The organism is Micromonospora echinaurantiaca, from assembly GCF_900090235.1.
GTDB lineage: Bacteria > Actinomycetota > Actinomycetes > Mycobacteriales > Micromonosporaceae > Micromonospora > Micromonospora echinaurantiaca.
On sequence record NZ_LT607750.1, the window covers coordinates 968521 to 1082446 of the forward strand.

Annotated in this window: 101 protein-coding genes and 2 pseudogenes (2 of these 103 running past the window's edge); 53 read left to right on the forward strand and 50 right to left on the reverse strand. The window is 74.3% G+C overall.

Going from position 1 to position 113926, the window contains the following annotated elements:
* From GA0070609_RS04565 to mptB (GA0070609_RS04575), 3 genes are all read left to right on the forward strand, one after another.
* On the forward strand, window positions 1-628 hold the 3' end of the coding sequence (locus tag GA0070609_RS04565; protein WP_088992633.1) for a glycosyltransferase family 39 protein. 776 nt of this gene lie to the left of the window's left edge; 628 of the gene's 1404 nt are visible here — the last part of the coding sequence; its start codon lies off the left edge, out of view; it ends in the stop codon at window positions 626-628.
* A gap of 111 nt (window positions 629-739) precedes the next feature.
* The gene (mptB, locus tag GA0070609_RS04570; RefSeq protein ID WP_088992634.1) at window positions 740-2143 is read left to right on the forward strand and encodes a polyprenol phosphomannose-dependent alpha 1,6 mannosyltransferase MptB; all 1404 of its coding nucleotides are present in this window, start codon (window positions 740-742) and stop codon (window positions 2141-2143) included.
* Window positions 2144-2157: 14 nt separating this feature from the next.
* Window positions 2158-3747, forward strand: coding sequence for a polyprenol phosphomannose-dependent alpha 1,6 mannosyltransferase MptB (gene mptB / locus GA0070609_RS04575; RefSeq protein ID WP_157748061.1), 1590 nt, complete (start codon window positions 2158-2160; stop codon window positions 3745-3747).
* 63 nt (window positions 3748-3810) lie between these two features.
* Here the strand turns inward: mptB (GA0070609_RS04575) and GA0070609_RS04580 are convergent, their stop codons facing one another.
* From GA0070609_RS04580 to glnA, 3 genes are all read right to left on the reverse strand, one after another.
* The gene (locus GA0070609_RS04580) at window positions 3811-4773 is read right to left on the reverse strand and encodes a serine/threonine-protein kinase (protein WP_088992635.1); all 963 of its coding nucleotides are present in this window, start codon (window positions 4771-4773) and stop codon (window positions 3811-3813) included.
* Window positions 4770-5129 (reverse strand): PadR family transcriptional regulator, encoded by a 360-nt coding sequence (locus GA0070609_RS04585; protein WP_088992636.1) that lies wholly within the window; start codon window positions 5127-5129, stop codon window positions 4770-4772. Before GA0070609_RS04585 ends, GA0070609_RS04580 begins: the two co-directional genes overlap by 4 nt.
* 146 nt (window positions 5130-5275) lie before the next feature.
* Window positions 5276-6700, reverse strand: a complete 1425-nt coding sequence (gene glnA / locus GA0070609_RS04590; protein ID WP_088992637.1) for a type I glutamate--ammonia ligase — start codon at window positions 6698-6700, stop codon at window positions 5276-5278.
* Window positions 6701-6963: 263 nt separating this feature from the next.
* Here glnA and GA0070609_RS04595 point away from each other — a divergent pair, with 263 nt between their 5' ends.
* The gene (locus GA0070609_RS04595) at window positions 6964-7356 is read left to right on the forward strand and encodes an RDD family protein (RefSeq protein ID WP_088992638.1); all 393 of its coding nucleotides are present in this window, start codon (window positions 6964-6966) and stop codon (window positions 7354-7356) included.
* Between the two features lie 140 nt (window positions 7357-7496).
* On the opposite strand, the gene GA0070609_RS04600 is transcribed toward GA0070609_RS04595, so the two are convergent.
* The gene (locus tag GA0070609_RS04600; RefSeq protein WP_088992639.1) at window positions 7497-8186 is read right to left on the reverse strand and encodes a DUF4191 domain-containing protein; all 690 of its coding nucleotides are present in this window, start codon (window positions 8184-8186) and stop codon (window positions 7497-7499) included.
* A 209-nt stretch (window positions 8187-8395) separates the two neighbouring features.
* Between GA0070609_RS04600 and GA0070609_RS33510 the strand changes: the two genes are divergently transcribed.
* Together GA0070609_RS33510 and GA0070609_RS34780 are read left to right on the forward strand one after the other, a co-directional pair.
* Window positions 8396-8566, forward strand: a complete 171-nt coding sequence (locus GA0070609_RS33510; RefSeq protein ID WP_172899290.1) for a hypothetical protein — start codon at window positions 8396-8398, stop codon at window positions 8564-8566.
* Window positions 8563-11664, forward strand: coding sequence for a helix-turn-helix transcriptional regulator (locus tag GA0070609_RS34780; RefSeq protein WP_269459273.1), 3102 nt, complete (start codon window positions 8563-8565; stop codon window positions 11662-11664). The genes GA0070609_RS33510 and GA0070609_RS34780 overlap by 4 nt, the downstream gene beginning before the upstream one ends.
* Before the next feature lie 96 nt (window positions 11665-11760).
* Here the strand turns inward: GA0070609_RS34780 and GA0070609_RS04610 are convergent, their stop codons facing one another.
* Window positions 11761-13545, reverse strand: a complete 1785-nt coding sequence (locus GA0070609_RS04610) for a hypothetical protein (protein WP_088992640.1) — start codon at window positions 13543-13545, stop codon at window positions 11761-11763.
* Between the two features lie 52 nt (window positions 13546-13597).
* Window positions 13598-14650: a lipoyl synthase gene (lipA, locus tag GA0070609_RS04615; RefSeq protein ID WP_167178772.1), complete on the reverse strand. Its 1053-nt coding sequence runs from the start codon at window positions 14648-14650 to the stop codon at window positions 13598-13600.
* Between the two features lie 359 nt (window positions 14651-15009).
* Here lipA and aspS point away from each other — a divergent pair, with 359 nt between their 5' ends.
* Entirely contained in the window at window positions 15010-16296 is a 1287-nt protein-coding gene (gene aspS, locus GA0070609_RS04620) for an aspartate--tRNA(Asn) ligase (protein WP_088997495.1), read from the forward strand.
* Between the two features lie 100 nt (window positions 16297-16396).
* Here the strand turns inward: aspS and GA0070609_RS04625 are convergent, their stop codons facing one another.
* The 3 genes from GA0070609_RS04625 to GA0070609_RS04635 all read right to left on the reverse strand — a co-directional run bounded on the left by GA0070609_RS04625 (window position 16397) and on the right by GA0070609_RS04635 (window position 19395).
* Window positions 16397-16795, reverse strand: a complete 399-nt coding sequence (locus GA0070609_RS04625) for a VOC family protein (RefSeq protein ID WP_088992642.1) — start codon at window positions 16793-16795, stop codon at window positions 16397-16399.
* A 6-nt stretch (window positions 16796-16801) separates the two neighbouring features.
* A complete protein-coding gene (gene lipB, locus GA0070609_RS04630) occupies window positions 16802-17440 on the reverse strand; it encodes a lipoyl(octanoyl) transferase LipB (protein ID WP_088992643.1) in 639 nt (212 codons plus the stop codon).
* Window positions 17441-17574: 134 nt separating this feature from the next.
* A complete protein-coding gene (locus tag GA0070609_RS04635; RefSeq protein ID WP_088992644.1) occupies window positions 17575-19395 on the reverse strand; it encodes a DUF2029 domain-containing protein in 1821 nt (606 codons plus the stop codon).
* Window positions 19396-19651: 256 nt separating this feature from the next.
* Between GA0070609_RS04635 and GA0070609_RS04640 the strand changes: the two genes are divergently transcribed.
* Window positions 19652-20854 carry an extracellular catalytic domain type 1 short-chain-length polyhydroxyalkanoate depolymerase gene (locus GA0070609_RS04640; RefSeq protein ID WP_088992645.1) on the forward strand — a complete coding sequence of 401 codons (1203 nt, stop codon included), beginning with the start codon at window positions 19652-19654 and terminating at the stop codon, window positions 20852-20854.
* Between the two features lie 83 nt (window positions 20855-20937).
* Here the strand turns inward: GA0070609_RS04640 and GA0070609_RS04645 are convergent, their stop codons facing one another.
* Together GA0070609_RS04645 and GA0070609_RS04650 are read right to left on the reverse strand one after the other, a co-directional pair.
* The gene (locus GA0070609_RS04645; protein WP_088992646.1) at window positions 20938-21837 is read right to left on the reverse strand and encodes a TIGR01777 family oxidoreductase; all 900 of its coding nucleotides are present in this window, start codon (window positions 21835-21837) and stop codon (window positions 20938-20940) included.
* 58 nt (window positions 21838-21895) lie between these two features.
* Window positions 21896-22897, reverse strand: a complete 1002-nt coding sequence (locus tag GA0070609_RS04650; RefSeq protein ID WP_088992647.1) for an aldo/keto reductase — start codon at window positions 22895-22897, stop codon at window positions 21896-21898.
* A 53-nt stretch (window positions 22898-22950) separates the two neighbouring features.
* On the opposite strand from GA0070609_RS04650, the gene GA0070609_RS04655 reads away from it, so the two are divergent.
* Window positions 22951-23307, forward strand: coding sequence for a MerR family transcriptional regulator (locus GA0070609_RS04655; RefSeq protein ID WP_088992648.1), 357 nt, complete (start codon window positions 22951-22953; stop codon window positions 23305-23307).
* 91 nt (window positions 23308-23398) lie between these two features.
* On the opposite strand, the gene GA0070609_RS04660 is transcribed toward GA0070609_RS04655, so the two are convergent.
* On the reverse strand, window positions 23399-24214 hold the full coding sequence (locus GA0070609_RS04660) for a class I SAM-dependent methyltransferase (RefSeq protein WP_231928535.1): 816 nt from the start codon (window positions 24212-24214) through the stop codon (window positions 23399-23401).
* A gap of 296 nt (window positions 24215-24510) precedes the next feature.
* Here GA0070609_RS04660 and GA0070609_RS34785 point away from each other — a divergent pair.
* Window positions 24511-24687 (forward strand): annotated as a pseudogene (locus GA0070609_RS34785) (RNA polymerase sigma factor); the annotation flags it as partial.
* 116 nt (window positions 24688-24803) lie between these two features.
* Here GA0070609_RS34785 and GA0070609_RS04670 read toward each other — a convergent pair.
* The 3 genes from GA0070609_RS04670 to GA0070609_RS04680 form a co-directional block, all read right to left on the reverse strand.
* The gene (locus GA0070609_RS04670) at window positions 24804-25724 is read right to left on the reverse strand and encodes a TIGR03621 family F420-dependent LLM class oxidoreductase (protein ID WP_088992650.1); all 921 of its coding nucleotides are present in this window, start codon (window positions 25722-25724) and stop codon (window positions 24804-24806) included.
* Window positions 25725-25799: 75 nt separating this feature from the next.
* Complete coding sequence (locus GA0070609_RS04675) at window positions 25800-27131, reverse strand: low temperature requirement protein A (protein ID WP_088992651.1); 1332 nt, start codon at window positions 27129-27131, stop codon at window positions 25800-25802.
* Window positions 27132-27178: 47 nt separating this feature from the next.
* Entirely contained in the window at window positions 27179-27757 is a 579-nt protein-coding gene (locus GA0070609_RS04680; RefSeq protein WP_331716915.1) for a TetR/AcrR family transcriptional regulator, read from the reverse strand.
* Window positions 27758-27943: 186 nt separating this feature from the next.
* Here GA0070609_RS04680 and GA0070609_RS04685 point away from each other — a divergent pair, with 186 nt between their 5' ends.
* On the forward strand, window positions 27944-28891 hold the full coding sequence (locus GA0070609_RS04685; protein WP_088992652.1) for an SDR family NAD(P)-dependent oxidoreductase: 948 nt from the start codon (window positions 27944-27946) through the stop codon (window positions 28889-28891).
* A gap of 64 nt (window positions 28892-28955) precedes the next feature.
* Here the strand turns inward: GA0070609_RS04685 and sucB are convergent, their stop codons facing one another.
* Both sucB and lpdA read right to left on the reverse strand, forming a co-directional pair.
* On the reverse strand, window positions 28956-30803 hold the full coding sequence (gene sucB, locus GA0070609_RS04690; protein WP_088992653.1) for a 2-oxoglutarate dehydrogenase, E2 component, dihydrolipoamide succinyltransferase: 1848 nt from the start codon (window positions 30801-30803) through the stop codon (window positions 28956-28958).
* 73 nt (window positions 30804-30876) lie between these two features.
* Entirely contained in the window at window positions 30877-32268 is a 1392-nt protein-coding gene (gene lpdA / locus GA0070609_RS04695; protein ID WP_088992654.1) for a dihydrolipoyl dehydrogenase, read from the reverse strand.
* Between the two features lie 179 nt (window positions 32269-32447).
* Here lpdA and GA0070609_RS04700 point away from each other — a divergent pair, with 179 nt between their 5' ends.
* Entirely contained in the window at window positions 32448-32777 is a 330-nt protein-coding gene (locus GA0070609_RS04700; RefSeq protein WP_088997497.1) for a hypothetical protein, read from the forward strand.
* A gap of 166 nt (window positions 32778-32943) precedes the next feature.
* Here GA0070609_RS04700 and GA0070609_RS04705 read toward each other — a convergent pair whose 3' ends face one another.
* Entirely contained in the window at window positions 32944-34515 is a 1572-nt protein-coding gene (locus GA0070609_RS04705) for a leucyl aminopeptidase (protein ID WP_088992655.1), read from the reverse strand.
* A 161-nt stretch (window positions 34516-34676) separates the two neighbouring features.
* Between GA0070609_RS04705 and gcvT the strand changes: the two genes are divergently transcribed.
* Window positions 34677-35807: a glycine cleavage system aminomethyltransferase GcvT gene (gene gcvT / locus GA0070609_RS04710; RefSeq protein WP_088992656.1), complete on the forward strand. Its 1131-nt coding sequence runs from the start codon at window positions 34677-34679 to the stop codon at window positions 35805-35807.
* Window positions 35808-35914: 107 nt separating this feature from the next.
* Here gcvT and GA0070609_RS04715 read toward each other — a convergent pair whose 3' ends face one another.
* The 4 genes from GA0070609_RS04715 to GA0070609_RS35005 form a co-directional block, all read right to left on the reverse strand.
* Window positions 35915-37204, reverse strand: a complete 1290-nt coding sequence (locus GA0070609_RS04715; RefSeq protein WP_088992657.1) for a DUF2314 domain-containing protein — start codon at window positions 37202-37204, stop codon at window positions 35915-35917.
* A gap of 67 nt (window positions 37205-37271) precedes the next feature.
* Window positions 37272-38045 carry an adenosylcobinamide-GDP ribazoletransferase gene (locus tag GA0070609_RS04720; RefSeq protein ID WP_088992658.1) on the reverse strand — a complete coding sequence of 258 codons (774 nt, stop codon included), beginning with the start codon at window positions 38043-38045 and terminating at the stop codon, window positions 37272-37274.
* The gene (locus GA0070609_RS04725) at window positions 38035-39921 is read right to left on the reverse strand and encodes a bifunctional adenosylcobinamide kinase/adenosylcobinamide-phosphate guanylyltransferase (protein WP_088992659.1); all 1887 of its coding nucleotides are present in this window, start codon (window positions 39919-39921) and stop codon (window positions 38035-38037) included. Before GA0070609_RS04725 ends, GA0070609_RS04720 begins: the two co-directional genes overlap by 11 nt.
* A 104-nt stretch (window positions 39922-40025) precedes the next feature.
* Window positions 40026-42107, reverse strand: coding sequence for a protein kinase domain-containing protein (locus GA0070609_RS35005; protein ID WP_331716916.1), 2082 nt, complete (start codon window positions 42105-42107; stop codon window positions 40026-40028).
* A 146-nt stretch (window positions 42108-42253) separates the two neighbouring features.
* On the opposite strand from GA0070609_RS35005, the gene GA0070609_RS04735 reads away from it, so the two are divergent.
* Window positions 42254-42454, forward strand: a complete 201-nt coding sequence (locus GA0070609_RS04735; RefSeq protein ID WP_088992660.1) for a hypothetical protein — start codon at window positions 42254-42256, stop codon at window positions 42452-42454.
* Window positions 42454-43245, forward strand: coding sequence for a site-2 protease family protein (locus tag GA0070609_RS04740; protein WP_088992661.1), 792 nt, complete (start codon window positions 42454-42456; stop codon window positions 43243-43245). The genes GA0070609_RS04735 and GA0070609_RS04740 overlap by 1 nt, the downstream gene beginning before the upstream one ends.
* A gap of 63 nt (window positions 43246-43308) precedes the next feature.
* On the opposite strand, the gene GA0070609_RS04745 is transcribed toward GA0070609_RS04740, so the two are convergent.
* Window positions 43309-44307, reverse strand: a complete 999-nt coding sequence (locus tag GA0070609_RS04745; protein WP_088992662.1) for an aldo/keto reductase family protein — start codon at window positions 44305-44307, stop codon at window positions 43309-43311.
* 69 nt (window positions 44308-44376) lie between these two features.
* Window positions 44377-45033: a TetR/AcrR family transcriptional regulator gene (locus GA0070609_RS04750; protein ID WP_088992663.1), complete on the reverse strand. Its 657-nt coding sequence runs from the start codon at window positions 45031-45033 to the stop codon at window positions 44377-44379.
* A gap of 149 nt (window positions 45034-45182) precedes the next feature.
* Between GA0070609_RS04750 and GA0070609_RS04755 the strand changes: the two genes are divergently transcribed.
* A complete protein-coding gene (locus GA0070609_RS04755) occupies window positions 45183-45662 on the forward strand; it encodes a quercetin 2,3-dioxygenase (protein ID WP_088992664.1) in 480 nt (159 codons plus the stop codon).
* A 44-nt stretch (window positions 45663-45706) separates the two neighbouring features.
* Here the strand turns inward: GA0070609_RS04755 and GA0070609_RS34790 are convergent, their stop codons facing one another.
* Window positions 45707-51316 (reverse strand): WG repeat-containing protein, encoded by a 5610-nt coding sequence (locus GA0070609_RS34790; RefSeq protein ID WP_269459274.1) that lies wholly within the window; start codon window positions 51314-51316, stop codon window positions 45707-45709.
* 210 nt (window positions 51317-51526) lie between these two features.
* Here GA0070609_RS34790 and GA0070609_RS04765 point away from each other — a divergent pair, with 210 nt between their 5' ends.
* Genes GA0070609_RS04765 through GA0070609_RS04775 form a run of 3 tightly spaced genes read left to right on the forward strand, consistent with a single transcriptional unit; the run spans window position 51527 to window position 54217 of the window.
* Window positions 51527-52378 (forward strand): ABC transporter permease, encoded by an 852-nt coding sequence (locus GA0070609_RS04765; protein ID WP_088992665.1) that lies wholly within the window; start codon window positions 51527-51529, stop codon window positions 52376-52378.
* Window positions 52371-53210 carry an ABC transporter permease gene (locus GA0070609_RS04770; protein ID WP_231928536.1) on the forward strand — a complete coding sequence of 280 codons (840 nt, stop codon included), beginning with the start codon at window positions 52371-52373 and terminating at the stop codon, window positions 53208-53210. Before GA0070609_RS04765 ends, GA0070609_RS04770 begins: the two co-directional genes overlap by 8 nt.
* Window positions 53207-54217: an ABC transporter ATP-binding protein gene (locus GA0070609_RS04775; protein ID WP_088992666.1), complete on the forward strand. Its 1011-nt coding sequence runs from the start codon at window positions 53207-53209 to the stop codon at window positions 54215-54217. The genes GA0070609_RS04770 and GA0070609_RS04775 overlap by 4 nt, the downstream gene beginning before the upstream one ends.
* On the opposite strand, the gene GA0070609_RS04780 is transcribed toward GA0070609_RS04775, so the two are convergent.
* The gene (locus tag GA0070609_RS04780) at window positions 54163-54723 is read right to left on the reverse strand and encodes a helix-turn-helix domain-containing protein (protein WP_088997499.1); all 561 of its coding nucleotides are present in this window, start codon (window positions 54721-54723) and stop codon (window positions 54163-54165) included. The two genes, GA0070609_RS04775 and GA0070609_RS04780, sit on opposite strands and share 55 nt — an antisense overlap.
* A gap of 65 nt (window positions 54724-54788) precedes the next feature.
* Between GA0070609_RS04780 and GA0070609_RS04785 the strand changes: the two genes are divergently transcribed.
* Together GA0070609_RS04785 and GA0070609_RS04790 are read left to right on the forward strand one after the other, a co-directional pair.
* Window positions 54789-55706 (forward strand): AzlC family ABC transporter permease, encoded by a 918-nt coding sequence (locus GA0070609_RS04785; protein WP_231928537.1) that lies wholly within the window; start codon window positions 54789-54791, stop codon window positions 55704-55706.
* Window positions 55700-56008 (forward strand): AzlD domain-containing protein, encoded by a 309-nt coding sequence (locus GA0070609_RS04790; protein WP_088992667.1) that lies wholly within the window; start codon window positions 55700-55702, stop codon window positions 56006-56008. The genes GA0070609_RS04785 and GA0070609_RS04790 overlap by 7 nt, the downstream gene beginning before the upstream one ends.
* A 270-nt stretch (window positions 56009-56278) precedes the next feature.
* Here GA0070609_RS04790 and GA0070609_RS04795 read toward each other — a convergent pair whose 3' ends face one another.
* From GA0070609_RS04795 to nadA, 3 genes are all read right to left on the reverse strand, one after another.
* On the reverse strand, window positions 56279-56878 hold the full coding sequence (locus GA0070609_RS04795) for a DUF3043 domain-containing protein (RefSeq protein WP_088992668.1): 600 nt from the start codon (window positions 56876-56878) through the stop codon (window positions 56279-56281).
* Window positions 56879-56951: 73 nt separating this feature from the next.
* The gene (gene murA, locus GA0070609_RS04800) at window positions 56952-58307 is read right to left on the reverse strand and encodes a UDP-N-acetylglucosamine 1-carboxyvinyltransferase (protein WP_088992669.1); all 1356 of its coding nucleotides are present in this window, start codon (window positions 58305-58307) and stop codon (window positions 56952-56954) included.
* Between the two features lie 205 nt (window positions 58308-58512).
* A complete protein-coding gene (nadA, locus tag GA0070609_RS04805) occupies window positions 58513-59712 on the reverse strand; it encodes a quinolinate synthase NadA (protein ID WP_088997501.1) in 1200 nt (399 codons plus the stop codon).
* A 68-nt stretch (window positions 59713-59780) separates the two neighbouring features.
* On the opposite strand from nadA, the gene GA0070609_RS04810 reads away from it, so the two are divergent.
* From GA0070609_RS04810 to GA0070609_RS04820, 3 genes are all read left to right on the forward strand, one after another.
* Window positions 59781-60920 (forward strand): glycerate kinase family protein, encoded by a 1140-nt coding sequence (locus GA0070609_RS04810; protein WP_088997502.1) that lies wholly within the window; start codon window positions 59781-59783, stop codon window positions 60918-60920.
* 208 nt (window positions 60921-61128) lie between these two features.
* Window positions 61129-61497, forward strand: a complete 369-nt coding sequence (gene erpA, locus GA0070609_RS04815; RefSeq protein ID WP_088992670.1) for an iron-sulfur cluster insertion protein ErpA — start codon at window positions 61129-61131, stop codon at window positions 61495-61497.
* Window positions 61498-61742: 245 nt separating this feature from the next.
* Entirely contained in the window at window positions 61743-62720 is a 978-nt protein-coding gene (locus GA0070609_RS04820; RefSeq protein ID WP_088992671.1) for a carbohydrate kinase family protein, read from the forward strand.
* A 75-nt stretch (window positions 62721-62795) separates the two neighbouring features.
* Here GA0070609_RS04820 and GA0070609_RS04825 read toward each other — a convergent pair whose 3' ends face one another.
* Window positions 62796-63029 (reverse strand): sulfurtransferase TusA family protein, encoded by a 234-nt coding sequence (locus tag GA0070609_RS04825; protein WP_088992672.1) that lies wholly within the window; start codon window positions 63027-63029, stop codon window positions 62796-62798.
* Complete coding sequence (locus tag GA0070609_RS04830; RefSeq protein WP_088992673.1) at window positions 63026-64177, reverse strand: cysteine desulfurase family protein; 1152 nt, start codon at window positions 64175-64177, stop codon at window positions 63026-63028. The genes GA0070609_RS04825 and GA0070609_RS04830 overlap by 4 nt, the downstream gene beginning before the upstream one ends.
* Window positions 64178-64372: 195 nt before the next feature.
* On the opposite strand from GA0070609_RS04830, the gene ctaC reads away from it, so the two are divergent.
* Window positions 64373-65344, forward strand: coding sequence for an aa3-type cytochrome oxidase subunit II (ctaC, locus tag GA0070609_RS04835; protein ID WP_088992674.1), 972 nt, complete (start codon window positions 64373-64375; stop codon window positions 65342-65344).
* Window positions 65345-65354: 10 nt separating this feature from the next.
* The gene (locus tag GA0070609_RS04840) at window positions 65355-65780 is read left to right on the forward strand and encodes a cytochrome c oxidase subunit 4 (protein ID WP_088992675.1); all 426 of its coding nucleotides are present in this window, start codon (window positions 65355-65357) and stop codon (window positions 65778-65780) included.
* A gap of 87 nt (window positions 65781-65867) precedes the next feature.
* Here GA0070609_RS04840 and GA0070609_RS04845 read toward each other — a convergent pair whose 3' ends face one another.
* The 4 genes from GA0070609_RS04845 to GA0070609_RS04860 form a co-directional block, all read right to left on the reverse strand.
* On the reverse strand, window positions 65868-66068 hold the full coding sequence (locus GA0070609_RS04845; RefSeq protein ID WP_088992676.1) for a hypothetical protein: 201 nt from the start codon (window positions 66066-66068) through the stop codon (window positions 65868-65870).
* A gap of 274 nt (window positions 66069-66342) precedes the next feature.
* Entirely contained in the window at window positions 66343-67389 is a 1047-nt protein-coding gene (trpD, locus tag GA0070609_RS04850) for an anthranilate phosphoribosyltransferase (RefSeq protein ID WP_088992677.1), read from the reverse strand.
* A 92-nt stretch (window positions 67390-67481) separates the two neighbouring features.
* Window positions 67482-67877, reverse strand: coding sequence for a helix-turn-helix domain-containing protein (locus GA0070609_RS04855; protein WP_088992678.1), 396 nt, complete (start codon window positions 67875-67877; stop codon window positions 67482-67484).
* A gap of 106 nt (window positions 67878-67983) precedes the next feature.
* Window positions 67984-68928: a cytochrome c oxidase assembly protein gene (locus tag GA0070609_RS04860; RefSeq protein WP_088992679.1), complete on the reverse strand. Its 945-nt coding sequence runs from the start codon at window positions 68926-68928 to the stop codon at window positions 67984-67986.
* Window positions 68929-69036: 108 nt separating this feature from the next.
* Here GA0070609_RS04860 and ctaE point away from each other — a divergent pair, with 108 nt between their 5' ends.
* The 5 genes from ctaE (at window position 69037) to GA0070609_RS04885 (ending at window position 74182) form a co-directional block, all read left to right on the forward strand.
* Entirely contained in the window at window positions 69037-69636 is a 600-nt protein-coding gene (gene ctaE / locus GA0070609_RS04865) for an aa3-type cytochrome oxidase subunit III (protein WP_088992680.1), read from the forward strand.
* Between the two features lie 72 nt (window positions 69637-69708).
* Window positions 69709-70545, forward strand: a complete 837-nt coding sequence (gene qcrC, locus GA0070609_RS04870; protein WP_088992681.1) for a cytochrome bc1 complex diheme cytochrome c subunit — start codon at window positions 69709-69711, stop codon at window positions 70543-70545.
* A gap of 67 nt (window positions 70546-70612) precedes the next feature.
* A complete protein-coding gene (gene qcrA, locus GA0070609_RS04875) occupies window positions 70613-71701 on the forward strand; it encodes a cytochrome bc1 complex Rieske iron-sulfur subunit (RefSeq protein ID WP_088992682.1) in 1089 nt (362 codons plus the stop codon).
* Entirely contained in the window at window positions 71698-73326 is a 1629-nt protein-coding gene (gene qcrB / locus GA0070609_RS04880; RefSeq protein ID WP_088992683.1) for a cytochrome bc1 complex cytochrome b subunit, read from the forward strand. Before qcrA ends, qcrB begins: the two co-directional genes overlap by 4 nt.
* A gap of 199 nt (window positions 73327-73525) precedes the next feature.
* The gene (locus GA0070609_RS04885; RefSeq protein ID WP_088992684.1) at window positions 73526-74182 is read left to right on the forward strand and encodes a DUF4142 domain-containing protein; all 657 of its coding nucleotides are present in this window, start codon (window positions 73526-73528) and stop codon (window positions 74180-74182) included.
* A 132-nt stretch (window positions 74183-74314) separates the two neighbouring features.
* Here GA0070609_RS04885 and GA0070609_RS04890 read toward each other — a convergent pair whose 3' ends face one another.
* The 5 genes from GA0070609_RS04890 to GA0070609_RS04910 all read right to left on the reverse strand — a co-directional run bounded on the left by GA0070609_RS04890 (window position 74315) and on the right by GA0070609_RS04910 (window position 80076).
* Window positions 74315-74602: an Lrp/AsnC family transcriptional regulator gene (locus GA0070609_RS04890; protein WP_088992685.1), complete on the reverse strand. Its 288-nt coding sequence runs from the start codon at window positions 74600-74602 to the stop codon at window positions 74315-74317.
* A 112-nt stretch (window positions 74603-74714) separates the two neighbouring features.
* A complete protein-coding gene (locus GA0070609_RS04895; protein ID WP_088992686.1) occupies window positions 74715-75578 on the reverse strand; it encodes a nucleotidyltransferase family protein in 864 nt (287 codons plus the stop codon).
* A gap of 232 nt (window positions 75579-75810) precedes the next feature.
* Window positions 75811-76353 (reverse strand): NUDIX hydrolase, encoded by a 543-nt coding sequence (locus GA0070609_RS04900; RefSeq protein ID WP_088992687.1) that lies wholly within the window; start codon window positions 76351-76353, stop codon window positions 75811-75813.
* Between the two features lie 53 nt (window positions 76354-76406).
* Window positions 76407-78191, reverse strand: coding sequence for a RelA/SpoT family protein (locus GA0070609_RS04905; RefSeq protein WP_088992688.1), 1785 nt, complete (start codon window positions 78189-78191; stop codon window positions 76407-76409).
* A gap of 130 nt (window positions 78192-78321) precedes the next feature.
* Complete coding sequence (locus tag GA0070609_RS04910) at window positions 78322-80076, reverse strand: DEDD exonuclease domain-containing protein (RefSeq protein WP_088997503.1); 1755 nt, start codon at window positions 80074-80076, stop codon at window positions 78322-78324.
* A gap of 126 nt (window positions 80077-80202) precedes the next feature.
* Between GA0070609_RS04910 and GA0070609_RS04915 the strand changes: the two genes are divergently transcribed.
* From GA0070609_RS04915 to GA0070609_RS04955, 9 genes are all read left to right on the forward strand, one after another.
* Window positions 80203-81657: an NYN domain-containing protein gene (locus tag GA0070609_RS04915; protein WP_088992689.1), complete on the forward strand. Its 1455-nt coding sequence runs from the start codon at window positions 80203-80205 to the stop codon at window positions 81655-81657.
* Between the two features lie 143 nt (window positions 81658-81800).
* The gene (locus tag GA0070609_RS04920) at window positions 81801-82010 is read left to right on the forward strand and encodes a hypothetical protein (protein WP_088992690.1); all 210 of its coding nucleotides are present in this window, start codon (window positions 81801-81803) and stop codon (window positions 82008-82010) included.
* Window positions 82011-82140: 130 nt separating this feature from the next.
* The gene (locus GA0070609_RS04925) at window positions 82141-82674 is read left to right on the forward strand and encodes a ribbon-helix-helix protein, CopG family (RefSeq protein ID WP_088992691.1); all 534 of its coding nucleotides are present in this window, start codon (window positions 82141-82143) and stop codon (window positions 82672-82674) included.
* A gap of 76 nt (window positions 82675-82750) precedes the next feature.
* A complete protein-coding gene (locus tag GA0070609_RS04930) occupies window positions 82751-83590 on the forward strand; it encodes a DUF4097 family beta strand repeat-containing protein (RefSeq protein WP_088992692.1) in 840 nt (279 codons plus the stop codon).
* Between the two features lie 28 nt (window positions 83591-83618).
* Window positions 83619-84578 (forward strand): ATP-binding cassette domain-containing protein, encoded by a 960-nt coding sequence (locus GA0070609_RS04935; RefSeq protein ID WP_088992693.1) that lies wholly within the window; start codon window positions 83619-83621, stop codon window positions 84576-84578.
* Complete coding sequence (locus GA0070609_RS04940; protein ID WP_088992694.1) at window positions 84575-85414, forward strand: ABC transporter permease; 840 nt, start codon at window positions 84575-84577, stop codon at window positions 85412-85414. The genes GA0070609_RS04935 and GA0070609_RS04940 overlap by 4 nt, the downstream gene beginning before the upstream one ends.
* A gap of 121 nt (window positions 85415-85535) precedes the next feature.
* Window positions 85536-87710 (forward strand): MMPL family transporter, encoded by a 2175-nt coding sequence (locus GA0070609_RS04945; RefSeq protein WP_088992695.1) that lies wholly within the window; start codon window positions 85536-85538, stop codon window positions 87708-87710.
* Between the two features lie 278 nt (window positions 87711-87988).
* Window positions 87989-89248, forward strand: coding sequence for a M48 family metallopeptidase (locus GA0070609_RS04950; protein WP_088992696.1), 1260 nt, complete (start codon window positions 87989-87991; stop codon window positions 89246-89248).
* A complete protein-coding gene (locus GA0070609_RS04955) occupies window positions 89245-90369 on the forward strand; it encodes a glycosyltransferase family 4 protein (protein ID WP_088992697.1) in 1125 nt (374 codons plus the stop codon). The genes GA0070609_RS04950 and GA0070609_RS04955 overlap by 4 nt, the downstream gene beginning before the upstream one ends.
* Window positions 90370-90529: 160 nt before the next feature.
* On the opposite strand, the gene GA0070609_RS04960 is transcribed toward GA0070609_RS04955, so the two are convergent.
* The 5 genes from GA0070609_RS04960 to GA0070609_RS04980 form a co-directional block, all read right to left on the reverse strand.
* On the reverse strand, window positions 90530-92308 hold the full coding sequence (locus tag GA0070609_RS04960; protein WP_408630631.1) for a putative bifunctional diguanylate cyclase/phosphodiesterase: 1779 nt from the start codon (window positions 92306-92308) through the stop codon (window positions 90530-90532).
* Complete coding sequence (locus tag GA0070609_RS04965; RefSeq protein WP_088992698.1) at window positions 92286-93095, reverse strand: SAM-dependent methyltransferase; 810 nt, start codon at window positions 93093-93095, stop codon at window positions 92286-92288. Before GA0070609_RS04965 ends, GA0070609_RS04960 begins: the two co-directional genes overlap by 23 nt.
* Window positions 93096-93284: 189 nt before the next feature.
* A complete protein-coding gene (locus GA0070609_RS04970; protein ID WP_007072219.1) occupies window positions 93285-93953 on the reverse strand; it encodes a response regulator transcription factor in 669 nt (222 codons plus the stop codon).
* A 7-nt stretch (window positions 93954-93960) separates the two neighbouring features.
* On the reverse strand, window positions 93961-95655 hold the full coding sequence (locus GA0070609_RS04975) for a sensor histidine kinase (RefSeq protein WP_088992699.1): 1695 nt from the start codon (window positions 95653-95655) through the stop codon (window positions 93961-93963).
* A gap of 14 nt (window positions 95656-95669) precedes the next feature.
* On the reverse strand, window positions 95670-97472 hold the full coding sequence (locus tag GA0070609_RS04980; protein WP_088997505.1) for an AMP-dependent synthetase/ligase: 1803 nt from the start codon (window positions 97470-97472) through the stop codon (window positions 95670-95672).
* A 129-nt stretch (window positions 97473-97601) separates the two neighbouring features.
* Between GA0070609_RS04980 and GA0070609_RS04985 the strand changes: the two genes are divergently transcribed.
* From GA0070609_RS04985 to GA0070609_RS05010, 6 genes are all read left to right on the forward strand, one after another.
* Window positions 97602-98057, forward strand: coding sequence for an SRPBCC family protein (locus GA0070609_RS04985; protein ID WP_088992700.1), 456 nt, complete (start codon window positions 97602-97604; stop codon window positions 98055-98057).
* A 40-nt stretch (window positions 98058-98097) separates the two neighbouring features.
* The gene (locus tag GA0070609_RS04990; protein WP_088992701.1) at window positions 98098-98775 is read left to right on the forward strand and encodes a hypothetical protein; all 678 of its coding nucleotides are present in this window, start codon (window positions 98098-98100) and stop codon (window positions 98773-98775) included.
* Between the two features lie 65 nt (window positions 98776-98840).
* Entirely contained in the window at window positions 98841-99788 is a 948-nt protein-coding gene (locus tag GA0070609_RS04995) for an ROK family glucokinase (RefSeq protein WP_088992702.1), read from the forward strand.
* A 10-nt stretch (window positions 99789-99798) separates the two neighbouring features.
* Window positions 99799-100503, forward strand: a complete 705-nt coding sequence (locus GA0070609_RS05000) for an endonuclease/exonuclease/phosphatase family protein (RefSeq protein ID WP_088992703.1) — start codon at window positions 99799-99801, stop codon at window positions 100501-100503.
* Between the two features lie 96 nt (window positions 100504-100599).
* Window positions 100600-102006 (forward strand): flavin-containing monooxygenase, encoded by a 1407-nt coding sequence (locus GA0070609_RS05005; RefSeq protein WP_088992704.1) that lies wholly within the window; start codon window positions 100600-100602, stop codon window positions 102004-102006.
* Between the two features lie 97 nt (window positions 102007-102103).
* Window positions 102104-102907, forward strand: a complete 804-nt coding sequence (locus tag GA0070609_RS05010) for an alpha/beta hydrolase (RefSeq protein WP_408630657.1) — start codon at window positions 102104-102106, stop codon at window positions 102905-102907.
* Between the two features lie 11 nt (window positions 102908-102918).
* On the opposite strand, the gene GA0070609_RS05015 is transcribed toward GA0070609_RS05010, so the two are convergent.
* From GA0070609_RS05015 to GA0070609_RS05025, 3 genes are all read right to left on the reverse strand, one after another.
* Window positions 102919-104337, reverse strand: coding sequence for an alpha,alpha-trehalose-phosphate synthase (UDP-forming) (locus GA0070609_RS05015; protein WP_088997506.1), 1419 nt, complete (start codon window positions 104335-104337; stop codon window positions 102919-102921).
* Between the two features lie 732 nt (window positions 104338-105069).
* The gene (locus tag GA0070609_RS05020; protein WP_088992706.1) at window positions 105070-105906 is read right to left on the reverse strand and encodes a hypothetical protein; all 837 of its coding nucleotides are present in this window, start codon (window positions 105904-105906) and stop codon (window positions 105070-105072) included.
* 254 nt (window positions 105907-106160) lie between these two features.
* A complete protein-coding gene (locus GA0070609_RS05025) occupies window positions 106161-106376 on the reverse strand; it encodes a helix-turn-helix transcriptional regulator (RefSeq protein WP_088992707.1) in 216 nt (71 codons plus the stop codon).
* 154 nt (window positions 106377-106530) lie between these two features.
* Here GA0070609_RS05025 and GA0070609_RS05030 point away from each other — a divergent pair, with 154 nt between their 5' ends.
* The 3 genes from GA0070609_RS05030 (at window position 106531) to GA0070609_RS05040 (ending at window position 107961) form a co-directional block, all read left to right on the forward strand.
* The gene (locus tag GA0070609_RS05030) at window positions 106531-106800 is read left to right on the forward strand and encodes a hypothetical protein (protein WP_088992708.1); all 270 of its coding nucleotides are present in this window, start codon (window positions 106531-106533) and stop codon (window positions 106798-106800) included.
* A 122-nt stretch (window positions 106801-106922) separates the two neighbouring features.
* Window positions 106923-107132 (forward strand): hypothetical protein, encoded by a 210-nt coding sequence (locus GA0070609_RS05035; RefSeq protein WP_157748062.1) that lies wholly within the window; start codon window positions 106923-106925, stop codon window positions 107130-107132.
* A 112-nt stretch (window positions 107133-107244) separates the two neighbouring features.
* A complete protein-coding gene (locus tag GA0070609_RS05040) occupies window positions 107245-107961 on the forward strand; it encodes a lysophospholipid acyltransferase family protein (protein WP_088992710.1) in 717 nt (238 codons plus the stop codon).
* Between the two features lie 145 nt (window positions 107962-108106).
* On the opposite strand, the gene GA0070609_RS05045 is transcribed toward GA0070609_RS05040, so the two are convergent.
* Window positions 108107-111571: an AAA family ATPase gene (locus tag GA0070609_RS05045; protein WP_331716933.1), complete on the reverse strand. Its 3465-nt coding sequence runs from the start codon at window positions 111569-111571 to the stop codon at window positions 108107-108109.
* A gap of 132 nt (window positions 111572-111703) precedes the next feature.
* Between GA0070609_RS05045 and GA0070609_RS05050 the strand changes: the two genes are divergently transcribed.
* The gene (locus GA0070609_RS05050; protein WP_088992712.1) at window positions 111704-111949 is read left to right on the forward strand and encodes a hypothetical protein; all 246 of its coding nucleotides are present in this window, start codon (window positions 111704-111706) and stop codon (window positions 111947-111949) included.
* Window positions 111950-112021: 72 nt separating this feature from the next.
* Here GA0070609_RS05050 and GA0070609_RS05055 read toward each other — a convergent pair whose 3' ends face one another.
* On the reverse strand, window positions 112022-112714 hold the full coding sequence (locus GA0070609_RS05055; protein ID WP_088997507.1) for a Crp/Fnr family transcriptional regulator: 693 nt from the start codon (window positions 112712-112714) through the stop codon (window positions 112022-112024).
* A 263-nt stretch (window positions 112715-112977) separates the two neighbouring features.
* Here GA0070609_RS05055 and GA0070609_RS05060 point away from each other — a divergent pair, with 263 nt between their 5' ends.
* From GA0070609_RS05060 to GA0070609_RS34800, 3 genes and pseudogenes are all read left to right on the forward strand, one after another.
* Complete coding sequence (locus GA0070609_RS05060) at window positions 112978-113472, forward strand: polyadenylate-specific 3'-exoribonuclease AS (protein ID WP_088997508.1); 495 nt, start codon at window positions 112978-112980, stop codon at window positions 113470-113472.
* Between the two features lie 135 nt (window positions 113473-113607).
* Window positions 113608-113799, forward strand: a pseudogene (locus GA0070609_RS34795) (pyridoxamine 5'-phosphate oxidase family protein); the annotation flags it as partial.
* Between the two features lie 109 nt (window positions 113800-113908).
* On the forward strand, window positions 113909-113926 hold the 5' end (the start) of the coding sequence (locus tag GA0070609_RS34800) for a hypothetical protein (protein WP_269459275.1). It continues 111 nt past the right edge of the window; the window shows 18 of its 129 coding nt (coding positions 1-18); the start codon lies at window positions 113909-113911; the stop codon falls past the right edge of the window.

The window sequence follows — 113926 nt, forward strand, 5'->3', positions numbered from 1 at the left end:
GGCCGCCGTCGGACTCTGGCTGCTGCGCGGCGCGCGGCCGGCGAGGCGTGTCCTGCTCGCCTGGCTCGGTGGCGCAGCCCTGGGGGTGAACGTCGGTGGCTCGTACTGGCCGCACTACTACGTACAACTGCTTCCGCCGCTCACGGTGGCGGCCGCGGCAGCGGTCGCCGCTGTCCGCCGGCCCCGCCTGCGGATGGTGGCAGCCACGTCGGTTCTGCTGCCCCAGCTCATCTGGCTCGGCGCGTTGGTGCCGGCCAGCGCCGAGGAACGGCAGCAGCGGATCCCCTACTACGGCCTCGCACGTCGGGACGAACGGATCGCGGCGGTCATCCGGGCCGAGACGTTCCCGGACGACCGCATCTTCGTCCTCGTCTCCAGGAGCAACATCTACTTCCTCGCGCAGCGAACGACCGACTACCCGTACCTCTGGGGCAAGCCGATAGAGAAGATCCCCGACGCGCTGCCCCGCCTGCGGGCCATGCTCGACGGTCCACAGCGCCCGGCGTTGATCGTGCTGGACGGCGACCCGAGAAGGGTGGACAGCTCCGGTGAGCTGAGCCGGATCCTCGCCGAGCACTACCGCGTCCGGCGGGTGGTGGAGGGCGTGCCGCTACTGACCACTGCCTAGGTTTCCCCGGGGACCGCCGGCGGGCCGCCGCAGCGGAGCGCCGGCCTGTCCGCCGGGGACAACTGCTGGTCCGGTGCTCACCGTCGGCGGCCGTACTGGCAGCATGTCGGCGTGCCTCACCACCTCGCGCGCTGGACCGGTCTCGCGGGTTCGGCGCTGCTCGCCGTCGCCGCGTTCCTCGGCGGCGCGCTGCCCGACGGAAACCTGCGCCCCACCCCGGTCAACATCTGGCAGGGCCCGAACGGGCCGCTGATCATCGCCACCTGGCTGGTCGGCACCGCGCTGATGGCGTACGCCTGGTGGACGCTGTGCGACCGGGTGCCGTCGGCCCGCTGGGCCCTGGTCACCGTCGGGCTCTGGCTGCTGCCGCTGCTGTTCGCCCCGCCGCTGGGCAGCCGGGACGTCTACGCGTACGCCTGCCAGGGCGCCAGCTACGCGGCCGGGATCAACCCGTACGAACAGGGCGTGTCGGCGCTGCCCTGCCCGTGGCTGGACACCATCTCCTACATCTGGCGGGACACCCCGGCGCCGTACGGGCCGCTGTTCGTGGTGCTCGCCGGCGCGGCGGTCAAGGCGACCGGGTCGCTGACCGGCAGTATCGTGCTGTTCCGGCTGATGGCGGTGGTCGGGGTGGCGCTGACCGCGGCCTGCCTGCCGGTGCTGGCCCGCCGGTGCGGCGTCCCGGCCGGGCGGGCGCTCTGGCTGGCGCTGGCCTGCCCGCTGGTCGCCGTGCACCTGGTCTCCGGCGCGCACAACGACGCGCTGATGGTGGGGCTGCTGGTGGCCGGGCTGGCGGTGGTGGTGTCCCGGCCGGGTCGCCCCGGTCCGCTGCTCGCCGGCGGTGTGCTGCTCGGGCTGGCCGGCGGGGTCAAGGTGACCGCGCTGGTCGTGGTGCCGTTCGCGGCGCTGGTCGCGATCGCCGGGGCGTACTCGATCCGGGCGCTGATCCGCGACGGCGGCTGGGTGGTCGGCGGGGCGGTCGCGACGGTGGCGGGCGTGACGCTCGCCGCCGGCCTGGACTTCGGCTGGATCGCCGGGCTGGAGCAGGGCGGCCTGGTGATCGCCTGGACCTCGCCGTCGACCGCGGTCGGGCAGACCGTGGGCTACCTGGCCGCGCCGTTCGGCTGGCACGGTGATCCGTTGCCGGTCACCCGGGGCATCGGGATGGCGGTGCTCGCGCTGGTGCTGGTGTGGCTCTGGTGGCGGGCCCGCGCCCGCGACCCGCTGTGGCACGCCGGGCTCGCGCTGGCCGCCACGGTGGCGCTGGCCCCGCTCTACCACCCCTGGTACTGGATCTGGCCGCTGACGGTGCTCGCGGCCACGGCGCGGCAGCGGATCGGCTGGTTCACGGTGGTGGCGCTGGTCTCGTCGTTCCTGGTGCTGGCCGACGGCACCGGCCTGCCGAGGTTCACCAAGACGGTCGGTGCGCCGCTGATGACGCTGTTGGTGATCGTGGTGGCGGTCCGCTTGGTACGGTCGGCTCGGGCGGCCCGCCGGCCGGTCGCCGTCGACTGAGGGAAGGTGCGCCGGTGAGCGATCCCGGCGCCCCACCCGCCCCGCCGTCCCCCGACGGCCCGGAGCCGTCCGACGCCCCGCCGCCCGGCGCTCCGCCGCCGTCCGACGCTCCGCCGTCGGGTGCCCCGCCGTCGCCCGGTGCCGCCCGGCTCGCCCGCTGGGCCGGCCTGGTCGGGTCGGTGCTGCTGGCGGTCATCGGCTGGCTCGGTGGCGCGCTGCCGGGCACCGCCACCGCGCCGATCTGGCGCGCGGACCGCGGCCCGCTGGTCGTCGCCGGGTGGCTGGTCGGCACCGCCCTGCTGGTCGGCGCGTGGTGGGCACTGCGCCGGGGCGCCCCGTCGACCGGGTGGGCGTACCGCACCGCCGGGCTCTGGGCGGTTCCGCTGCTGCTCACCCCGCCACTGGGCAGCCGGGACGTCTACTCCTACGCCTGCCAGGGCTGGGCGTACGCGCACGGCGTCGACCCGTACGCGACGGGGGTGGCCGGGGCGGGCTGCCCGTGGGTGGACGCGGTCGCGCCGATCTGGCGGGACACCCCGGCGCCGTACGGGCCGTTCTTCGTGCTGCTGGCCGCGCTCGCGGTGACCCTGGGCGGGGGACTGGTCGGCACCCTGGTGGTGCTGCGGCTGATCGCGCTGGCCGGGATGCTGCTGACCGCGCTCTGCCTGCCCGGGCTGGCCCGGGCCGCCGGGGTGCCCACCCGCCGCGCCGGCTGGCTGGTGCTGGCCTGCCCGCTGGTCGGGGTGCACCTGCTGGCCGGCGCGCACAACGACACGGTGCTGCTCGGCCTGCTGACGTTCGCCCTGCTGGTGCTGGTCCGGCTGCCCGGGCGGCCACGGGCGCTGCTGGTCGCCGGGGCGCTGCTCGGGCTGGCGGTGGCGGTGAAGGCCACCGCGCTGGTGGTGCTGCCGTTCGCGGCGCTGGCCGCGGTGCACAGCCGCTACACGCTCGGGGCGCTGCTGCGGAACGCCGGTTGGCTGGCCGGCGGGGTGCTGGCCGCGCTCGCGGTCACCGCGCTCGCCGCGGGGCTCGGCTTCGGCTGGGTCGGTGGGCTGGCCCGCAGCGGCGACTCCGAGCAGTGGACCTCACCGCCGACCGCGGTGGGCTTCGTCGTCGACTACGCCGGCGCGCTGGCCGGCCGGGACCCGCATGCCGTGCCGGTTACCCGGGCGGTGGCGCTGCTGCTGCTCGCCGTGCTGCTGGTGGTGCTCTGGTGGCGGGCCTGGCGGGCGCTGCGCCGGTTGAACGACGTCCGGCAGCGGGTGGCCCGGATCGAGGCGGCCCGCCCCCGGGTGGCGCTGCGCTCCGCCGGGCTGGCCCTGGCCGCCACCGTCGCCCTGGCCCCGGTCGTCCATCCCTGGTACCTCACCTGGCCGCTGGCCGTGCTCGCGGTCGCCGCGGCCCGGACCACCTGGTTCGTGCTGCCCTGCGCGCTCGCCGCGTTCCTCACCCTGCCCGACGGCACCACGCTGGCCCGGTTCACCAAGGCCCCGGGCGCGATCGCGATGACCGCGCTGGTCCTCGCGCTCCTGGTCGTCCTGACCGTGAACCGCGCCCGAGCGCCCCGCGCTCACGCCTCCGGACCCCCGCCCGGTCGGCCATGAGGTCGGCGGATCGACAGCGCCGCACAGCTCCTCCTGACCGGCGGGCGGGGGCAGGGGCGGGGGTCAGCGGGGAGTGAGGCGGGATGACCGGGTCGGGCGACGAAGGGCGAGCGCCAGCGGCAGCAGCGCGGGCCCGACCACCCCGATCACGACGGCCGTCGCGGCGAGTTCGGACCAGACCGCGACGGTCGTGCCGACCCCGTCCATCGCTCCGGCCAGCGGCTGCAGCGCGAGCAGGCCGATGGGGGTGAGCAGGATCAGCGCCGCCCAGCTGCCCCGGTGATCGGTGCGCACGGCGAACCCGGCCGCCAGCAGCAGCGCCACCGCGAGCAGCGCGACGGCGGCAACCGGCAGCACCGGCACGGCCGTCGAGATGTAGTAGCTTCCGCCGAACCTCATCGGGGACAGCAGGTGCAGGGTGGTCCCCGCGAGGGCGACGACGCCCACGGCGACCGGTGGCGCCGCCCGCAGCGGTGCCGGCAGCGCGTCCGGTAGGCCGAGCGCGACCAGGCCCAACGCGATCTGCGGCAGCAGGACGAACAGCGGCGGGCGGGGCAGGTCGACCAGCGGGGCGGCGGGAACGAGGCCGAGGGTGAGGAGCAGGGCGAGCGCGACGGCACGGCGGGCCCAGCGACCGGGGGCCAGCGCGTACCCGACCGCGGCGAGCAGCCAGCCGATCCACGCCCCGATGCCGAGCGAGACGAACGGCCTCGCGGCGGGCAGGCTGAGGTCGGCCGGGGGCCGCAGCTCCAGCACCGACCAGGCCGCCGCGAGCGAGGTGGCGGTGACGAACGCGAGGACGGCCGCGAGGCGTACGCCCGCCATCAGGTCGGCGGCACCGGCGGCCCGCAGCCGCTGGCGCAGGCCGCCGCGCAGCAGGTCCGCGGCGTCCGCGAGGGACGGCCAACGCCGGTCCGGGCCGGCGAGGTCGAGGTACGTGCCGACGATCTCGGCGCCGCGCGCTCGCCGGTAGTCCGCGGGGTACGCGCGCAGCAATCGCAGGTAGCGCCGCTCCAGCTGGTTCATGCCAGCCCCCCGGCGGTACGCGGCGCGAGCGGTCGGGCGGTGCGGGCGCGCAGCCGGGTGGTGGCCGCCTCGACGTTGCGGCGCAGCCGCTCGGTTTCGGCGGTCAGGGTGGCGTCGCCGGCGGGGGAGAGGCGGTAGTAGCGGCGCAGCCGGCCGTCCACCACCTCCTCCCGGTCGACCTCGACCAGGTTGGCGTCGACCAGCCGGTCGAGCGCCCCGTAGAGAGTGCCGGGGCGCAGCGAGACGCGACCCTCGGAGAGGGCGGCCACCTCGCGGATCAGGCCGTAGCCGTGCATCGGCTCGCCGGCCAGCGCGGTGAGGATCAGGAAGGTTGGTTCGCGTAGCGGTGTGTCCACGTCGGCAATATAACGGACGCGAAGGTATATCGGGGGGCGTTACATGGCGGCAGGTCGGCGCCGGACGGGGGCCGGACGAGGACGGAAGCGGCCGGGCCGGCCCCGCGCGTCGCGGAGCCGGCCCGGCCGGTGTCGTCAGAGGTGCGTCAGCAGTCGAAGTAGAGCGCGAACTCGTGCGGGGTCGGGCGCAGGCGCACCGGGTCGACCTCGTTGGTCCGCTTCCAGTCGATCCAGGTCGAGATCAGGTCCGGCGTGAAGACGCCGCCGTCGAGCAGGTAGTCGTGGTCGGCCTCGAGCGAGTCCAGCACGGCGGGCAGCGACCCCGGCACCTGCTTGACGTCGCCCCACTCCTCCGGCGGCAGGTCGTACAGGTCCTTGTCGATCGGTGCCGGCGGCTCGATCTTGCTCTTGATGCCGTCCAGGCCGGCCATCATCATCGCCGAGAAGGCGAGGTAGACGTTGGCCGACGGGTCCGGCACCCGGAACTCGACCCGCTTGGCCTTCGGGTTGCTGCCGGTCACCGGGATGCGGGTGCAGGCGGAGCGGTTGCGCTGCGAGTAGACCAGGTTGACCGGCGCCTCGAAGCCCGGCACCAGCCGGCGGTACGAGTTGACCGTCGGGTTGGTGAAGGCGAGCAGCGACGGGGCGTGGTGCAGCAGGCCACCGATGTACCAGCGGGCGGTGTCCGAGAGTCCGGCGTAGCCGGTCTCGTCGTAGAACAGCGGCTCGCCGTTCAGCCAGAGGCTCTGGTGGGTGTGCATGCCGGAGCCGTTGTCGCCGAAGAGCGGCTTGGGCATGAAGGTCGCGGTCTTGCCGTTCGCCCAGGCCTCGTTCTTCACGATGTACTTGAAGAGCTGGAGCTGGTCGGCCGCGTGCAGCAGGGTGGAGAACCGGTAGTTGATCTCGGACTGGCCGGCGGTGCCCACCTCGTGGTGCGAGCGCTCCACGGTGAAGCCGGTGTCGACCAGCCGGCGCACGATGCTGTCGCGCAGGTCGGCGTAGTGGTCCACCGGCGGCACCGGGAAGTAGCCGCCCTTGTACGCGGTCTTGTAACCGCGGTTGCCGCCCTCCTCCTCGCGGCCGGTGTTCCAGGCGCCCTCGATCGAGTCGATGTAGTAGTACGACTGGTGCGCCGAGGTCTCGTGGCGGATCGAGTCGAAGATGTAGAACTCCGCCTCCGCGCCGAAGTACGCGGTGTCGGCGATGCCGCTGGCCGCCAGGTAGGCCTCGGCCTTCTTCGCCACGTTGCGCGGGTCGCGGCTGTAGGGCTCGCGGGTGAACGGGTCGTGGATGAAGAAGTTCAGGGCGAGCGTCTTCTGCGCCCGGAACGGGTCGATGAAGGCGGTGGCGACGTCCGGGAGCAGGAGCATGTCCGACTCGTGGATCGCCTGGAAGCCGCGGATCGACGAGCCGTCGAACGCGAGCCCGTCGGTGAAGAGGTCGTCGGCGACGGATTCCACCGGCAGGTTGAAGTGCTGCATCACGCCGGGCAGGTCACAGAAACGTACGTCGACGAACTTCACGTCCTCGTTCTTGAGGTATCGCAGGAGTTCCTCGGGATTGGCGAACACACGTCCTCCTGGCACGTCCACGGGTGGCTAGGCTTCTGGCGACGCTATGGCCGCGCGGTTGCCCGGCCGTGTCTTGAGTGTTTCTGCCGTGTTACGTCCCTCGCGGAGCGTCATCCGCGCCGGTCAACCGGGGCGGGACCGCCGGCCGCAACCAACCGGCTGTGCCAGTGTATTGACACTTGGCGCGGTTGGTCCGTTTTTGCGCGGTGGGTCGGCCGGTCCCAGCCGGGAACCGCCCGGAGGGCCTGACTACCCTGACCGCTGTGACCACGCCGCATGACCGCCCCGTGCCGCCCGCCGCGGATCCCGCCTTCACCCCGCCGAGCCTGGGCCGCCGGTTCGGAGCGTTGATCATCGACTGGGTGCTCTGCCTGCTGGTCTCGAACTTCTTCGCCGACCCGGTACGCGACGGCTGGGCGCCGGTGCTGGTGCTGGTCATCGAGTACGGCTTCTTCCTCGGCCTGTTCGCGCAGACCCCCGGCATGTACATCACGAAGATCCGCTGCGTCGCCTGGGCCGACGGCGGCCGGATCGGCCTGCTCCGGGCCCTGCTGCGCGGCCTGCTGCTGGCCCTGGTGGTGCCGGCGCTGCTGATGGACGGGCACCGCCGCGGCCTGCACGACCGCCTCACCGGCTCGGTCGTCACCGCCGCCTGACGCAGAGCACCGTGATCGTCTGTCCCTGAACAGGGCGGAAACGGCCACTTCTCCCTGCCCACCGTCAGACGATCAGGAGCACAGGGTTCTTACGCGAGGAGCCGGGCCCACCGGGCCCGGCTCCTCGCGTACGTCTCGGGTCAGCGGCCGCGCGTCTGGCGGAAGGCGCCCCGCGGGGGCCGCATGTTCTTCGGGATCGCGCCCTTGGGCATCTGCGGCCGGGCGGTGAGCGCCTTGAGCCGCTTGTCCAGCGAGTTGACGTCCTTGCCGCTGAGGTTGCGCGGTAGCCGCATCAACGTCATCCGCAGCTTGCGGATGGGCAGCTCGCCCTCGTCCTGGCCGATCACGTAGTCGTAGATCGGCGCCGAGCCGATCACCTTGGCCAGCCGGCGCTTCTCCTGGCCGAGCAGACCGCGCACCCGCTGCGGGTTGCCCTCGGCCAGCAGGATCACCCCGGGACGGCCGATGACCAGGTGCACCATGTCCATCTGGGTGGTGGAGCTGACGGCCGGCGTCACCCGCCAGTCGCCGCGCATGCTCTCCATGATCTGGGCCGCCGCCCCCGGCTGGCCCTCGGCGGCGTTCATCATCGCCTTGTTGGACCGCAGGTTGAGCACGATCAGCAGCGCGAGCAGCGCCAGCAGGATGCCGATCGGCAGCCAGATCCAGCCCCACAGGACCACCGCGACCACGGTGAGCGCGAGCGGGATCAGCACCGCGGCGGCGGCCAGCGGCGCGAACCACCTGTCCTGCTTGGCGGTGAACTTGAACACCAACCCGATCTGCTTCAGCCGCTGGCCGAACGAGACCTTCTCCTGGGGCTTTGCCATGCCCCAGAGTCTAGTGGTCGGCGCCGGCCGGGTTGATCCGCGGCCGGTGGTCGGTGGGCTGAGTACCTTACGCCGCCGACCGGCCGGGTGAGCGCCGGCGTAAGGAGGGGAAGCGGGCGAAGATCAGGCAGCGTGCCCATGCCCCGGGGCCACCTTCGCGCGGAGAGTCAAGGTCAGCAGATGACCGAGACGCACGACAGGAGCCCGACATGTTCGGCAACGACGCGGAATTCATCCTCTCCCTGCACCGTACCCACGCCGCCGAGCTGCGTGCCGAGGCGGCCGCCGACCGGCTCGCCCGGTCACTGGCCCGCCGCGGCGGACGCGGCTGGCTGGGTCGCCGCCACCAGGCGGGCCGCACCGACGACGCCCGCCGGTGACCGCCCCCGCCCCGCCGGCGGCCGGCGCTGCCCGCCCGGCCGCCGGCCCCACGACCCCGGCCGCCGGTGACCACTCGCCGGCGGCCGGTGTCGTACCGGCGCCGGACCGGCCCGCCGAGACGGGAGTGGCTGGCCACCCGCCGGCGGCCGGCCGGTCGATCGCCGTGGACGGCGGCGGCGCCGGCCGTGGCATGCTCGGAGCCGTGACCGTACGCGCCGCCAGCACCGTCCTCGTCGGCCGTCAGAGCGAGCTGACGGCCCTGCGCGACGCCCTCGCCCGGGCGCGCACCGGGGAGCCGACCACAGTGCTGGTCGGCGGCGAGGCCGGGGTGGGCAAGACCCGGCTGCTGGAGGAGTTCGGCGGGCTGGCCACCGCCGCCGGGGCGCGGCTGCTCGTCGGCCAGTGCCTGGAGCTGGGCGAGGCGGGCCTGCCGTTCGCGCCGTTCGCCGCCGCGCTGCGCGACGTGCTGCGCCACGACGGCCCCGCCGTCCTCGACGGATACGAGGCGGAGTTCGCCCGACTGCTGCCGGAGCTGGCCCGGGTCCCCGTCGGGGTCGCCGCGCCCGCTGCCGTACCGGCCTCCGACGCCCCGCGCGGCTACCTGTTCGACCTGGTCGCCGGGCTGTTCCACCGGCTCGCCGCGGCGCAGCCGCTGGTGCTGGTGATCGAGGACCTGCACTGGGCCGACCGGTCCACCCGGGACCTGATCGGCTTCCTGGTCCGGGCCGCCCGCACCGCCCGGCTGCTGCTGGTCTGCACCTACCGCACCGACGAACTGCACCGCGGGCACCCGCTGCGCCCCTTCCTCGCCGAGCTGGACCGCGTCCGCGGCGTCGAGCGGGTCGAGCTGGGTCGCCTGGACCGGGACGGGACCGCCGCGATCCTGGCCGACCTGCTCGGCGCCGAGCCGGCCGCCCGGGCCGTCGACGACGTGCACGACCGCACCCAGGGCAACCCCTTCTTCATCGAGGAACTGGCCGCCGCCGGTGACCCGATCGGCTGCGCCGCGCTGCCCGACACCCTGCGCGACCTGCTGCTGGCCCGGGTGGACCGGCTGCCCGACGCGGCCCAGCGGGTGCTCCGGATCGCCGCGGCCGGCGGCACCCGCTTCGCCCACCAGCTGATCGCCGAGGTGGCTGGCCTGCCCGAGGCGGAGCTGGAGGACGCCCTGCGCGCCGCCGTCGCCGCCCAGCTGGTGGTGGCCGACCCGGACGGCGACTACGAGTTCCGGCACGCGCTGGTCCGCGAGGCGGTGCACGACGAGCTGCTGCCCGGCGAGCACGCCCGGCTGCACGCCCGGTTCGCGGCCGCCATCGAGGCGCAGCCGCACCTGGTTCCCGCCGGCCGCGCGCCGGCCGAGATCGCCCACCACTGGTACGCCGCGCACGACCACCCCCGGGCGCTGGTGACCGCCCGAGCCGCCGCCCGCGCCGCCGGCGAGCGGTACGCGTACGCGGAGCAGAGCCGGCTGCTGGAACGGGTGCTGGAGCTGTGGGAGCTGGTGCCCGACGCGGCCGACCGGCTCGGCATGGACCACCTGGCGGTGCTGGAGGAGACGCTGGCCGCCGCCACCACCGCCGGTGACTACAAGCGGGCACTCACCCTGGCCCGGGCCGCGCTGGCCGAGGTCGACGCCGACGCCGAGCCGCTGCGCGCCGCCGGGCTGCTCGACCGGCACGCCCGGATGCTGGCCATGCTCGGCAAGGCCGATGGTGCCGCCGAGCTGCGGGAGGCGTACCGGCTGGCGGGGCGGGTGCCGGACGGGCCGGAGCGGCTGCGGCTGCTCGCCGGGATCACCGCCCAGCTCGCCCGGATCGACCCGGTGGACGGCACCCGACTGGCGGCCGAGGTGCTGGCCGCGGCGCAGGAGTCCGGGATCGACCAGATGCTGCTGCCGGTGCAACTGGCGGTGCTCTGCCACCGGCAGGGCTCGGCCGACCTGGGGCTGGCCGAGGTGGACCGCGCCGAGCGGCTGGCCCGCGCGGCCGGCAACGCGGAGAGCCTGGTCACCGCGCTGGTCTACCGCTCCGACGTGCTCTACGAACTCGGCCGGTACGCCGAGTCGGCGCAGGCCGCCGCGGACGGGGTGACCGAGGCTCGCCGGGTCGGGATCAGCCGGTCCACCGGCGCGTACCTGCTGTCCAACCAGGCCGAGGCGCTGCTCGCGCTGGGTCGGTGGACGGAGGCCGAGGAGATCTGCGCCGAGGCGGCCCGGATCGACCCGCCGGGCGTCTCCGGCCTGCACTGGCTGCAACTGCGCGCCGGGCAGCGGCTGGCCCAGGGGCACCCGGGCGCGGACGAGGCGGTCGGCCGGGCGTTGAGTTTCCTGAACCGCCCCTACCTGCACGCGCACCAACGGCTGCCGCTGCTGGAGCTGCGGCTGGAGGTGGCGCTGGCCGCCGACGACCGTACCGAGGCGCGGCGCGCGGCCGAGGCGGCGCTGGTCGACCCCGACCTGCCCGGCTGCCCCCGGTACGCCTGGCCGGTGCTGACCGCGCTGGCCCGGGCCGCCCGGCAGCTCGACGACGGGTCGCTGGTCGCCCGGGTCGCCGCGCTCGCCACGAACGTACCGGTCCGGTTCCCCGCCGAGCGGGCGCACGCCGCCGAACTGGCCGCCACCGTCGCCGCCGGGGACGACCCGCTGGCCGCGTGGCGGACGGCGGTGAGCGCGTGGCGCGCCGACGGGCAGCCCTGGCCGCTCGGCCGGGCTCTGCTCTCGCTGGCCGAGGCGGCCGCCGCGGCCGGCGAGCGGGACGAGGTGTCGACCGCGGTGGCCGAGGCCGCCGCGATCGCCGACCGGCTCGGTGCGCCGCCGCTGGCCGAGCGGGCGGCCACCCTGGCCCGCCGGGTCGGGCTGCGCGGCGCGACCCGGGGCCGCCCCGGCGCCGACCTGCTCACCCTGCGCGAACGCGAGGTGCTGCGGCTGGTCGCCGAGGGGCACAGCAACAGCCGGATCGCCGAGGAGCTGTTCATCTCGCCGAAGACGGCGAGCGTGCACGTCTCCCGGATCATCGCCAAGCTGGACGTGAGCAACCGGGTCGAGGCCGCCGCGCTCGCCCACCGCCTCGGCCTCCTCGCCGAACCCGCCACCCGCTGACCCCTCCGCAGAATGACGCGCACGTTCACGGAAAGAGTGGCCATTCCGCGCGGAACAGCCACTCTTTCCGTGAACGAGCGGGCGGCCGGGGGGGGGTCAGGGGTGGGGGAGGTAGATGCGCCAGCCGTCGATGGTGACCGGGGTCAGGCGGCCCGGCTCGGCGCGGGTCCGATCGTCGAGGCGGGTGGCCAGCGGCGAGCCGACGGGCGCGACCCAGGCGGGAGCCGCCGCCTGCCGCACCGCCCGCCGGTACGGCAGGTAGCGGTCGTGGCCGGGGCTCAGGTCGTCGTCGATAACCGCGCAGACCACGTCCTCGGCGCTGGCGAAGGTGAGCCGGTTGCAGGTCCAGTAGCCGGCGTAGACGTGCCGGACGCCGCGTTCGCGCAGCGCGGCCACGAGCGCGGTGTGCCGGGCCTCGGCGGCCTGCGCGGCCGGGGCGGTGCCGATCGCGCCGGCCGTGGCGACGACGGCGGTGCCGGCGGTCGCCGCGAGTACGCCGACCGCCGCGACCCGGAGCACGCCAGCCCGCCTGCCCGACCCGGCCGACCCGGACACGTCCCGTCCGGCGCCTGCCCCCCAGCCAGCGCCCCGAGCGGCGGTCCAGAGCGGCCAGAGCAGAGCGGGCAGGGAGATCAGCAGGCAGGACAGGTAGCGCGAGCTCTCCACCGGGGTCCGTCCGGCGGCGCTGCTGACGGCGTAGACGGCGAGCGTGGCGACACCGCCCAGCACGAGCGCGAGCCGGATTGCCGCCCCCACCCGCGGATCCCCGTCGGCGTCGCAACGGCGCCGTTCACCGGGGGCGTCGGTCCCGCCCAGGCCCAATCCGGCGGGTCGGTTGCTGCCCGCGCCGAACGCCGACCTTGCCGCGCCGGATCGTGCGGCAGCGGGCGGACCACCGGGAGCGGCCGGCTCGGCGCCGAGGGTGCGCAGGGTGCGCCAGGCGGTGACGCCGGCCGCCGCGAGCAGCACCGGCAGGGCCGCGGCCCACCAGAGCTGCCAGGTGGCGCAGTGGCTGGGCGAGCAGAAGCCCATGCCCAGCGGTGGGCCGAGCACCAGCGCGCCGTGCAGCCGGTCGGCCCAGCCGGCGCTCTGGTCGCCGCCGCCGGCGGCGAGCACGGCGGCGAGCGGGTTGCGGCCGGTCAGCAGGCTGTGCCCGAGCAGCGGCGCGGCGCCGAGCGCGGCGGCGAGCCCGAGCAGCGCGCCGGCCGGGCCGCGCAGCTCGCCCCAGCGGAACCCGAGCAGCACCGCCCCGGTGGCCGCCACGTACGGCAGCACCAGCGGGTCCACCCAGGCCATCAGCCCGGCCAGGAAGCCCCACGCCGCCCAACGCGGCAGCCGGCGGCCCGGCCGGCCGGCGGCCAGGTCGTACGCGAGCAGGGCGAGCGCCATCCCGGCCGGGTTCATCTCGGGGTAGCCGCCACCGGCGATGAGCTGGTTCTTGACGATCCGGTCGGAGCCGAGCGCGAGCAGCGCCACCACCAGCAGGGCGAACCACCGGTCCCCGGTGAGCCGCAGCGTCAGCCGCCAGGCGAGCAGCACGAACAGCGCGTACAGCGCCAGGGTGGGCAGCCGCAGTCCGAGCACGGACGGCCCGGCCAGCGCGAACACCGGCGCGGCCAGGTACGCCTCCAGCGGCCCCATGTACTCCTGGCCGTAGAACCAGACCGGGAACTGGCGGCCCTGGGCGATGTGCAGCGCGGCCAGGCCCATGGTGGCCTCGTCGCTGTTGGTCGGCGGCGTGTCGTGCAGCAGCAGCCAGAGGCGGTAGCCGACCCCGGCCACGATCGCCGCCACGGTGAGCGGGCCGGCCAGCCGGGTCCACCGGGTGCCCGGCAGCGCGCACGGCGCGGCGCGGCGCTGCTGGCGTACCCCCGTGGTCATGGGCCGATCATGGCACCTGCCCGGCGGGTGGCCGGGCAGCGGTGCCGGCGGGTCAGCCGGCGGTGCCCACCGCGGCGCCCTCGCGGGCCTCCAGGGCCTGCCGGTAGAGCCGGCCGGCCCGGTACGACGAGCGCACCAGCGGCCCGCTCATCACCCCGGCGAAGCCGATCTCCTCGGCCTCCTCGCGTAGCTCGACGAACTCCTCCGGCTTGACCCAGCGGGTGACCGGGTGGTGCCGGGGGGAGGGGCGCAGGTACTGGGTGATGGTGATCAGCTCGCAGCCGGCCTCGTGCAGGTCGCGCAGCGCCTGGGAGACCTCGGCCCGCTCCTCGCCCATGCCCAGGATCAGGTTGCTCTTGGTGACCAGGCCGGCGGCGCGGGCCTGCCGGATGACGTCCAGCGAGCGCTCGTAGCGGAACGCCGGGCGGATCCGCTTGAAGATCCGCGGCACGGTCTCGACGTTGTGCGCGAGCACCTCGGGCCGGGAGCCGAACACCTCGGCGAGCTGCTCCGGGTCGGCGTTGAAGTCAGGAATCAGCAGCTCCACGCCGCAGCCGGCCTGGAGCGCGTGGATCTGCCGCACGGTCTCGGCGTAGAGCCAGGCGCCGCCGTCGGGCAGGTCGTCGCGAGCCACGCCGGTGACGGTGGCGTAGCGCAGGCCCATCGCGGCCACCGACTCGGCGACCCGGCGCGGTTCGTCGGCGTCGAACTCGGCCGGCTTTCCGGTGTCGATCTGGCAGAAGTCGCAGCGCCGGGTGCACTGGTCGCCACCGATGAGGAAGGTGGCCTCCCGGTCCTCCCAGCATTCGTAGATGTTGGGACAGCCGGCCTCCTGGCACACGGTGTGCAGCCCCTCGCGCGAGACGAGCCCGCGCAGCTGGGTGTACTCCGGGCCCATCTTGGCCTTGACCTTGATCCACGGCGGCTTGCGCTCGATCGGCGTCTCGGCGTTGCGCGCCTCGATCCGCAGCATGCGCCGCCCCTCGGGGGCGGGCGTCGCGGTACGCGCGGCCGGGCCGGTCGTCGGCGCGGAGTGCTCGATCGTCACGAATCCGAGCCTACGCCCGACGGCCGCCGTCGATGTACGTCGGGCGACCGGCGTCACGCCGCGGGGGTTGTGACGGTGGACACCCGCCGCTCCGGAAAAGGCGTCACATCCGGGCCGGCCGACCTGCTACCGTGCCCGGCAACGCTGTGACGGAGCCGAGTAACGGGCCGATCCGCCAGTTGAAGAGAGCCGCCGGTTGCTGCGAGGCGGTCTGGCGCCGGGCCGCGAAGACCCTCCCGAGCCGCGGGAAGAACGGCGCTCGCGCGCCCACTAGACCCCGCCCGGCTGGCCCCGGTGAAAAGGCGACGAAACGAGGCCCCCGCTCGCGGGGGCGAAGGTGTGGTGGCACCGCGAGGATCCCGCTCGCCCACGCCTCCCTGGGGATCGCGTTGCGATTGATCGAGGAGGTAACCGCCGTGCAACGCATCCTTTCCGCCCAACTCTCCGCCCATGTCGGCGAACCTGTCCGGATCGCCGGCTGGGTGCACCGCCGCCGGCTGCTCAAGTCGGTGGCCTTCCTGATCGTCCGGGACGCCGCCGGGCTCGCCCAGGTGGTGGTCACCGACCCGGCCGTGCGCGCCCACCTGGCGGCGCTGACCGAGGAGACCGTCGTCGAGGTCACCGGCACGGCGGTCGCGAACGCCACCGCGCCCGCCGGGGTCGAGGTCACCGCGCCGGTGGTACGACCGCTCGGCCCGCCCGCCGCGCCGCCCCCGTTCGACCTCTACCGGCCGGAGCTGACCGCGAGCCTGCCCACCCAGCTCGACCACGCGCCGGTCGCGCTGCGCCACCCGACCCGGTCGGCGGCGCTGCGCGTCTCGGCGGCGGCCGTGGCGGGCTTCCGCGCCGCGCTCGACGCCCGGGACTTCGTGGAGATCCACACTCCGAAGGTGGTCGCCTCGTCCACCGAGAGCGGGGCGAACGTGTTCGCGCTGGACTGGTTCGACCGGCCCGCGTACCTGGCCCAGTCGCCGCAGTTCTACAAGCAGCTGATGGTGGGCGTGTTCGAGCGGGTCTACGAGGTCGGGCCGGTGTTCCGGGCCGAGCCGCACGACACCGTCCGGCACCTGGCGCAGTACACCTCGCTCGACGCCGAGCTGGGCTTCGTCACCGACCACCGGGACGTGATGGCCGTGCTGCGGCACACCCTGGCCGGCATGCTCGACGCGGTGCGGGAGCGCGCCGGTGGGGCGCTGGCCACCCTCGGGGTGTCGGTGCCGGACGTGCCGGCGGAGATCCCGGCCGTGCATTTCACCGAGGCGCTGAAGATCGCCGGCGCGCCGGCCGACGAGCCGGACCTGGCCCCGGCGCACGAGCGGGCGCTGGGGGAGTGGGCGCGGCGGGAGCACGGCTGCGAGTTCCTCTTCGTCACCGGCTACCCGATGGCGAAGCGGCCGTTCTACACCCACCCGGACCCGGCGCGGCCGGCCTACTCCAACGGCTTCGACCTGCTGTTCCGGGGGTTGGAGCTGGTGACCGGCGGGCAGCGGCTGCACCGGCACGCCGACTATCTGGCCGCGCTCGCGGCCCGCGGTGAGCCGGTCGAGCCGTACGCGGGCTACGTCGACGCGTTCCGCCACGGCATGCCGCCGCACGGCGGCTTCGCCATCGGCCTGGAACGCTTCGTCGCCCGCCTCCTGACCCTCCCCAACATCCGCCAGGCCACCCCCTTCCCCCGCGACCTCCACCGCCTCACCCCGTAGCGCCCGTCTCCCGTTGATCATGAGGTTGGCGGCAGTGCAGGAGATCGACTCCGCCGTCAACCTCATGATCGACGGGCGGGGTGGCGGGCGGGGGTGGGGTTCAGGTGGGGCCTAGGAGGTCCCAGGGGTTGCCGGCGAGGTCGCGGAAGACGGCTACCCGGCCGTAGGGCTCGGTGCGCGGGGGCTTCACGAACTCCACCTTCGCCTCGACCATCCGGCGGTAGGTGGCGTCGAAGTCGTCGACCCGGAGGAAGAAACCGACCCGGCCGGCGACCTGGTCGCCCACCGCCGCCTGCTGCCGGTCGCCGTCGGCGCGGGCGAGCAGCAGCCCTGTGCCGCCGCCGGGCGGGCGGACCACCACCCAGCGCTTGGGCCGGCCGTCGTTGGTCAGCGACGGCGAGTCCTCGGCCAGTTCGAAGCCGAGCACCTCGGTGAAGAACGCGATCGCCGGGTCGTACTCGGCGACGACGAGGGTGACCAGGTCGATCCGGGCGGCCACGGGCGGTCAGGCCAGCAGCGTCGGCAGCCGGCGCTCGACCACCGGGAGCACGTCGGCCACGGTGACCGGGCGGCCCAGCTCGGCGGTGAGCGAGGTGACCCCGGCGTCGCGGATGCCGCACGGCACGATCCGGTCGAAGTGGCCCAGGTCGCAGTCGCAGTTGATGGAGAAGCCGTGCAGGGTCACCCCGCGGGCGACCCGGATGCCGATGGCGGCGACCTTGCGGGCCGGGCCCCGGTCGTCCGCCGGCACCCACACCCCGCTGCGCCCCTCGACCCGGCCGGCGGCCAGCCCGAACTCGGCGCACACGTCGATCAGCAGCTGCTCGGTGCGGCGGACGTAGGCGACCACGTCCACCGGGTCGGGCAGGCGCAGGATCGGGTAGCCGACCAGCTGCCCCGGACCGTGCCAGGTGATCTTGCCGCCACGGTCGACGTCGACGACCGGGGTGCCGTCCAGCGGGCGGTCCCACGGCTCGGTCCGCTTGCCCGCGGTGTAGACGCTCGGGTGCTCCAGCAGCAGCACGGTGTCGCCGCGCTCGCCGGCCACCACCGACTCATGCAGCCGGCGCTGCTCGTCCCAGGCGGCCTGGTAGTCGAGGACACCGGCGCGGACGGCCGTGAGGCCGGGGGTCGTCGTGGTCACGCGTCCAGCCTAGACCCGTACTCGCCGGTCACCTGGGGTGAGCCGGCTCACCGCGGGCCACGTCCCGGCGGCCGTCCGAGCGCCATTCCCGCCCGGTGACGCCGGCGGGGCGCGGTCGGGGCCGACGGGCGCGATCAGGCCGGCGGGACCCGCCACAGCCAAACGTCGTCCACCCGCTGCGGCTCGCCGAGCAGCGCGGTCACGGTGCGGCGCACGGCGTCCTCGTGCACGTCGAACTTCGCCCCGTGCACCCGGTCCGGCAGCACCACGATCTCGACGCGCCAGTACCGCAGGTCGGCCCGGGCCTCGGTGATGGAGCCCTCGGTGATGATCGGCACCAGGCCGTACCGGCCGGCCTGGTCCACCAGCGCACCGAACGGGCGGGGGACCGGGCCGATCCGGCCCCGGCCGTCCGGCCCGCCCGGTCCCAGGAAGAACCCCGACGGGATGGCGAACTCCCCCTGCCGATGCGCGAGGGCGTACGCCTGCCAGCGCTGGCCGTCCGGGTAGATGTCCAGGGTCAGCGGCACCGGGGTGAGCACCCCGCCCGGCGAGACGTACTCCCGCCAGGTGCCGGCGGTGATGAACCGCGGGATCGGCTCCCGCTCGACGGTCAGCAGCGGGGTCGGCACCAGCGGCACCAGCGCGGCGGCGAAGCCGATGCCCCAGGCCAGCCGCGTCGATCGGCGCCGGGGCGCGTGGGCCCGCAACTGGTCGACGGCGTACGCCAGCAGCAGCCCGATGATCGGGGTCACCACCAGCGCCAGCCGCGCCGGCAGGGCGGCGTTCACCACCGGCAGTTGCCCGACCAGGTCGAAGGGCATCGGCAGGTCGGTGCGGCGGCCGTCGACCTTGGCCTCCGGCCCGAAGGAGAGCACGGTGAAGACCACAGCGGTCACGCCGATCGCCCACAGCGTGGCCCGCCGGCCCGGGTCCGCGCGCCGCCACAGCGCCACGAAGCAGGCCACCGCCAGCACCAGCAGCGGTACGCCGAAGAACGAGTTCTCCTCGGTCGGGTTCGGCGCCAGCCAGCTGCCCAGCCCCACCTCGCCGGCCAGCGAGCGGCGCGGGTACGCCCCGAACGACACCACGTCCTCGGAGTGGATCACCGCGTCGAAGCCGGTGCCGTGGAACCGCTGCGGGCCGGCGAAGTGCAGCCAGAGCGGGTAGGCCAGCAGCACCCCGGCCACCACGGCGGTGACCGCCAGCCCACGCAGGAGGTTGGGCAGCGCGGCCCGGGCCTCGGCGCGGCGGGCCGGGTGCAGCGCCCAGACGGCGAGGAAGACGCCGAGCGCGAGCGCGGTGAAGAAGAGCCCCTCGGCCGCGATGGAGAAGGCGACGGCGACGAGCACGCCGAGCACCACCCCGTTGCGCAGCAGGTGCTCCCGGCGGCGCAGCGCGAAGACCCGCCAGACCAGCAGCGGTACCAGCCAACCGGCGGTCCAGTTCAGATGGGCGTTGGCGTGCGAGACCATGCCGGGGGAGAAGGCGATGAACAGCGCGCCGACCGCGGCGGCGAGCGGGCTGCGTACCAGCTGCCGGGAGAGCAGCCAGTACCAGGCCAGCGCGGTGGCGACCAGGTTGAGGGTGAGGATCACCAGGAACGTCGCGGGCGGCCCGATCAGGTAGGTCAGCGGGGCGAAGACCGCCGCGTACACCGTGATCGACGTGTTGACCGCGAGGTTCACCCCGTCCGGCACGTTGATCAGGTAGGTGAAGAACGGGTTCTCCCCGTGGGTCAGCGCGTGCCCGCCGAAGGCCAGCAGCCACTCGAACAGCGCCTGGTCGCTGGAGTTGACGGTGATGGTGCGGACGTTCGGGTTCCGCCACAGACCGCTGGTCACCCAGAGGGCGAGCGCCAGCGCGGCCAGCGCCACGTACAGGTCGGCCCGCCGGTCGCGGGCGACGCGCGGCGGCGAGGCGGGCGAGGGCGCCAGAGACGGGGAGATCGGCACGCAGCGGACGTTACCAATCGGACCTGGACACGCCGGTCAGACCCGAAAGCTGGGCGGCGCGGTGTCGGGGGCGTCCTCTCAAGCCGGCGGGCCGACCAAGCGGAACGCCTGCTCGCGGTCGCTGCGGGGGCTGCTGGCGCACATCTCGACGACAGTGAATGTGTGAACGTGCCCCATGTCACACCGTCGACTCATCGACGTAACGTCGCGGCAATTCGCGGGTGACCCAGTTCACATTCCCCGACAGGAGGCCCCCGTGCGCCGCTCTCCATCCCTGCTCGCCCGGCTCACCGGCGCTGTCGCCGGGGCCGTACTCGTCGCCGCGGCGGCGCTGACCGTCGCCGCACCCGCCCAGGCCGCCAGCCTCACCCAGGTCGCCGGCTTCGGTTCGAACCCCGGCAACCTCGCCATGTACGCCTACCGGCCGGACAACCTGCCGGCGAACGCCCCGGCCGTGGTGCTGCTGCACGGCTGCACCCAGAACGCCGCCGGCTACTTCGCCAACTCCGGCTGGCAGAAGTACGCCGACCAGTGGAAGTTCGCCCTGATCGTGCCGCAGCAGTCCAGCGCCAACCAGCCGTTGAGCTGCTTCAACTGGTTCGTCGAGGGGGACATCACCCGGGGCCAGGGCGAGGCGCTGTCGATCAAGCAGATGGTCGACCACGCCAAGAACACCTACGGCACCGACCCCGGCCGGGTCTTCGTCAGCGGGCTCTCCGCCGGTGGGGCGATGAGCGCCGTCATGCTCGCCACCTATCCGGACGTCTTCGCCGCCGGCTCGGTCATCGCCGGCCTGCCGTACCGCTGCTCGCCGCCGGCGTCCACCAGCACCTGCCAGTACAGCGGGGTGAACAAGACCCCGGCGGCCTGGGGTGACCTGGTCCGCGCCGCCCACCCCGGCTACTCCGGCAGCCGACCGCGGGTGGCCATCTGGCACGGCACCTCCGACTCGACGGTGGTGCCGGCCAACGCGGTCGAGCTGCGCGACCAGTGGACCAACGTCCGGGGCGTCTCGCAGACCCCGACCAGCACCGCGTCGCTCACCGGCGGCACCAGCCTCGAGGTGTACGGCAACGACGACGTCCGCCTCTACCGGGTCTCCGGGATGGGGCACGGCACCCCGGTCGACCCCGGCTCCGGCGCCGAGCAGTGCGGCAGCGCCGCCGCGTACTTCCTGGACACCATCTGCTCGTCCTACCGGGACGCGGTCTTCTTCGGCCTGAACGGCGGCGGCACCGACCCGACCACCAGCCCCACGGTCAGCCCGACCAGCAGCCCGACCACCCCGCCCACCTGCGTCACCGCCAGCAACTACGCGCACGTCACCGCCGGCCGCGCCTACCACTCCGGCGGCTACGCCTACGCCAACGGCTCCAACCAGCGGATGGGCCTCTACAACACCTTCTACACGACCACCCTCAAGCAGACCGCCCCCAACCACTGGGTAATCGGCTGCTGACCCACTCCACCCGGCCTGAAGCGTTGATCATGAAGTTGTTGCCCGCCGCACCGGCGCGTCGCGGCAACAGCTTCATGATCAACTCATTCGGTGAGGGCGGCGTGGAGGGCGCTGGCCAGGTCCGGGTGGCGGTAGGTGAAGCCGGCGGCGGTGAGGGCGGCGGGGAGGACGCGGGAGCTGGAGAGGGCCTCGACGGAGAAGCCGCCGAGCACCACCTTCAGCGCCAGTGCCGGGATCGGCATGAACGCCGGGCGGTGCAGCTGCCGGGCCAGCTCGCGGGTGAACTCGGCGTTGGTCGACGGCGCCGGACCGACCACGTTGACCGGTCCGGCGACGGTGTCGGAGTCGAGCAGGAACCGGGTCGCCGCCAGCCAGTCCGCCATCGAGATCCAGGGCCACCACTGCCGGCCGCTGCCCAGCTTGCCGGAGATGCCCAGCCGCATCGGCAGCAGCTGCGGCTTGAGCATCCCGCCGTCGCGGTGCAGCGGCAGCCCGATCCGCATCCGCACCACCCGTACGCCCGCGTCCTCGGCCGGCCGGGTGGCGGCCTCCCAGACCCGGCAGACGTCGGCCAGGAAGCCCTCGCCGGCCGGCGCGTCCTCCTCCACCGCCTGGTCGCCGGTGTCGCCGTACCAGCCGACGGCCGACGCGTTGAGCAGCGCCTTCGGCCGGTCCGCCGCCGGCAGGCCGGCGATGGTGATCGCCAGCGTGGTGGTGGTGTCCACCCGGCTGGACCGGATGAGTTGCCGGTACGCGTCGTTCCAGCGCCGGTCGCCGACCCCGGCGCCGGCCAGGTTGACCACCGCGTCGGACTCGCCGACCACCGCCGGGTCGAGCTGCGCCGCCGACGGGTTCCACTGCCGCTCGTCCGCGCCGCGGGGTGGACGCCGGACCAGCCGGGTGACCTGGTGCCCGTCGGCGACGAGCCGGTCGGCCAGGCGGGTGCCGAGGAAGCCGGACGCGCCGGCCATCAGGATCCGCATGCTCATATCTTCGGATACGGGCGGCGAACCGGATGCGTTGAGTCGGGTGGAGCTTCTCTCAGCCCACCGGTGACGGCTGCCGCAGATCGGCCAGCAGTCGCTCGACCTCCGCGTACGCGTCGTCGGGCAGCGGGCCGAGGGCGAGCGTGGCGAAGTTCTCCGCGGCCTGGGCCACCGTGCGGCAGCCCGGGATCGGCACCGTCCGCGGGCTGCGGGCCAGCAGCCAGCCGAGCGCGCCCTGGCCGAGGGTACGGCCGTCAGCGGTGAGCGCCGCCCGGATCTGCTCGACCCGGGCCGCCCAGGCCGGCGTCGGCCGCCCGTCGGTGAACCACACCAGCCACTCCGGCGCCATCCCGCGTACGTCGTCCCGCCCGACCGCCCGGGTCGAGCCGGTGAGCAGCCCCATCGCCAGCGGCCCGCGGTTCAGGCTGGCCAGGCCGTACGCCTCGCAGACGGCCAGCGTCGCGGCGTTGTCCAGCAGCACCGACTGGTCGTGCTGGATCGCCGCGCAGTGCGGGCCGGTCTGCGCGAACGCCTCCGCCGAGGCGGGGTTGTCGGTGCTCCACCCGTACGCCCGGATCTTGCCCTGGCCGACCAGGTCCTCCAGCGTGTCGACCAGGTCGAGCGCGGCGGTGGCCGGCAGGTCGTTGATGTGCAGTTGGTAGAGGTCGACGTGGTCGGTGCCGAGCCGGCGCAGCGACTCCTCCAGGCTCTGCACGCAGTAGGCGGGGCTGGCGTCGGTGCCGGTCCATCGCCGGGACGCCTCGTCGGCGCGGTTGCCGAACTTGGTGGCGATCACCGCCCGGTCTCGGCGGCCGGCGAGCGCCCGGCCGAGGATCCGCTCGCTGTGCCCGGCGCCGTAGTTGCTGGCCGTGTCGAAGAGCGTCACGCCTGCGTCGAGCGCGGCGTGGATGGTGCGGACGGACTCGTCGTCGTCGACCTCGCCCCAGCCGAACGGCTGGCCCCCGTCGCCCCACAGTGGTCCACCGATCGCCCAGCACCCCATGCCGAGCGCGCTGACCTCGATTCCGCTGCGACCCAGTGTCCGTGTCATCGTCATGTGCCAAGCCTTCAACCTGGAGCGCGCTCCAGGTCAAGCGTTACGCTGCCGCCATGTCCGGCTACGCACCCTCCGAGGCCGCCCGGCGCAGTGGCTTCAGCCTCGACACCCTCCGGTACTACGAGAAGATCGGCCTGCTCAGCGGCGTCGGCCGCACCTCGGGTGGGCGGCGGGTCTTCACTGACGAGGACCTCAGCTGGCTGGTGCTGTTCCGCTGCCTGCGCGACACCGGCATGCCGATCGCCGAGATGTGCCGCTACGCCGAACTCGCCCGGGCGGGCGACCACACCACCGACGAGCGGAAGGCGCTGCTCCTGCGGCACGCCGAGCGGGTCGAGGAGCAGATGCGCCTGCTCCAGCGCCAGTACGACCACCTCCGCGAGAAGATCCGCTTTTACGACCGCCTGTGAACGGCCTGCCCCCCGCTAATCGGATGACGCTCAGCAGGGGCTGATCCCGCCCTGCGCCCTGCCCGCCATCAGACGATCATGTGGTGACGCGTTATCTGACTGCGGCCGAGGCGAGCAGGGCCGCCGTGGGGAGGGCCAGGAGGCCGCCGTCGGCGCGGAAGTCGGCGGTGAGGCGGTCGTACTGGGCGCGGATGCGGGCGACCGCGTCCGGTGGCTGGTTTTCCATCAGCAGCCCCAGCGCGCCGATGCCGTTGACCGGGCCGCTCCACCAGTCCTCGGGGTCGGTGCGGTGCACCCAGCTGAGCGTCTCGCACCGCACGTCGGCCAGCCCGACCCCGGTCAGCAGGCCGGACACGCCCTCGGCGGTGCGCGGGAAGTCCTTGTCCGCATCGAGCCTCGGCATCACCGCCGGACGCTCGACGCCCGCCGCGTCGAATACCTGGCCCCAGAGCCGCTGAAGCGGCGGCTGAGGGTACGGCCAGATGGTCACCGCGATCCGGCCCGGAGCGCGCACCACGCGGCGCAACTCGGCCAACGCTGCCGCGGGATCCCCCACGTGGTTGAGCACGAAGTTGGCGACGGCCGCATCGACGTGGTCATCAGGGAACGGCAGGTGGGGCAGCGCCGCCTGCCGCACCTCCTCGGCCGCGGGGACCCGCCGGCGGGCCGCCGCCACCATGCTGGGCTCGGCGTCCACGGCGATGACGGTGGCGCCGCGGGCGCACGCCAGCGCGGCCACCGTCCCGGTCCCGGTCCCGGCGTCCAGCACCCGCGTGCCGGCGACGACGCCGGCGGCGTCCAGCAACGACGCTGCCGGCTGGGCGCAGAGGGCGGCGAAGCTGCGCTGGTACGCCGCGGCACGCCCTGCCCAGCGGGACCGTTCGTGGTCGTCGAACGCTGTCGTCACTGGCCACCCCCCCGGAACAGATCTTGAGGGAGTCAACCTAGCGGACCGCCGGCCACCTGCGGGCGTGCGACGACGACCGGTGCCGGCCCGGCGGCCGCTCTGATCGTGTCGATACCTCTGAGGCATCAATATGACTCAGAGGTATCACGCTCCACCGCCACAATCCCGCCGGGAAGACGGCAGAATTTCCACCTTGGCCGACAACCGGATCCTGGTGCGGCGCCGATAGAAGGGTGCCGAAGAGAGGAGTCCAGTTGTCGGCAGCAGAGGACGAGGAGTACGTCGAGTACGTCTCGGTGGCGCTGAGCAGGCTGCGGCGTTCCGCGTACTTGCTGTGCGGTGACGTGCATCGCGCCGACGACATCGTGCAGTCCGCCCTGGTGACGGTCTACTTGCGCTGGTCGAAGATCAGGAGGGTCGAGAACCTCGACGGATATGTGCACCGGATCCTGGTGCGCCGCTACCTCGACGAACACCTCCGCCGCTGCCCTCAACGACGAAGGCACGCAGGTCGCCGGTCTGAGTGGGCACAAGCCGGTGCTGTGGAGCTGCCCGACAGGTGCGGACTGAGGGCCGAAGGGCCGATCACTCACCCGGTGCTGGCCAGGCGGGCCAGCACCGGGGTGAGCGGGTCGAGCGCGTCGACGCGTACGACGAAGCGGGTGACGCCCCAGCGGCGCCGGTGCTCGGCGACCGCCGCGACGATCTCGTCCTCGGTGCCGATCAGCACGAACGGGGTGGCCAGCAGTTCGGCGACGGTCAAGCCGGTCTCCTCGGCGGTCTTCGCGGCGGCCGCCTCGGCGTCGTCGGTCACCACGACCTGCTGCACCAGCGCCTCCAGCGCCGGCGGCTCGGCCCGCCCGGCCGCCCCGGCGGCCACGCACGCCAACTGGTGCTCGATCTCCGCCGCCCGCCAGCGCACCTCGTGCTGGTGCCCGTCGGGCAGCGTACGGCCCAGCCCGGCCAGCCCGACGACGTCGGCGTGGGCGCCCGCCCAGCGCAGCAGCGTGGAGTTCGCCCCGCCGAAGGTGAGCGGGATCCGCCGTACCGGGCGCGGGGTCTCCAGCCGGGCCGCCCGCATCGCCAGCTCCGGGGTGTCGACGGTGACCTCGTCGCCGTCGAGCAGGGCCCGGACCGCCTCGGCGACGGCCACGCAGCGGCGGACCCGACCGGCGACGTCGGGGCGCTCGCGGCCGATCCCGCGCCATTCCGCCGGCGTGTGACCGGCACCGAGACCGAGCCGCGCCCGGCCGCCGGAGAGCAGGTCGAGGGTGGCCACGTCCGAGGCGAGCAGCATCGGCTCGCGGACACCGGCGTTCGACACGTACGACCCGAGGCCGATCGTGGAGGTCACCGCGGCCGCGGCGGCCAGCGCGACGAACGGCGACGCGACCGCGCCGGGGTGGTCGGCGGCGAGCAGCGCGTCGTAGCCGGCCGCCTCGGCCCGCCGGGCCAGGTCCAGCCAGCCCGGGCCGTCGGTCGGCTGGGCCTGGAGGGAGAAGATCGCCATTCGCCCACCCTGCCGCCCGTCCGCCCCGGGTGGCCAGCCGAACCACCCCGTTTCTGCTACCGGCAGACCCGCGGCTCAGGTGGAGGGCTCGTGCTCGGCGTGGTCGTGCCAGCGGGCGCGGACGGCGGCCTCGTGCGCCTCGTGCTCGGCCTTCTCCTGGAAGACCACGTCACGCAGGGCGCGCCGGGAGTCGGCCAGCACCACCACCTCTACGGTCACCAGCCCCACGCAGATCGCGGTCAGCAGGGCGAGCGCGGCGAGCCCGGGCAGCCGCCCGGCGACCGGGATGGCGGCGATCAGCAGCACCACCGTGCCGAGCCGGCTCCAGGAGAGCGTGCGCAGGGTGCGCAGCTGGAAGAGCATGTTGGCGGAGAGGTAGCAGGCCACCCCGCCGAAGAGCAGCGGTACGCCCGGGCCGTGCGGCGCCTCGGACAGCGGCACGTCGGGGTCGGCGATGTCGTGCACGATCTCCTCGGCGCCCAGCGCGAACAGGATGATGCCGGCGATCATCACCAGGTAGAAGTAGGCGTAGGCGTCCCGCGCCATGGCGACCCGGGAGCGGCCCTTCGCCACGTGCAGCGCGATCCGGGCGGCCGGCCCGACCACGTCGTAGTGCGCCCACCAGAGCGCGGCGGTGAAGAAGATGCCGAGCACCGCCGCCGCGACGGCCGGCCAGGTCGGCGGCTGGCCGAGCAGGTTGCTGCCGACGCCGACCGAGATCACCGACTCGCCCAGGGCGATGATCAGGATGAGGTCGTACCGCTCGGTCCAGTGTTCCGCCGAGGTCACCGTCCAGCCCCAGGCCCCGGCGACCAGACCCATGCCGTACTGGAGCACGACCACGCTGACCCAGAGGCCGTCCCGCACCCCGTCGGCGAGGCCGGGATCGTCGATCAGCGGTGGGATCAGCGCGGCGCCGACGAGCAGCAGCGTGCTGGCCACCAGTTCGGGCGAGTACTTCAGCAGCAGCCGGCGCTCGCCGGGCCGCTCCTTGGCGACGTGCCAGTAGAGCAGCAGGTGCACGGCCCGGATCACCAGGTAGCTGATCGCGACCACCATCGGCCCGGCGGCCATCTCCTGGGTCGGGCCGAACGCCTGGGGCAGCGAGAGCGCGAAGCAGAACAGGGCCGCCATGGCGAGGACCATCAGCGCGGGGACGAAGCCCTCGCCGAGCCGGACCCGGGTGGCCACCACGCAGTGCACCACCCAGACCCACCAGAGCACGGCGAGCACCAGCATGGCGTGCAGCAGGCTGCGGCCGGTGACGTCCATCGCGGTGGCCCGGGTGATGATGAAGAACGAGAAGACGAAGACCAGGTCGAAGAAGACCTCGAACCGGTCCACCCGGGCGCCGGGGGCGATCGAGATGGCCGGGCCCAACCGTCCGCGCCGCCGGTCTCCGCCCATCAACCCACTGTCGCAGCGCGCCCACCACCGGGGAGGCGAAATCCGGCTCAGCCCGGGGACCGGTACCGCAGTCCGTCCATCAACAGATCGAGCAGTCGGCTCGCCTGCTCCCGCTGGGCTGGCTCACCGGCGGCGAGGGAGACCCCGCTCAGCCCGGCCAGCACGTCCTCCGGCCGGACGTCCGGCCGCACCGCGCCGGCCGCGGCGGCCGCGTCGAGCAGCCGGGTGAGCGTGGCGATCAGCCGGTCGCGGCTCTGCGCGTACGGGTTGCTGCCGGCGACGATCACCATCCGCAGCGCGTCGGCCATGCCGCGCTTGGTGGCGAGGTAGTCGACGAACCGGTCCATCCAGGCCCGGGTGGCCGCATCGGGCGGCAACTGCCCGAGCAGGTCCTCCGCCGAGTCGCAGAGCTTGGCCAACTCGTTGCGGTACGCCGCCTCGACCAGCGCCTCCCGGGTGGGGAAGTGGCGGTAGAGGGTGCCGATGCCGACCCCGGCGTCCTTGGCGACGGCGTCCAGGGTTACCTCCGCGCCGGGTCGGGAAAACGCCCGTACCGCGGCGTCGAGCAGTCGCTCGCGGTTGCGTCGCGCGTCGGCGCGCAACGGTCGGGGGGCGATCTCCGGCACGGCTCCTCCTGGTGTCGTCCACGGCCTGCAGGCCGGCGTCCACGGCCCGCAGGCCGGCGTTCACGCCCGCGGGGCCGGTTGGCAAACGGAGGCTCCTCCGGTTAGCCTCGGTCGTAACGGAGGATCCTCCGCTTCTCATCGTAGCGGCCGGGTGCGGGTCCGCGCCGGGCCGGACAAGGACGGATCATGACCACCAGCACACCTGTCAACACGCCCTTCACCAGCGAGAGCACGGCCCTGGAGGTGGTGCGGGGCATCGACCTCGCCGGGCGGCGAGCCGTCGTCACCGGCGGCGCCTCCGGCATCGGCGTGGAGACCGCCCGCGCGCTCGCCGCCGCCGGAGCCGACGTCACCCTGGCGGTACGCAACCCCGAGGCCGGCCAGCGGGCCGCCGCGGAGATCACCGGCAGCACCGGCAACGACCGGGTCCTCGTCGCCCCGCTCGACCTGGCCGACCTGGCGTCGGTGGCCACCTTCGTGTCGACCTGGGACGGCCCGTTGCACATCCTGGTCAACAACGCCGGCATCATGGCCTCCCCGGAGATGCGCACCCCGCAGGGCTGGGAGATGCAGTTCGCCACCAACCACCTGGGCCACTTCGCGCTGACCACCGGGCTGCACCGGTCGCTGGCCGCGGCCGGCGGCGCGCGCGTCGTCTCGGTCAGCTCGGCCGCCCACCTGCGCTCGCCGGTGGTCTTCGAGGACATCCATTTCGAGCGCCGCCCGTACGACCCGTGGCTGGCGTACGGGCAGTCCAAGACGGCCAACGTGCTCTTCGCGGTGGACGCGACCCGACGCTGGGCCGACGACGGCATCCTGGTCAACGCGCTGATGCCGGGCGCGATCCGGACCAACCTGCAGCGCTACGTCAGCGACGAGGACCTGGCCCGGATGCGGGCGCAGAGCGGCGGCGGGGCCGCGCAGTGGAAGACCCCGGAGCGGGGCGCCGCCACCTCGGTGCTGGTCGCCACGTCGCCGCTGCTGAACGGCGTCGGCGGCCGCTACTTCGAGGACTGCCAGGAGGCCGGCCCGAACCAGCCGGGCACCCGCACCGGCTACGCCCCGTACGCCCGGGACCCGGAGGCGGCCGGGCGGCTCTGGCAGGTCTCGGAGGAGACCCTGCGGGCGGCCTGACCGCCCGCCGAGACGACGAAAAGGGCGCCCCGGTCACCGGGGCGCCCTTTCGCGTACTACCGAACTACAGGCCCAGCTCGGCCTCGAAGTTGCCGGCCTCCAGCCGCTCCTTGACCGCGGCCAGGAAGCGGGCCGCGTCCGCGCCGTCGATCAGCCGGTGGTCGTAGGAGAGGGCCAGGTAGATCATCGACCGGACCGCGACGACCTCGCCCAGCTCCGGGTCGTTGACCACGACCGGGCGCTTGACCACGGCACCCGTGCCGAGCATCGCCGACTGCGGCGACGGCACGATCGGGGTGTCGAACAGGGCGCCCCGGCTGCCGGTGTTGGTCAGCGTGAAGGTCGCCCCGGCGATCTCGTCCGGGCTGATCTTGTTGGTCCGGGTGCGCTCGGCCAGGTCGGCCACCCGCTTGGCGATCCCGCCCAGGTTCAGGTCACCGGCGTTGTGGATGACCGGCACCAGCAGACCCCGCTCGGTGTCCACGGCGATGCCGAGGTGCTCCGCGTCCGGGTAGGTGATCGTCCCGCCCTCGAGGTCCATCCGCGCGTTGACGATCGGGTACGTCTGCAGCGCCTCGACCGCGGCGAGGGCGAAGAACGGCAGGAAGGACAGCTTCACGCCGTGCCGCTGGAGGAAGGAGTCCTTGGCCCGGGCCCGCAGCTTGGCGATCTTGGTGACGTCCACCTCGACCACCGTGGTGAGCTGCGCCATCTCGTGCAGCGACTCGTGCATCCGCTTGGCGATGGCCGCGCGGATCCGCGGCAGCTTCTCAGTGGTGCCCCGCTTCGTGCTCGGGGTCGGCTTCGCGGCCGGCTTGGCCGGGGCCGCCGCCGGGGCGGGCTGCGCCGGAGCCGCCTTCGCCGCCTTGGCCCGCTCGGCCGCCTCCAGCACGTCCTGCTTGCGGATCCGGCCACCCACGCCGGTGCCGTTCACCGAGGACAGGTCGACGCCGTGCTCGCTGGCCAGCTTGCGCACCAGCGGGGTCACGTAGCCGGCCGCCTCCTCGCCGCCACCCTGGGCGGGCGCGGACGGGCGCTGCGGCGTCGCCGTGGGGGCCGGGGGAGTGGCCCGCTGCTCGGCCTGCGCCGGCTGGGCAGCGATCTCGGCCTCCGCCGCCGGCTCGTTGTAGGACAGGCCCGGCGTCGGCTCCTGCACCTGCGGCTCGGGCTTCGGCTCCGGCTTGGGCTCGGGCTTGGCCTCGGCCTTGGGCTCCGGCTTCGCCTTGGGCTCCGGCTTCGCCTCGGGCTGCGGCTTCGGCTCGGGCTTCGCCTCGGCCGGAGCCGCGCCGGCGGCACCGATCACGGCCAGCTCCGCACCGACCGCGGCGGTCTCGTCCTCGGCGACCTTGATCTCCAGCACGGTGCCGGCGACCGGGGACGGGATCTCGGTGTCCACCTTGTCGGTGGAGACCTCCAGCAGCGGCTCGTCCACCTCGACGGTCTCGCCGACCTGCTTGAGCCAGCGGGTGACCGTACCCTCGGTGACGCTCTCGCCGAGGGCCGGCATGGTGACCGGGGTGCCTCCGCCCGACGGCGCCGGGGCGGCCTGGGCCGGCGCCGGCTCCTCGACGGCCGGCTGCTCGGCCTCGGCCTGCGGCTCCGCGGCCGCCTCGGCGGCCTGCTCGGCCGGCTGCTCCTGCGGCGGGGCGGCCTCGCCGCCGCCGGCGGCCTCGCCCTCACCGGAGATCACCGCCAGCTCGCTGCCGACCTCGGCAGTCTCGTCCTCGCCGACCACGATCCGGCTCAGCACGCCCGCCGCGGGGGACGGGATCTCGGTGTCGACCTTGTCCGTCGACACCTCGAGCAGCGGCTCGTCGACCTCGACGGTGTCGCCCTCCTGCTTGAGCCAGCGCGTGACGGTGCCCTCGGTGACGCTCTCGCCGAGCCGGGGCATGGTGACCGATACCGGCATCTCTTAAGACTCCTTCATTCCCCTGGTGCGATCTCGCCCGTCTGCCGCCGGACGCCGCGGAATCAATTCTCGATCAGGCGTGCGCGTGCAGCGGCTTGCCGGCGAGGGCCAGGTGCGCCTCGCCCAGGGCCTCGTTCTGCGTCGGGTGGGCGTGCACGAGCTGCGCCACCTCGGCCGGGTACGCCTCCCAGTTGTAGATGAGCTGCGCCTCGCCGACCAGCTCACCGACCCGGGCGCCGACCATGTGCACGCCGACCACCGGGCCGTCCTCCACCCGGACCAGCTTCACGAAGCCGGCCGTCTTGAGGATCTGACTCTTGCCGTTGCCACCCAGGTTGTAGTTGTACGTCTTGACCTTGTCGGCGCCGTACTGCTCCTTGGCCTTCGCCTCGGTGAGGCCGACCGACGCCAGCTCCGGGTCGGAGTAGGTGACCCGCGGGATGCCGGCCTCGTCGATCACGGCCGGGTTCTGGCCGGCGATCTCCTCGGCCACGAAGATGCCCTGCTGGAAGCCGCGGTGCGCGAGCTGGAGGCCGGGCACGATGTCGCCGACCGCGTAGACGTTCGGCACGCTGGTACGCAGCCGCTCGTCGGTCAACACGTAGCCGCGGTCCATCTTGACGCCCTGCTCCTCGTAGCCGAGGTTGGCGGTGTTCGGGCCGCGGCCGACGGCCACCAGCAGCAGTTCGGCCTCGACGGTCTCGCCGCCGGCGATGGTCACCTTGACGCCGTTCTCGGTCTTCTCGACCTTCTCGAACGGCTTGCCGACCTTGAAGTTGATCTTCCGCTTCCGGAAGGCCCGCTCCAGCGCCTTCGACGACTCCTCGTCCTCGGCGGCCACCAGCCGGGGCAGCGCCTCGATGATCGTCACGTCCACGCCGAAGGACTTCCACACGCTGGCGAACTCGACGCCGATCACGCCGCCACCGAGCACGATCGCCGAGGCCGGGACCCGGTCCAGGGTCAGCGCGTGGTCGCTGGTGATGACCCGCTCGCCGTCGATCTCCAGGCCGGGCAGGCTCTTGGCGTACGAGCCGGAGGCCAGCACGACGTTGCGGCCGGTGTAGCGCTTGCCGTCGACCTCGACGACGTTCTTGCCGACCAGCTTGCCGGCGCCAGCCACGAAGGTGATGTTCTTGGCGCCGCCGACCAGGCCCTGCAGACCCTTGTAGAGCCGGGCGACGACGCCGTCCTTGTACGAGTTGACCGCCGCCATGTCGATGCCGACCAGCTCGGCCTTCACGCCGAACTGCTCCGACTCGCGGGTCTGGTCGGCGATCTCGGCGGCGTGCAGCAGGGCCTTGGTCGGGATGCAGCCGTTGTGCAGGCAGGTGCCGCCGAGCTTGCCCTTCTCGACCAGCGCGACGGAGAGGTTCAGCTGGGCGGCCCGCAGCGCCGCCGCGTAGCCGCCGCTGCCACCTCCGAGGATGACGATGTCGAAGGTTGCGTCGTTCGGCTCGCTCACGTCCAACTCCCAGGTCGCGTCGCTGCATCGGGGGTCACGGCGGGGTCACACGGACACACCCCACCTCGGTCATCTTGTCACCACCGGGCACAGGGCGCGTAGTGAGGTGCCCAACGACACGTCCGTGACACGTACGCTTGGCGCGACCTTCGATGGACGCACTGTGGGGAGACGGGTCGGTGGGACTGTTCCGACGACGCAAGCAGGCGCGCGCGACGAGCCTCGACCGCGCCGCCGATAGCGCCGATCTGGAGCATCTTGAGAACTTTGTCCGGACCAGGCGCGGGGTCGAGGCGTACATCGAGCCGCGGACCACGGTCACCGAGACCACGGTGATGCTGATCGCCGACGACGGGGAGTGGACCCGCCGCCGGATCGACGGCCCGGACGGCGCCCGCCGGTTCGCCCACCGGATGGGCATCCCGATCTACGACGTCCGCCTGATGGGCTATCCCCAACGGATGCGCGACTTCAACGAGCGCCGCAAGCGCCGCCCCGACCTGTACTGACCCGCCGCGCCGCACCGCCGCACACCGCGAGACCGCCGCGCACCCGGCCGGGCGCCGCGCCGCCCGCCGGAAGGCGGCTCAGACACGGAAAGAGTGGCCATCCCGCCCGGGATGGCCACTCTTTCGGTGAACGTGCGCGGGTCGTCAGCCCGCCGACGGGGCTGGGTCAGCCGTTGGCGGCGATGTCGTCGACCAGGTGGACCAGGGTGCGGACCGGGACGCCGGTGCCGCCCTTGGTCCAGTAGCCGGTCGGCTCGCCCGAGTGGTAGCCCGGCCCGGCGATGTCGATGTGCGCCCAGGCCACGTCGTCGGCGACGAACTCGCGCAGGAACACGCCGCCCTGCAGCATGTGGCCGGCCCGGTCCATCCCGGCGTTGACCTGCGAGATGTCGGCGACGTCGGAGTCCATGCCCTTGCGCACGTCGTCCGGCAGCGGCATCGGCCAGGCCGGCTCGCCGGTCGCCTCGCCGGCGGCCTTCACCCGCTCGCACAGCTCCGGGCTGCCCATCACGCCGGCGATCTTCTTGCCCAGCGCGATGACCTGCCCGCCGGTCAGGGTGGAGGTCTCGAAGAGGTAGTCGCAGCCGTCCGCGCAGGCCCGGGCGATCGCGTCGGCCAGGATCATCCGGCCCTCGGCGTCGGTGTTGAGCACCTCCACCTTCTTGCCGTTGAACATGCTGATCACGTCGCCCGGCCGGTACGACGTGCCGGACGGCATGTTCTCCGCCATCGGCAGGTACCCGGTCACCGCCACGGACGGCTTGAGCGCGGCGATCGCCAGCATGGCGGCGCCCACCGCGGCGGCCCCGGCCATGTCGGACTTCATCTCCCACATGCCCTGCGCCGGCTTGATCGAGATGCCGCCGGTGTCGAAGGTGATGCCCTTGCCGACCAGCGCGACCCGCTTGCCGCTGCCACCGCCGGCCGGGGTGTAGCTGAGCTTCACCAGCCGCGGCGGAGCCTCCGAGCCCTGGCCGACGGCGATGATGCCGCCGTAGCCGCCGGCGCGCAGCGCCGCCTCGTCCAGCACCTCGACCTCCAGCCCGGCCTCCCGGGCGGCGGTGGCCACCGCGTCGGCGAAGGCCGGCGGGCGCAGCTCGTTCGGGGCGGTGTTGACCCAGTCCCGGCTGCGCCGGACGGCGTCGGCGACCGCCTGGGCGCGGGCCACCTCGGCCTGGGCGGCGGCGTCGCCCGCGTCCGGCACGGCGATCAGCACCTCGGCCACCGGCTCCCGGCGGGTCGGCTGCGGCCGGGTCTTGTAGCCGGCGAACCGGTAGCCGCCGAGCAGCGCGCCCTCGGCCACCGCGCGCAGCGCGGTCGCGGCGTCGGCGTCGTCGGGCACCGGCAGGGCGAGAGCCACCCGGGGCGCGCCGGCCAGGGCCCGGACGGCCGCGCCGGCGGCCCGGCGCAGGGTCTCCGGAGCCGGGGCGGCGCCGGAGGGCTCCGGGCCGAGCCCGACGGCGGCGATCACCGGGGCGGTCACCGTGCCCAGGGTGGCCAGCTTGACCACCTCGCCGGGGCCGCCGGTCGCGCCGAGCAGCGCCAGCGTCTCGGTCAGCTTGCCGTCGAAGGCGGCGGCGATGCTCTCCGCGCCGCTGGCGAGCAGCAGGGTGCCGGCGAGGCCGCTGGTGGCGTCCTGCTCTCCGGTCTGGCTGTGCACGCCGATCACGATCGCGTCGACGGCAAGCTCGGCGGGGTCGGTGTCGACCAGGCTCAGGGTGGTGCTGGGCGATGTCACTGAAGCTACTCCGGGCGGGCCGGGCCGGCCGCGTCGTCGCGTACCGGCGATGAAGGTCTCCGGCGGACCGTACCCGCCGGACGTCGGGGCTGTCCCGCCGACGGCTCCGGCGGGTCCCGCCGATGCTAACCAGCCGGTCCGCTGCCGGTAAGTTGCCACCCATGACCGACGTGACCTCCGACGCCGCCGCGACCCGGCTGCGCCGTTCCCCGCTGCACGAGCGGCACACCGCTCTCGGCGCCAAGTTCGCCCCGTTCGGTGGCTGGGAGATGCCCCTGGAGTACGCCGGCGGCGGGGTGCTCAAGGAGCACACCGCGGTGCGTACCGCGGTCGGCGTCTTCGACGTCTCGCACCTGGGCAAGGCGCGGGTGACCGGCCCCGGCGCGGCGGAGTTCGTCAACGCCTGCCTGAGCAACGACCTGGGCCGGATCGGGCCGGGCCGGGCGCAGTACACGCTCTGCTGCGACGACGACACCGGCGGCGTGGTGGACGACATCATCGCCTACCTGCACGGCGACGACCACGTCTTCCTCATCCCGAACGCCGCGAACACCGCCGAGGTGGTGCGCCGGCTGCGCGCCGCCGCGCCGGCGTCGGTCACGGTCACCGACGAGCACGAGGCGTACGCGGTCCTCGCTGTGCAGGGGCCGCGCTCGGCCGAGCTGCTCGACGCGCTCGGCCTGCCCACCGGGCACGAGTACATGAGCTTCTCCACCGCCACCCTGGACGGGGTGCCGCTGACCGTCTGCCGCACCGGCTACACCGGCGAGCTGGGCTACGAGCTGGTGGTGCCGGCCGAGCACGCCGTCGCGGTCTGGGACGCGCTCTTCGCCGCCGGCGCGGCGTACGAGCTGCGCGCCTGCGGGCTGGCCGCCCGGGACACCCTGCGCACCGAGATGGGCTACCCGCTGCACGGGCAGGACCTGTCGCTGGAGATCAGCCCGGTGCAGGCGCGCTCCGGCTGGGCGGTCGGCTGGGACAAGCCGGCCTTCTGGGGCCGGGACGCGCTGCGCGCCGAGAAGGCGGCCGGCCCCCGGCGTACGTTGCGCGGCCTGGAGGCCGTCGACCGGGCGATCCCGCGCCCTGGCATGACGGTGCACGTCGGCGACACGGCGGTCGGCACCGTCACCAGCGGCACCTTCTCGCCGACGAAGAAGCAGGGCATCGCCCTGGCCCTGCTGGACACCGCCGCCAACCTTTCCGACGGCGACCTGGTCGAGGTCGACATCCGCGGCCGCCGCGCCCAGATGCGCGTCACCCGCCCCCCCTTCATCCACCCCTCCGTCAAGTAACCCGCCCTCTCACCTCGTTGATCATGAGGTTAGCGGCGCTAACGGAGATCGACATCGCCGTCAACCTCATGATCAACGCCGAGGGGGGGGGCGGGGGTGGGGGCGGGTCAGGGGGTGGGGGGTTCGCCGGAGTCCAGGACGGCCTGGGTCCACCCGCCTTCGATGACGCCGGTGCCGTCGAGCAGGGCCCAGTCGACGACGTCGGCGGCTTCCACCACCACGGGGGCGCCGATCCGGACGGTCGGGTCGGTGTGCGCGTCGCTGGCGCTGGCGCCGACGATCCGCTCCGGCGACTCCCACGCGGTCACCCCGGCCCAGACGAACTCCGGGCCGTCGTCGCCGGGCAGGCCGTACTTGACCACCAGCTGGGTCTCCGGCGGCAGTTGGCCGGTGACGAACCGGGCCCGGATGTCGCCGAGCCCGGCGCGGGCGGTCGCGATCGCCCGGCTCATCGCGTCGCCCGAGCGGGCGTAGCGCACGTCCGGCTGGATGCCGGAGAAGAGGGTGGCGCAGGCGGCGGCGTAGTAGCGCCCGGCCGGCCCGGGATGACCGGCGGGCGGGTGCAGGCTGAGGAACGAGTCGGCGTCCGGGTCGGTGGCCGGGTCCAGCTCCAGCCGCAGCAGCACCGGCGCGGTCGCCCCGTGCTGCTCCGGATTGCCGTACGCCACCGCGATGTCGTGCCCGGTCACCGTGGCCAGCACGGGCAGCTGCACGAACGCCGGCACCTCCTCGCCGGCCAGCCCGTCGGTCCAGTCCCGCAGCAGCCGCCGTGCGGCGCCGGTCATCACCGCGCCCCAGGCCCGGGTGAGGTGGTCCGGCACCCCCTGGGTCTGCAGTTCCAGCAGCCCGAACCGGCGCAGCCCCTTGGTGGTGAACCAGAGCCCTTCGGCGTCCGAGGAGTACGGCACCAGCACCCAGTCGACCAGCCGGATCCGCCCCCGCTCGTCGGGGAGCGACCGCAACGCCGTCGCCGGGTCGAGGAACTGCAACCCGAAGACGTCCACCACGTCGCCGTGCACCGACTCGGCGACCGCGGCGGCCACCGCCCGCGCCGCCCACTCGTGCGCCGGCGGCCAGCCGGGCCGGTACTCGGCCTGCACCACCACCAGGTGGCTGGCCGCGGCCAGCCGGTCCAGCTGCGCCTTGCTGGCGCCGAACGCGGTGAGCAGGTCCGGCGGCAGCTCGGGGAACTCGCCCACCGACCGGGTGTCCACGCTCATCAGCGGGCTGTCCAGCATCTGCCGGGCCAGGCCGTACACGGGATCGGCCAGCCGGCCCTTCAACGCCTCCACCGCGGTCTTCGGACGGACCCTCGGCAACCCGGCCATCGGCACCAGGTAGGTGGCGCTCAGCGACTCCGGCACCGGTACGGGCAGGAAGTCGTCCGTGATGAGCATGATCGTTCCCCCGGTCGGCCGCACCGTGCTGTCGTGGGAGAACGCTACCCGCCGCGGCGCGCCGGACTCAGCTGGACAGCACGAGTCCCAGGTAGACCAGCGTGGTGACCAGCTCCACGGTGGCGCCGAGCACGTCGCCGGTGATCCCGCCGAGGCGGCGTACCACGTGCCGCAGCAGGGCCGCCGCCACGGCGACGGCGGCGAGCACGGCGAGCGGCCCCTGCCACGGGCGGTCCGGCACCGCGGCGACCGCCACCAGCGCGACGGCGGCCGTGCCGGCGACCAGCGCGACCGGTCCGACGGTCCCGGCGACCAGCGCGCCCAGCCCTTCCGGCCGGGCCGCCGGCACGCCCCGCCGGCAGGCCACGGCGACGCCGAGCCGGCCGGCGGCGGTCGCCGCCACCACCGCCGCGAGCGCCGCCGGCCACGACCGCCCGGCCAGCTCCGCGAGCGTCGCGGCCTGCACCAGCAGGACGACCACCAGCGCGACCACCCCGAACGGCCCCACGTCCGGCTTCTTCATGATCTCCAGCGCGGCCGCCCCCCGCCGGTACGACCCCAGCGCGTCGACCGTGTCGGCCAGCCCGTCCAGGTGCAGACCCCGGGTGAGCAGCGCGCCCGCGCCAACGGTCACCCCGGCGGCGACCAGCGGCGGCGCGACCGCGACCAGGAGCAGCAGCAGCCCGGCGAGCAGCGCGCCCAGCAGCGCCCCCACCGCCGGGGCCAGGGCCATCGCGGTGCCCGCCACCGACCGGTCGATCCGGCCGGCGCGCACCGGCAGCGTGCTGAAGGTGGTCAGCGCCAGCCGCGCCCCGTCGGCGAGCCGCCGGTCAGCCGGCACGCCGGCCGGACGGGTCCACCGGTTGGCCGTCCGGTTCGGTGGTGGTCGGCCCCGGCCCGGCCGGCTCCGGCTCGACGAACTCGCGCTCGTCCTCCTCCTCGTCCTCGCCCGGCTCCGGCTCCTGCCGGCCGGAAGCGCCGGCGGTGAGCGAGGGGCGGGTGGGCAGCGTGGCGGCCAGCGCCAGCACCGAGCGCAGCAGCGGGAGCGCGGCCAGCGCGTTCGCCCCCTCGCCCAGGTCGAGCCGCACGTCCAGCAGCGGGGTCAGGCCCAGCACGTCGGCGGCGAGCCGGGCGGCCGGGTCCCCGCCGTGGTCGGCCAGCAGGCACCAGTGCCGGGCCTGCCCGGCCAGGTCCCGGCTCACCATGCCGGCGGCGAGCCCGACCGGGCCGTCCAGCATCACCGGCACCCGGCGGGCCGTCGCGCCGAGCAGCACGCCGGTGGCGATCGCGATGTCCCCGCCGCCCAGCTCGGCCAGCACGTCCTTGGCGCCGCGCGGGGAGCGGCGGGTGCGGTGCAGCGCGTCGCGGACCGCCGCGCACCGCTTCATCCAGGCCGCGTCGTCGATCTCGCCCGCGTCGGTCAGCACCCGGCCGAGCACCGCGGGCGGCTCCGCGCCGGCGGTCGCGGCGAGCACCGCCGCCGCCGCTGCCTCGGTGCCGGCGCCGCACGCGGCCAGCACCAGCAGCCGTACGCCCGCGTCGGCGGCCTGTTCGGCGAGCCGCCAACCCTCGCGCAGGGCCGCTTCGACCTGTTCGCCGCTCAGCGCCGGCTCGTCCTCCATGGGCGCGGCGGCCGGCGCCGCCACCACCTGCAGGCTCGCCCCGCACTCGGCCGCCAGCCGGGCCAGCGCGCCCTCGCCGGCCCGCGCCTGCCGGGCCCGCCGGGCGGACTCGCCGGTCACCGTGCCGGCGGACGCCCCGCCGGCGTGGTCGCCGTGCAGCAGCAGCACCCGCACCGAGCCCCACGGGGCCGGGGTCGGGGTGCCCTGGGTGGCGGCGGCGAACCCGACCACCCGCTCCAGCGCGCCGAGCCCGGCGCCGGGCACGTCCAGCGTGGCCAGCCGCTCGATCGCCTGCGGGCCGGCGTACTCGTCGGGCATGGGCAGTTCCATGCCGGGCTGGATGACCAGGCCGGTGGCGACCATCGGCAGCGCCATGGTGGGCGCGGCCCACGCCGTGGCCGGCTCGGCGGGCGGGGCGGCCGGTGGCGGCGGGGTCGGGGTCAGCACCTCCGGCAGCGCGGCCGGCTCGGCCGCGACGGCCGCGCCGTTGACCGCCGGCCCGGCCGGGGCGGGGCCGGCCTGGGCCGGTACGCTCGCCGCCCGCGCCGGGGTGGGCTTGAGCCAGGCCGGCTGGCCGGCGACCACCAGCACGACCGCGTCACAGGCGTCGGCGACCGCCCGGTTGGCCGCGCCGAGCGCGTCGGTGAACGCCCGGCCGAGCGGGGTGGTCGGCACCAGGGAGAGCCCGACCTCGGGGCTGACCAGCACCAGCCGTGCCGCGCAGGAGCGCACCGCGGCGGCCAGCTCGGCGATGGTGGCGGTGTCGTCGGCCGGCTGGTGAGCCGGGTCCAGCAGCACGGTCACCCAGCCGCCGAGGTCGTCGACGAGCAGCGTCTCGTTCGGCGCGGCGGCGGCGATCACGTCGGCCAGCCGGCGCGGGTCGGCCGCGGTCTCCTCGGTGCTCCACGTCTCCGGGCGGCGGGCCCGGTGCGCGGCCAGCCGGGCGGCCCACTCGGCGTCGTCCGCGGACGCGTCCGCGGCGGTGGCCACGTAGCGGACCGTGGGCGCGTCGGCGACCAGGGACTCGGCGAACTCCGACTTGCCGGACCGGATGCCGCCGAGCACCAGGACCGTGTTCCACCCGTCAACGGACATGCCCGTACCTTAAGGCCGCCCGGCGCCCGCCCGCCGGCCGGCCCGCGTGCCGGCCGCCCGCTTCCGCGGGCCGCTCCGCCCGGCCGGCGCGCCGGCCCCGACGGTCAGCCGCAGTGCTCGAAGCCGCTGCCGTAGCTGGCGCCGCCGGTGGACCCGCCCCACTTCACGCACACCCCGGCCGCCTTGGCCTTCACCGGCCCGGCGTAGTACGCGAACGAGCCGCTGTCGGTGCTGCGGGCGCGTCCCCGCACCTCCAGGTACGCCGACGCCGCGGTCTTCGTGCCGACCGCGGTGTCCTTCATGGTCACCACGCAGTTGTAGCCCGTGCCGGCGTGGTAGAGCAGGTAAACCCGGCCCTTGCGGACGCCCGAGACGGTCAGCGACGCCGAGTCGATCACCTGGTAGCCGCTGCCGCACGCCTGGGCCGGCGTGTACGGGTTCGGCTTCTCCGGCCGGCTGGTGCTCGGCGTGGCGCTCGGCTGGGTGCTGGCGCCGCCGGTCGGCGCCGGCCCGCCCGGCGGCGGGGCGGTGGGCCGCCCGGGCGTACCGGACGGCGCCGGGGTGGCGGACGGGCTGCCGCCCGGCGTCGGCTCGGTACCCAGCCGGCCGTTGCCGTCGGTGGGGGCCGGAGCGGGCTCGCCGGTCATCGGGTCGGCCGAGCCGCCGGTGAGCGCGGCCGGCCGGTCCCCGTCGCCGGGATCCCCGGCGAAGAGCGTCGTCGCCGCCACCACGCCGACCACCAGCAGCAGCACGGCGGCCGCCGCGCCGACCAGCGCGATCCGGCGTCGGCCCGGCCGCGGCTCGACCGGGTCCTCCCGGGTGGGCGGCAGCCCCCAGGCGTCGGCGCCGGGCTGCCCCGGTGTGGGCGCCGGCGGGCCGGCCGGCGCCCGGCCGGGCGCGAAGCCGGCGGCCGCGAAGCCGGACGGCGCGCCGCTGGGCGGCGACACCGGCGCGGGGTGGGCTCCGGACGGCGAGACCGGCGTGGCGGCCGGCCCGGACGGCGAGACCGGCGCGGCGGCCGGCCCGAACGGCCACACCGGCGCGGTGGTTGGTCCGGCGGGCGGCGGCGGGACCGGACCGGGCGGCGAGACCGGCGCGGCGGCGCTCCCCGTCGGCGGGCCGGATGGCCCGGTGAGCCCGGCGGGCGGCAGCTGCCCGGCCGGCGCAGGCGTGGCCGGTGCCGGGCCGCTGGCGGACGTACCGCCGAACGAGCCCGAGCGGTCCGCGGCCGGCGGTGGCGTCGCAGCGGCCGGGCCGGCGCCGGAGACCGGTTCGACGGCCAGCGGCGGGGTGACGGTGGGCGAGGGGCCGGCGACCGCCCACGGCGGGCGGGCCGAGACCGGGATCGACGCCAACGTGGCGTCCCGGGTCTCGGCGGCGGCCTCGGCGAGCGCCGCCGCGCTCGGGTACCGGTCGCCGGGGCGCTTCGCCATCGCCCGCTCCACCAGCGCGACCACCGCCGGCGGGGTGCCCGGCGGCAGCGGCGCCGGCTCGTCCTGCTGGTGCCGCAGCGCCACCTGCAACGGGTTCTCGCCCTCGAACGGCGGTCGCCCGGCGAGGCAGAAGTACGCCACCGCCCCGAGGGCGTAGACGTCGGTCACCGGCGAGACCGGCTGACCGGTGGCCTGCTCCGGCGACATGTACGTGGCGGTGCCGAGCATCGTGTGGGCGGCGGTGATCCCGGCCGTGCTGCCCGAGCGGGCGATGCCGAAGTCGACCAGCACCACCCGGCCGTCGGGCTTGACCAGCAGGTTGCCCGGCTTGACGTCCCGGTGCACGATGCCGGCCAGGTGCGCGGCGTGCAGCGCCTCGGCGGCCTGCGCCACCACCGACATGGTCGAGGCGGCGTCCAGCCGGCCGGCCCGTCGGATCCAGGTGCCCAGCGGCTCCCCGGCGACGTACTCCATCACCAGGTAGTCGACCTCGCTGCCGTCGGCGAGGGTCGCGCGCCCGACGTCGTGCACCGCCACCACGCCGGGGTGCCGCAGCGCCGCCAGCATTCGTGCCTCGGCCCGGAACCGGGTGGTGAACTCGGGATCGGCGGTCAGCGCCGGCAGCAGCACCTTCACCGCCACCTCGCGTTCGAGGAGGAGGTCCGTGCACCGCCAGACCGCCCCCATGCCGCCGGTGGCCACCCGTTCGCCCAGCCGGTACCGCTCGCTGAGCACCACGCCTTGAGTCAGCACCGGGCCACGGTACCGGCCGGCTCCGTCAGCCTGGATCAAGCCCCGGCCCCGGTCCCGCGGGACGAGCGAGCGACCGCCGTCGGTCCGGCCGACTACGCTGGCGAGGGTTCGTCCCACGGGACATCAGCGGCGAGGGGAGACGCGGCATGGCGTGGAGCTGGCGGTACGAGGGCACGAACGGCGAGTCGGTCGAGGGGCCGGCGGAGTCGTTCGGCAGCCAGGCGGATGCCGAATCCTGGATCGGCCAGACCTGGCGCGAGCTCGCGGCGTCCGGCGTCACCTCGGTCGCGCTCGTCGAGGACGACCGGGTGGAATACCGGATGAGCCTGCTGCCCGCGGCGGAGTGATGGGTTCCGACCGCCCGGGGTCGCTGGTGCTCGGGATGCCCCGGGCGGCGTTCCGGCCCAGCCCGGTGTTCCTCGCCCTGGTGGCGCTCTTCGTCACCAGCGGGGTGCTGACCTGGCAGCGGTTCGGCAACGTCCGGTTCGACGTCTTCCTCTTCGTCGTCTCCGGCTGGCTGGTCTCGCTCTGCCTGCACGAGTACGCCCACGCGGTGGTGGCCTACCGGGCCGGCGACCGGGGCGTGGCGCACCGCGGCTACCTCACCCTGAACCCGCTGAAGTACAGCCACCCGCTGTTGTCCATCGCGCTGCCGGTGCTGGTGGTGCTGCTCGGCGGGATCGGGCTGCCCGGCGGGGCGGTCTGGGTGGACCGGCACGAGATCCCCGGGCGGCTGCGGCACACCCTGGTCAGCCTCGCCGGGCCGGCCACCAACGTGCTGTTCACCCTGATGCTGGTGGTGGTGCTGCGGCTGGGCGCCGGCACCGGCGGGCCGGTGGAGTTCTGGGCCGCCGTGGCGCTGCTGGCCTTCCTCCAGCTCACCGCGAGCGTGCTGAACCTGCTCCCGGTGCCCGGCCTGGACGGCGGCAACATGATCCAGCCCTGGCTGAACCCGCAGTGGCGCCGGATGTACGACCTGTTCGCCCCGTACGGCTTCATCCTGCTGTTCGCGCTGCTGTGGAACCCGCGGATCAGCGGCTGGTTCTTCGACCTGGTCTTCGGCGTGGGCGACCTGCTCGGGCTGCCGCCCTGGCTCTACGCCACCGGCCTGGATCTGATCCGCTTCTGGCAGGGCTGATCGCCCGTACCCGACCGGCCCGACCGGCTCCCGTCAGCGGGATGCCGGCCGGGCCGGCAGGTGTCACGGTCGCTGCGCGGGGCTCTCGGTCCGGGCCGGGTCGCGCTCGACGATCGGGTCGATGATCTCGTCGATCGCCTTGAGCAGGTCGGCGTCGAGCTTCACCCCGGCCGCCTTGACGTTGTCGTGCACCTGCTCCGGGCGGGACGCGCCGACGATCGCCGAGGAGACGTTCGGGTTCTGCAGCACCCAGGCGATGGCGAGCTGGGCCATGCTGAGCCCGGCCTGCTCGGCCAGCGGCTTGAGCCGCTGTACCCGGGTGAGCACGTCGTCGGTCAGGAACTTGGCGATGAAGCCCGCGCCGGACTTCTCGTCGGTAGCCCGGGAGCCGGCCGGCGGCGGCTGGCCCGGCAGGTACTTGCCGGAGAGCACGCCCTGCGCGATCGGCGACCAGACGATCTGCCCGACGCCCAGTTCCTCGCTGGTGGGGACGACCTCGGACTCGATGACCCGCCAGAGCATCGAGTACTGCGGCTGGTTGGAGACCAGCGGGATGCGCAGCTCACGGGCGAGCTGGTGGGCCTCGCGGAGCTGCGACGCCTTCCACTCGGAGACGCCGATGTAGAGCGCCTTGCCGGAGTGCACGACGTCGGCGAACGCCTCCATCGTCTCCTCCAGCGGGGTGCTGTAGTCGTACCGGTGGGCCTGGTAGAGGTCCACGTAGTCGGTGCGCAGCCGGCGCAGCGAGCCGTTGATCGACTCCATGATGTGCTTGCGGGACAGGCCGCGGTCGTTGCGGCCCGGCCCGGTGGGCCAGTACACCTTGGTGAAGATCTCCAGGCCCTCGCGCCGCTCGCCCTCCAGCGCGCGGCCGAGCACGTCCTCGGCCCGGGTGCCGGCGTAGACGTCGGCGGTGTCGAACGTGGTGATGCCGGCGTCCAGGGCGGCCCGGACGCAGGCGAACGCCGCGTCCTCCTCGACCTGCGAGCCGTGGGTGATCCAGTTGCCGTACGAGATCTCGCTGACCATCAGGCCGGAACGGCCCAGGTGTCGGAATTCCATGGCTCCGACCCTAGCCCCGGCCGGCAGGCGGCTGCCCGTCGGCCGACCGGGCGCGGCTGACGAACGCCGTCAGGCGGGCAGCAGGACGTCCCGCATCCGCGCGGCGAGCCATCGTCGGAAGGAGTCCTCGGGCCAGCCGCAGTGCAGCACCAGGGCCGCGTAGTGCGCCGGGTCGTTGTAGAACCACAGCTCGTCGACCGCCCGCTCGACGTCGGCGCCCTGGCGCAGTGGGCCGAAGGTGCGTACCTGCTCGACCACCATCCGGGCGCCAGCCCGCCGGTTGCGCAGCAGGGTCTCCCACACCTCGGCCACCTCGGGGGTCTCGTCGGCCGCCCGGCGGACGGTCTCGAAGGCCCGCGCGGCGCGCCCGCCGATCAGCGTGCACACCCCGGCGTAGCCGTCGAGCACCTCGCCCTGGCCGCGGGCGTCCCACACCGGCCGGAACCAGGGTCGCTGGGCCACCGGCACCGGCTCGTCGTCGCCGGCCAGCGCCTGGTCGAGCACCTGGCGCAGCAGCGCCGCCTTGGAGCCGAAGACGGCGAACACCGTGGGCCGGGCCACGCCGGCGGCGGCGGCCACGTCGGCCAGCGAGGTCGCCGCGTAGCCGCGGGCCACGAAGAGTTCGGCGGCGGCCGCGACCACCGCCTGGCGGGTGCGCCGCGCGCTCTCCTCGCGGACCCGGGACCGGTACGGCCGGGTCGGCTTTCCGTCCTTGACGTCGCCCATCAGGACGCGATACTAACAATGTATTCACTAGACCACTGACTATCCAATATCGCGCCGTCTGCCGAAGGTGGTGCCGACATCGCGCCGGCTGCTCGGGCGTGGCGATGTCGCGCCGGCTGCTCTGGGCGGCGCCGACCGGAGGAGGCGGCATGTCCGTCAGCCCGTACTTGCGCCGTCCCGACGAGGGGGAGGCGTACTGGTTCCTCGGCAACCTGGTCACGATCAAGGCCGCGGGCGCGCAGACCCGGGACCAGTTGACGGTGGCCGAATTCGTCAACCCGCCGGGCTTCGCGCCGCCGCTGCACCGGCACCAGTTGGAGGACGAGATGTTCTACGTCCTCTCCGGCACCGCCCGGTTCCACTGCGCCGACCAGACCTTCGAGGCCGGGCCGGGTGACTTTGTGCTGCTGCCGGTCGGCCTGGCCCACACCTTCACGGTCGGGGCGGACGAGCCGCTGCGGGCGCTGCAGCTCACCACCCCCGGCGGGTTCGAGCGGTTCGCCGCGGCGGCCGGCGTGCCGGCGCCCGAGTTGCGGCTGCCGGATCCGCTGCCCATCGATCCGGCCGCGCTCGGGCACGCCGCCGCGCGGAACGGCATCGAACTGCTGGGACCGCCGCCGGGGCGGTGACGGCGTGCTCGGACGACGGTGGTGCCCGGTGCCGGACTGGCCGGTCAGATCACCGGGTTGGTGTCGGTGAGCAGCCGCTCGATCTCCGCGATCACCTCGTCGCGGTCCCGGTGCACCGGGTCGATGAGCAGCTCACCGCGCCGGTCCAGCGCGCCCCACCGACCGGCGGCGGTGACCACCAGGAACGCGACCGGGTGGATGACCAGCGCCGGGTGGGCCGGCGGCACGATCACCCGCCCGGTCCGGTCGACCACGCCGCGCCGGCCCGCCACGTCCACCACGGCCAGCCCCTCGTCGGTGAAGTCGTCGACCTGGCGGCCGTCGGAGAGCGTCGTGGCGAACCCGTGGTACCGGGTCGGCAGCACGATCTGGCCGGTCTTGTCCACCGCGCCCCAGCCCTCCCGGCGCACCGCGGCCACCCCGCGCCGGAACGGGCGTACGTCGGCGAAGCCGGGCGGGATCGCCACGTCGCCGTTGGGGCGGATGGCCAGCCAGCCGGCGCCCCGGTCGCGCAGCACCCAGGCCAGGCCGTCGGAGAAGGACCGCACGGCGAGGTACGAGGGTTCGATCACCGTCGTGCCGGTGAGCGCGATCAGCGACCAGCGGTCGGTTTCCGGCCGGCGTACCCAGGCGAGCCCCTCGCGGAACGGCTGCGCCTCCGCGTACCGGGCGGGGATCACCAGTTCGCCGTCCGGGTCGGCGTAGCCCCAGAGCGTGTCGTCCCGGGCGGGCACCGGGGGCCGCACGCGGTCCAGCAGGTCGTCGCGGGTGCGGGGGTACGGCCCGAAGCCCTGCTCCGCGGCCCGGTCGGCGACCGCGTCCAGCGCCGTCCGGATCCGGGCCAGCAGTTCGGCGTCGGTGGCGCCGCGCAGGTCCAGCGCCCGCTCGAAGTGCTGGCTCGCCTCCATCAACCGGCCCTGGTCGTACGCGGACCGCCCGGCGTGCTCGTGCAGGGCCGCGCGCAGCCGGTCGGGCAGTTCGGGCGAGTTCGCCTCGGCGAGGAGCCGGTCGGCTTCCGCGTGGTCACCCCGCCAGCGCAGTACGTGCGCCAGCCGCGCCTGGGCCAGCGCGATCCGCCGTAGCTCGCCGGTGGCCTCCGCGTAGGTCAGGGCGAGCCGGCCGTCGGCGAGCGCGTCGTCCAGCTCGCCGAGGGCCCGCGACACCACCGCGCGCAGGCTGAGCAGCCGGGCTCGGGACCGGTTGTCGACCGTGGTGGCCAGCTTCTCGGTCAGGCCCCGCCGGATGGTCCGCAGTTCGTCCGGGTCGTCCACCACCTCGCGCAGGGTGACCGGGTCGAGCCGCCACCGGTAGCTGGCGAGCGCCTGCTCCGGGTCACCCTGTGCCCCGGACGCCCGCTCCGCGGCCGGATCCGATACGTCGGGCCCCGACCCGGTTCCGACCGGCGTCGCCGACCCGGCCGCCGCCGGCGGCGCGGACACGGGCTCGGCTGGTGGGGCGGAGACGGGTGCGGCCGGCGGAGCCGAGACGGGCGCGTCCGGTGGCCCGGAGACGGGCGTGGCCAGCGGCGCGGACACGGGCTCGGCTGGTGGGGCGGAGGCGGGCGCGGCCGGTGGGCCGGAGACGGGCGTGGTCGGCGGCGAGGACACGACCGCCGCGGGCCGGGCCGGTTCGGCTGTCGCGGGCGGGGCGGAGGCCGGGGCTGCAGGCGCGCCGGACGTGGGCGCGGTGGCCGGTGCGGGCAGCGGCGCGTCGGCCGGGGCGGGGACGGCCGCCCCGTGCGGCGCGGGTGCGGGTCCGCCCGGCGGGGCCGAGACAGGTGCGGCCGGTGGGGCCGAAACGGGTGCGGCAGGCGGGCCGGAGTCCGGCGCGCCGGGCGGTGCGGGTGCGCCGTGCGGCGCGGGCACGGGTGCGGTCGGCGGGGTCGAGGCGGGTGCGGCTGGTGGGCCGGAGACCGGTGCGGCGGGTGGCGCGGACGCGGGTGCGGCTGGCGGGCCGGAGACCGGTGCGGCGGCCGGCGGGCCGGAGACCGGCGCGGCGGGTGGCGCGGACGCGGGTGCGGCCGGTGGGGTCGGGGTGGGTGCGCCCGGTGGGCCGGAGACCGGTGCGGCGGGTGGCGCGGACACGGAAGCGGCCGGCGGGCCGGACACGGGTGTGGTGGCCGAGGTGGACACCGGCGCGGCGGGCGGTGCGGAGACGGGCCGAGCCGGTGGCGCGGAGACCGGCGCGGCCGGCGGTCCGGCAAAGGATGCGGCGGCAGCCTGTGCGGGCGGGGCGGTCGTGGAAGTGCGGCCGTCGCCGGGCGGCGCGGACAGCGGCGCGCCGGGTGCGGAAGCTGCCGTGGCCGGCTCGGCCGACTGCCACGACGGGTACGACCCGGGGTGGGCCGAGGGGGCCGCAGTGGGTACCGCCAGTCCGGCCGAGTCGGGCCGCGCCGGCACTGCTGGCATGGCCGGAGCGGCCGGGACGGAGGCGGCGTCGGCAACCGTCGCCGGCGCCGCGTCGGCGGCCATCGGGTCCTGGCCGGTGGGGGCAGCCGGAGCGACCGGATCCGTACCCACCGGCGGCGCGGCCACCGGCGTGTCGGTGTGGGTGGCCGGCCCGGCCAGATCAGGTGCCGTCGGGACCCCGGCGAGCCGCTCGTCGTCGCCGGGCGCTGTTGCAACCTGGTCGGGGTGGACCGTCGGCGTCGTCGCGGATGCCGCCGTGCCGCCATCGGCGGGCGGTGCGGGCACGGGCGCGGTCGGGCTCGGCCCGGCCGGCCGCACGGCGGCCGGTACGCCGGCTGTCGACGCGCTCGCGTTCCGGCCCTCGACGGGAGGAGTGGGCGGCTCGGCTGTCGCCGTGCCGTCCGGTGCCGCCGGACTCGGTGCGGTCACACCGGCCGGCGGGGCCGGGGTAACCGTCCCGATCGGCGGCGTGCCGGCATCCGTCCCGACCGGCGCCGCGCCGGCAACCGCCTCCACGGGCGGCGCGGAGACCGGCGCCACGGTGTGTTCGGTGCGCGGCGGGAGAGCCGGCTCGGCCGGCTCGGCCGGCTGGCGGTCGGTGAAGGCGGCCGGTGCCGCCACCTCGTCCCCGGCCGGTGCCGCCATCTCGTCCGTGACCGGCTCGGGTGTCGGCGCGGTTGGTCCGGGGTCCGCCGCCGCGGATGGCGGGGCCGGGCGCTCTGTCGCGGTGGTGTCGGCCTTCGCCGCCGGCTTGGCAGGCCCGAACCAGGCGGCCGGTCCGCTCGGAGGGTTGCCGTCCGCCGGCTCCGGACGCAGGGCCGGCGCGGGCGGGTCGCTCGGCGGCGGCGGGACATAGACCTTCGGCCGGTCGGGGGTGATGGCGAGCGGCGGAGGCACCGGCTGCTCGATCCCGGTCGGGGTGGTGCCGCCGCCCGGCACGGGACGGTCGACGGGCGTCGCGCCGCTCCGGTCGGTCGGGACCGCCGCCGATGCCGGTGGGGCGCTCGCTGGCGCGTCCGGGGCCGCCCGGTACTCCATCGGCAGCCGGGCGGCCGGCGGCCCGGAGACGGGGCGGTCGCCGGGTGTGGACGGAGAGCGCCCGGCCGGTGGCCGGTGCTCGGCGGCGGCTGCCTCGGACCGGCCGCTGCCCGGCGTTGCCGACCCCGGGCCCCACTGCGGCGGTGCGGCCGTACGTTCGGCGCCGCCGGCGGCCGCCGGGTCGAACGCGGGCGGTGTGCCGACCGGGCGGTCCCCACGGCCGGGCTGCGGCGCGGCCGGGTACGGCGGTGGCACCGGGCGGCCGGATTCCGGTGGCGGGGTCGAGCCACGTCCGGCGGCCGGCGCCGGCGACACGGGCCGATCGGCAGGCGGCGCGCCGAACGCCGGAGGCGGGACGACCGGACGCGGCCCGGCGGCCGGTCGCCCGGCGAAGGGCGGCGGCGGGACGGGCCGGTCGCCGGGTGGAGCGGGGGAGACGGGCCGGTCGGCGTAGGGCGGACGGGGGTCGGGTCCGGCGTGTCCGGGTCGGGTCCGGTCCGGTGCGGCCGGGGAGACGGGCCGGTCGCCGGGCGACGCGGGGGAGACGGGGCGGTCGGTGTAGGGCGGGCGGCGGTCGGGGCCGGCGTGCTCGGGTCGGGTCCGGTCCGGCGGGGCCGGGGAGACGGGCCGGTCGCCGGGCGACGCGGGGGAGACGGGGCGGTCGGTGTAGGGCGGGCGGCGGTCGGGGCCGGCGTGCTCGGGTCGGGTCCGGTCCGGCGGGGCCGGCGAGACGGGCCGGTCGCCGGGCGACGCGGGGGAGACGGGGCGGTCGGTGTAGGGCGGGCGGCGGTCGGGGCCGGCGTGCTCGGGTCGGGTCCGGTCCGGCGCGGCCGGCGAGACGGGCCGGTCGCCGGGCGACGCGGGAGAGACCGGGCGGTCGGTGTGCGGCGCGCGGGGGTCGGGTCGGCCCCGGGTGGGCAGGTCGCGGTCCGCCGGGGCGGAGGGTCCGGGACGGCCGGCGGCCGGCAGGTCGCGGGTGGGCACGCCGGCGGCGGGCAGGCGCCGCTCCTCGACCGGCGGCGCGGCGTCGTACCGGTCACCGCGGGACGGGCCGGCCGGTTCCGCCGGCCGGCGGTGCTCGGGCCGCGGGTCGGGGTGGTGGCCGAGGCTCCGGTCGTACCCGGGGCGCACCGGTCCGGGAGCAGGCCAGGGCAGGCCGCCCTCCGGGCGCGACGGCGGGTGGCCCGGTGGCTCGCGGTGGAACTCCGGCCGGACCTCTTCCCGGGGGCGCCGGTCCGGGTACGGCTCGGCCCGGGCGGCCGCCTCGCGCGACCGCCGGTGCTCGTCCGGCTCCGGCCGGCGGCGCTCGGCGTCGTCGTACGGCCGCTCGGCGGCGCCCCGGTCCGGGCGCTCCCAGCGGCCGGCCTGCGCGGCGCGGTCCACCGGTCCGCGGTCGCGGCGCTCGGCCGCGAACCGCTCGCGCTGCTCGGCCGCGAACCGCTCGTGCTCGGCGGGGAACCGGTCGGGGCGCTCGGCGGGGTACCGCTCGTGGTGGTCGGCGGGCCGGCGTTCACCGCTGAACCGGTCACGCTGCTCGGCCGGCGGCCGCTCGCGCTGGTCGCCGGCGCGGTCCCACTGGTAGCGGGGCCGGCGGGTGCCCTCGGCCGGTCGCTGCTCGTAGCCGTTGGACGACCGGTCGTGCGCGGCCGGCCGGCGCGGCGGCAGGTCCTCGTCCGGCTCGGCGAGCCAGCCGGGTTCCGGCTGGCTCGCCGGGGAGACGGGCGCGACGCCGGAGCGTCCCCGGCCGGGCGGCTCCTGCCGGGGCGCGCGGTCGTCGTACCGGTCGTGGTCGCGGGGTGCGGCGCGACCGCCGTCGACGCCGTACGGGGCACGCGCGTGCTCGTCCCGTCGGTTCGGGGCCGGCCGCTGCCGGTCGTCGGGCCACCCGGGCTCGCCCCGTCCCGGGCGGTACGGGTCGTCGTCGTGCCGCCGGCCGTCGCGCCCCCGGTGCCGGTCCCAGCCGTCCGGTTCGTCCTTCCAGGCCCGGCCCAGGTACGTCCCGTCGGGGCGGGTCGGCGCGAGCGGCGGCACCTCGGCGCGGCCGACCACGGCCGCCCGACCGCGGGGCGCCGGCGGCGGGGTGTGCTGGATGCCGATGTCGCCCGGGTAGCGCTGGCCGGGGAACTGGGGGTGCCACTCCGTGGTCGGCTCCACGACCCAGGACGGTTCCGCCGGGTCGTGCCACCGGTCCGCGTAGCCGCGGCTCATCCGGGTGGCCTGTCGCCGGTGCGGGCACGCGCGGTCATGCCGGGGTCACCGCCGGTCGTCCGCTCGCTCACGGCCGCGTCCCGGTGGCCGGCTCGCGTCCGCTCGCTCACGGCGATGTCACCTCGTTGGAAATTGTCGCGCTGGGCACCCCGTCGGCCGGTAAAGTCGCCCCTTCCGGCACGGCGTGGCTGCGGAAAGGAGGGTAGCGGCGTGGGCTCGCTCACCGCCACTGTGGCACCGCCTGCCGGCTCAAACGTTATCCTATGGTTTCGGACATTCAGGGCAATAGCCGGATCGGGCTTCCGACGATACTCCACCTACCGCCAGGCGGCGGTGGCCGGCGTCGTCACCAACTGCGTCTTCGGCTTCCTCCGCTGTTATGTCCTGCTCGCCGCGGTCGGCGCGGCCGGCACGGTGGCCGGGTACGACCGGGCCCAGCTCGCCACCTTCGTCTGGATGGGGCAGGGTCTGCTCGCCGTCATCCTCCTCTGGGGATGGACCGACCTGGCCGACCGAATCCGCACCGGCGAGGTCGCCGCCGACCTGCTCCGCCCGGTGCACCCGGTGACCAGTTACCTCGCCGCCGACCTGGGCCGGGCCGGCTACGCCGCGCTGGCCCGGCTGCTACCGCCGGTGCTGGTCGGCCCGCTCTTCTTCCCGGTGCACGTGCCGCAGCGGTGGGCCACCTGGCCGCTGTTCGTGCTCTCCGCGCTCGTCGCCGTGCTGCTCTGCTTCGGCTGCCGCTACCTGGTCAACGCGACCGCGTACTGGCTGCACGACGTGCGCGGCCCGGTGATCCTCTGGACGCTCGTCTCGGGCGTGCTCACCGGGCTCTACTTCCCGCTGCGCTTCCTGCCGGAGTGGCTCCAGCTGCTGCTCTGGCTCGGCACCCCGTTTCCGAGCCTGCTGCAGACCCCGCTGGACGTGCTGGTCGAGCGGGATCCGACCGGCACCCAGCTCGCCCTGGTCGCCGTGCAGCTGGGCTGGACGGTGCTGGTCCTGGCCACCTGCCGGCTGGTGCAGCGGCGGGCCGAACGGCGACTGGTCGTGCAGGGTGGCTGACCGCGCCGGCCCGACCGGGTCGGCGCGCACCGGTGGTGCGCTGGCCGCGTATCGGGCACTGCTCGGGGCGCAGGCGCGGTCGCAGACCGCGTACCGGACGTCGTTCGTAATGGACCTGGTGAGCAACGTCGGGTCCACCGTCTTCGACGTGGTCACCGTGCTGGTCGTCTTCGGCGTGACCCGGGAGCTGGGCGGCTTCACGCTGCGCGAGACGATGGTCATCGTCGGCATCTCCACCAGCGCGTTCGCCCTCGCGGACCTGCTGGTCGGCAACATCGAGCGGCTGCCCCGCTACGTGCGTACCGGGCTCTTCGACGCCGTGCTGCTCCGCCCGCTGGGTACGCTGCCGCAACTGCTGCTGATGGACCTGCCGCTGCGCAAGGTGTCCCGGGCGGTCTTCGGGCTCGCCGTGCTGGTCGTGGCGGTCGGCTCCGCCGGGATCCAGTGGACCCCGGCCCGGGTGCTGCTGGTGGTCCTCGCCCCGCTGGCCGCGGTGGTCTTCTTCGGCGCGGTCTTCGTGGCCACCGCGACCGTCTCTTTCTTCTGGGTCGACTCGGGTGAGCTGGCCAACTCGGTCACCTACGGTGGGCGGGACTTCACCACCTACCCGATCACCGTCTACGACGGGTGGTTCCGGGCGCTCTTCGCGTACGGCCTGGGTTTCGCCTTCGTCGGCTACCACCCGGCACTGGCCCTGCTGGGCCGGGCCGACCCGCTCGGCCTGCCGCCCTGGGTCGGCTGGGCCGCGCCGGGCGTCGCGCTGCTCGCCGCCGCGATCGCCGCCGCCGCCTGGCGCTTCGGCGTCCGCCACTACCGGAGTACGGGGTCATGAGCGTCATCGAGACGAAGGCACTGCGCAAGGAGTTCACCGTCCGGGTCAGGGCCGGGCGGCTGCGCCGCGAGAAGCGGCTGGTCACCGCGGTCGACGGGATCGACCTGCGGATCGAGCGCGGAGAACTGCTCGGCTACATCGGACCGAACGGGGCCGGCAAGTCCACCACGCTCAAGATGCTCACCGGGGTGCTGACGCCCTCGGCCGGCGAGGTACGCGTCTGCGGGCTGCGCCCGGTCGCCCAGCGCACCCGGCTCGCGCTGCGCGTCGGCGTGGTCTTCGGCCAGCGTTCCCAGCTGTGGTGGGACCTGCCGCTGCGGGACTCCTTCGACCTGCTCCGGCACATCTACCGGGTGCCGCCCGGCGCGCACGCCGCCCGGCTGCGCCGCTGCCGGCAACTGCTCGACCTGGACGCGTTCCTGGACGTCCCGGTCCGCCAGCTCTCCCTCGGCCAGCGGATGCGCGGCGAGCTGGCCGCCGCCCTGCTGCACGGCCCCGAGGTGCTCTTCCTCGACGAACCCACCATCGGCCTGGACGTGGTCAGCCGGCAGGCGGTGCGTGGCTTCCTGGCCGAGCTGGGCCGGACCGGCGACACCACGCTGGTGCTGACCACCCACGACCTGGCCGACATCGAACGGCTCTGCCGGCGGCTGGTGGTGATCGACCACGGCCGGGTGGTGCACGACGGGTCGATCTCCGCGCTGCACGAGCGGTACGGCTCCCGCCGGCTGGTGGTGGCCGACCTCGATGCCCCCGTGCCCGAACCGCCGGTGCTGTCCGGCGCGTCGCTGCATCGGGTGGAGAACGACGGGCACCGGCTGGTGTTCGCGCTGGAGTCGGCGCGGGTGGCCGAGGTGGTGGCCGGGCTCGCCGGGCTGGGCGCGCTGCGCGACGTCTCGGTGGTGGAGCCGGACATCGAGGACGTGGTGGCCCGGCTCTACCGCCGGGAGCGTCAGGGGTGCTCCATCACCAGCACGGCGAAGGTGCCGGGGGCCAGCGCCTCGTAGCGGTGCGGGGCGTCGCCGGGGAAGGTGGCGTAGTCGCCGGGGCCCAGCTCCACCGGGTCGGCCTCCGGGCCGACCCGCATCCGCCCGGCGCCGACCACCACGTGTTCGATGCTGCGCGGGGTGTGCGCCTCGGCCTTGCGGACCGCGCCGGGCTCCAGTTCGAGGAGATAGACGTCACGCCGGGCGTGCGTCGACCCGGCGCTGAGCAGCGTCCCGGCGAAGTCCGCGTGCTCGGAGCGGATCCGGGGGCCCTCGCCGGCCCGGACCACCCGGACGGTCGGGCTCGGCGGCTCGACCAGCCGGCTGAACGGCACGTCCAGCGCCACGCCGAGCGCCCAGAGGGTTTCCACGCTCGGGTTTCCGACGCCCGACTCCAGCTGGGAGAGGGTGGACTTGGCGATCCCGGCCCGCCGGGCCAGTTCGGTCAGCGAGACGCCGACCCGCTCGCGCTCGCGGCGGATGGCGGCGGCGATGGTGGCCAGCGGGGGTGCCGGTACGGCGGGCATGTTCGCTCCGTCGGTCTGTTTGTTCGGTTTGACGACCACGCTTATTCCGTTCATCATGGTGGACCATGCGTACGGTACAACGAACAGCCGACGGCGGGGTACTCCGCGACGTCGCCGCCGTCGGGGCGGCGATGGTGGCGGTGGGCGCCTCGTTCGGCGCGGTGGCGGTGGCCGCCGGGCTGCCCGGCTGGGCCACCGTCGCGATGTCCGTGCTGGTGTTCGCCGGCGGGGCGCAGTTCATGGCGGTCGGGCTGGTGGCGGCGGGCAACCCGCTGGCCGCCGTGCTGGCCGGGCTGCTGCTCAACGCCCGGCACCTGCCGTTCGGCCTGACCCTCGGCGACAGCCTCGGCGCCCGGCTGTGGCAGCGGCTGCTCGGCAGCCACCTGATGACCGACGAGGCCACCGCGTTCGCCCTGGCCCAGCCCGCCGGCCCGGCCCGGCACCGGTCGTTCTGGCTGGCCGCGGTGCTGTTCTTCGTCACCTGGAACGTCGGCACCGTGCTCGGTGTGCTGGCCGGTGGAGTGGCCGGCGACCCGGCCGCGCTGGGGCTGGACGCCGCCTTCCCGGCCGGCCTGATCGCGCTGCTGCTGCCCAGCCTGCGCGACCGGGAGACCCGCCGGATGGCGCTGGCCGGTGCGGTGCTGGCCGTGCTCACCACCCCGCTGCTGCCGGCCGGCCTGCCGGTGCTGCTCGCGCTGGCCGGCCCGGCCGTGCTGGCCGTACGGGCCGTCCGCGCCGGGGCCGGCACCGGCGACCGGGAACCCGGGGCGACGCCCGCCCCGACCCGGGACACCCGCCGGGCCGGTCGGGGTGGATCCGGAACCGGCGGACGGGAGACCGGGGGCACCTCCAGCCCGGCACCCGTCGCCGGTTCCGTTACCGGCGTCCGGGAGGTCGGGGTGACGCCCGCCCCGATCCCGGACGCCGGGCGCGGGGTCGGGACCCCCGACCCGGTCCGCCGGACGGGAGGGGGGTCGTGCTGATCGCGGTGATCCTGGCGCTGGCCGCCGGCACGTACGGCTTCCGGGTCGCCGGGGTGCTGCTGCGCGACCGGCTCGACCTGCCGGAGTGGTCCCGCCGGCTGCTACCGGTCGGCGCCGCCGCCCTGCTGGCCGCGCTCGCGGCCACCGCCGCGCTGACCGAGGCCGGCGCGTTCGCCGGCTGGGCCCGGCCGGCGGGGGTGCTGGTCGGTGTCCTGCTGGCCTGGCGGCGGGCGCCGTTCGTGCTGGTCGTGGTCGCCGCCGCCGCGACGACCGCCCTGCTCCGCCTGCTCGGCGTGCCGTAGCGGTTCTCCCGCCGGCACCCACCGCCCCGCCCCCTGACCGTGCACGGACCGGGTGCAGCTGTTGTCGCCCCAGTGACAACAGCTGCACCCAGACCGTCGGCCGGCGGTGGCCGCGAACGGTCGACCGCGCTGCGGGTTGGCCGTGTCGTGCCGGTGCCGGCCATGCCGTGCCGTGCCGGGAGCCGGTGGCCCGTGCCGTGCGCCCAGAGCGGGTGGCTGGAACGGGAACGGCCCCTCGCCGCGGTGCGGGAGGGGCCGGTTCCGTCGTCGTCAGACCGGGTCGCCGAGGTTGACCCGGGGCTCCGGGGCGCGCATCCGGCGGAACGTGATCGAGCGCATGATCGCGTACAGGTAGAGCGAGCCCATCCGCTGCCCGGTGTTCGGGAAGCGCTCGCGGACCAGCTTCCTGATCTTGCGGCAGATGAGGAACGAATCGATCACCACGCCGAGGGCGAGCGCGCCCCAGAGGATGTTCGACACCAGCCGGACCACCGGCGGCATCGCCGCGTTCGAGCCGATCAGCACGATCAGCGCGCCGCCGAAGAACCAGGTGCCGACCGTACGCCGGGAGTCGACCACGTTGCGGGCCAGCTGCCGTTCGGGGCCGCGGTCACGCGGGCCGCCCTCGCGGCGGAACTCGGCCGCCGCCTCGGCCCGCAGCTTGCGCCGGTGCTCCCGCTGCTCTTCCTTGGTCATCGGCTTGGCGGCCCCGGCCGGACGCCGGCCGGCGGCCGGCCGCTTCGGCGTCTCGCGTCCCTTCGCGGGGGTGTAGCCCCGGGGACGCGTGGCGGTGTCCTCGTCCTCGGGGGTCACCTGAGTGACCGCCTCGTCGACGAGGTCGGTGGACTTGCGGCGAAACAGCGACGGCACGCGGAAAGGGTAGCCAACCGACGGCGCCCGGTGCACATCGCGGTGCACCGGGCGCGGTCGTCAGTGAGGGAGGTTACGGACGCTCGACGTGCGCGCCCAGGTCGGCCAGCTTCGCCTCGAAGTCCTCGTAGCCCCGGTTGATCAGGTCGACGCCGTACACCCGGGAGGTGCCCTCGGCGGCCAGCGCCGCGATCAGGTGGCTGAACCCGGCCCGCAGGTCGGGGATGACCAGGTCGGCGGCGTGCAGCTTGCTCGGCCCGGCGATCACCGCGGAGTGCTTGAAGTTGCGCCGGCCGAAGCGGCACGGGGTGCCGCCCAGGCAGTCCCGGTAGACCTGGATGTTGGCGCCCATCGAGTTCAGCGCCTCGGTGTAGCCGAGCCGCTGCTCGTAGACCGTCTCGTGGACGATGGACAGCCCGCGCGCCTGGGTCAGCGCCACCACCAGCGGCTGCTGCCAGTCGGTCATGAAACCGGGGTGGACGTCGGTCTCCAGGGCGACCGACTTCAGCTCGCCGCCCGGGTGCCAGAACCGGATGCCGCCCTCCTGGCCGGGGTCGCCCAGCCGCGGCGGCCGGCTGTCGGTCACCTCGTACTCGCCGCCGACCGACCGGAAGATGTTCAGGAAGGTCATCATGTCGGCCTGCTGCGCGCCGAGCACCTCCACGTGCCCGCGGGTGGCCAGCGCGGCCGCGGCCCAGCTGGCCGCCTCGATCCGGTCCGGGATCGGCCGGTGGGTGTAGCCGTGCAGCTTCGGCACGCCCTGGATCTCGATCACCCGGTCGGTGTGCACCTTGATGATCGCGCCCATCTTCTGCAGGACGCAGATCAGGTCGATGATCTCCGGCTCCACCGCGGCGTTGCGCAGCTCGGTGACGCCCTCGGCCATCACGGCGGTCAGCAGCACCTGCTCGGTGGCGCCGACGCTGGGGTAGGGCAGCGCGAACTTCGTGCCGTGCAGTCCGTTCGGCGCGGACAGGTGCAGCCCCTCGGGGGTCTTGTCGACAGTGGCGCCGAACTCGCGCAGCGCCTGGAGGTGGAAGTCGATCGGCCGCGGGCCGATGTGGCAGCCGCCCAGGTCGGGGATGAAGGCGTGGCCGAGCCGGTGCAGCAGCGGCCCGCAGAACAGGATCGGGATCCGGCTGGAGCCGGCGTGCACGTTGATCTGGTCGGTGCTGGCGCTCTCCACGTTCGCCGGGTCGAAGACCAGCTCGCCGTCCTCGTCGCCGTCGGTCACCTTGACCCCGTGCAGGCCGAGCAGGCCGCGGACGACCTCGACGTCACGGATCTTCGGCACGTCGAACAGGCGGCTCGGACTGTCGCCCAGCAGCGCGGCGACCATCGCCTTGGAAACCAGGTTCTTCGCGCCGCGCACGCGGATCCGCCCTTCCAGCGGAGTGCCTCCGTGTACGACCAGGACGTCGTCGGTCAACGCAACCTCCAGCGGTCGGTGCTGTAGATGGTGGGGCTCACGATGTCATCGCTACCCGGAACGCGGACGGGTCGAAACGGGCCGCGTGCGTCGTCGCCCCGGCAGCATAGCCCTCAGTGATGAAAATGGACCCGGTCACTTCGCCCCTGGGGGCATTTTTCGGTGATCCGACCCAATTCCGTAAAAGGGTGAATACCGAGAGTGGTCAACGGGTGGCGGGCGGCGCGGTGTCCGCACCGGGCAGGGCGAGCATCTGGTCCAGCGCCACCCGGGCGTGGTGCGCGGTGTCCGGATCGACGGTGATCTGGTTGACCACCCGACCGGCGACCAGCTCCTCCAGCGCCCAGACCAGGTGCGGCAGGTCGATCCGGTTCATCGTCGAGCAGTAGCAGACCGCCCGGTCGAGGAACATGATCTGCTTGTCCGGGTGGGCCAGCGCCAGCCGGCGGACCAGGTTCAGCTCGGTGCCGACCGCCCACGCCGAGCCGGCCGGGGCCGCCTCGATGGTCTTGATGATGTACTCCGTCGAGCCGACGTGGTCGGCCGCGGTGACCACCTCGTGCCGGCACTCCGGGTGGACCAGCACGTTGACCCCGGGCACCCGCTCCCGGACGTCGTTGACGCTGTCCAGGGTGAACCGGCCGTGCACTGAGCAGTGCCCCCGCCACAGGATCATCTTCGCGTTCCGCAGCTGCTCCGGGGTGAGCCCGCCGTTCGGCTTGTGCGGGTCGTAGAGCACGCAGTCGTCCAGCGAGAAGCCCATCTCCAGCACGGCCGTGTTGCGGCCCAGGTGCTGGTCGGGCAGGAAGAGCACCTTCGAGCCCTGCTGGAAGGCCCAGTCCAGGGCCCGCTTGGCGTTGGACGAGGTGCAGACCACGCCGCCGTTACGGCCGACGAAGCCCTTGATGTCCGCCGAGGAGTTCATGTACGTGACCGGCACGGTCTGCTCCGCGATGCCCAGTTCGGTGAGCACGTCCCAGGCCGTCTCGACCTGCGACAGCACCGCCATGTCGGCCATCGAGCAGCCGGCGGCCAGGTCAGGCAGGACCACCTTCTGCGCGTCCGAGGTGAGGATGTCGGCGCTCTCGGCCATGAAGTGCACGCCGCAGAAGACGATGTACTCAGCTTCGGGGCGGGCGGCCGCCTCGCGGGCCAGCTTGAACGAGTCGCCGGTCACGTCGGCGAACTGGATCACCTCGTCGCGCTGGTAGTGGTGGCCCAGCACGAACACCTTGCTGCCCAGCTTCGCCTTCGCCGCCGCCGCCCGGGCCACCAGGTCCGGGTCGCTGGGCGCCGGCAGGTCGCCCGGACACTCGACGCCACGCTCGGTGGCGGGGTCGCTGCCCCGGCCGAGCAGCAGCAGCGCCGTGGCGGTGTTGGAGGGTTCTACCCAGGTCGAAGTCACGTACCCCATGGTCCCACAGCGTGGCCTCGGCGCGGCCTCCGCCGGTGTGGGCTGCCACACTGCTCGGCATGCGCGTGCTGCTCTGTCCGGACAAGTTCGCCGGCACGCTGCCGGCCCCCGAGGTCGCCGCCGCGGTGGCCGCCGGCTGGCGCGAGGTGGCCGCGGCCGACGAGCTGCTGATCAGGCCGCTGGCCGACGGCGGTCCCGGCTTCCTCGACGTGCTCGCCGACGCCCTGGACGGGCGGCGGGTGCCGGTGTCGACCGTCGACCCGCTGGGCCGCCCGGCGGCCGGTGAGATCCTGCTCACCGACGGCGGGTCGACCGCCTGGCTGGAGAGCGCCCAGGCGTGCGGCCTGCACCTGCTCACCGCCGACGAGCGGGACCCGAAGGCCACCACCTCGTACGGGCTGGGGCTGCTGGTGGCCGCCGCGGTGGAGGCCGGCGCGCAGACGGTGATCATCGGGCTGGGCGGTTCCGGCACCAACGACGCCGGCGCCGGGATGCTCACCGCGCTCGGCGTCACTCCGCTGGACGAGGCCGGGCTGGCCCTGCCGTACGGGGGCGCCGCGCTGGCCGCCGTGGCCACCCTCGACGGCGCGCCCCGGCTGCGCGGCGCCCGGCTGGTCGCCGCCACCGACGTGGACAACCCGCTGCTCGGGCTGCACGGCGCCAGCAACGTGTTCGGCCCGCAGAAGGGCGCCGACCGGGCCGACGTGCTGCTGCTCGACACCGCGCTGGAGCGCTTCGCCGCCGTGCTGGAGCGGGACCTGCCCGGCTGCCCGCCGCAGCTCGGCGCGCTGCCCGGCGGCGGGGCGGCCGGCGGCCTCGGCGCGGCGATCCTCGCCCTGGGTGGCCGGTGCGAATCGGGCATCGGCCTGGTCACCCGGGCCACCGGCCTGGACGTCGCGCTGGACGGGGTCGACCTGGTGATCACCGGGGAGGGCTCGTTCGACCACCAGTCGCTGCGCGGCAAGGTGGTCGCCGGGGTGGCCGGCGCGGCCCGGGACCGCGGCCTGCCCTGCGTGGTGCTCGCCGGCCAGGTCAGCACCGGCCGCCGGGAGGCCGCCGCGGCCGGGGTGACCGACGCGTACAGCCTGGTGGAGCACTTCGGCGGCGAGGAACGCGGCGGCCTGGCCGCCGCGCTGAGCCGGCCCGCCGAGGGGCTGCGCGAACTCGGCGCCCGGCTGGCCCGGCAGTGGAGCCGCTGACCGGGCGCGACCGGAGCCCGACCGGGGGCCACCGGAGCCGGTGACCGGGGTGTGACCGGCGCCGCGCGGGGAAGCCCCGAGGTCACACCGCCGGGTGACCCGGCCTGCGGCGGCCTACAATCAGAAACTGGACCACAGTGGGAATCGCTGACCGGCGGGTGACGTTGGTCGGGACGACCACACCGAACGCGCGCAGGGAGAATTCCACGTGACCACGCCAGCGCAGACCGAGTCGACCGAGGCCAAGGCCCCTACTTCCGTCGTCCTCACCGACGTCGCGGCGCAGAAGGTCAAGGCCCTGATCGAGCAGGAGGGCCGCGACGACCTGCGGCTCCGGGTCGCGGTGCAGCCGGGCGGCTGCTCCGGCCTGCGGTACCAGCTCTTCTTCGACGAGCGCTCCCTCGACGGTGACATCGTCACCGACTACGACGGTGTCGAGGTCGTCGTCGACCGGATGAGCGCCCCCTACCTGGCCGGCGCCACCATCGACTTCGCCGACCGGATCGACGCCCAGGGCTTCACCATCGACAACCCCAACGCGGGCAGCTCCTGCGCCTGCGGCGACTCGTTCAGCTGAGTCGACTCCGAGCACCGACGGCGGGGCCGTCCCGGAAGGGGCGGCCCCGCCGCCGTCTGCGGGGCGGTCTGCGGGCAGGGGGCGTTCAACCGTGCGGCCGCCGCCCGGCCGCCCGCTGACGCCGGTACGCCTGGTGGGTCACGGTGGCGTCACCTGGCCGTAGGCGATGTGCAACCGTGCGGTCGCCCGGCCTTGCGGCGGCCGGTAGGCTGACCCGCGCCCTGCTCCCGACCCTGAGGGTTGACATGAAGATCGCGGTGACCGGCTCGATCGCCACCGACCACCTGATGAGCTTTCCCGGCCGCTTCGCCGACCAGCTCATCGCCGACCAGCTGCACAAGGTGTCCCTCTCCTTCCTGGTGGACGACCTGGTGCTGCGCCGGGGCGGGGTGGCCGCCAACATCGCCTTCGGCATGGGTCAGCTCGGCCTGCGTCCGGTGCTGCTGGGCGCGGTCGGGGCGGACTTCGCCGACTACCGCTCGTGGCTCGAGCGGCACAACGTCGACTGCGACTCGGTGCACATCAGCGAGGTGGCGCACACCGCCCGCTTCGTCTGCACCACCGACACCGACATGTGCCAGATCGCGTCCTTCTACGCCGGGGCGATGAGCGAGGCGCGCAACATCGAGCTGGCTCCGGTCGCCGACCGCCTCGGCGGGCTCGACCTGGTCCTGGTCGGCGCCAACGACCCGGAGGCGATGCTGCGGCACTCGGCCGAGTGCCGGGAGCGCGGCTTCCCGTTCGCCGCCGACCCGTCCCAGCAGCTGGCCCGGATGCCGGGTGAGGACGTCATCGCGCTGATCGACGGCGCCGACTACCTGATGACCAACGACTACGAGAAGTCGCTGCTGCAGAGCAAGGCCGGCCTGAGTGACGAGCAGCTGCTCGACCGGGTCAAGATCCGGGTCACCACGCTGGGCAAGCACGGCGTGGAGATCGCCGGGCGCGGCATCGACCCGATCCACGTGCCGATCGCCAGGGAGACCCAGGCGGTCGACCCGACCGGCGTCGGCGACGGCTTCCGCGCCGGCTTCTTCACCGCGCTCTCCTGGGGCCTCGGCCTGGAGCGGGCCGCCCAGGTGGGCTCCCTGCTGGCCACCCTGGTGCTGGAGACCGTCGGCACCCAGGAGTACCAGGTCCGCCGCGACCTGTTCGTCAAGCGGCTCGCCGAGTCGTACGGCGACGTCGCCGCCGACGAGGTGCGCCCCCACCTGCTGCCCTGACCGGGCCGCCACCGTCGAGCACGCGGTCGTGGTGGGCGTACGACGCCCGCCCCGGCCGCGTGCCGCGTTCCGGGGTCAGTGCTGGCGGCGCACGTCGTAGGCGGGGCCGTCGTCGCCGGTGACCTTGCCGAGGAACTCGTGACCGCGCATCCGGCACCAGGCCGGGATGTCCACCGCCGCCGCCGGGTCGTCGGCCAGCACCCGGACCACGGTGCCCACCGGCAGCTCGGGCAGCCGGCGGGCGACCGCGATCACCGGCAGCGGGCAGCGCTGCCCGCGACAGTCCAGCACCTCCCGCGGCGCGGTCACAGCCCCACCACCCCCGCCTCGGCCCGCAGATCGGCGACGATCGCGGGCAGTTCGGTGAGGAACCGCTCCACGTCCGCCTCGGTCGTCTCCCGGTGCAGCGAAATCCGGACGTTGCCGTGCGAGAGCACGCCCATCGCCTCCAGCACGTGCGACGGGCGCAGCGTCGACGAGGTGCACGACGAACCGGACGACACGGCGAATCCGCGCCGGTCCAGCGCGTGCAGCAGCGCCTCGCCGTCGACGTACAGGCAGGAGAAGGTGACCAGGTGCGGCAGCCGGTGGTCGGGATCACCCACCACCTCCACGTCCGGCACCTCGGCCGCCACCCGGGCCCGGATCCGGTCGACCAGGGGCGCCAGCCGGGCTGCCTCGGCCGCCGCGTCGGCCGCCGCCGCGCGCAGGCTCGCCGCCGCCGCCACCACCGCCGGCAGGTTCAGCGCGCCCGGCGTACGGCCGGACTCCCGCTCGTCGGCCGGCCAGGGCGACTCCCAGCGGGTGCCCTTGCGCACCACCAGCAGCCCCACCCCGGCCGGGCCGCCCCACTTGTGCGCGCTGGCGGTCAGCACCGACCAGCCGGCCGGCACCGGCGCCCGGCCCACCGCCTGCGCCGCGTCGACGTAGAGCGGCACCCCGGCGTCCGCGCAGGTGGCGGCCGCCTCGGCGACCGGCTGGAGGGTGCCCACCTCGTGGCTGGCGGCGATCAGTGCGGCCAGCGCCACACCGGGGGCCCGGACCGCCGTGTCCCAGGCGGCGACGTCCAGCCGGCCGAGCCGGTCCACCGGCACCCCGAGGGCGGTGCCGCCGGCGGCGGTGTGCCGCTCGGCCGCGTGCAGCACGGCGGAGTGCTCGATCTCCGAGTGCACCAGGATCGGGCCGATCCGGCGTCGCCCGGCCAGGCCGCCGAGGACGGCCGCGTGCGCGGCGCTCGTACCGCTGCCGGTGAAGGAGAGCTCGTCGGGGCGTACGCCCAGGGTCTCGGCGGTCGCGGCGCGCGCTGCGTCGAGGAGCTGGCGGGCCCGGCGGGCCTGCGTGTAGAGCTTGCCGGGGTCGGCCCAGCCGTCGTCGAGCGCGGCCAGCAGCGCCTGCCGGGCGACCGGGTGCAGCGGGGCGGCGGTCGCCGCGTCCAGATAGACCGGGGATGCGCTCACGGCTGTCCACGCTATCGCGCCGGTACGCCCAAGATCCCCCCGATGGGGGCGGACAGCGACCCCAACACGGTCCAGCCCGTCATGGTCGAGTAATCTGCGACCGTCGGTGACGCCTTTGCCGCCGGTGCTGTCGCTCCGCCCGATGGGGCGGCAGAAGAGAACAGACACCGCGGCGCGCTAGGGAGGCAGGACCAGGTGGTCGCAAGGAGTTCGGAGGTACGGCCCACGGCCGTACGGCACAGCGCTTCCCCAGGAGCCGGTGGGCGCCGGCGGCGTGGTGCTGGTCGGGTCGCCGGGCTCGGTCTCGGCGGGGCGGCGCTGCTGGTCCTGCTCACGGGCTGCGACGTCGGCGCGGCGTTCGACGGCTTCGGCTGGCCGCAGGGTGGCATCTCCGCGGAGTCCCGCCGGATGTACGACCTGTGGATCGCCTCGTGCATCGCGGCGCTCGCGGTCGGCGTCTTCGTGTGGGGCCTGATCTTCTGGTGCGTCGTCCGCTACCGCAAGCGGGGCAACGAACTGCCGGTGCAGACCCGCTACAACATGCCGATGGAGTTCCTCTACACCATCGCGCCGATCCTGATCGTCTCCGTGCTCTTCTACTACACGGCGATCGTGCAGACCGACGTGGTCAAGACGACCAAGAACCCCGATGTCACCGTCGAGGTGGTCGCCTTCAAGTGGAACTGGCAGTTCAACTACCGCGACGGTCAGGGCCCGGAGGCCAACACGGTCGCCTCGACGCTGGGCACCAGCGAGGTCATCCCGATCCTGGTGCTGCCGAGCAACCGGTCCATCCGGTTCGAGGAGACCAGCCGGGACGTCATCCACTCGTTCTGGGTGCCGGAGATGCTGTTCAAGCGGGACGTCATGCCGGGCAAGATCCGCAACGTGTTCGAGGTCTCCAGCCTGGAGACCGAGGGCGCCTACGTGGGGCGCTGCGCCGAGCTCTGCGGCAGCTACCACGCGTTCATGAACTTCGAGCTGCGGGTCGTGTCGCCGGAGAAGTACGAGCAGTTCCTCGCGGCCAAGCAGGACGGCAAGTCGACCCAGGAGGCGCTGACGGCCATCGGCGAGGAGCCGTACGCCCAGACCACCCGGCCGTTCGAGACGCGGCGCACGGAAGCCAACTTCAACCCGGACAACGCTCCGGTTGGCGCGGGAAGCTGAGGGAGCGGGCATGAAGACCGAGTGGCGTATCTTCCTGGTCATCGCCGGGTTCCTGCTCTTCGCGACCGTCCTGTACGGCGCCTGGACGGCCGGTGAGTCCGGCGGCGTCGAGTGGGTGGGCACCACGGCCCTGCTGCTGTCCTTCCTGCTCTGCGCGATGTGCGGTGGCTTCTTCTGGTTCGTCTCCCGCCGCATCGACCTGCGCCCGGAGGACCGGCCGGACGCCGAGATCGCCGACGGCGCGGGCGAGGTCGGCTTCTTCAGCCCGGGCAGCTACTGGCCGTTCGGCATCGCGCTGTCCGCCTCGATCGCCGGCCTCGGCCTGGTGTTCTGGCAGTTCTGGCTGGTGGGTCTCGGCCTGCTGGCGGTCGTCTTCGCCGCCTGCGGCCTGCTCTTCGAGTACTACACCGGTACCCGGCGCACCGCCGAGCACTGAGCCGGCCTCGCCGGACGAGCCTGCCGAAGCCCGTCTCCCTCCGGGGAGGCGGGCTTCGTGCCGTCCGGCCGTTCGGGGTGGGTGGTGTCAGGCGGCGCGCCGCTGCACCGGCCGCCGCCGGTCGGTCAGGCGGGCGGCGCGGAACGTGAAGGTGGCGACCAGCACGGCGGAGCCGCAGCGGGTGCAGATCAGCTCGGGGCAGTCGGCGCCGTGGCCGTCGACGCACGGCGGCGCCTCGAACGGCTGAACGCCCTCGCAGGTGTCGCAGTGGAGTTCGCGATCCGGCACGGGACGCCTCCTCTCCCTCCGGGCTCCCGGCAGGCGGCTGAACGCGCGTCGGGAGCGGAAAACTACTCGGCTGTAGTTTGGCACGCGGGTCCGACATGTCCGCCGTCACCCGCCGGCCGAGCCGGCTGACCTGGGCAGGCGGCCTTTCCCACGGACCGAGCGTCCGGACGCCGGGGGGCGTTGGTGAGGTGCGGTAGGTCGCGGTGTCCCGGGGCTTGGCGACCGTGATATGCCGCAATCTCGGCCGCGGCCAGGCCAGGCCGGGCGGGGGCGGTCAGAGGGAGCGGGCGGTGGCGATCCAGCGGTCGAGGACGGCGGCGGCCGCGCCGGAGTCGATGGACTCGGCCGCCCGCGTCATCCCGGCGCGCAGCGCCTCGATCAGGTCGCCGTCGAGCGGCCCCTGGGTGGCCAGGGCGGCCGCCGAGTTGACCAGCACGGCGTCCCGGACCGGGCCGGGCTCGCCGGCGAGCAGGCGCCGGGCCACCTCGGCGTTGTAGGCGGCGTCCCCGCCCCGCAGGTCGGCGAGGGTGGACCGGGGTACCCCGAGGTCGACCGCGTCCAGCACGGCCTCTCGCACGGTGCCGCCCTGGGCCACCCAGACGCGGGTCGGCGCGGCGGTGGTGAACTCGTCCAGGCCGTCCTCGCCGCGCATCACCAGCACCGAGTCACCCCGGGCGGCGAAGACGCCGGCCATCACCGGGGCCATCCGCAGGTCGAAGCAGCCCACCGCGCCGCCCCGGGGCCGGGCCGGGTTGGTCAGCGGGCCGAGGAAGTTGAAGGCGGTGGGTACGCCCAGCTCACGCCGGACGGGACCGGCGTGCCGCATGCCGGGGTGGAACCGGGCGGCGAAGCAGAACCCGATGCCGGCCTCGGTGACGCACCGGGCCACGCCCTCCGGGCCGAGGTCGAGCGGGACGCCGAGGAACTCCAGCAGATCGGCGGTGCCGCAGGACGAGGAGGCGGCCCGGTTGCCGTGCTTGACCACCCGTACGCCCGCGCCGGCCACCACCAGCGCGGTCATCGTGGAGATGTTGACCGTGTGGGCGAGGTCACCGCCGGTGCCCACCACGTCGAGTGCGCTGGCCCGCAGCTCGTCGGGCAGCTCGACCTGGACCGCCCGGCCGAGCATCGCCTCGACCAGCCCGGCCAGCTCGGCCGAGGTCTCGCCCTTCGCTCGCAGGCCGACCGCGAAACCGGCGATCTGGGCCGCGGAGGCGGCGCCGGACATGATCTCGCCCATCGCCCAGGCGGTGTCGGCGGTGGACAGCTCCTCGCCGCGCAGCAGCGCGTTGAGCAGGTGCGGCCAGGTCCGATCGCCCATGGTGGGCCTCCCGAGCGAAGCGAGCGGGTGCGGGTGGACGCGCCAACCGGCGCCGGTCGGCCCGACGCGGTGGCGGGGCCGGTGCGGGGACGTCAGGCGGGGGCGTGCGTCCGCAGCAGCTCGGCCACCGTGGTGCCGGTGGTCACCGGGTCGAGCGGGTGCACCAGGGTGGCGTCGACCTCGGCGTACGCGGCGAGCCATCGGTCGGCGGCACGGGCGATGACCACGCAGGTCGGGGGAGAGTCCTCGCGGTCGTCCTTGATCTGCCGGGCGATGCCGAGGCCGCCGCCCGGACTGGCCTCGCCGTCGAGCAGCAGCAGGTCGATCTCGTAGTCGTCGACCAGCCGGACGCACTCGGCGTAGTCGCTGGCCTCGACGAACTCGACCTGAAGGCCGGGCGCGGGTCGGGTGCCCACGGCGAGCCGCATCCGGTCACGGACCTGCGGGTCGTCGCTGTAGAGCAGGATGGTGCACGAACGATCGCTCATGGTTCGACTGGCTCCCACCTCGTAGCTGCCCGCTGATCGTACCGGTCGGTGTGAGGTGCGCGACGTCCTGCCCGGGGGTGCCCGGGGTGCTTACCGTCGGCGCGGCTCAGGCGGCGGACTCCGCGGCGCGCTGGCGGGCCTCCTGGCGGTCCAGCTCGCGGTCGATCCGGCGGGATTCCCGCTCGGCCTGCTTCATCCACTGCACGACCAGCACGGCGAGCATGGTCACACTGACGAACTCGCCACCGGCCCACAGGATGCCGCCGGCGAGCACCTGGTCGTCCCACGGGTCGGCCCAGCTGAGCCCGAGCGACGGGTACCAGTCGCCGCCGAAGAGCGTGCTGCTCTGCATGATGGTGAGCCCGAGCACGGTGTGGAACGGCACCGAGAGCAGCATCAGCAAGGCCCGCGCCGGGTACGGCCAGCGGCCGGGCAGCGGGTCGAGGCCGAGCAGCGGCCAGAAGAACACGCAGCCGGTCATGATGAAGTGCGCGTGCACCAGCTCGTGCGCCCAGACGTGCTCCAGGGTGAACCGGTAGAGGTCGGTGAAGTAGAGCGCGAACGGGTTCACCACGAAGATGGCGAACGCCACCAGCGGGAAGCTGTAGATCCGCGCGATCCGGCTGTGCACGATCGCCAGCAGCCGCTTGCGCGGCCGCTGCGGCAGGGTGCGCAGGGCCAGCGTCATCGGGGCGCCCAGGGCGAGGAAGATCGGCGAGATCATCGACAGCACCATGTGCTGCACCATGTGCACCGACAGCAGCGCGGTGTCGTACGCGTGCAGGCCGCTGACCGTGACCAACGCGATACCGCCCAGGCCGGGGCCGAGGAAGAAGACCGTCCGGGAGACCGGCCACCGGTCGCCGCGCATCCGCAGCCGGTGCACCCCGTAGAGGTAGACGCCGGCGGCCAGCACCAGGCCGACGGCGAGCCAGCTGTCCAGCCGGGTCTCGGTGAACACCGAGGTGACGGTGAACGGCGGCGGGGTCGGCTCACCTCCCGGCAGGGCGGCGACCGAGGTGGCGGCGGAGATCCGATCGACGTGCAGCACGCTTTTCAGCCTAGGTCAGGCGAAGCGGACGACCCCGATCGGGCCACGGACGCCACCGGTTTGGCACCCCGCTGATCGCCGGCCCCGGTCAAGGGCAATAATGACCGCGTGACTGCGGCCCCAGCCATTGACAAGAGCCGGATCCACTCCCTGACCCGACCCAACATGGTCAGCGTCGGGACGATCGTGTGGCTCTCCAGCGAACTCATGTTCTTCGCGGCGCTGTTCGCGATGTACTTCTCCATCCGCGCGGCGGCGCCGGAGCAGTGGGCGGAGCACACCGAGCACCTCAACATCCCGTACGCGACCACCTTCACGGTGATCCTGGTGTTGTCCTCGGTGACCTGCCAGCTCGGTGTGTTCGCCGCCGAGAAGGGTGACGTCCACGCCCTGCGGCGCTGGTTCACGATCACCTTCGTGATGGGCCTGATCTTCGTGCTCGGTCAGCTCAACGAGTACCGCGAGCTGGTGCACGAGGGCATCAAGATCAACGAAGACGGTTACGGGTCGATGTTCTACCTGACCACCGGCTTCCACGGTCTGCACGTGACCGGTGGTCTGGTCGCCTTCATCATCTTCATGATCCGCACCACCATGGGCCGGTTCACCCCGGCGCAGGCCACGTCCGCGATCGTCGTGTCGTACTACTGGCACTTCGTCGACGTGGTGTGGATCGGGCTCTACGCCATGATCTACTGGCTTCAGTGATCTTGGCGCGTCACGAACCGCGCCGCTGCTCCGTCCCCTGAGACAAGGTCCAACCGGTTAAGGACACAGGTCATGACTTCTGACAACGACCGCCGACGCGGTCTGCTCGCGCGACTGCGCGGGCGGCCCGTAGCGCGCAGCAGGGGCCGCCGCCGGCTGGGTGCCGCGGTCCGGCTGTTCGCCGCGCTGATGTTGGCCGGCGGCGCCTACACCGTCTTCGCCCCCGGCGTGCAGGCGCAGGACAACCCGCCGCTGACCGGCGCCGCCGCGGAGGGCAAGGCGCTGTTCGACGTGAGCTGTGTGACCTGCCACGGTCGCAACGCGCAGGGTGTCGAGGGGCGCGGGCCGAGCCTGATCGGCGTCGGCGCGGCCTCGGTCGAGTTCCAGGTCGGCACCGGCCGCATGCCGATGGCCCGGCAGGAGGCCCAGGCGCAGCGCAAGCCGGAGCTCTTCACCGACGAGCAGACCCGCCAGCTGGCCCAGTACATCCAGGAGCTCGGCGGCGGCCCGGTCGTGCCCGAGGGCGCGAACCTGCACTCCGACGCCAACATCGCCGCCGGTGGCGAGCTGTTCCGGATCAACTGCTCGCAGTGCCACGCCTTCGGCGGTGGCGGCGGCGCCCTCTCCTCCGGCAAGTACGCGCCGAGCCTGCGCCCGGCCACCGACCGGCAGATCTACGCCGCCATGCTGAGCGGCCCGCAGAACATGCCGGTGTTCGGGGACAACCAGATCACCCCGGAGCAGAAGGCGGACATCATCGCCTACATCCAGGAGACGCTGAAGCACGACCAGGACCCGGGTGGCTTCAACCTCGGCCGGTACGGCCCCTCGACCGAGGGCCTGGCGATCTTCCTGGTGGGCATCGTCGCGCTGGTCTTCACGAGCCTGTGGATTGCGGGCAAGTCGTGACCGGGCGGATCGTTCGTTTCAGTGCTGTGGTGCCGCGGCTCGGCACCGCGCGTAGCGAGGTGACGGCATGAGCACGCACACCGAGCACCAGGCCCAGCAGGGCCGGGAACCGCTCGACGTGAACACCCCCGGGCTGACCCGTTTCGACATCGTCCGCGAGGGCGCGCGGCGGGACGACATCGAGATCGTCCACTACGAGCCGCAGGTCGTCCCGGGCAGCAAGGCCGAGCGCCGGCTGACCCGTACCGTCGCGGCGATGTTCCTGCTGACCGGTCTGGCCGCGACCGCGTTCCTGATCATCTACATCTGGTGGCCCTGGGAGTACGCGCCGGGCCGCGGCGGCGACAAGTGGTACACCCCGCTGCTCGGCGTCACCCTGGGCGTGGCCCTGCTCGGCATCGGCTTCGGCATCCTGACCTGGGGCAAGAAGCTGCTGCCCAAGGAGGTCTCGATCCAGGACCGGCACGAGGGCGCGGTCTCCGCGGACGACCGCACCATCACCGGCCAGACCATGCTCTACATGGCCGACGAGCTGGGCGTGAAGCGCCGGCCGCTGCTCGGCATCTCGCTGCTGGCCGGCCTCGCGCCGGTCGGCGCGGTCGTCGCGGCGCCGCTGGTCGGCGGTCTGATCTCCGACCCGCACAAGAACAACCAGATGTTCACCACCGGGTTCGCGCCGGCCGAGGGTGGCCAGAAAATCCGGCTGGTCCGCGAGGACGGCCGGCCGGTCCGCCCGGCGGACATCAGCTCCGGTGGCCAGCTCACCGTGTTCCCCGGCATCGACCACGGCGTGAGCAACCGGCACGCCGACTCGCCGACCCTGCTGATCCACCTGCGCGACTCGGACGCGCAGGAGTCGCGCCGGGCCAACGAGCGCGAGGGCCACGGCGACTACATGTGGGGCAACTACGCCGCGTTCTCCAAGATCTGCACGCACGCCGGTTGCCCGGCGAGCCTGTACGAGCAGCAGACCAACCGTCTGCTCTGCCCGTGCCACCAGTCGCAGTTCCTGATCACCGACAACGCCCGGCCCATCTTCGGTCCGGCCAGCCGGCGGCTGCCGCAGTTGCCGATCGAGGTGGACGCCGAGGGCTACTTCGTGGCGAAGTCCGACTACACCGAAACCGTCGGGCCCGACTTCTGGGAGCGGCCGTGAAGCGGCGAAAGTTTGACATGGCGGCGGTGCCGGGCAAGACCGCCGCGGGACTGGACGACCGGTTCCAGGCGGCCACCCCGCTGCGCCGGCTGCTGAACAAGGTCTTCCCGGACCACTGGTCCTTCCTGCTCGGCGAGATCGCGCTCTTCTCGTTCATCGTCCTGCTGCTCACCGGGGTCTTCCTGACCTTCTTCTTCGAGCCGGCGATGACCGAGGTGGTCTACAACGGCAGCTACGCCCCGCTGCGGGGCACGCCGATGTCGGCCGCGTACGCCTCCAGCCTGGACATCTCGTTCGACGTCCGGGGCGGCCTGATCATGCGGCAGATGCACCACTGGTCGGCGCTGCTGTTCATGGCGGCGATCGTGGTGCACATGCTCCGGGTCTTCTTCACCGGCGCGTTCCGCAAGCCGCGTGAGACGAACTGGATCATCGGCTCGCTGCTCTTCTGGGTCGGCTTCCTGGCCGGCTTCACCGGCTACTCGCTGCCGGACGACGGCCTCTCCGGCACCGGTCTGCGGATCGCCTCGGCGATCATGCTCTCCATCCCGGTGATCGGCTCCTGGGTCACCTCGTCGATCTTCGGCGGGGAGTTCCCCGGCACGATCATCATCAGCCGGTTCTTCATCGCCCATGTGCTGCTCATCCCGGGTCTGCTGGTCGCGCTGATCAGCGTCCACCTGGGTCTGGTGTTCAAGCAGAAGCACACCCAGTGGCCCGGCCCGGGCCGGACCAACGGCAACGTGGTCGGCGAGCGGATGTTCCCGCGCTACGCGCTCAAGCAGGGCGGCTTCTTCATGGTCGTCTTCGGCGTGATCGCGCTGATGGGTGGCCTGTTCCAGATCAACCCGATCTGGCTGTTCGGCCCGTACGAGGCGTGGGTGGTCTCGGCGGCCAGCCAGCCCGACTGGTACGTGATGTTCCTCGACGGCTCGACCCGACTGATGCCGGCGTGGGAGATCAACATCCCGATCGGTGACGGGTACGTGATCCCGCCGCTGTTCTGGCCGACGGTCGTGCTACCGGGCATCCTGGTGGGCCTCTCCACGCTCTACCCGTTCCTGGAGGCGCGGCACCTCAAGGACTACCGGAGCCACAACCTGCTCCAGCGGCCCCGGGACGTGCCGGCCCGCACCGCGGTGGGCGCCATGGCGGTGTCCTTCTACGTCGTGCTCACCCTCTCCGGTGCCAACGACGTGATCGCTGACAAGTTCCAGATCAGCCTGAACGCGATGACCTGGGCGGGCCGGATCGGTCTGCTGGTGCTGCCGCCGCTGGCCTACTACGTCACCTACCGGCTCTGCCTCGGTCTGCAGCAGCACGACCGCGAGGTGCTCGCCCACGGTGTCGAGACCGGCATCATCCGGCGGCTGCCGGACGGCCGGTTCGTCGAGGTGCACCAGCCGCTCAGCGCGGCGGACGGCCACGACGGTCACGGCGAGCTGGAGTACGCCGGCTGGGTGGTGCCGAAGAAGATGAACCGGCTCGGCGCACTCGGCCCGGCCATCCGGGGCTTCTTCTACCCGATCGAGAAGCCGGCCGAGGCGCCGGTCTCACCGGGGCACCCGCCGGTCGAGGCCCGACCGGAGCGGGAGGAGATCGGCAGCGGCGAGCGCCGCAGTTGATCGCCTGAGACACCCCGACGTGGCGCCCCCGGAGGTCCTCCGGTGGGCGCCACGTCCGTTTCCGACCCTCCTGCCGGGGGAGCGGTCCGACCGTGACCCCCTGAGCGGCTACGACGGCGCCGGTCCCAGCGGGCGGATCGCAGGAATAACCCCGGTCAGTCGGGTATCCGTGCGGTCCAACGTCTCAAGGGGGGGAAGCATGTTGGGTATCAAACGCCTCGGCCTGCTGGCCGTGCTGGTGCTGGTGGGGCTGGCACCGGCCGCGGCGGCACAGGCGGCGGCGCAGCCGTCGGAGCAGGACCGCCAGTATCTGCAGGCGATCCACCGGGTCAACCTGTTCGAGATCACCACGGGGGACCTGGCCCAACAGAAGGCGCAGAACCAGGCGGTCAAGGACCTGGGCGCGATGTTCAAGACGGACCACACCCAGCTGGACCAGACCGTGCAGCAGACCGCGTCCCAGCTGAACGTGGAACTGCCGGACGATGTCGGCGAGGAGCAGGAAGCCGTCATCGAACAGCTGAACGACGCCAGCGGCGAGGAGTTCGACCGGCTCTGGGTGACCAAGCAGCTGGCCGGACACGTCCAGGCCATCCAGGCCACCCAGACGGAGATCTCGCAGGGTTCCGAGCAGGCGGTGGTCCAGCTGGCGCAGAACGCGCTGCCGACGCTGCAGGCGCACTACGACGCGCTGGTGCAGCTGGCTCAGCAGCTCGGTGTCCCGGTTCCGCAGGCGACCGTGACCGGTACGCCGGGCCCGGGCGCCCCGCCGGCGCCGGGTGGCACCGAAACCCCGGCTCCGGGCGGCACGCCCGAGTCGCCGGGCACGGAGACGCCGAGTCCGGACCAGAGCTGACCGCTCACGACAGTGGCCGGCCCACCCACGGGGTGGGCCGGCCGTCGTGTGTGGCCGCCCGGCCCGCGGCCGGCGGGGTCAGCCGGCGTTGGCCAGGCCGACCGCTGGCTGCCCGACCCGCGGCGGGCGGGGTCAGTCGGCGTTGGCCAGGCCGATCGCGAACGCCTCCTCCAGGTCGTGCTGGGAGTACGCCCGGAAGGCGATGTGCGACTCGGTGTTCAGCACGCCCGGCACCTTGGAGATGCGCCCGGCGATGACCTGCTCGATCTGGTCGAACTCGCGTACCCGGACCATGGCGATCAGGTCGACGTGGCCGGCCACCGAGTAGACCTCGCTGACGCCGGGCAGGTCGGCCAGGGCCTCGGCCACCTCGGGGATCGAGTCGGTGGCGCAGTCGATCAGCACGATCGCGGTGATCACGGGACATTTCTCCGTTCGTCGACGTCGTCGCTCATGCTAGTGCGGTGGCTCGTGATCGGATGACGGTCCGCAGGTCTGCCGCCGATGATCCGACCTGCTCCCGATCAGACGATCACGGGCCCGGTGCTGCGGGGACGGTGAGGTGGGTGTCGGCGCGGATGGCGTTGCGGAGGTGTTCGTCGGCGGCGACCCGGGCGCCCGGCCAGACCACGACCCGGTCGACGTCGCCGAGCACGGTCGCGTCGGCGCCGATCACCGACCGGCGGCACCGGCCGGTCACCGTGGCCGTCGGGTCGACCAGGCTGCTGGTCCCGGCGGCGTGCAGGTTGGCCGCGAGGTAGTCCGCCGGGGTGCCGGTGTCGAAGAAGGTGCCGGCGTACGGCACGACGGTGAGTGCCCCGGCCGCCTCCGCCGGCCGCCAGACCGCCCGGACGAGGTCGCCGAACTCGGCCGGCAGGTCCCGCACCAGCCGCCACGGCAGCAGCGAGAACCCGGTGAACGCGTGGCCGTCGAACGTCCCGGGCGCCGCCGGGTCCGCGGCGGGCTGACCGAGCAGGCGTACGCTCTCGCCGTCCCAGCCGTGCAGCAGCGCGGCGATGTCCGGCCCCGGGGCGGCGGCCGGGTCGTGCAGGTAGGCGTCGGCGTTGCCGACCAGCACCCCGCGCCCGGCGATCCAGTCCCGCAGGTTGCCCACGCCGCCGGCGGTGCCCAGCGGATCGCCCGGCTCGACCGAGTGGTGCGCCCGGTCGCCCACGTGCGCGACCACCTGCTCGCCGAGGTAGCAGGCGTTGACCGCGACCCGGTCCGGGCCGGTCAGGCCGAGCCCGGCCAGCCGGGCCAGCGCGCGGTCGAGCAGCGCGACGTTGCCCACCGGGCAGAGCGCCTTGGGCAGCCGTTCGGTCAGCGGCCGCAGCCGGGTGCCCTCGCCGGCGGCGAGCACCACCGCGCAGACCTCGGGCCCGGCCGGCTCGCTCACGCCGGCGCCCCGCGCCGTTCCGCGCCGCCCCAGGCCGCTGCGGTGGCACGCCCGGTGGTCCGTCCGCGCACGCCGGCGCCGCGACCCGCGCCGCCGTGCGGCTCCGTCGCGCCGCGCCTGGCGCCGCCGTGCGGTTCGGTCGCGCTATGCCTGGCGCAGTCGTGCGGTTCGGTCGCGCTATGCCTGGCGCGGTCGTGCGGTGCGGTCGCGTCGGGGCCGGTGGTTCGGCGAATCACGGTGTGGTGTCCGGGACCGGCGGCGGGAACTGCCCGGCCAGCGGGCCGATGCCGTAGTAGGCGAGCAGGCGCGCCGTCGGCCAGGTCAGCCGGGGCAGGTCGTCCAGCGGGTGCCAGGCCGCCTCGAAGACCTCCGCGCCGTCCACTGTCAGTTCGGTGGTCGACGCCGGCACCTCGGCGGTGAACACCACGTCCACCCAGCCCTTGGCGTGCACCACCGCGTTCGGCACGGCCGGTGTGAGCTGGCGGGGCGAGAGCCGGATGCCGGACTCCTCGAACAGTTCCCGGGCCGCGCCGACCACCGGCGCCTCGCCGCGCTGGAGCAGCCCGGCCGGGAGCGTCCAGCCGTTGCCGGGTGGCTGGCGCAGCAGCAGCAGCCGGCCCGCCCCCTCGGCCTCGGCGTCGTGGACCAGGGTCACCGCGCCGACGATGTACTTCGGCACGGCCAGCCGGACCAGGCGGCGGCGCAGCGGTAGCGGCAGCCGGTAGAAGACCTGGTAGGCGACGGCCCGTCCGGTGGCGCGCGAGCGGGGGATCATGAGTCCAGGCTAGTGGGGGCGAGGGCGGCTCGCGCTCCCCGGGCCCCGCCCGGTCACTGCCGGTGGTCCACCAGGTCGATGAGCTGGCGTACCACGGCGTCCGGCTCGATCACCCGGTCGAAGACCGCGACCAGCATGGTCTCCAGGTCGGGGTAGCCGAGTTCCTCGGAGAGTCGCAGCAGCGGCAGGTCGCTGGCCAGGCCCCGGTTGTGCTGGCGCAGGGCGAGCCCGATGGTGGCCCGGCCGAGGCGGACCTTGTCGCTGATCGTGATGCCCGGCTCGGTGTGCTCGGCGAACCACCGGTTGATCTGCATCTGCGCGTGCGGCGACTTCACGAACCCGAGCCACTCCCGGCGCGGCCCGCGCGGCGCGGCGTCGCCACCCTCCGCGTCGGTCTCGGTGAAGATCTCCACCACGTCGCCCTCGGCGAGTTGCGAGGAGAGCGGGGCCAGCCGGCCGTTGATCCGAGCCGCCAGGCAGTGGTCGCCGCGTTCGCTGCCCAGCTCGTAGGCCAGGTCGACCGGGGTGGCGCCGGCCGGCAGCACGACCTGCCGCCCCTCGGCGACCACCTGGATCTGCGTCTCGGCCAGGTCGCAGCGCAGCGACTGGAGGAACTGCGCCGGGTCGGCGGCGTCCTGTTCCCAGTTCAGCACCCGGCGCAGCCAGTCGAGCTGTTCGGCCCTGGCCGCCGCCGCGCCGCCACCGGACCGGGGGAAGCGGAAGTCGGCGGCGATGCCGTACTCGGCCTTGCGGTGCATCTCCTCGGTGCGGATCAGCACCTCCACCGTGCGGTTCTCCGGGCCGCAGACGCTGGTGTGCAGCGAGCGGTAGAGGTTGTTCTTCGGCGAGGCGATGAAGTCCTTGAACCGGCCCGGCACGGGCCGCCAGACGCCGTGGATGGCGCCCAGCGCCGCGTAACAGTCGGTGGCCGGGCCGTCCACCACCACCGCGATCCGAGGCAGGTCGTACGGGCTGTCGTGGCCGCCGGCCACGGTGTCCTTCCAGATCGAGTAGAGGTGCCGGGGGCGCGGGGTCACCTCCGCGTCGACCCGGTTGCGGCGCAGCGCCGCGCGGGCCCGGGCGACCACCTGTTCGAGGTAGGTGTCCCAGCCGGGACGCTCCCGAACGTGCCGGGAGATGCGGTCGTGCTCCTCGGGCTTGAGGTGCAGCAGCACCACGTCGTCCAGCTCGCGTTTCAAGGTCTGGATGCCGAGCCGGTCGCAGAGCGGGACGAGCACCTCCTGGGTGGCCCGGGCGATCCGCTCCCGGGAGGCGGCCGAGCGTACGCCGAGGGTGCGCATGTTGTGCAGCCGGTCGGCCAGTTTGATGATCAGCACCCGGACGTCCTTGCCGGCCGCGATGATCATCTTGCGGATCGTCTCGGCCTCGGCGGCCTTGCCGTAGAACGCCTTGTCGAACTTGGTCACCCCGTCGACGAGGTGGGCCACCTCCCGGCCGAAGTCCTCGGCGAGCGCCTGGAGGGTGTAGCGGGTGTCCTCCACGGTGTCGTGCAGCAGGGCCGCGACCAGGGTGATGGTGTCCATGCCGAGCTCTGCGCAGATCTGCGCGACGGCGAGCGGATGGGTGATGTAGGGCTCGCCGCTCTTGCGGAACTGCCCCCGGTGCATGTTCTCGGCGATGGTGTAGGCCCGGCGCAGCACCGCGGGGTCGGTGCCGGCGTGGATGGCGCGGTGGGCACGGACCAGGCTTGCGACCGGGTCGGACTCGGTGGTGGGCCAGGTCAGCAGCGACCGCAGCCGCCGGGCCAGGGGCAGCTCGCCCGGCTGGGTTGGAAGCGCGCCCCCCAGGGCGGCGCCGTGTCCGGCGTCGACGTCCACGAGGGACACCTCCTCACCCCGGCTCCACGGTCGCCGGGGCTCCGGCAACCGGGAGCAGGCCCACGAAACGGGCAGGACTGCACTTCTCTAACAGCCTAAGTGAGTCGACGTAGTCCGATCGGACACTTGCTCATGAGCGTTCGGTCGAGAGTTGGTGGGATGCGGCGCTCTCGGCCTTGGTCAGCAGGTCGCGGAAGCGCGCCGCGCCGGCCACCGGAGACGCCCATCCGGAGGACATCTCGACCAGCCGGGTCTCCGGACGCTCCAACCAGGACAGGATCCGCTCGGTCTCCTCGGCCGAGGCGTTCGGGATCGGGCCGTGCCCGGGCGGCACCGTCTCGGCGGTGGCCCGGATCGCGACCAGCGTCGGTCGTGGATGGACGCCGGGCGGGGACACCCCGGCACCGGCCAGCCGCCCGTGCCGGACCAGCGCCAGCTCCCAGCCGCCCCGGGCGGCCGGCCGGGCGGCGGCCAGCTCGGCGATCCGGCTCAGCGCGACCAGCCGCTGCATGCGCACGGTCGCCCGCAGCACCGCGGCGAGCCGGGCGCGCACCACGGCGGCCTCCTCGTAGCGCTGGGCGCCGGCGAGCACCTCGATGCGGGCCAGCAGCGCGTCCACCACCGGCTGCGGGTCGCTGGCGGTAGCGGTGCGAAACGGCGCCACCGCGCGGGCGTCGTACTCCTCGGGGGTGATCCGGTGCTCGCAGGGCGCCGGGCAGCGACCCAGCTCGGCGAGCGCGCAGGCCGGTGTGACCGTGCGCAGCGACAGCCGGTGGGTGCACTGGCGCAGCGGCACCGCGTCGTGGAAACCGGCGGCGGCCAGCTCGGCGGACCGGCGGGAGTTGAACGGGCCGAGGTAGGCGTCGTCGGTGGGGGAGATGCCGCGCACCACGGACAGCCGGGGGTACGGCCCCTCGGTCAGCTTGAGCCAGACCGCGCGCTCCGGGAACTTCGACCGCCGGTTGTACGGCGGCGCGTGCGCGCCGATCAGCCGCAGCTCACGTACCTCGGCCTCCAGCGAGTGGGCGCACTCGACCGCCTCCACCCGTTCGGCTGCGGCGAGCATCTCGGAGATCCGGGCCCGCTTCTCGGCGGCGGTGAAGTAGCTGCGGACCCGGGTGGCGATGTCGCCGGAGGTGCCGACGTAGAGCGGCCGGTCGTCGGCGGCCCGGAAGATGTAGACGCCGGGTGCCTTGGGCAGCCCCTCGGCGAGGTGTCGCTTGCGCCGCTGGGTCGGGGTGACCGCCCGGGCGAACTCGATGGCGTCGCCGATGGTCTCGACCCGGTGCCCGCCGAGCCGGGCAATCAGGCCGTGCAGCACGTCGACGGTGGCCTTGGCGTCGTCGAGCGCCCGGTGCGTCGGCTGGGTGGCGGTGCGGAAGTAGGCGGCCAGGGTGCCGAGCTTGCGGTTGGGCACCTCGTCGCGGGTGAGCACCCGCCGGGCGAGCGCGGCGGTGTCCAGCACCCGCGGGTTGGGCCAGCGGTAGCCGTGCCGGGCGCAGGCGGCCTTGAGGAACCCGACGTCGTAGGGGGCGTTGTGGGCGACCAGCACCGCGTCGGAGATGAACTCCAGGAAGCTCGGCAGCACCTGCTCGATCGGCGGGGCCGGCAGCAGCATCGCCTGGGTGATGCCGGTCAGCACGGTGATGAACGGCGGGATCGGCACGCCCGGGTTGACCAGGGTGGCCAGCACGCCCAGCTGCTCGCCGCCGCGCACCTTGACCGCGCCGATCTCGGTGATCCCGCCGCCGTCCGGCGCGCCGCCGGTGGTCTCCAGGTCGACCACCACGAACGTCGTCGCGTACAGCGGCAACCCCGGATCGACGGTGCCGGTGGCCGGGTCGAGCCCGGCCAGCGCCTCCTGGACGTACTCCTGCTGTGCCATCGGCGGCACGGTAGCGTCCCGGTCCGACACTCCCGTCCCGGCAGCCCCACTGGTCACCTGGGGTTAGGATGAGAGATCGGCTCACTCACCGGGCGGTGGGCCCGGTCGCGGTGGGAGACTTGCCACATGCCCCTCACCGAGCCGTACGACGACAACCTCCACCAGGAGGAGCCTGTCGTCGCTGCGTACGCCGCCGGTGAGGCGCCCGAACCGGGTGACCCGGCCGAGCCCGACACACCGTCGCCGGAGCCCGACACGTCGTCGCCCGAGCCCGAGCCCGAGCCGACCCTGCCCGAGCCGGTCCGGCAGCGGATCGTCGCGCTCACCGCCGCGGTGCTGCCCGGCCTGCCCGGCGACGAGGTACCGGTGCCGCTGCGCCGGGTGGCCAAGTTCGCGCCCAACCGGCGGGCCCGGCTGGGCGCCCCGGTGATCGCCGCGCAGCTCGCCGCCGATCCGCTGTTCCGGCAGCGGGTCACCGCCCGGGTCCTCGCCGACGCCGGCGACCTTGGCGCGGCGGTGGTCGAGGGGACCGCCCCCGCGGCCGCCGATCCGGTCGAGGTGGCCGCGCTGGCCTACCTGGCCCGCCCGCGTGGCTGGCGGGACCTGATCGAGGCCAGCGGCGCCGCGGTCCGCGCCGAGGCGGACAGCGCGGTCGTCGCCGAGCTGGTCCGCGAGGCCGAGCAGCGGGCCACCCGGGCCGAGCACGACCGGGCGGTGGCCCGGGTCGAGGCGGAGAAGCTCCGCGACGAGCTGGCCCGGGTCCGCGAGGAGCTCGGCCAGCTCCGCGAGGAGAACCGGCAGCTGAGCCGGTCGCTGCGGGAGACCCAGGCCCGGGAGCGCAAAGCCGGCGAGATGCTGGCCACCGAGCGCGGCCGGGCGGCCCGGGCGGCGGCCGACGCCGACGCCGAGCTGCGCCGGGCCCGCGCCCGGCTGGCCGAGGCGGAGGCGGCGGCCGGGGTGGCCCGGGCCAGCGCCAAGGAGGCCCGCTCGGTCGACGACGCCCGGCTGTGGCTGCTGCTGGAGACGATCGGCCAGGCGGCCGTCGGGCTGCGCCGGGAGCTGGCCCTGGACCCGGTGGACAAGCTCCCCGCCGACTTCGTCGCCGACTCCTTCGCCGAGCAGCCGGCCGGCCCGGCGGCCGGCGCGGCCGCCCGGGCCCGGGACACCGACGACCCGGCCCGGCTGGACCAGCTGCTCGCCCTGCCCCGGGCGCACCTGGTGGTGGACGGCTACAACGTGACCAAGCGGGGCTTCGGCGAGATGTCGCTGGAGCAGCAGCGCAAGCGGCTGATCAGCGGGCTGGGCGGGATCGCCGCGCAGACCGGCGACGAGGTCACCGTGGTCTTCGACGGGGCGGAACGGGTGCACGGGCTGCCGCCGGCGCCGCGTGGCGTGCGGGTGCTCTTCTCCCGTAAGGGGGAGACCGCCGACGAGCTGATCCGCCGCCTGGTCCGCGCCGAGCCGCCGGGCCGGCCGGTGGTGGTGGTCTCCTCCGACCGCGAGGTGGCCGACGGGGTACGCCGGCACGGCGCGTATCCGCTCGGCGCCGACTCGCTGCTGCGGCGGCTCGCCCGGTCCTGATCGGGGTGCTTGATCGCATTCCGGCCGTCCGCGACCTCGTTGTCCGTTTCTGTCGTACCCCGTGTCTAGTGTCGTGTGACCGACGGTGCTCGGGTGGCGACGGTGACGCCGCGCCCGGTCGCCGCAGCGCACCAGGAGGCGAGATGCTCATCGACTGCGCGGGGTGCGGGATCCGGGGGAGCGGCTGCTCCGACTGCCTGGTCACCGCCCTGCTCGACGATTCGTCACCGGCCGCGGGGCTGGGTGGCGCCGAGGCCCGGGCGGTCGAGGTGTTCGCCCGCGCCGGGTTCGAGGTGGAGGTGCTGGCGGCGCCCCGGTCCCGCCGGCCGGCCCGCCGTCGCCGGGTGGCGTGACCCCGCACCAGGCGTCACATCACGCCTGACCTGCGGTTTCTTCTAACCGTGCGCCAAGTGGAGCCAGAGATGGCATCACTCCTGTGCCATATGCCTTGTGATGGTGCCACTGCTGTGCCATGATGGCACCATGGACCTGACCCCGTATGTGAGCAACCTCGGTCGCGAGTTCGCCACGCTCGCCGAAGCCGGCGGTGAGGAGGCGCGGGCGCTGGTCGAGCGCCTGACCGGGTCGCTCGAATCGGCGATCCGGATGACGCTGCTGGACGCCCTGTCGGCCGCCGCCGACGAGATCACCCGGGATCTGGCTCCGGGTTCGGTGGAGCTGCGCCTGCGGGGGCGCGATCCGAACTTCGTCGTGACGTCGCCACCCGCCGAGCCGCTCGGGTCCGCGCCCGGAGGCGCCGCGGCGACGGTCGGCGGCGCGCCGGAGAGCGAACTGCTGTTCGCCGAGGAGGGCCCCGCCGCCCGGATCAACGTACGCATGCCCGAGCAGCTCAAGGCCGCCGTCGAGGAGGCCGCGGCCAAGGAGGGGCGCTCGGTCAACGCCTGGCTGGTCCGGGCGGCTGCCACCGCTGTGCAGCGCTCGGATCGCGACCTGCGTCCCGAGCCACCCGGCGGTGGGAAGCGGACCCCGCAGCGCTTCACCGGCTGGGTGCGCTGAGCGCACCGCACGCCGCCCGCACACCACGTTCCCCACCTGCGGGAACGACTCACCCACCCAGGACGCGGAGACAACCATGCCCAATTTCGAGACGCCCCAGCCGATCTCCGTCACGCTCGAACTCGGCGTCGCCGACGTGCGGGTCGCCGCGAGCGACCGGACCGACACCGTCGTCGAGGTCCGCCCGAGCGACGAAGCCGACGACTCCGACGTGAAGGCCGCCCAGCAGGTCCGGGTCGACTACACCAACGGCGTGCTCCGGGTGACCGGCCCCAGGCGCGTCTTCGACTTCTCCAAGAAGACCAGGTCGGTCGACGTGACCATCGAGCTGCCCAGCGGTTCCCAGCTCGCCGCTCACCTGCTGATGGGCGACGTCCGCTGTGCCGGCCGGCTCGGCGAGTGCCGGCTCAAGACCACCGGCAACATCTGGCTCGAACGAACCGGCCCGCTGCGCCTGCACACCGGGTTCGGCCACATCACCGCCGACGCCGTCACCGGCAACGCCGAGATCTCCACCGGGTCCGGCCGGATCCAGATCGGCGAGATCGAGGGCACCGCGGAGGTCAAGAACTCCAACGGTGACACCACGGTGGAGGCGGTCACCGGCGACGTCCGGGTGCGCAACGCCAACGGCTCCATCGATATCGCGCGGGCCGGCGCCGGCGTCGACGTGAAGACGTCCAACGGCGGCGTCCGCCTCGGCGAGGTGGTCCGCGGTGCGGTCGTGCTCGAGACCGCCGCGGGCGACCTGGACATCGGCATCGCCGCGGGCACCGCCGCCTGGCTCGAGGTGAACACCGGATTCGGGCGCGTGCACAACCGGCTGGAGAGCGCCGCCGGGCCCGGCCAGGCCGACCAGACCGTCGAGGTTCGCGGCCGCACGTCCTACGGCGATATCACCATCCACCGCTCCTGATCCCCGTCCGGCCCCGAGAAAGGCAACCATGACCAGCACGCCCTCCCGGCCGGCGATCGCCGCGACCGGGCTACGGAAAGCGTTCGGCGACCACGTCGTGCTCGACGGTCTCGACCTGACCGTGCCACGGGGGACGGTCTTCTCGCTGCTCGGCGCGAACGGCGCCGGGAAGACCACCACCGTCAAGATTCTGTCCACCCTGCTCAGTGCCGACGCCGGTGACGTCCAGGTCGCCGGGCACGACCTCGCCCGCGACCCGGACGCGGTGCGGGCCGCGATCGGCGTCACCGGTCAGTTCTCCGCCGTGGACAACCTGCTCACCGGCGAGGAGAACCTGCGGCTGATGGCGGATCTGCACCACCTCGGCCGGGGCGAGGGCCGGCGGCGGGTCGTCCGGCTGCTCGAGCAGTTCGACCTGACCGAGGCGGCCGGAAAGCCGGCGGCGACCTACTCCGGGGGCATGCGGCGGCGGCTCGACCTGGCGATGACCCTGGTCGGCAGCCCGCAGGTGATCTTCCTCGACGAGCCGACCACCGGACTGGACCCGCGCAGCCGCCGGGACATGTGGCAGATCGTCCGGGACCTGGTGGCCGGCGGCGTCACCATCTTCCTGACCACGCAGTACCTGGAGGAGGCCGACGAGCTGGCCGACCGGATCGCGGTCCTCGACCGCGGCCGGGTGGTCGCCGAGGGAACCGCGGAGGAACTGAAGCGGCGCATCCCCGGTGGACACGTGCGGCTGCGGTTCGCCGACCCGCAGGGCCTCGACGCGGCGATGCGGGTGCTGGGCGACGCCTCGCGCGACAACGACGCGCTCGCCCTGCGGGTGCCCAGCGACGGCAGCCTGCGCTCGCTGAAGACCCTGATCGGCCGGCTCGACGACCAGGCCGTCGAGGTCGACGAGCTCTCCGTGCACACCCCCGACCTCGACGACGTCTTCCTCGCCCTCACCGGCGACTCCACCACCGAGAAGGTGACCACCCGATGAGCACCCACACCCTGGCCGGTCCGCCGCCGGCGGACCTCCGTTTCCATCCGCTACGCGACTCGGCCACGATGCTGCGGCGCAACGTCAAGCGCATGCTGCGGTACCCGTCGATGACTTTGATGCTCATCGGAATGCCGGTGGTCTTCCTGCTGCTCTTCGTCTACGTGCTCGGCGGCACGCTGGGCGCCGGGCTCGGCGGGGCGGCACCGGTCGACGCGGCCGGCGGGCGCGCCGCGTACGCCAACTACGTGGCGCCCGCGATCATCCTGATGACCGTGGCGTCCACGGTCCAGGGCACCGCGATCTCGATCGCCATGGACATGACCGAAGGCATCATCACCCGGTTCCGCACCATGCACATCGCCCGGGTCTCGGTGCTGACCGGGCACGTCCTGGGCAGCATGATCCAGGCGATGATCAGCCTGGCGGTCGTGATCGGCGTGGCGCTGCTGGTCGGCTTCCGGCCCACCGCCGGGCTGGTCGGGTGGCTGGCCACCGCCGGTTTCCTGCTGGTGGTGACCTTCGCCCTGGTCTGGTTGTCCGTCGCGCTCGGCCAGGTGAGCAGGAGCGTCGAGACCGCGAGCAACCTGCCCATGCCGCTCGTCCTGCTGCCCTTCCTCGGCAGCGGGTTCGTGCCCACCGACTCCATGCCGGCCGGTCTGCGCTGGTTCGCCGAGTACCAGCCGTTCACACCGATCATCGAAACCCTGCGCGGCCTGCTGATGGACGAGCCCGTCGGGAACAACGGGTGGATCGCCCTCGCCTGGTGCGCCGTCATCGCGCTGGGCGGATACCTCTGGTCGAAGCGGCTGTTCAACCGCGAGTCCTCGAACTGAACGGAGTCGGTGATGTCGCACGATCCGGCAACCGCCCCCCTCGCCGAGCTGCCCCGTCCGGCGGACCACCCGTACCACCCGCACGACAAGCTGCGCATCCGCGCGAACTCAGGGAGAGACGATGTTTGAGCGATTGGGACGCTTCGTCGTCCACAATCCGTGGAAGGTGATCCTGGGCTGGTTGCTCGCCACCGCGGCGATCGTGTTGATGGCTCCCGGGCTCGGTGACGTGACCAGCCAGGACCAGGCCGACTTCCTGCCGCGTGACTACGAGTCGGTCAAGGCCATGGAGGTGGCGCAGCGGTCCTTCCCCACCGCCAACGACGCCACCGCGACGATCGTCGTCAAGCGTGCCGACGGGCAACCTCTGGCCGACGCCGACCTCGCCACGGTGGGGACGCTGGCCGAGGCGGTCGGCAGGGTCGACGCGGAGCACGTGGCCGGCGCCGTCGGGCCGCCCACCCCCTCGCCGAACCGGACGGTCGCCCTGGTGACCGTCGGCCTGCAGGGCGCCCCCGACGATCCGGAACTGCTCGAGGCCATTCCCGGGATCCGCGAGGCGGCGAAGGCCACGCTGGACGGGACCGGCCTGGGCTACGCGGTCACCGGCGACATCGCCATGTACGCCGACAACGCCGACGCCTTCGACACCGCGCTGGTCGTGGTCGGCCTGGCCACCATCGGCCTGATCATCGTGCTGCTGCTGGTCATCTACCGCAGCCCGTTGGCCGCGCTGCTGCCGATCGTGACGGTCGGCGTCATCAGCGCGATCGCCCCCGGCCTGATCTCGTGGGTGGCTCAGGCGGCCGACCTGCGGGTCGACCAGTCCCTGGAGATCATCCTCACCATCGTCCTGTACGGCGTGGGCACCGACTACATCCTGTTCCTGCTGTTCCGGTACCGGGAACGGCTGCGTGCCGGCGACGACGCCAAGCAGGCGCTGGTGGCGGCGGTGGCCCGGGTGGGCGAGGTGATCGCCTCGGCCGCGGCGGCGATCGTCATCGCGTTCAGCGCCCTGCTGCTGGCGGTGTTCGGCGCGTTCACCAGCCTCGGCCCGGCGCTGGCCATCGCGGTCGTGGTCATGGCGTTCGCCGCGCTGACCCTGGTCCCGGCGGTGGTGTCCCTGCTCGGCACGAAGATCTTCTGGCCGTCGAAGTCGTGGCAGCGCACCCCGCGCGGCACGGCGTTCCAGCGGCTGGGACGGTTCACCGGGCGGCGACCGGCCGTGGTGGCGCTGGTGTCCGGCGGGCTGATGCTGGCGCTGGCGGCCGGCGTGCTCGGGATGAAGTGGGACTACGACCAGACCGGTCAACTGCCGTCCGACACCGAGTCGGCGCGCGGTCTCGAGGATCTCCAGTCCGGCTTCCCGGTGGGCGCGCTCAACCCGACGACCGTCTACCTGCGCTCCGACGACGGCCAGCGGCTCGACCCGGCCGCGCTCGACGCGTACGCCGCGTCGCTGAAGGACGCGCCCGGCATCGGCGGCATCATGCCGGCGGGCCAGGACGGCAGTCTGGCCGGGTTCAGCCAGGACGGCACCGCCGCGCGGATCAACCTGCTGCTGGACCGCAGCCCGTACGCGCCGGAGTCGCTGGACCTGGCCGGCGGCGAACTGCGGGACGTGGTGCACGCGCGGGCCCCGGACGGCACCACCGCCTACGTGGGCGGGATCAGTTCCCTGTTCGCCGACGTCCGCGACGCCAACACCCGGGACCTGAAGGTGATCTTCCCGGTCGCCGGCCTGCTCATCGCGATCATCCTGGCCCTGCTGCTGCGCAGCCTGGTCGCTCCGATCTACCTGATGGCGGCCGTGTTCCTCGGCTTCCTCAGCACGCTGGGCGCCACGGTCTTCGCGTTCCAGGGTGTCGGGGACCGGCCGGGCCTGTCGTTCATGCTGCCGACGATCCTGTACCTGTTCGTGGTGGCGATCGGCACCGACTACAACATCCTCATGATCGCCCGGCTTCGCGAAGAGGCACGGCTGGGCAACGACCCGCGCACGGCCGCGGACCTGGCGGTCGAGCACGGCGGCCCGTCCGTCGGCGCGGCGGGTCTGATCCTCGCCGGCACCTTCGCCTCGATGATGCTGGCCGGGGTGGCGTTCCTCACCGAGATGGGATTCGCGGTGGCGATCGGCATCTCGATCTCCGCCTTCGTCATGGCGATGCTGCTCGTACCGGCGATCACCGCGCTGCTGGGCCACCGTGCCTGGTGGCCTGGGCACGGCGACGCCGCCGGCAACGGCACCGCGCCGCCAACCGCCGAACACGGTCCCGTCCTGACGCAGACCCGGTAGGCCACCCGACCGGACCCGGTCACGCCGCGCGGCGCGGACCGGGTCCGGTCCAGGGTGTGGTGGGCGATCGTCCGCCGCTTCCGGGTGACCGGGCGCGGAAGCGGCGGGGTTCGACCCGGGCAATAGGATGGGCGCCTCACGGCGGGAGGGAGCGGCGGCATGACGCGGGTACGGCGCGGTGGCGACAGCCTCGCCGCGATCGGCGGCGTCCCGGGCCCGCGATGGTCGCCCGCGATGCGGCCGTACGACGGGCGCGACGGGGCGCCGGGAGGGCAGCGGTGACGCCGCGCGGTTGGGCGGTGCTGACCCTGGTGGGCCTGACCGTGGCCCTGGTGGTGACCGCCGCGGTGCTGATCCCGTGGCACCGGCCGCCCGCGCCGCGCGCCGACCAGGTGGCCGCGCTGCGTGACCTGCCCGCCGACCAGGTGGCCCGGGCGCGGGAGTTCCGCTCGGCGCTGCGCCCCGGCGGCTGGGCGGCGCTGGCCGTCGGCCTGCTGGTGGCGCTGGCGCTCGGGCTGACCCCGCTGGGCAGCCGCCTGGTCGAGCTGGCCGGGCGCCCCTTCGGCGGCCACTGGATCGCCCAGGCCGTCCTCGGCGGGCTGGCCGTGATGCTCGTCGCCGACCTGGTCACCCTGCCCTTCGCCGCCTGGCGGCACGACGTGCTCACCCGCTACGGCCTGGCCACCAACGGCTGGGGCGGCTGGGCGGTCGACCTGCTCAAGTCGTACGCCGTCAGCGCGGTCATCGGGGCGGTGGCGCTGCTCGGCTTCTACGCCGTGATCCGGCTCGCCCCGCGCTGGTGGTGGGCGTTCGGCGCGGCCGGCGCGGCCACCCTGGTGGTGCTGCTCAGCTTCGTCCTGCCGGTGCTGGTCGAGCCGGTGTTCAACAAGTTCACCCCGATGGAGCAGGGCCCGCTGCGCACCGAACTGATGACCATGGCGGCCCGCGACGGCGTGCCGGTCCGCGACGTGCTGGTCGCCGACGCGTCCCGGCGCACCCGGGCGGTCAACGCGTACGTCTCCGGGCTGGGCCCGACCCGGCGGGTGGTGGTCTACGACACGCTGCTGCGCGAGGCCGGCCCGGACGAGGTGACCGCGGTGGTGGCGCACGAACTGGGGCACGCCAAGGACCGGGACGTGGCGGTCGGCACGCTGACCGGGGCGCTGGGCGCCGCCGCCGCGGTGGTCGCGCTCTACCTGATCGGCTCGTGGGCGCCGCTGCTGCGGCTGGCCGGGGTGGACTCGGTGGCCCAACCACGCGCGTTCCCGCTGCTGGTCGCGCTGGTCACGGTGGTCGGGCTGGTCTCGGCACCGGTGCAGGCGCTGATGTCGCGGCGGGTGGAGGCGCGCGCCGACGCGCACGCGCTGGCGCTGACCGGCGACCCGGCGGCGTTCGAGGCCATGCAGCGGCGGCTCGCCGGAATCAACCTCTCCGACCCCGACCCGCCCCGGCTGGAGTACCTCTACTCCGCCACCCACCCGTCCACGGTCGAGCGGATCGCCGCCGCCCGTGCCCACGCCAGGGAGGCCGGCCGATGAGCCGGACGCTGCTGATCACGAACGACTTCCCGCCGCGTCCCGGCGGGATCCAGTCCTTCGTGCACAACCTGGCGGTGCGCCAGCCCGCCGGCTCGGTGGTGGTCTACGCGTCGAGCTGGCGGGACGCCGCGAAGTTCGACGCCGACCAGCCCTTCGAGGTGACCCGGGAACGTACCCGGGTGCTGCTGCCCACCCCGCTGGTGGCACGCCGGGCCGCCCGGCTGGCCCGCGCGTATGACTGCGACACGGTCTGGTTCGGCGCCGCGGCTCCGCTCGGGCTGCTCGCCGCGGGCCTGCGCCGCCGTGCCGGCATCCGGCGGGCGGTCGCGCTGACCCACGGCCACGAGGTCGGCTGGGCGGCGCTGCCCGGTGCCCGGGCCGCGCTGCGGCGCATCGGCCGGGGCGTCGACGTGACCACCTACCTCGGCGAGTACACCCGGGTGCGGCTGGACCGCGCGCTGCACGGGCTGACCGAGCTGCGCCGGCTCGCGCCCGGGGTGGACGTCGACACCTACCACCCGTCCGTCGACGGGGAACCGGTCCGGGTGCGGCTCGGGCTGGCCGACCGGCCGGTGGTGGTCTGCGTGTCCCGGCTGGTGCCCCGCAAGGGCCAGGACATGCTGATCCGGGCCATGCCGGAGATCCGCCGCCGGGTGCCCGACGCGGCGCTGCTGGTGGTCGGCGGCGGGCCGTACCGGGCCACCTTGCAGAAGCTGGCCCGGCAGACCGGCGTGGAGCGGGACGTGGTCTTCACCGGGTCGGTGCCGACGGCCGAGCTGCCAGCGCACTACGCGGCCGGCGACGTCTACGCCATGCCGTGCCGTACCCGCAACCGGGGCCTGGACGTGGAGGGCCTCGGCATCGTCTACCTGGAGGCCTCCGCGACCGGCCTGCCGGTCGTCGCGGGCGACTCCGGCGGCGCTCCCGACGCGGTCCGCGAGGGGGAGACCGGCTACGTGGTACGCGGGCGCGACGTCGCCCAGCTCGCCGACCGGGTGGCCCGGCTGCTCGCCGACCGCGACCTGGCCCGGCAGCTCGGCGCGGCCGGCCGGGCCTGGGTGGAGCGGGAGTGGCGCTGGGAGACCCAGGCGCAGCGGATGGCCGACCTGCTCGCCGGCTGACCGCTGCCGGGTCGGTGACCGGCCCGGCTGGTTTGCGGCTACCGCGGCGGGCCTGTCGTCCGGGCGGCGCGAGCGGCCCCTGAGGACGGGCAGCCCGGCACGGTCCGCCGGCTGGCCGGGGGCGGTCGGCGACGGGCAGGCGCCGGGCGAGCCCCGGCGGTCAGCCGATCCGTTCCAGGATGCGTTCGGCGGGGGCGGGGCGACCGAAGTGCCAGCCCTGGCCGGCGTCGCAGTCGATCGCCCGCAGTCGCTCGGCCTGCCCGGCCGTCTCCACCCCCTCGGCGGTGACGGTCAGGTCCAGGGCGTGCGCCAGCGACACCAGCGAGGCGAGGATCCGCTCGTCGGCGCAGCTCGCCGGTTCCACCGCCGGCGCGCGCAGCCCGGCCACGAACTGGCCGGCCACCTTCAGCTCGGTCACCGGCAGGTCGCGCAGGTACGCCAGGTTGCAGTACCCGGTGCCGAAGTCGTCGATGGCGATCCGTACACCGAGGTCGGCCAGCACCCGCAGGGCCCGCACCGGCTCCTCGGCCGTGCTCATCATGGTGCTCTCGGTGATCTCCAGCTGGAGCCGTTCCGGCGGCAGGCCGGTGCTGTTCAGCAGGCCGCGTACCTCCTGCACCAGGCCGGGCCGATGCACCTGGCGTACCGCCAGGTTGACGCTGACGTACGGCGCCGGGCCGCCCGCCGCCGACCAGCTCTCCGCCTCCCGGCACGCCTCGGCCAGCACCCACGCGCCGAGCGGGACGATCAGCCCGGTCTCCTCGGCCAGCGAGATGAAGCTGTCCGGCCGGAGCACCCCCAGCTCGGGGTGCCGCCACCGCACCAGCGCCTCCACGCCGAGCAGGCGGCCGTCCCGCAACGACGTCAGCGGCTGGTAGTCCAGGTAGAACTCGCCGCGTTGCAGGGCCGCCGGGATCGCCGCGGAGAGCGCCTGCCGGGCCAGTTCCCGGCGGTCGCGGTCGGCGTCGTAGAGCGCCCAGCGCGCCCCGCCGGACGCCTTCGCCCAGTGCAGGGTGCTGTCGGCGGCGCGCATCAGGTCGCCGGGGGTGGCGCCGACGACCGGGCGCTCGACGATGCCGATGCTCGCCGAGACGGTCAGCTCGTGGCCGTCCACGATGGCCGGCCGACGCACCGCGGCCAGCGCCGCCTCGGCCACCGCGACCACGTCGTCGGTGCCGGCACAGCGCTCGACCAGCACCACGAACTCGTCGCCGCCGAGCCGCGCCAGCAGGTGCCCGTCGACCGCCTGGCGCAGCCGCTCGGCCACCGTGACCAGCAGGGCGTCGCCGACCTGGTGCCCGTGCGAGTCGTTGACCACCTTGAACCGGTCGAGGTCGAGGAAGCACAGGCCGATCCGCTCCCCGCCGCGGCCCGGCGCGGTGATCGCGGCGGCCAGCCGCTCGGTGAACAGGGTGCGGTTGGGCAGCTCGGTCAGCGGGTCGTGGGTGGCCTGGTGACGGAAGCGCGCCTCGCTGGCGCGCAGCGCCCGCTCCGCCTGGGCCCGGGCGGTCATCGCGGCCCGGCGGATCGACTCCTGCTCGTCCAGGGTGCGGTCGCGCAGCGCGCGGGCGTAGCCGGTGGCCACCGCGGCCAGCAGCCGGGCCATCCGGTCCTCGACGTCGTCGGCGACCAGGCCGAGGTCGCGGACCAGCCGGAGCTGGACCACCTCGACGGTACGGCCCAGCCCCTCCGCGGAGGCGATGTGCGCGGCCACCAGCTCCGCGCCGACCCGGTGCCCGACCCGCAGGTCGAACGGCTCGGCGCAGAGCGCGGTGGCCAGCTGCTCGGTGAGCCGCTGCAGCAGCGACTCCAGCTGGTCCTGCGTCATCGGCAGGTAGCTGGTGCCGGAGACGGCCTTGGCCCAGGCCCGGGCGAAGGTCCCCGGCCGGGACCGGGCGCCGTTGGCCTCGGGCATCTCACCCACCGAGCCGTCCCACACCGCCGATGAAGGCGGCCCGCTCGGCGTCCTCGGCGCTCTCGGGCGAGTCCGGGCGCCACTGCGGCACCCAGACCACCCCCGGCTCGACCAGCTGGAAACCGTCGAAGAGCGTGGTCAGCTCGGCCCGGCTGCGGATCCACAGCGGATTGTCGGTGTTGCGGTAGACCCGCTCCGCCTCGGCCCGCTCGTCGCCCGCCCGGCCGTCCGCGCTGGCCTGGGAGAGCACCAGCCAACTGCCGGGCGCCAGCGCGGAGCGCAGGGTACGCAGCAGCTCGGCGGGACGGTCGTCGTCGGAGACGAAGTGCAGCACCGCCACGATCAGCACGGCGACCGGCTCGCTGAGGTCGAGCAGCCCGCGCACGTCCGGGTGGGCGAGGATCCGTTCGGGGTGGCGCAGGTCCTCCTGCACCACGGCGGCCCGGTCGTTGCCGTCGAGGATCTCCCGGCTGTGCGCCACCGCCACCGGGTCGACGTCGACGTAGACCACCCGCGACTCGGGGGCGATCCGCTGGGCGATCTCGTGCACGTTGCCGACCGTCGGGATGCCCGAGCCGATGTCGAGGAACTGGCGGACGCCGGCCGCGGTGAGGAACTGCACCGCCCGGCGCAGGAACGCCCGGTTGGCCTGGGCCATCAGCGGCGCCTCCGGCACGGCGGCGACCATCGCCTGGGCGGCCGCCCGGTCCACCGCGAAGTTGTGCGAGCCGCCGAGGTAGTAGTCGTACATGCGGGCCACGCTCGGGCGTTCGATGTCGATCGTCTCGGGTGCCCAGTCCGGCCGCTGCATGCCCTCACCCCTCGCGTCACCGTTGCGGGCGCCGTCGCCCGCGCGGGTATTCTGCCCGCCGCGCGCCCGGGAGACCATAGCGTGCCGCGCCGTACGTCACGCACGCCGGTCGATGCACGACGGTCCGCGACCGCCGACGGCGGTCGCGGACCGGTGTCGTCGTCCGTCGATGGGCCCCCGGGAGGGGCGTCAGAACTTCGGGGCGTCCGGCGCCTCGAGCAGGCCCAGCCGCAGCGCGGTCATCAACGCCTGCGCCCGGTTGGCCGCGCCCAGCTTCTCGTAGAGCTTGGAGATGTGGGTCTTCGCGGTGGACTCGCTGACGAAGAGCTGCTTGGCGATGCCGGCCACGCTCATCCCGTCGGCGAGCAGCCGCAGCACCTGGCCCTCGCGGGGGGAGAGCTGCGGGCCGGACGGGGCGAGCCGGCGCTTCATCGCCTCGGCGAGGTCGGCGGCGGTGAAGGCGCTGGGGGAGGAGGCGGCGTGCCGGGCGGCGGCCACCACCTCGTCGGCCGGGGCGGTCTTCGGCACGAAGGCGCTCGCGCCGGCCTCCAGGGCGCCGAAGAGCTGGTCGTCGCCGGCGTACATGGTGAGCACCACGATGCCCATCGAGGCGCTGGACTTGCGCAGCGCCCGGGTGGCCTCCAGGCCACTGCCGTCGGGCAGGCGCAAGTCCATGATCACCACGTCCGGCTGCAGCGCACCGGCCTGTCGTACCCCCTCCGCCGCCGTGGCGGCCTCCCCGACGACCTCGAACTGCCGGTCACGCTCGAACGCGTGCCGGAGGCCCTTCCGGATCAGATCGTGATCGTCGACAAGGAGGACCTTGGTACGGGTGGCCGGTGTCGGACTTGTGGTCATCCTCGGGTTACTCCCCTTCTGCTGCCGCGGTGCTACCGCGCACGTTATCGCGCCGGGGCGAGGAACCGACCACCACAGCCACGGTCGTGCCGCTCGGCTGCCGCGGCCTGATCTCCAACCGGCCCCGGATACGTTCCGCCCTCTCGGCCATGATCGCAAGACCGTAGTGCCCGTCGGTGCGCTGGTCACCCATGCCCTGACCGTCATCCGACACTTCTATCTGCGCGTACGGGGGGTCCACCTCGCAGGTGACCCAGAGATTCGACGCCCCGGCGTGCTTGCGCGCGTTGGTCACCGCCTCCTGGGCGATGCGCAGCAACTCGGCCTCGGTGGCGGCCGGCAGCCGCGCGGTGGACTCGTCCAGCGACAGGTGCACCCGCAGCCCGGCGGAGGCGCCGACGGTGCGGGCGTACTCGGCGATCGCGGCGGCCAGGCCGCCGTGCCGGTCCACCTCGCTGCGCAGCTCGAACAGGCTCAGCCGCAGCTCCGTGATCACCCGGGTGACCTCGCCGCGCAGGGTGCGCAGCGCCTCGGCGGTCTCCTCGGCGTCGTCGAAGACGGTGGCCAGCGCGTTGTCGATGCCGTAGCCGACCATCACCAGTTCCTGGGCGACCCCGTCGTGGATCTCCCGGGCCAGCCGCTGCCGCTCCTCGTTGGTGGCCAGCGAGCGCACCTCGTCGAAGAGCAGCGCCGCCTCCAGCCGCAGCGCGGCCGGGCCGGTCAGCCCGGTCACCCGGGACACCACCGGGGGCGGGTACGCGTGCGCCGCGTCCGCCTCCAGCACCACCAGCCCCACCGTGCGCACCCCGGCGACCAGCGGCACGATCAGCGCGGACACCTCGCCGCCGCGGTGTGACCGGGCCTGCGAGCGGGCAGCGGTCTGCGGCTGCTGGCTGGCCCACGCGTCGGCGATCGCCGAGTCGGCGTCGAGCGTGGTCTCCCAGTCCACCCGGTCCACGCCCACCTGGGCGAGCACCACCAGCCGGCCGCCGCCGCTGGCGGAGAGCACCGCCGCCCGGTCGGCCGGGGCCACCGAACGCAGCTCCTCCAGCAGGTGCTCGGAGATGCCGCCCGGGTCGAGGGTGGCCCCGGGCAGCTGCCGGGCCACCGTGCGCAGCTGGGTCAGCAGCCGGGTGGCCTCCGCGTACGGCTGCGGCTTGCCCTCGTTGCGGGCCTGCATTACCCGGTGCAGCGTCCGGGCGGCGTACAGGCCGAGCGCGGCGAGGATCAGCCACTGCGCGCAGACCGCCAGGTAGCCGAGCTGGGTGAGCTGCGGTCGGCCGTCGACCTCGGTGAGCGCCCCGGCCACCAGCAGGGTGGCCCCGGCGACCGCGAGCAGCGCCGCGCCCTCGCGGAACCGGCGGCGCAGCGCGGTGACGGTCACCGGGACCGCCAGGTACGGCAGCACCGCGGAGGCGCCCAGCCCGCCGATCTCCCCGCCGATGGTGGCCACCGCGCCGACCTGGCTCGCCGCCAGCCCGAGCACCACCACCTCGGCCACCCGGCTGAGCGGGCCGACCAGCCGATGCTCGGGGGCCAGCAGGGCGGGCAGCCCGGCGACGGCCAGCAGCGCGATCCACCAGAGCTGGCGGTCGTCGTGCGTGGCGAGCAGCGTCAGGACGGCGACCAGCGCCAGCACCACCACGCGCGCGGCCGCGGCGAGGGGATGCGGGTGGGGTCGGGCGCGTGTGGAGGCGGACACGTGACGGATAGTAGTCAGCCTTGGTAGATCTCGGCGATCTCCGCCGCGTACGTCTTGTGCACGACCTGCCGCTTGACCTTCAGCGACGGGGTGAGTTCCCCGGTCGCCTCGGTGAAGTCGCGCGGCAGGATCCGGAACACCTTGATCGCCTCGGCCTTGGAGACGGCCCGGTTGGCCAGGTCGATCGCCTGCTGGATCTCGGCCCGCAGCCCCTCGTGCGCGCGTACCTGCTCGGCCGTGGTGCCCTGGGGTAGGCCGGCGCCGGCCAGCCAGGCCGGCAGCGCCTCCTCGTCGATGGTGACCAGCGCCGCGATGAACGGCTGCCGGTCGCCGACGACCACGCACTGGCTGATCAGCGGGTGCGCGCGGACCTGGTCCTCCAGCACCGCCGGGGCGACGTTCTTGCCGCCGGCGGTCACGATGATCTCCTTCTTCCGGCCGGTGATGGTCAGGAAGCCGTCGCTGTCGAGTTGGCCGAGGTCACCGGTGCGGAACCAGCCGTCCGAGGTGATCGCCTCGGCCGTGGCCGCCTCGTTGCGCCAGTAGCCCTGGAAGATCAGGTCGCCGGCGATCAGGATCTCGCCGTCGTCGTCGGTCCGGATGGTCACCCCGGGCAGCGGCCGGCCGACCGTGCCGATCCGGGTGCCGCTGGGCAGGTTCGCCGCGGCCGCCGGCGAGGTCTCGGTCAGGCCGTAGCCCTCCAGCACGGTGACCCCGATGCCCCGGAAGAAGTGGCCGAGCCGGGCACCGAGCGGGGCGCCGCCGGAGATGGCGTCCCGGCAGCGGCCGCCGAGGGCGGCCCGCAGCTTGCCGTAGACCAGCTTGTCGAAGAGGACGTGCTGGGCGCGCAGCGCCAGGCCAGGCCCGCGCGAGGTCTCCAGCGCCTCGCTGTACGCGATGGCGACCGCCTCGGCGCGGGCGAAGATCTTGCCCTTGCCGTCCGCCTCGGCCTTCTGCTTGGCCGCGTTGTAGACCTTCTCGAAGACCCGGGGCACCGACAGCACGAAGGTGGGCCGGAAGTCCTGCAGGTCGGCGACCAGGTTCTTGGTGTCCGAGCAGTGCCGCATGGTGGCCCGGGCGTGCACCACGCCGATCTGGATCAGCCGGGCGAAGGCGTGCGCCAGCGGCAGGAACAGCAGGGTGGAGGCGCCGGGGTTGAACAGGTTCGGCAGCACCGGCACCGCGTTGGCGATGTCGGCGTACATGTTCCGGTGGGTGAGCACGCAGCCCTTGGGCCGGCCGGTGGTGCCGCTGGTGTAGATGATCGTGGCGACGTCCCCGGAGCGCAGCGCCGCCCGGCGACGGTCGATCTCGGCCGGGTCGACCGACGCGCCGGCCGCGACCAGGTCGTCCACCCCGCCCAGGTCGATCTGCCAGACCTGGCCCAGCTCGGGCAGCCGGTCCCGGACGCCGGCGAGCAGGGTGGCGTGCGCGTTGGTCTCGACCACGCAGGCGACCGCCCCGGAGTCGGCCAGGATCCAGGCGGCCTGCTCGGCGCTGGAGGTCTCGTAGATCGGCACGGTGACCCCGCCGGCCGCCCAGATGGCGTAGTCGACGAGGGTCCACTCGTAGCGGGTGCGGCTCATCAGGCCGACCCGGTCGCCGGGCCGCACGCCCGCCGCCACCAGGCCGCGGGCCACCGCGACCACGTCGTCGCGGAACTGCCGGCAGGTGACGTCCACCCAGCCGCCGCCGGCCCGCTCGGGCCGGACGAACTGGACCGCGTCCGGGGCCACCTCGGCGTTGTCCCAGACCGGGTCGGTGAGGTTGGCCGCGTCGCCGACGGTGACGATCGGCGGGACGGAGAACTCGCGCACCTGCACTCCCTAGCGCTCACACTGACCGGGGCCGGCCGCCAGCTGCTGGTCGGCTTCCGTCGAAACCTACCCGCCCGGGCAGGTGGGTGGCGTAGGCAGGTTGCCCCCGGCGCCGGGTAGCCTCCCCCCATGGCGGACACCTCCACCCAGTCGATCATCATCGGCGCGCCACCGGACCGGGTGGCGGCGGTCATCTGCGACTTCCCTACCTACCCGGAGTGGACCGAGGCGGTACGCCGGGTGGAGGTGATCGAGGAGTACGAGGACGGCTACGCCAGCCAGGTGCGGTTCACCATCGACGCCGGCGTGCTGGCCGACGAGTACGTGCTGGCCTACGAGTACGCCGAGGACCTCACCCGGATCGAGTGGCACCTGGTGGCGCCCTCGAAGATGCAGAAGTCCCAGCGCGGCTCGTACGACCTGGTCGCCAACCCCGATGGCGGCACCACGGTGACCTACACCCTGGAGGTGGAGCTCTCCGTCGGGATGCTCGGGATGTTCCGCCGCAAGGCCGAGAAAATGATCATGGATACCGCGTTGAAGCAGCTGAAGCGCCGGGTAGAAGCACCCGGTGCGGCGCAGTGACGCGTGCGGCGAACCGGCCGCCCCGGTAGAGGAGCCCAGCGTGGGTGCAACGGATCCGGGCACGGCCCGGCAAGAGGCGGAGCGACTGGTCGCCACGCTGCTGGCCGCCGGGCGGCTGGCCGCGTCGGGCTCGGCGGCCGGCGGCCTCGGTCCGCTCGGTGGGATCGTGTCGAGTGTCCTCGGTCACAGCGGCGGGTCGGGCGCGTCCGGCACCCGGAGCGGGGGCGGTTTCGCCACCGGTACGGCCGAATGCTGCGTCTGCCCGATCTGTCGCGCGATGACCGCGCTGCGCGACCCGAGTCCGGAATTCGCCGAGCGGCTCGCCACCGGCGCCGGTGACCTGGCCGCCGGGGTGGCCAGCCTGCTGCGTGCGTTCGCTCCGGCCGAGCCGCCACCGGCGACCGCGCCGCCGGCCGGGGCGACCGCCACCGGCGCCGACCAGCCCGCCGCGGCCGCCCGACCGGGCGCCGACGACGACCGTGTCTGGCGCGAGGCCACCCGGAGCGGGCATGATTCCGAACCGGCGCCGGAGCCCGACGTCTGGTCCGCCGCGACCCGGGCGGAGGACGTGACCGCTCCGGCCGCCGCCGCGCCGCCCGTCGACGTCGCCGGGGCGGCCGCGCCGGGCACCGCCCGGGCGGCGGCCGACCGTCGGGTGGTACCCGCCTCGCGGGTGCCCGACGACGCGGCCGCGGACGCTCCGGGCGACGGGGCCTGACCAGACATCTCGGCACCCACCGGCCGCGGCCGGTGCGGGCGGCACAGCAGAGGGGAGTGGCAGCGGTGACGCTGACCATCGGAGTCGACGTCGGCGGCACGAAGGTGGCCGCCGGCGTCGTGGACGACACCGGCACGGTGCTCGTGCAGGCCCGACGGGACACTCCCGCCGACGACGTCGGCAAGACCCGGGACGTCATCATCGAGCTGGTCGCTGAGCTGTCCACCAGCCAGTCGATCACGGCGGTCGGCATCGGCGCGGCCGGCTGGATCGACGCCAGCCGCTCCACCGTGCTCTTCGCACCCAACCTGGCCTGGCGGGACGAGCCGCTGCGCGAGTACGTCAGCACCGCGACCGGCCTGCCGGTGATCGTGGAGAACGACGCCAACGTGGCCGCCTGGGCGGAGTTCCGGCACGGCGCGGCCCGCGACGCCGACGACTCGATGGTCATGTTCACCATCGGCACCGGGGTGGGCGGCGGCATCGTGCTCGGCGGGGAACTGCTGCGCGGCGCCAACGGCATCGCCGCCGAGTTGGGCCACATGCTCACCGTGCCGGACGGGCACCAGTGCGGCTGCGGCCGGCTCGGCTGCATCGAGCAGTACGCCAGCGGCAGCGCCCTGGTGCGCTTCGCCCGCGCCGCGGCCCGCCAGGAGCCGCACCGCGCCACCGCGCTGCTGGAACTGGCCGGCGGCGAGTCCGAGGCGATCACCGGACCGATGGTCACCGCCGCCGCCCAGGGCGGCGACGCCGTCTCCATCGAGGCATTCGCCCAGGTCGGGCGGTGGCTGGGCACCAGCCTCGCGGACATGGCGCAGATCCTCGACCCGCAGGTGCTGGTGGTCGGCGGCGGCGTGGTCGAGGCCGGTGACCTGCTGCTCGGCCCGACCCGGCGGTCCTTCACCGAGGCGCTGGCCCAGCGCAGCCGGCTGCCGGTGGCCGACATCCGCCCCGCCGAGCTGGGCAACAGCGCCGGCGTGATCGGCGCGGCCGACCTGGCCCGCCGGCTCTGAGGCGGCGCCGGTGACGCAGACCCCGGGCGTGCCGCTGCGCGTCGTGTCGTACAACATCCACAGCCAGCGTGACGACACCGCCGCGCTGGCGGCGGTGGTCCGCGCCGCCGCCCCGGACGTGGTGGTAATGCAGGAGGGGCCGCGACGGTTCCGGTGGCGGCAGAAGTCCGCCGCGCTCGCCGAGTCGTTCGGCCTGGTGGTGGCGGCCGGCGGGCTGCCCGCCCTGGGCAACCTGCTGCTCACCAGCCTGCGGGTGCGGGTGACCGCCACCCGGTGCCAGCGCTTCCCGCTCACCCCCGGGCGGCACCTGCGCGGCGCCGCGTACGCCGAGTGCGTGGTGGGCGCGAGCGCCCGGTTCACCCTGGCCGGCTCGCACCTGTCCACCGACCCGGCCGAGCGGCCGGGGCAGGCCGCGCTCTTCAAGCGCGAGCTGGACGCCGCCGGCCCGCCGGTGATCGCCGCGGCGGACCTGAACGAGGGGCCGGACGGCCCGGCCTGGGCCACCGTCGCCCGCGGGCTGACCGACGCCGCCGTGGCGATGGACCGCGCCGACCGGCTCACCTACTCCTGCGCGGACCCGCGCCGCCGGATCGACGCGCTCTTCGTCGACCCGCGGATCACCGTGGTCGACTACGACGTGGTGGACACCCCGCAGACCCGCCGGGCCAGCGACCACTTCCCGGTCCTGGTCGACCTGCTGCTGCCCGCCGGCTGACCGGCCGCGCCGCCACCGGGGCTGGACAACCGGCGCTGATGTGGAGAGGATTTCGCGCGACCCGGCACTCGTGCCGCACAAAAGGAGATTCCCCCGGTGCCCACCTCCACCGACCCCGGCCGGCCCGACCCGGAGGCGACCACGGTCGCCCTGACCCGTGACGGCCGCCCGGTCTCCGACCGGGGCGACACGGTCTGCGTCATCGGCGCCGGGGCCAGCGGCCTCACCGCCATCAAGAACCTCAAGGAGCACGGCTTCGGCGTCGACTGCTACGAGCGGGAGACCGGCGTCGGCGGCGCGTGGAACTGGCGACACGACCGCAGCCCGGTGTACGCCAGCACGCACCTGATCTCGTCCCGGCCGTTCACCCAGTTCCCGGACTTCCCGATGCCGGACGACTGGCCGGACTACCCACACCACAGCCAGCTGCTGTCCTACTTCGAGCGGTACGCCGACCACTTCGACCTGCGCGCGCACATCTGGTTCGGCACCGAGGTGGTGCGGGTCGAGCCGGCCGAGGGGGACCGCTGGGACGTCACCACCCGCAGCACCGGCGGCTACGGCCCAGAGCGCACCGCCCGGTACGCGGCGGTGGTGGTGGCCAACGGGCACAACTGGTCGCCGAAGCTGCCCCGCTACGAGGGGCTGGAGCAGTTCCGCGGCGAGGTCATGCACGCCTCGTCGTACCAGGACCCGGCGCAGCTGCGCGGCAAGCGGGTGCTGGTGGTCGGCGCCGGCAACACCGGGTGCGACATCGCCGTGGAGGCCGCCCAGCAGGCCGCCCAATGCTGGCACTCCACCCGCCGGGGCTACTGGTACGCGCCGAAGTACGTGCTCGGCCGCCCGGCCGACCAGGTCAACGACTCGCTGCTCGCGCTGCGGGTGCCCCGCCGGGTACGCCAGTGGCTCTACCACTGGACGCTGCGGCTGACCGTCGGCGACCTGACCCGGTACGGCCTGCCCAAGCCCGACCACCGGGTCTACGAGACGCACCCGATCGCCAACAGCCAGCTCGTCTACTACGTCGGCCACGGCCGGATCAGCCCGGTGCCGGACGTCGCCCGCTTCGACGCGTACGGGGTGGAGCTGACCGACGGCCGCCGGATCGACCCGGAGCTGGTCGTCTTCGCCACCGGCTACCTGCCGCGCTTCGAGTTCCTCGACCCGAAGGTGCTCGGCGACGACGGCGGGACCGGCCGGCCCACGCTCTGGCTGCACGCGTTCGCCCCCGGGCATCCCACCCTGGCGGTGGCCGGCCTGCTCCAGCCGGACTCCGGCCTCTTCCCGCTGTCGCACTGGCAGATGGTGCTCTTCGCCCGGCTGCTGCGGCTGCGGCAGACCCGCCCCGAGCGGGCCGCGGCGTTCGCCGCCAAGGTGCAGGCGCGGGCGGGGGAGCGGTACACCGGCCCGGTCAAGGACAGCACCCGGCACTGGTTCGAGGTCGGGCACGCCGACTACCTGCGCGCCGTCCAGCGCGCACTGCACGACCTGGAGGACAAGTGAGCGAGCGCAGTGAGCGAACCATCCGGCTCAGTGCGGCCGTGCCTCACGGCGCCGCGCGGCGCAGCGGAGCGGCGGCGTGAGCGAGCGGGTGCGGGTGATGCGGGGGCGGGAGTGGGCCCGCCCGGTCCGCCCGGTCCGGCGCGAGGTGCTCGCGGCCACGCCGGAGCTGGAGGAGGGCCGGCCGCCGCTGCTGTTCGTGCCGGGGTTCGGGCACGGCGCGTGGGCGTTCGCCGAGCACTGGCTGGGGCACGCCGCCGGTCGCGGTTTCCCGGCGTACGCGCTGAGCCTGCGCGGGCACGGCGGCAGCGGCCCGGCACCGGAGGCGACCCTGCGGGCGTACGCCCATGACGTGGTGCAGGTGGCGGCGGGCCTGCCGCGCCAGGCGGTGCTGGTCGGGCACGGCGCCGGGGCGCTGGTGGTGGCGCACGCCCTCGCCCGCTACCCGGCCCGGGCCGCGGTGCTGGTCGCGCCGGTGCTCGGCGGCTGGGCGACGTTCGGTGCCGCGCTGCGCCGCAACCCGGCCGGCACGTTGCCGGCGGTGTTCGGCGGGCGGTTGCGGCTGAACCGCCGGCAGCTGTTCAGCCGGGAACTGCCCGACGCGGACGCCCGGGGGTACGTGTCCCGGCTGGGCCGGGCCGGCCGGCGCGCCCAGTGGCAGCTGCTCACCCACGCCGACCCGGAACCGGCGGTGGGTCGGCCGCCGGTGCTGGTGCTGGGCAGCCCGGACGACCGGATCGTCCCGCCGGCCGCGCTGACCCGGGCCGCCCGCCGGTACGGCTCGGCGCCGCTGCTCTTCCCCGGCATGGGGCACGACCTGATGCTGGACGCCCGCTGGCGGGAGCCGATCGACGCGATCCTGGACTGGCTGGCGAAGGAGCCGGCGCCCGAGCGCCGACCCTGACCCGGTCGCCGTCAGGCGGTGGCGCCCAGCCGGGTGAGCAGCGAGTCGCTCTCGTCGAGCGCGGAGAGGTAGGAGCGCGCCCAGGCGCGGATGTCGTGCCGCTGCAGGTGCGCCCGCATGGCCCGCATCCGCTCGCGGACGTCGGCCGGGTCCGCCCGCAGCGCGGTGAGCAGCCCCAGCTTGAGGCCCTCCAGGTCGTGCGGGTTGACCAGGTACGCCTGGGACAGTTCGGCGGCGGCGCCGGCGAACTCGCTGAGCAGCAGCGCCCCGGCGTCGTCCACCCGCGCCGCGACGTACTCCTTGGCGACCAGGTTCATGCCGTCCCGCAGCGGGGTCACCGCCATCACGTCGGCGACCCGGTAGAGGGCGGTCAGCTCGGCCCGGTCGAAGGGCTGGGTGAGGTAGTGGATGGCCGGCTCGCCGACCCGGCCGAACTCGCCGTTGATCCGCCCGACCTCGCGCTCCACCCGCTCGCGCAGGTCCTGGTACTGGCCGACCCGTTCCCGGCTGGGCACCGCGACCTGCACCAGCACCGTGTCGCGCACCTTGACGTGCCCGTCGGCGAGCAGCTCGCTGTAGGCCTTGAGCCGCTGCTCGATGCCCTTGGTGTAGTCCATCCGGTCGACGCTGAGGATCACCTGGCCGGGGTTGCCGAGGTCGTGGCGCAGCCGCTGGGCCCGGGCGGCCACGTCGGGGCGGTTGGCCAGGGCGGCCATCTCGGTGGTGTCGATGGAGACCGGGAACGCGCCGATCCGGACCACCCGGTCGTCCACGGCGATCCGCCGGTCGGTGGCCGGTAGCTGGAGCACCTTCACCGCCAGCTGGGCGAAGTTGTGCGCGGCCTGCGCCCGCTGGAAGCCGACCAGGTCCGCGCCGAGCATGCCGCGCAGCAGTTCGGCCCGGCGGGGCAGCTGCATGAACAGCTCCGGCGGCGGGAACGGCACGTGCAGGAAGAAACCGATGCGCAGGTCCGGCCGGAGCGCGCGGAGCAGGCCCGGCACCAGTTGCAGGTGGTAGTCCTGCACCCAGACCAGCGCGCCCGGCTCGGCCACCTCGGCGGTGGCCTCGGCGAACCGCTGGTTGACCCGCTGGTACGCCTCCCACCAGCGGCGGTGGTGCACCGGTTGCTCGACCGCGTCGTGGTAGAGGGGCCAGAGGGTGGAGTTGGCGAAGCCTTCGTAGTGGTCCCGCAGGTCGGCCTGGTTGAGCGGCACGGTGTGCATGCGCACGCCGTCCACGTCCGGCAGGACGGGCGCCGGCCCGGTGCCGCCGGCCCAGCCGACCCAGGTCGCCGGGGCCGCCCGCAGCAGCGGGTGCAGCGCGCTGACCAGGCCGCCGGGGCTGCGGCGCCATTCGCAGGCCCCGTCCGGGGCGACGCTGTCGTCGATGGGCAGACGGTTGGCCACCACTACGAGGGAACTCTGTCGCATCTCGGGCATTCCGATCACCAGGGGTGTGACCGCCGCGAGCGAGGAACAACCGGGCAGTCAGCGGGGGAAGTGACGGACAGCGGTATTCCTACTGACAGTAAGTTACACCACTGTTACGCCTGAGGCGTGGGTCGACCCCCGTCCCGCCATCCGGGCGGAGACGTGGGGCTCAGCCGGGCCGGTGGGCGGCCTCCGCTTGATCGACTCCATGCCGCCGGAACGGGGTGTCGACGCGAGCGGGACCCCGCGATATCGGCGGCACGGAGTCGATCACGGCGACCGGGCGAGCCGATGGATTGCCGGGCGGGCCATTCGAGAACGAGGGTGATACCTCAGAGTCATCAAAATGCCTGTGAGGTATCACCCTTGCGAAGCACCTTCTCGACCCAAGACGACAGGCCGGGGTGTTGGAGGGCGCGATTCGCGTCGCGCCGGCGGGGCTTCAAGGCTGCGGGGCGGGCTCAGAGCCCGCAGGTCGCGGTCGCCGTCAGGGGGCGTCGCCGGTCGGTCTTGCGGGCCAGCGCAGGGCGCGGATCGCGGTAGGGCGGGGCCGGTTCAGGCCGCGGGTTGGGGTGGGGGTGGCGTGGGGGCGGGGTCGGTTCAGGGAGCAGTTCGCGGTCGGGCGGCGTCCGGCAGTGGGTCGTGCGGGGCCGGATCAGAGCCGCGGGTCGCGCTGGGCCGGCTGAGGGTGTGAGTCGTCGCGCGGGGCGGCGTCGGGTGGCGGGCGGGAGGTCAGACGACGGCGCCGTCGTCCGGGTCGTCGTCGTCGGAGTCGCCGGGGCGCAGCCGCCAGATCAACGTGACGAAGCCGGCGAGGATGCCGGTGAACCCGAACAGGGTGACCACCGCCCGGTCCACCGGGAGCAGGTCGGGGAAGAGGAAGAGCAGGAAACCGACGACGATCGCCAGCACGCCGGCCGCCGCGTACTTGGAGATGCGCGGCAGCGGCGGGGGCGGCGGCGGGGTGTAGCGCTCGTCCTCGTCGTCGGGCAGGTCGGCGCCGAACGTGTCCAGCCCGTCCAGCAGCGACGGCTCGTCCTGCCGGTCGGGCCCCACCGAGATCCCGGAGATGTCCGCCGCGTACGGCAGCCGGCGCACGTCGGTGGCGGTCGGCCCGCCCGGCTCGTCGGCGCCGGTGCGGGTGACCGGGCCGCTCTTGGTCGGCTCGTCCGGGTCGACGTCCTCGGCGGCGGGCCACGGGTTGTCGCCGGCGGTCGGGGTGGCGTGGAAGCCGGCCACGATCCGGGCCCACTCGGCCTCGATGTCGGGCTCGTCGGGGCGGGGCCGGTCGGTGGGCGCCTCGTCGGTGAGCTGGGTGAGGTAGTCGCGGGCGGTGGTCAGGTGCGACCGGTCGACGTAGAGCCGGTCGACCGGGCGGGACGGGACCGTGGTGGTGCGGGTGACCGGGTTGAGGTCGGCCGACGGTTGCAGGTACGCGGCGATCCCGCCGGCCGCGAGGACGTCGAGCAGGTGCTCGCCGATGCGCGGATCCACGTCGCCCGCGACCGCGTACTCGCTCGCGTCGAGCCCGTTGTCCCGCCGCCCCCGGCGGGCTCCACCCGCTGACACCGGACAATCCTCCTCATCGCGCCGAACGGCGCGGCCGCTCCCGCCCCCTGCGGCGCCACCCGTACGCCGTGCCTTGAATCGTGACACGTCGGCACCCGGTTCCGGGAGTGCGTTGTGTCGCGTCTTCCAAAGTCGGCGCCCCGGTCGCTGGTCGCGGCCGGGGCTGTATGTCTCTTTCTGCTAGGGGCGCGTCAGGTGATCGCCCGCTCAGCCGGCGAGCCGCCCGGGGCATCGCCGACGGCGTATTCGCTGCCTCACTCGGGCTCGTCGCCGTCGGTCACCCGCGGCGGCCGGTGCTCGGCGATCCACGCCTCCACGTCGGCCCGCAGCCAGACGGTCATCCCGTGCAGCCGTTGGAAGGGTGCGGGAAAGGTCGGATAGCGAACGAGTTGCCGCATCCGGGTGCGACTCACGCCGAGCATCTCCTGGAGCTCGTGCGGACCGACCAGGGGTCCCGGTACGTCACCCACCCGGCGACCGTAGGACGATTCGGTAGTGCCGTTTTAGGTATACCTAGTTGCGCAGACTCCTCGAGTGTCGCAGAGTGTCCTGGTGGCGTCCGTCCGGCGGAGACCCGAACCCACCGGACGGACGCCGCGGCGATCGAGCGGAGGGAGCGGCAGGGTGGACGAGGCGGTCGAGTTGGCGTGGCTGCGGGAGCGGGTGAGAGGGCTGGAGAGCGCGCTGCTCGGCTCGCGGCGGGAACTGTTCGACCTGCGCTGCCGGCTGGCCGTCATCGCCCGGGTGGCCGGCGACCTGGATCGCGCGCAGCGGGCGCCCGGGGTGGCCTTCGGCGCGATCAACGCGGCGCTGCACGGGCAGCCGGCGACCCTGCGGCACGTCGCCCGGCAGGTGGCCCGGCGCCGCCCGGGCCCACCCGACCGGCCGGCATGAGCCAGCTATCCCATGTGGACCGACCGTTGACCGGAGGGTCGCCCGGACCGTCGACCTCGCTACCCTGCTCACGACGGTCGCCGTAGGTGTGGCGGGGCGACCTGCGGCGGGAGGACGTGGCGATGGCAGCTCGGCATACGACCCGGCTGCCCGTGCTGGTCGTCGCGCTGGTCTGCACCGGCGTCCGCGGCCCGGAGCTGGTGCGGGAAGGCGGGTGGCGGGCCTGGGTGGTGGTTCCGGCCACGATCGTGCTGCTCGGGCTGATCGGGGTGGAACTGCGGGCGTTGTGGCGACGCCGGCGCGACGGCAGGTGGCGGGCGCCGGTCGGGTGACGACGCTGATCGGTCGTCCGTTGTGGCGGGTGCCCCGCGCTCCGTAGGCTCGTCGGCGACGGCAGCACCCCGCACGGGTGCTGTCCCGGGCACACCATGGGAAAGGACGCCGGTGCTGTACTGGCTGTTGAAGTACGTCCTCCTCGGGCCGCTGCTGAGGCTGATCTTCCGCCCGCAGGTGGAGGGCCTGCACCACGTACCGGACACCGGCCCGGTCATCCTGGCCAGCAACCACCTCTCGTTCTCCGACTCGATCTTCACTCCGCTGATCACCCCGCGGAAGGTCACCTTCGTCGCGAAGGCCGAGTACTTCACCGGCAAGGGGATCAAGGGCTGGCTGACCCGGATGTTCTTCGTCGGCACCGGCACCATCCCGGTGGACCGGTCCGGCGGACGGGCCGCCCGCGCCGCGCTGGACACCCAGCTGAAGGTGCTGCGGGCCGGCGGCATCGCCGGCATCTACCCGGAGGGCACCCGCTCGCCGGACGGTCGGCTCTACCGGGGCAAGACCGGGGTGGCCCGGCTCGCCCTGGAGAGCGGCGCGCCGGTGGTCCCGGTGGTGATGCTCAACCTCGACGAGATCCAGCCGCCGGGCCAGCTCATCCCGAAGCTCAAGCGGGTGCGGATCCGGTTCGGCGCGCCGCTGGACTTCAGCCGCTACCGGGGGCTGGCCGGTGACCGGTTCGTCGAGCGCGCGGTCACCGACGAGATCATGTACGAGCTGATGGAGCTCTCCGGCCGCGAGTACGTCGACATCTACGCCCAGAAGCTCAAGAACCAGCCCACCCCACCCACCCCACCCACCCCCCGCGAACCCGTCCCCGTCTGACCCACCCCCTCCCGCCCCTCCAACGCCCGCATCCCAGCGCGCACGTTCACTGAATGAGTGGCTATCCGCGGCGTCTTGGCCACTCGTTCTCTGAACGTGCGCGGCCCGGACGGGAGGCGCGGCGGGCGGGCGGCGGGGAGAGGGGTCAGCGGGGGGTGGGAAGGTGGAGGAGGCCGGGGGCGGCGTTGCGGTCGGCGAACTCGCGTACCCGGGTCAGCGCGGCGGCCGCGGCGGCCGGGTCCACCTCGGACAGCGGACCGACCGAGAGCGCGGTGGCGAGGATGTGGTCGGTCCGGTCGGTCATCCGCGCGTAGCCCTGCGCCGCCGCGGCGAGCAGGTCGGCGGCGGTGCGCGGGTCGCCGTCCCGCCAGGCCAGCGTGGCGTCGGCGGACTGCCCGGCGGCCCGCGCCCACGGGGTCGTCCGGGGTGAGCGGCGCAGCAGATCCCGGACGAGTCGCGCCGCGTCCGCGCCGAGCAGCGCGGCGAGGTGGCCGACCGCCGGCACCCACTCGGCGAACGGGATCATGCGGGTCTGCCGCCAGTCCTCGTCCAACTCGGTGAGCAGCGCCATCGCCTCGTCCCGGCGGCCCTGCACCGCCCGGCAGAGCGCGGCGTGCGCCAGGGTGACCCGCAGCACCCGGTGGAAGCCGCTGCGCCGGGCCGCCGCGAGGGCCTTCTCCAGCAGGTCGGGGCCGGTCGGGTCCGGCTCGGCGCCGAGCGTCCGGATCCAGCCGGACACCGCCACGATGTGGGTGTCCCACTCGGCGGTCGGGCCCTGGGTCGCCCCGTCCGCCATCTCCAGCGCCGCCACCCACTCGCCGGCGTAGTACGACCGGGCCCACTGGTCGGCGAACCCGATGGTCAGGCCGTGTTCGCCGCCCAGGTCGAGGGAGCGCTGCTCGTCGATCAGCCGGACCGAGCCGGCCAGGTCGCCCTCCTCCTGCAGGACCCAGGACAGGTTGTGCACCGCCCGGCGGCGGCTGGTCAGCCGCTCCACCCGGCACTGCTCGGTGACCTCGGCCAGCTCCGCGTACGCCTCCTCGAAGCCGGCCAGGTAGCGGGCCACCGCGAGGGTGATCCGGGCGTTCGCCAGCGCCTCGTGCAGGCTCAGCCGCTCGGCCAGCTCGGCCGCCGCCTGGGCGGCCGCGCAGGCCGGCTCGGTCTCCGCGTTGAGCATGTGCACCCGGGCCAGTTCGAGCAGCGCGCCGGCCTTCTCCTGGCTGTCCGGCAGGCCGTCGTGCAGGCTGATCGCACGGTCCAGGCAGCGCAGCGTCTCCGACCGGTCGGCCCGGCTCCACGCGGCGGTGGCCAGCAGCGTCCACGCCTTCGCGGCGGCCGGCCGGTCGCCCGCCGCGATCAGCCGGTCGGCCAGCCGGACCAGGGTGTCCGTGCCGCCGTCGACCAGGAACGCGTCGCTGTCGCGGTAGAAGGCCAGCTCGGCGTGGAACAGTTCGAGCGCCGGATCCGGCCCGCAGTCGACGGCGAGCGCCCGGTCGACCAGGGTGGCTGCGGTGTCCAGCGCGTGCAGCTCGTACGCCCGGCGGGCCGCGCGGTGCAGCGCGGTCCGGGTGGCCACGGCGTACGGGGCCGGGTCGAGGCCGATCGTGCGGGCGATCTCGTGCGCGGTCCACCGGTGGTTGGCCAGCACCTCGGCCAGGTCGTACTGCCGGCCGTCGGTGAGCTGCTCCAGCCAGTCGGCGGTGTGCTGGTGGCGCAGCACCCGCTCGGCTCGGGGCAGCCGCTGGTAGCAGACGTCCCGCACCAGGATGTGCCGGAACCGGTACTCCGGCTGGCCGGGCATCGTCGAGCTGGGCAGCTCGTAGACCAGGTCCCGGCGCTGCAACCGGTGCAGCGCCCGTTCCACCCACTCCGCCGGGCGGCCCAGCGCCACCGCCACCGGCCCGGGCCAGAACTGCACGCCGACCACCGAGGCGGCCTGCAACACCGCCCGGTCGGCCGGGTCGAGCAGGTCCAGCCGGTTGGCGATGACCGCCTGCACCGTGCGGGGCATCCCGGGCCCGCCGGCCGGGTCGAGTCGGACGGCGTTCGCCGCCGGGTCGACCAGGCCGCCGTCGAGCAGCATCCGGGCGTACTCCTGGGCGTAGAGCGGGTTGCCGTCGGCGAACTCGATCAGCGGTTCGCGGGCCGTCACCGGCAGGGTGGCCTGCCCGAGCAGTAGCGAGTAGAGGGTGTCGATGTCGCCGTCGTGCATCGGCGGCACCGAGATCGACATCGCGCCGCTGATCGTGCCGGTCCAGGCCGGGTGCCGCTCGCGCAGCTCGGGCCGGGCGGTCGCGACGATCAGCAGCGGCACCCCCCGGGCCGCCGCGCCGAGCTGCTCCACGAAGGACAGCATCGCCGCGTCCGCCCAGTGCATGTCCTCGAAGACCAGCACCGTCGGCTCGGTCGCGGCCAGGGTGAGCAGGAAGCGCCGCCAGGCGGTCTCGGTCTCGACCGGGGTCAGCCGCTCCCCGGGCAGGCCCAGCAGCGGGCCGAGCGCCTCGGCGAGCCGGACCGCGTGCGGGTCGGCCAGCCGGCCCAACCGCTGGCGCAGCCGCTCGCGCAGCGCCGAGGCGTCGTCGCTGTCCGGCAGCCCCACCCAGTTCTTCACGATGTCGGCCAGCGCGGCGTAGGTGACGTTCTCGCCGAACGGCGGGCACTGACCGACCAGCCAGGTGACCCGGGCGCCGGGCAGGTTGGCGGCGTGTCGGGCCAGCTCGCGCAGCAGCCGGCTCTTGCCCACCCCGGCCGGGCCGAACACCGTCACCAGCTGCGAGGTGCGCTCGGTGACGATGCGGTGCAGGGCGTTGACCAGCAGGCCGCGTTCGTGGTCCCGGTTGACCATCGGGGTCAGCTCGGCGGTGTGCGGGTCGCGCCGGGGCCGGGCCCGTTCCGCCAGCCAGATCCGGCTGACCGTGGACCGCCCGCGCAGCGTCACCGGCGGCTGGTCGGTGTACTCCATCTCGTGCCGGGTGGCCGCCCAGGTGCTCTCGTCGACCACGACCCCGCCGGGCGGGGCCAACCCCTGCAACCGGGAGGCGGTGTTGACCACGTCGCCGGTGACGAACGCCTGACCGCCGTCCCGGGTCGCGGAGAGGTCGACCAGCGCCTCGCCGGTGGCGATGCCGACCCGGAACTGCAACGGGTGCGGCCCGGTGGCCTGCCGGGCCAGGTTGCGCTGGAGCTCCAGCCCGGCGCGGACGCAGCGCAGCGCGTCGTTGTCGGTCGCCACGGGGGCGCCGAACAGCGCCATCACCGCGTCGCCGATGTACTTCTCGACCACCCCGCCGTACTGGTGCACCAGCCGCCGCACGGTGGCGAAGTACGCCTGTTGCAGGCCGCGGGCCTGCTCCGGGTCGGCCTGCTCGGCGTACGTGGTGAAGTCGACGATGTCGATGAAGAGCACGCTGACCTGGCGGCGGTCCTCCTGCACCGTCACGGCGTGGTCGCGCAGCGGATTGCCGCAGTTGGTGCAGAAGTTCGCCTCGGTGCTGTTGGCGTGGCCGCAGCCAGCACAGGTCCTGGACAGCGGCCGTCCGCACCCACCGCAGAAGCGGTCGTCCGGCCCGGCTGCCCGGGAGCAGTGTCCACAGGTGAGGTCGATGTCCAGCTCCGTACGCGAGAGAGCCCAGTATCCCGCCGGGACCGATCAGTCGGGTACCCGACGTGCGGGCGGCCCTTACCGCTGTTCGGTCGGGGCTAGTCTCTCGTACCAGAAAAGAATGACCACAGGGAGAGTGCCGTGCAGGTGCGACTGTCCGCCCTCTGGACCGATCCGGGTGGAACGGTGTGGGGTCCGGGCGACACGGTCGAGGTCGACGCGGTCACTCTCGCCGAACTGGAGGAGCAGGGCATGGTAGAGCAGCCCGCGGGCCAGAGCGCTGGCTCGACCGAGACCACGACCACGACCACCAAGCCCAAGGACACCGATCCCAGCAAGATCGGCCCGGGTCCGAGTTCGCCCCCGGCGGACGACACCGACAAGTGACCCACCGGCGCGGGCGGCGGGCCGCCGCCGCCCGCCCGTGCGGGCGTACCCGAAACGGCGTGGCGGCCGGGGTCAGCGCTCGCTCATGCCGGCGCGACGCCGCAGTGCCGCCACGTCCGTGACCACGATCCGCCGGCCCTCGGTACGCAGCCAGCCGCGGCTGGCGAACGAGCCGATCGCCTGGTTGACGCTCTGCCGGGAGCCGCCGGCCATCTCGGCGAGCTGGCTCTGGTTGAGCTCGATGGTGATCATCGGGGCCTGGCTCTCGCCGGCCAGCCGGACCAGCGTCTTGGCCACCCGGCCGGGCAGGTCCAGAAAGACGTGGTCGGCGTTCTGCTCGGTGAGCCGGCGGATCAGCCCGCCGAGCGAGCGCATCACCGCGTCCAGGATGCGCGGGTTCGAGTGCACCAGTTCCATGAACGCGCCGCGGGAGAGCGCGAGCGCCGCGCAGTCCTCGATCGCCTCGGCGGAGGCCGAGCGGGTGGAGGCGTCCAGCAGCGACACCTCGCCGAGCACGTCCGGCGGCCGGATCACCGACAGCACCGCGCGTTCGCCGGTCGGCGCGGTGCGGAACACCGCGACCGCGCCGCGGCGCAGCACGATCAGGGACTCGCCGGGGTCGTTCTCCACGAAGAGCAACTGACCCTTGCGGTACGTCCGCGGCACCGCCGCGGCGATCACCCGCTGGCGCACCTCGGGCTCCAGCCCGGCGAACATCTCCACACCCGTGAGCGCGTCACCCGGCTCCGGCAGGCGCATCTCCACGGCCGACCCCTCCCCGGTCATGGACCACAACATCGCTCACCGGGTGAACCTGACGGGCCCCTGACAAGGTGAACTGACACCGGGTTCGGCGTCCGGTAGCGGTACACATCAGATCATGACGGCCATGTCGCTTGCTGTACACCCCTGGATGCGGTTCCGTGACAGTCCCGAGCTGCGCCGGTTCCGCCGATGAGGTGCGGATCCGCTTCCGGATGGGCGACCCGCCGGTCCGGCGGCGGCGGGGGTGGGCGAGGATGACCGGGATGGTTCACCGCTATTTCTACGACTGCGAGTTCATCGAGGACGGCCGGCTCGTCGACCTGGTGTCGATCGGCGTCGTCGACGAGTACGGCCGCGAGTTCTACGCGGTCTCCACCGAGTTCGACGACTCCCGTGCCGTGCCCTGGGTGCGCCGCAACGTGCTGGACAAGCTCCCCTCACCGGCCGACCGGGCCTGGCGGTCCCGCGAGCGCATCCGCGACGACCTGTACGACTTCCTGGTCGAGCCGATCCGGGACCGCCCGGGCGAGCAGCTGGAGCTGTGGGCCTGGTACGCCGCGTACGACCACGTGGCGCTCGCGCAGCTGTGGGGGGCGATGCCGGCGCTGCCCCGGGAGATCCCCCGGTTCACCAAGGAGCTGCGCCAGCTCTGGGACGACCGGGGCCGCCCGCCGCTGCCGGATGCCGCGGCGGCCCGGCACGACGCGCTGGTGGACGCCCGGCACAACCTGGCCCGGTGGCGGGCGATGACCGGTTAGGAAGTTTGGTCGGTTCTGTCCCGGGCACCGGATTCGCGTCGGATCGATGCGAGGAGGTACGCCGTGAGTGAACCGAGCACCACCGCCGAGGCCCGGCGCCGGGTCACCGAGCTGGTCCGGCGGGCCCGGATCTGCATGCTGACCACGACCGGCCTGGACGGCCGGATGGTGAGCCGGCCGATGGGGCTGCAGGAGGCCGAGTTCGACGGCGACCTGTGGTTCTTCGCGTACGCGGACTCGGCCAAGGTGCGCCAGCTCCGGGTCAACCCGGAGGTCAACGTCGCCTTTTCCGACCCGAGACACCAGTCGTGGGTCTCGGTGTCCGGCACCGCGCAGGAGGGCTACGACCGGGCGACGGCGCAGCGGTTGTGGCACCCGATGGTCGACGGCGTGGTTTCCGGACGGGCTAGACACCCCGGGGATCACCCTGATCAAGGTGCACGCCGGTTCCGCC

Bases quoted from the DNA above. Each gene is read 5' to 3' on its own strand.
- GA0070609_RS04580 (WP_088992635.1), bottom strand. From the start codon at position 4,773: ATGAACCAGCTGGAGCGGCGCTACCTGCGATTGCTGCGCGCGTACCCC.
- GA0070609_RS04600 (WP_088992639.1), bottom strand. From the start codon at position 8,186: ATGGCAAAGCCCCAGGAGAAGGTCTCGTTCGGCCAGCGGCTGAAGCAG.
- GA0070609_RS33510 (WP_172899290.1), top strand. From the start codon at position 8,396: ATGTTCGGCAACGACGCGGAATTCATCCTCTCCCTGCACCGTACCCAC.
- GA0070609_RS04610 (WP_088992640.1), bottom strand. From the start codon at position 13,545: ATGACCACGGGGGTACGCCAGCAGCGCCGCGCCGCGCCGTGCGCGCTG.
- GA0070609_RS04645 (WP_088992646.1), bottom strand. From the start codon at position 21,837: ATGCGGATCCTGATGGCCGGCGCGTCCGGCTTCCTCGGCACCCGCCTG.
- GA0070609_RS04650 (WP_088992647.1), bottom strand. From the start codon at position 22,897: ATGACGATGACACGGACACTGGGTCGCAGCGGAATCGAGGTCAGCGCG.
- GA0070609_RS04655 (WP_088992648.1), top strand. From the start codon at position 22,951: ATGTCCGGCTACGCACCCTCCGAGGCCGCCCGGCGCAGTGGCTTCAGC.
- GA0070609_RS04670 (WP_088992650.1), bottom strand. From the start codon at position 25,724: ATGGCGATCTTCTCCCTCCAGGCCCAGCCGACCGACGGCCCGGGCTGG.
- GA0070609_RS04675 (WP_088992651.1), bottom strand. From the start codon at position 27,131: ATGGGCGGAGACCGGCGGCGCGGACGGTTGGGCCCGGCCATCTCGATC.
- GA0070609_RS04685 (WP_088992652.1), top strand. From the start codon at position 27,944: ATGACCACCAGCACACCTGTCAACACGCCCTTCACCAGCGAGAGCACG.
- sucB (WP_088992653.1), bottom strand. From the start codon at position 30,803: ATGCCGGTATCGGTCACCATGCCCCGGCTCGGCGAGAGCGTCACCGAG.
- gcvT (WP_088992656.1), top strand. From the start codon at position 34,677: ATGACCGACGTGACCTCCGACGCCGCCGCGACCCGGCTGCGCCGTTCC.
- GA0070609_RS04715 (WP_088992657.1), bottom strand. From the start codon at position 37,204: ATGCTCATCACGGACGACTTCCTGCCCGTACCGGTGCCGGAGTCGCTG.
- GA0070609_RS04725 (WP_088992659.1), bottom strand. From the start codon at position 39,921: ATGTCCGTTGACGGGTGGAACACGGTCCTGGTGCTCGGCGGCATCCGG.
- GA0070609_RS04735 (WP_088992660.1), top strand. From the start codon at position 42,254: ATGGCGTGGAGCTGGCGGTACGAGGGCACGAACGGCGAGTCGGTCGAG.
- GA0070609_RS04740 (WP_088992661.1), top strand. From the start codon at position 42,454: ATGGGTTCCGACCGCCCGGGGTCGCTGGTGCTCGGGATGCCCCGGGCG.
- GA0070609_RS04745 (WP_088992662.1), bottom strand. From the start codon at position 44,307: ATGGAATTCCGACACCTGGGCCGTTCCGGCCTGATGGTCAGCGAGATC.
- GA0070609_RS04750 (WP_088992663.1), bottom strand. From the start codon at position 45,033: ATGGGCGACGTCAAGGACGGAAAGCCGACCCGGCCGTACCGGTCCCGG.
- GA0070609_RS04755 (WP_088992664.1), top strand. From the start codon at position 45,183: ATGTCCGTCAGCCCGTACTTGCGCCGTCCCGACGAGGGGGAGGCGTAC.
- GA0070609_RS34790 (WP_269459274.1), bottom strand. From the start codon at position 51,316: ATGAGCCGCGGCTACGCGGACCGGTGGCACGACCCGGCGGAACCGTCC.
- GA0070609_RS04775 (WP_088992666.1), top strand. From the start codon at position 53,207: ATGAGCGTCATCGAGACGAAGGCACTGCGCAAGGAGTTCACCGTCCGG.
- GA0070609_RS04780 (WP_088997499.1), bottom strand. From the start codon at position 54,723: ATGCCCGCCGTACCGGCACCCCCGCTGGCCACCATCGCCGCCGCCATC.
- GA0070609_RS04785 (WP_231928537.1), top strand. From the start codon at position 54,789: ATGCGTACGGTACAACGAACAGCCGACGGCGGGGTACTCCGCGACGTC.
- GA0070609_RS04810 (WP_088997502.1), top strand. From the start codon at position 59,781: ATGCGCGTGCTGCTCTGTCCGGACAAGTTCGCCGGCACGCTGCCGGCC.
- GA0070609_RS04820 (WP_088992671.1), top strand. From the start codon at position 61,743: ATGAAGATCGCGGTGACCGGCTCGATCGCCACCGACCACCTGATGAGC.
- GA0070609_RS04840 (WP_088992675.1), top strand. From the start codon at position 65,355: ATGAAGACCGAGTGGCGTATCTTCCTGGTCATCGCCGGGTTCCTGCTC.
- trpD (WP_088992677.1), bottom strand. From the start codon at position 67,389: ATGGGCGATCGGACCTGGCCGCACCTGCTCAACGCGCTGCTGCGCGGC.
- GA0070609_RS04855 (WP_088992678.1), bottom strand. From the start codon at position 67,877: ATGAGCGATCGTTCGTGCACCATCCTGCTCTACAGCGACGACCCGCAG.
- qcrC (WP_088992681.1), top strand. From the start codon at position 69,709: ATGACTTCTGACAACGACCGCCGACGCGGTCTGCTCGCGCGACTGCGC.
- qcrA (WP_088992682.1), top strand. From the start codon at position 70,613: ATGAGCACGCACACCGAGCACCAGGCCCAGCAGGGCCGGGAACCGCTC.
- GA0070609_RS04885 (WP_088992684.1), top strand. From the start codon at position 73,526: ATGTTGGGTATCAAACGCCTCGGCCTGCTGGCCGTGCTGGTGCTGGTG.
- GA0070609_RS04900 (WP_088992687.1), bottom strand. From the start codon at position 76,353: ATGATCCCCCGCTCGCGCGCCACCGGACGGGCCGTCGCCTACCAGGTC.
- GA0070609_RS04910 (WP_088997503.1), bottom strand. From the start codon at position 80,076: ATGGCACAGCAGGAGTACGTCCAGGAGGCGCTGGCCGGGCTCGACCCG.
- GA0070609_RS04915 (WP_088992689.1), top strand. From the start codon at position 80,203: ATGCCCCTCACCGAGCCGTACGACGACAACCTCCACCAGGAGGAGCCT.
- GA0070609_RS04920 (WP_088992690.1), top strand. From the start codon at position 81,801: ATGCTCATCGACTGCGCGGGGTGCGGGATCCGGGGGAGCGGCTGCTCC.
- GA0070609_RS04925 (WP_088992691.1), top strand. From the start codon at position 82,141: ATGGACCTGACCCCGTATGTGAGCAACCTCGGTCGCGAGTTCGCCACG.
- GA0070609_RS04930 (WP_088992692.1), top strand. From the start codon at position 82,751: ATGCCCAATTTCGAGACGCCCCAGCCGATCTCCGTCACGCTCGAACTC.
- GA0070609_RS04935 (WP_088992693.1), top strand. From the start codon at position 83,619: ATGACCAGCACGCCCTCCCGGCCGGCGATCGCCGCGACCGGGCTACGG.
- GA0070609_RS04940 (WP_088992694.1), top strand. From the start codon at position 84,575: ATGAGCACCCACACCCTGGCCGGTCCGCCGCCGGCGGACCTCCGTTTC.
- GA0070609_RS04945 (WP_088992695.1), top strand. From the start codon at position 85,536: ATGTTTGAGCGATTGGGACGCTTCGTCGTCCACAATCCGTGGAAGGTG.
- GA0070609_RS04955 (WP_088992697.1), top strand. From the start codon at position 89,245: ATGAGCCGGACGCTGCTGATCACGAACGACTTCCCGCCGCGTCCCGGC.
- GA0070609_RS04965 (WP_088992698.1), bottom strand. From the start codon at position 93,095: ATGCAGCGGCCGGACTGGGCACCCGAGACGATCGACATCGAACGCCCG.
- GA0070609_RS04970 (WP_007072219.1), bottom strand. From the start codon at position 93,953: ATGACCACAAGTCCGACACCGGCCACCCGTACCAAGGTCCTCCTTGTC.
- GA0070609_RS04985 (WP_088992700.1), top strand. From the start codon at position 97,602: ATGGCGGACACCTCCACCCAGTCGATCATCATCGGCGCGCCACCGGAC.
- GA0070609_RS05010 (WP_408630657.1), top strand. From the start codon at position 102,104: ATGCGGGGGCGGGAGTGGGCCCGCCCGGTCCGCCCGGTCCGGCGCGAG.
- GA0070609_RS05015 (WP_088997506.1), bottom strand. From the start codon at position 104,337: ATGCGACAGAGTTCCCTCGTAGTGGTGGCCAACCGTCTGCCCATCGAC.
- GA0070609_RS05035 (WP_157748062.1), top strand. From the start codon at position 106,923: ATGGCAGCTCGGCATACGACCCGGCTGCCCGTGCTGGTCGTCGCGCTG.
- GA0070609_RS05060 (WP_088997508.1), top strand. From the start codon at position 112,978: ATGGTTCACCGCTATTTCTACGACTGCGAGTTCATCGAGGACGGCCGG.